Origin of the sequence: uncultured Desulfovibrio sp. (genome assembly GCF_902477725.1) — a bacterium.
Taxonomy (GTDB): Bacteria; Desulfobacterota; Desulfovibrionia; order Desulfovibrionales; family Desulfovibrionaceae; genus Desulfovibrio.
Genome location: NZ_CABSIF010000006.1, coordinates 1 through 115343, shown reverse-complemented (window position 1 = coordinate 115343; position 115343 = coordinate 1). Strand labels below are relative to the sequence as shown.

General features: G+C 59.4%; 92 protein-coding genes and 1 tRNA gene (1 of these 93 running past the window's edge). 53 read left to right on the top strand and 40 right to left on the bottom strand.

All coding sequences use genetic code 11. The features are described from left to right. Positions 1-920, bottom strand: partial view of a tRNA preQ1(34) S-adenosylmethionine ribosyltransferase-isomerase QueA gene (gene queA, locus RDK48_RS07015; protein WP_298998386.1) — the 5' portion only. It extends 178 nt beyond the left edge of the window; 920 of the gene's 1098 nt are visible here — the first part of the coding sequence; it begins with the start codon at positions 918-920; its stop codon lies off the left edge, out of view. A 119-nt stretch (positions 921-1039) separates the two neighbouring features. On the opposite strand from queA, the gene RDK48_RS07010 reads away from it, so the two are divergent. The 6 genes from RDK48_RS07010 to RDK48_RS06985 all read left to right on the top strand — a co-directional run bounded on the left by RDK48_RS07010 (position 1040) and on the right by RDK48_RS06985 (position 6266). Next, on the top strand, positions 1040-1660 hold the full coding sequence (locus tag RDK48_RS07010) for a hypothetical protein (protein WP_298998384.1): 621 nt from the start codon (positions 1040-1042) through the stop codon (positions 1658-1660). After that, positions 1657-2910 (top strand): bifunctional phosphopantothenoylcysteine decarboxylase/phosphopantothenate--cysteine ligase CoaBC, encoded by a 1254-nt coding sequence (gene coaBC / locus RDK48_RS07005; RefSeq protein ID WP_298998382.1) that lies wholly within the window; start codon positions 1657-1659, stop codon positions 2908-2910. The genes RDK48_RS07010 and coaBC overlap by 4 nt, the downstream gene beginning before the upstream one ends. Continuing rightward, complete coding sequence (locus RDK48_RS07000) at positions 2892-3758, top strand: hypothetical protein (protein WP_298998380.1); 867 nt, start codon at positions 2892-2894, stop codon at positions 3756-3758. The genes coaBC and RDK48_RS07000 overlap by 19 nt, the downstream gene beginning before the upstream one ends. Before the next feature lie 90 nt (positions 3759-3848). Then, positions 3849-4181 (top strand): LysO family transporter, encoded by a 333-nt coding sequence (locus RDK48_RS06995; protein ID WP_298998378.1) that lies wholly within the window; start codon positions 3849-3851, stop codon positions 4179-4181. Then, positions 4171-4770, top strand: a complete 600-nt coding sequence (locus RDK48_RS06990; RefSeq protein WP_298998376.1) for a lysine exporter LysO family protein — start codon at positions 4171-4173, stop codon at positions 4768-4770. The genes RDK48_RS06995 and RDK48_RS06990 overlap by 11 nt, the downstream gene beginning before the upstream one ends. A gap of 803 nt (positions 4771-5573) precedes the next feature. Beyond that, positions 5574-6266 carry a DVU0298 family protein gene (locus RDK48_RS06985; protein WP_308587858.1) on the top strand — a complete coding sequence of 231 codons (693 nt, stop codon included), beginning with the start codon at positions 5574-5576 and terminating at the stop codon, positions 6264-6266. Between the two features lie 131 nt (positions 6267-6397). On the opposite strand, the gene RDK48_RS06980 is transcribed toward RDK48_RS06985, so the two are convergent. Beyond that, entirely contained in the window at positions 6398-8239 is a 1842-nt protein-coding gene (locus RDK48_RS06980) for a carbon starvation protein A (protein ID WP_298998372.1), read from the bottom strand. An 842-nt stretch (positions 8240-9081) separates the two neighbouring features. On the opposite strand from RDK48_RS06980, the gene thiS reads away from it, so the two are divergent. From thiS to thiF, 4 genes are all read left to right on the top strand, one after another. Continuing rightward, positions 9082-9282 carry a sulfur carrier protein ThiS gene (gene thiS / locus RDK48_RS06975; protein WP_298998370.1) on the top strand — a complete coding sequence of 67 codons (201 nt, stop codon included), beginning with the start codon at positions 9082-9084 and terminating at the stop codon, positions 9280-9282. Positions 9283-9348: 66 nt separating this feature from the next. Continuing rightward, positions 9349-10137 carry a thiazole synthase gene (locus tag RDK48_RS06970; RefSeq protein WP_298998367.1) on the top strand — a complete coding sequence of 263 codons (789 nt, stop codon included), beginning with the start codon at positions 9349-9351 and terminating at the stop codon, positions 10135-10137. A gap of 69 nt (positions 10138-10206) precedes the next feature. Continuing rightward, a complete protein-coding gene (gene thiH / locus RDK48_RS06965; RefSeq protein ID WP_298998365.1) occupies positions 10207-11325 on the top strand; it encodes a 2-iminoacetate synthase ThiH in 1119 nt (372 codons plus the stop codon). A gap of 103 nt (positions 11326-11428) precedes the next feature. Further along, positions 11429-12043 carry a sulfur carrier protein ThiS adenylyltransferase ThiF gene (thiF, locus tag RDK48_RS06960; protein ID WP_298998363.1) on the top strand — a complete coding sequence of 205 codons (615 nt, stop codon included), beginning with the start codon at positions 11429-11431 and terminating at the stop codon, positions 12041-12043. Between the two features lie 110 nt (positions 12044-12153). Here the strand turns inward: thiF and RDK48_RS06955 are convergent, their stop codons facing one another. Beyond that, on the bottom strand, positions 12154-13692 hold the full coding sequence (locus RDK48_RS06955; RefSeq protein ID WP_298998361.1) for a methyl-accepting chemotaxis protein: 1539 nt from the start codon (positions 13690-13692) through the stop codon (positions 12154-12156). Positions 13693-14149: 457 nt separating this feature from the next. Between RDK48_RS06955 and rimP the strand changes: the two genes are divergently transcribed. The 23 genes from rimP (at position 14150) to ureG (ending at position 39751) form a co-directional block, all read left to right on the top strand. Beyond that, complete coding sequence (rimP, locus tag RDK48_RS06950) at positions 14150-14872, top strand: ribosome maturation factor RimP (RefSeq protein ID WP_298998359.1); 723 nt, start codon at positions 14150-14152, stop codon at positions 14870-14872. Between the two features lie 109 nt (positions 14873-14981). Further along, positions 14982-16295, top strand: coding sequence for a transcription termination factor NusA (nusA, locus tag RDK48_RS06945; protein ID WP_291443499.1), 1314 nt, complete (start codon positions 14982-14984; stop codon positions 16293-16295). Next, the gene (locus tag RDK48_RS06940; protein ID WP_022659908.1) at positions 16282-16545 is read left to right on the top strand and encodes a YlxR family protein; all 264 of its coding nucleotides are present in this window, start codon (positions 16282-16284) and stop codon (positions 16543-16545) included. Before nusA ends, RDK48_RS06940 begins: the two co-directional genes overlap by 14 nt. Then, positions 16535-19534 (top strand): translation initiation factor IF-2, encoded by a 3000-nt coding sequence (gene infB / locus RDK48_RS06935; RefSeq protein WP_298998356.1) that lies wholly within the window; start codon positions 16535-16537, stop codon positions 19532-19534. The genes RDK48_RS06940 and infB overlap by 11 nt, the downstream gene beginning before the upstream one ends. Positions 19535-19745: 211 nt before the next feature. Further along, entirely contained in the window at positions 19746-20036 is a 291-nt protein-coding gene (locus RDK48_RS06930; protein WP_027181023.1) for a DUF503 domain-containing protein, read from the top strand. Then, positions 20023-21051, top strand: coding sequence for a bifunctional oligoribonuclease/PAP phosphatase NrnA (locus tag RDK48_RS06925; RefSeq protein ID WP_298998352.1), 1029 nt, complete (start codon positions 20023-20025; stop codon positions 21049-21051). The genes RDK48_RS06930 and RDK48_RS06925 overlap by 14 nt, the downstream gene beginning before the upstream one ends. A 102-nt stretch (positions 21052-21153) precedes the next feature. Continuing rightward, positions 21154-22167, top strand: coding sequence for a tRNA pseudouridine(55) synthase TruB (gene truB, locus RDK48_RS06920; protein ID WP_374042250.1), 1014 nt, complete (start codon positions 21154-21156; stop codon positions 22165-22167). Between the two features lie 24 nt (positions 22168-22191). After that, positions 22192-22461 carry a 30S ribosomal protein S15 gene (gene rpsO / locus RDK48_RS06915; protein WP_022659913.1) on the top strand — a complete coding sequence of 90 codons (270 nt, stop codon included), beginning with the start codon at positions 22192-22194 and terminating at the stop codon, positions 22459-22461. 170 nt (positions 22462-22631) lie between these two features. Then, positions 22632-24872, top strand: a complete 2241-nt coding sequence (gene pnp / locus RDK48_RS06910) for a polyribonucleotide nucleotidyltransferase (protein WP_298998350.1) — start codon at positions 22632-22634, stop codon at positions 24870-24872. Positions 24873-24938: 66 nt separating this feature from the next. After that, the gene (locus RDK48_RS06905) at positions 24939-25922 is read left to right on the top strand and encodes a hypothetical protein (protein ID WP_298998348.1); all 984 of its coding nucleotides are present in this window, start codon (positions 24939-24941) and stop codon (positions 25920-25922) included. A gap of 367 nt (positions 25923-26289) precedes the next feature. Beyond that, the gene (locus RDK48_RS06900; RefSeq protein WP_298998346.1) at positions 26290-27858 is read left to right on the top strand and encodes a sigma 54-interacting transcriptional regulator; all 1569 of its coding nucleotides are present in this window, start codon (positions 26290-26292) and stop codon (positions 27856-27858) included. Positions 27859-28233: 375 nt separating this feature from the next. Then, the gene (gene urtA, locus RDK48_RS06895) at positions 28234-29487 is read left to right on the top strand and encodes an urea ABC transporter substrate-binding protein (RefSeq protein WP_342803944.1); all 1254 of its coding nucleotides are present in this window, start codon (positions 28234-28236) and stop codon (positions 29485-29487) included. Positions 29488-29605: 118 nt separating this feature from the next. Continuing rightward, the gene (gene urtB, locus RDK48_RS06890; protein WP_298998341.1) at positions 29606-31288 is read left to right on the top strand and encodes an urea ABC transporter permease subunit UrtB; all 1683 of its coding nucleotides are present in this window, start codon (positions 29606-29608) and stop codon (positions 31286-31288) included. After that, positions 31289-32440: an urea ABC transporter permease subunit UrtC gene (urtC, locus tag RDK48_RS06885; RefSeq protein WP_298998338.1), complete on the top strand. Its 1152-nt coding sequence runs from the start codon at positions 31289-31291 to the stop codon at positions 32438-32440. Next, positions 32437-33333, top strand: a complete 897-nt coding sequence (urtD, locus tag RDK48_RS06880) for an urea ABC transporter ATP-binding protein UrtD (RefSeq protein WP_298998336.1) — start codon at positions 32437-32439, stop codon at positions 33331-33333. The genes urtC and urtD overlap by 4 nt, the downstream gene beginning before the upstream one ends. A gap of 105 nt (positions 33334-33438) precedes the next feature. Beyond that, on the top strand, positions 33439-34134 hold the full coding sequence (gene urtE / locus RDK48_RS06875) for an urea ABC transporter ATP-binding subunit UrtE (RefSeq protein ID WP_298998334.1): 696 nt from the start codon (positions 33439-33441) through the stop codon (positions 34132-34134). 29 nt (positions 34135-34163) lie between these two features. Continuing rightward, positions 34164-35234, top strand: coding sequence for an urease accessory protein UreD (locus RDK48_RS06870; protein ID WP_298998332.1), 1071 nt, complete (start codon positions 34164-34166; stop codon positions 35232-35234). 114 nt (positions 35235-35348) lie between these two features. After that, on the top strand, positions 35349-35651 hold the full coding sequence (gene ureA / locus RDK48_RS06865) for an urease subunit gamma (protein ID WP_022659922.1): 303 nt from the start codon (positions 35349-35351) through the stop codon (positions 35649-35651). Positions 35652-35696: 45 nt separating this feature from the next. Next, entirely contained in the window at positions 35697-36038 is a 342-nt protein-coding gene (locus tag RDK48_RS06860) for an urease subunit beta (RefSeq protein ID WP_298998329.1), read from the top strand. After that, positions 36035-37756: an urease subunit alpha gene (ureC, locus tag RDK48_RS06855; protein ID WP_298998326.1), complete on the top strand. Its 1722-nt coding sequence runs from the start codon at positions 36035-36037 to the stop codon at positions 37754-37756. Before RDK48_RS06860 ends, ureC begins: the two co-directional genes overlap by 4 nt. Before the next feature lie 21 nt (positions 37757-37777). Then, complete coding sequence (ureE, locus tag RDK48_RS06850; RefSeq protein ID WP_298998324.1) at positions 37778-38221, top strand: urease accessory protein UreE; 444 nt, start codon at positions 37778-37780, stop codon at positions 38219-38221. After that, positions 38214-39116, top strand: coding sequence for an urease accessory protein UreF (locus RDK48_RS06845; protein ID WP_298998320.1), 903 nt, complete (start codon positions 38214-38216; stop codon positions 39114-39116). The genes ureE and RDK48_RS06845 overlap by 8 nt, the downstream gene beginning before the upstream one ends. Positions 39117-39121: 5 nt before the next feature. Then, entirely contained in the window at positions 39122-39751 is a 630-nt protein-coding gene (ureG, locus tag RDK48_RS06840; RefSeq protein WP_192113505.1) for an urease accessory protein UreG, read from the top strand. A 96-nt stretch (positions 39752-39847) separates the two neighbouring features. Here the strand turns inward: ureG and prfA are convergent, their stop codons facing one another. The 3 genes from prfA to rpmE all read right to left on the bottom strand — a co-directional run bounded on the left by prfA (position 39848) and on the right by rpmE (position 42346). Beyond that, positions 39848-40918, bottom strand: a complete 1071-nt coding sequence (prfA, locus tag RDK48_RS06835) for a peptide chain release factor 1 (RefSeq protein WP_298998317.1) — start codon at positions 40916-40918, stop codon at positions 39848-39850. A gap of 131 nt (positions 40919-41049) precedes the next feature. Then, positions 41050-41964: a DUF1385 domain-containing protein gene (locus RDK48_RS06830; protein WP_298998531.1), complete on the bottom strand. Its 915-nt coding sequence runs from the start codon at positions 41962-41964 to the stop codon at positions 41050-41052. Positions 41965-42136: 172 nt separating this feature from the next. Further along, the gene (gene rpmE, locus RDK48_RS06825) at positions 42137-42346 is read right to left on the bottom strand and encodes a 50S ribosomal protein L31 (protein WP_022659930.1); all 210 of its coding nucleotides are present in this window, start codon (positions 42344-42346) and stop codon (positions 42137-42139) included. A 267-nt stretch (positions 42347-42613) separates the two neighbouring features. On the opposite strand from rpmE, the gene RDK48_RS06820 reads away from it, so the two are divergent. After that, positions 42614-43390 (top strand): TlyA family RNA methyltransferase, encoded by a 777-nt coding sequence (locus RDK48_RS06820; protein WP_308587855.1) that lies wholly within the window; start codon positions 42614-42616, stop codon positions 43388-43390. A 6-nt stretch (positions 43391-43396) separates the two neighbouring features. On the opposite strand, the gene RDK48_RS06815 is transcribed toward RDK48_RS06820, so the two are convergent. The 6 genes from RDK48_RS06815 to RDK48_RS06790 form a co-directional block, all read right to left on the bottom strand. Next, complete coding sequence (locus RDK48_RS06815) at positions 43397-44659, bottom strand: DNA polymerase IV (protein ID WP_298998313.1); 1263 nt, start codon at positions 44657-44659, stop codon at positions 43397-43399. Positions 44660-44924: 265 nt separating this feature from the next. After that, positions 44925-46613, bottom strand: a complete 1689-nt coding sequence (locus RDK48_RS06810; RefSeq protein ID WP_298998311.1) for a cation:proton antiporter — start codon at positions 46611-46613, stop codon at positions 44925-44927. Between the two features lie 132 nt (positions 46614-46745). Beyond that, complete coding sequence (locus RDK48_RS06805) at positions 46746-47159, bottom strand: secondary thiamine-phosphate synthase enzyme YjbQ (protein ID WP_022659934.1); 414 nt, start codon at positions 47157-47159, stop codon at positions 46746-46748. Positions 47160-47166: 7 nt separating this feature from the next. Beyond that, entirely contained in the window at positions 47167-48354 is a 1188-nt protein-coding gene (locus tag RDK48_RS06800; RefSeq protein WP_298998307.1) for an ATP-grasp domain-containing protein, read from the bottom strand. Then, positions 48351-49685, bottom strand: coding sequence for a homoserine dehydrogenase (locus tag RDK48_RS06795; protein WP_298998304.1), 1335 nt, complete (start codon positions 49683-49685; stop codon positions 48351-48353). The genes RDK48_RS06800 and RDK48_RS06795 overlap by 4 nt, the downstream gene beginning before the upstream one ends. Positions 49686-50122: 437 nt before the next feature. Beyond that, positions 50123-51304: an aminotransferase class I/II-fold pyridoxal phosphate-dependent enzyme gene (locus RDK48_RS06790; protein WP_022659937.1), complete on the bottom strand. Its 1182-nt coding sequence runs from the start codon at positions 51302-51304 to the stop codon at positions 50123-50125. A gap of 332 nt (positions 51305-51636) precedes the next feature. On the opposite strand from RDK48_RS06790, the gene mtnA reads away from it, so the two are divergent. The 4 genes from mtnA to mgtA all read left to right on the top strand — a co-directional run bounded on the left by mtnA (position 51637) and on the right by mgtA (position 58263). Further along, a complete protein-coding gene (mtnA, locus tag RDK48_RS06785) occupies positions 51637-52725 on the top strand; it encodes an S-methyl-5-thioribose-1-phosphate isomerase (protein WP_298998300.1) in 1089 nt (362 codons plus the stop codon). Positions 52726-52734: 9 nt separating this feature from the next. Further along, positions 52735-54762, top strand: a complete 2028-nt coding sequence (locus RDK48_RS06780; RefSeq protein ID WP_298998297.1) for a TIGR04326 family surface carbohydrate biosynthesis protein — start codon at positions 52735-52737, stop codon at positions 54760-54762. Next, on the top strand, positions 54759-55232 hold the full coding sequence (locus RDK48_RS06775; RefSeq protein WP_298998295.1) for a C-GCAxxG-C-C family (seleno)protein: 474 nt from the start codon (positions 54759-54761) through the stop codon (positions 55230-55232). Before RDK48_RS06780 ends, RDK48_RS06775 begins: the two co-directional genes overlap by 4 nt. A gap of 274 nt (positions 55233-55506) precedes the next feature. Then, positions 55507-58263 carry a magnesium-translocating P-type ATPase gene (gene mgtA, locus RDK48_RS06770; RefSeq protein WP_298998293.1) on the top strand — a complete coding sequence of 919 codons (2757 nt, stop codon included), beginning with the start codon at positions 55507-55509 and terminating at the stop codon, positions 58261-58263. 135 nt (positions 58264-58398) lie between these two features. Here mgtA and RDK48_RS06765 read toward each other — a convergent pair whose 3' ends face one another. The 6 genes from RDK48_RS06765 to RDK48_RS06740 all read right to left on the bottom strand — a co-directional run bounded on the left by RDK48_RS06765 (position 58399) and on the right by RDK48_RS06740 (position 69012). Next, positions 58399-59592: a hypothetical protein gene (locus RDK48_RS06765; protein WP_308587851.1), complete on the bottom strand. Its 1194-nt coding sequence runs from the start codon at positions 59590-59592 to the stop codon at positions 58399-58401. A gap of 158 nt (positions 59593-59750) precedes the next feature. Beyond that, positions 59751-61793, bottom strand: coding sequence for a methyl-accepting chemotaxis protein (locus RDK48_RS06760; RefSeq protein WP_298998289.1), 2043 nt, complete (start codon positions 61791-61793; stop codon positions 59751-59753). Positions 61794-62194: 401 nt separating this feature from the next. Next, entirely contained in the window at positions 62195-64237 is a 2043-nt protein-coding gene (locus RDK48_RS06755) for a methyl-accepting chemotaxis protein (protein ID WP_308587850.1), read from the bottom strand. Positions 64238-64493: 256 nt separating this feature from the next. Then, positions 64494-65939 carry a threonine synthase gene (gene thrC, locus RDK48_RS06750; protein WP_298998285.1) on the bottom strand — a complete coding sequence of 482 codons (1446 nt, stop codon included), beginning with the start codon at positions 65937-65939 and terminating at the stop codon, positions 64494-64496. 156 nt (positions 65940-66095) lie between these two features. After that, positions 66096-66710 carry a glycerol-3-phosphate 1-O-acyltransferase PlsY gene (gene plsY, locus RDK48_RS06745; protein ID WP_298998282.1) on the bottom strand — a complete coding sequence of 205 codons (615 nt, stop codon included), beginning with the start codon at positions 66708-66710 and terminating at the stop codon, positions 66096-66098. A 151-nt stretch (positions 66711-66861) separates the two neighbouring features. Next, positions 66862-69012, bottom strand: coding sequence for a ribonuclease catalytic domain-containing protein (locus tag RDK48_RS06740; protein ID WP_298998280.1), 2151 nt, complete (start codon positions 69010-69012; stop codon positions 66862-66864). A 206-nt stretch (positions 69013-69218) separates the two neighbouring features. Here RDK48_RS06740 and RDK48_RS06735 point away from each other — a divergent pair, with 206 nt between their 5' ends. The 4 genes from RDK48_RS06735 (at position 69219) to RDK48_RS06720 (ending at position 75462) form a co-directional block, all read left to right on the top strand. Then, entirely contained in the window at positions 69219-71060 is a 1842-nt protein-coding gene (locus tag RDK48_RS06735) for a histone-lysine N-methyltransferase (RefSeq protein WP_298998278.1), read from the top strand. 14 nt (positions 71061-71074) lie between these two features. After that, the gene (gene icd, locus RDK48_RS06730; RefSeq protein WP_298998276.1) at positions 71075-72217 is read left to right on the top strand and encodes an NADP-dependent isocitrate dehydrogenase; all 1143 of its coding nucleotides are present in this window, start codon (positions 71075-71077) and stop codon (positions 72215-72217) included. A gap of 233 nt (positions 72218-72450) precedes the next feature. Beyond that, positions 72451-73128, top strand: a complete 678-nt coding sequence (locus RDK48_RS06725; protein ID WP_298998274.1) for a LysE family translocator — start codon at positions 72451-72453, stop codon at positions 73126-73128. A 42-nt stretch (positions 73129-73170) separates the two neighbouring features. Then, entirely contained in the window at positions 73171-75462 is a 2292-nt protein-coding gene (locus RDK48_RS06720) for a hydratase (RefSeq protein ID WP_308587848.1), read from the top strand. Between the two features lie 174 nt (positions 75463-75636). Here RDK48_RS06720 and RDK48_RS06715 read toward each other — a convergent pair whose 3' ends face one another. The 8 genes from RDK48_RS06715 to RDK48_RS06680 form a co-directional block, all read right to left on the bottom strand. Then, on the bottom strand, positions 75637-76314 hold the full coding sequence (locus RDK48_RS06715; protein ID WP_308587847.1) for a hypothetical protein: 678 nt from the start codon (positions 76312-76314) through the stop codon (positions 75637-75639). After that, positions 76307-76444, bottom strand: a complete 138-nt coding sequence (locus RDK48_RS06710; RefSeq protein WP_308587845.1) for a CcmD family protein — start codon at positions 76442-76444, stop codon at positions 76307-76309. The genes RDK48_RS06715 and RDK48_RS06710 overlap by 8 nt, the downstream gene beginning before the upstream one ends. A 45-nt stretch (positions 76445-76489) precedes the next feature. Next, entirely contained in the window at positions 76490-77173 is a 684-nt protein-coding gene (locus RDK48_RS06705; RefSeq protein ID WP_308587843.1) for a cytochrome c biogenesis protein CcsA, read from the bottom strand. After that, positions 77173-77850, bottom strand: coding sequence for a heme exporter protein CcmB (locus RDK48_RS06700; RefSeq protein ID WP_308587841.1), 678 nt, complete (start codon positions 77848-77850; stop codon positions 77173-77175). Before RDK48_RS06700 ends, RDK48_RS06705 begins: the two co-directional genes overlap by 1 nt. Next, the gene (locus RDK48_RS06695) at positions 77838-78545 is read right to left on the bottom strand and encodes an ABC transporter ATP-binding protein (protein ID WP_308587839.1); all 708 of its coding nucleotides are present in this window, start codon (positions 78543-78545) and stop codon (positions 77838-77840) included. Before RDK48_RS06695 ends, RDK48_RS06700 begins: the two co-directional genes overlap by 13 nt. 15 nt (positions 78546-78560) lie before the next feature. Continuing rightward, positions 78561-80477, bottom strand: a complete 1917-nt coding sequence (locus tag RDK48_RS06690) for a cytochrome c biogenesis protein CcsA (RefSeq protein WP_308587838.1) — start codon at positions 80475-80477, stop codon at positions 78561-78563. A gap of 212 nt (positions 80478-80689) precedes the next feature. Further along, entirely contained in the window at positions 80690-81103 is a 414-nt protein-coding gene (locus RDK48_RS06685; RefSeq protein ID WP_027181034.1) for a cytochrome c maturation protein CcmE, read from the bottom strand. Positions 81104-81592: 489 nt separating this feature from the next. Further along, positions 81593-82630 (bottom strand): hemolysin family protein, encoded by a 1038-nt coding sequence (locus RDK48_RS06680; protein WP_308587837.1) that lies wholly within the window; start codon positions 82628-82630, stop codon positions 81593-81595. Between the two features lie 413 nt (positions 82631-83043). On the opposite strand from RDK48_RS06680, the gene RDK48_RS06675 reads away from it, so the two are divergent. Next, a tRNA-Met gene (locus RDK48_RS06675) sits at positions 83044-83120 on the top strand. 133 nt (positions 83121-83253) lie between these two features. Here the strand turns inward: RDK48_RS06675 and RDK48_RS06670 are convergent. The 3 genes from RDK48_RS06670 to RDK48_RS06660 all read right to left on the bottom strand — a co-directional run bounded on the left by RDK48_RS06670 (position 83254) and on the right by RDK48_RS06660 (position 87813). Further along, positions 83254-84501, bottom strand: a complete 1248-nt coding sequence (locus tag RDK48_RS06670; protein ID WP_298995585.1) for an STAS-like domain-containing protein — start codon at positions 84499-84501, stop codon at positions 83254-83256. A 293-nt stretch (positions 84502-84794) separates the two neighbouring features. Further along, a complete protein-coding gene (locus tag RDK48_RS06665) occupies positions 84795-85430 on the bottom strand; it encodes a GDYXXLXY domain-containing protein (protein WP_298995583.1) in 636 nt (211 codons plus the stop codon). Beyond that, positions 85423-87813, bottom strand: coding sequence for a DUF2157 domain-containing protein (locus RDK48_RS06660; RefSeq protein WP_298995581.1), 2391 nt, complete (start codon positions 87811-87813; stop codon positions 85423-85425). Before RDK48_RS06660 ends, RDK48_RS06665 begins: the two co-directional genes overlap by 8 nt. A gap of 362 nt (positions 87814-88175) precedes the next feature. Here RDK48_RS06660 and RDK48_RS06655 point away from each other — a divergent pair, with 362 nt between their 5' ends. From RDK48_RS06655 to RDK48_RS06620, 8 genes are all read left to right on the top strand, one after another. Next, positions 88176-90725, top strand: a complete 2550-nt coding sequence (locus RDK48_RS06655) for an ATP-binding protein (RefSeq protein WP_298995579.1) — start codon at positions 88176-88178, stop codon at positions 90723-90725. 54 nt (positions 90726-90779) lie between these two features. Continuing rightward, positions 90780-92216 (top strand): sigma-54 dependent transcriptional regulator, encoded by a 1437-nt coding sequence (locus RDK48_RS06650; RefSeq protein ID WP_298995577.1) that lies wholly within the window; start codon positions 90780-90782, stop codon positions 92214-92216. A 187-nt stretch (positions 92217-92403) separates the two neighbouring features. Continuing rightward, positions 92404-94830 (top strand): DMSO/selenate family reductase complex A subunit, encoded by a 2427-nt coding sequence (locus RDK48_RS06645; protein WP_298995575.1) that lies wholly within the window; start codon positions 92404-92406, stop codon positions 94828-94830. An 11-nt stretch (positions 94831-94841) separates the two neighbouring features. Further along, positions 94842-95462 carry a DMSO/selenate family reductase complex B subunit gene (locus RDK48_RS06640; RefSeq protein WP_240823426.1) on the top strand — a complete coding sequence of 207 codons (621 nt, stop codon included), beginning with the start codon at positions 94842-94844 and terminating at the stop codon, positions 95460-95462. 2 nt (positions 95463-95464) lie between these two features. Further along, positions 95465-96328 (top strand): DmsC/YnfH family molybdoenzyme membrane anchor subunit, encoded by an 864-nt coding sequence (locus RDK48_RS06635; RefSeq protein WP_298995570.1) that lies wholly within the window; start codon positions 95465-95467, stop codon positions 96326-96328. 47 nt (positions 96329-96375) lie between these two features. Continuing rightward, positions 96376-97032 carry a molecular chaperone gene (locus RDK48_RS06630; protein ID WP_298995568.1) on the top strand — a complete coding sequence of 219 codons (657 nt, stop codon included), beginning with the start codon at positions 96376-96378 and terminating at the stop codon, positions 97030-97032. A 358-nt stretch (positions 97033-97390) separates the two neighbouring features. Continuing rightward, complete coding sequence (locus RDK48_RS06625; protein ID WP_298995566.1) at positions 97391-99166, top strand: methyl-accepting chemotaxis protein; 1776 nt, start codon at positions 97391-97393, stop codon at positions 99164-99166. Between the two features lie 115 nt (positions 99167-99281). Continuing rightward, positions 99282-100526, top strand: coding sequence for an MFS transporter (locus tag RDK48_RS06620; protein WP_298995563.1), 1245 nt, complete (start codon positions 99282-99284; stop codon positions 100524-100526). Between the two features lie 99 nt (positions 100527-100625). Here RDK48_RS06620 and RDK48_RS06615 read toward each other — a convergent pair whose 3' ends face one another. Then, the gene (locus RDK48_RS06615; protein ID WP_298995560.1) at positions 100626-102140 is read right to left on the bottom strand and encodes an outer membrane homotrimeric porin; all 1515 of its coding nucleotides are present in this window, start codon (positions 102138-102140) and stop codon (positions 100626-100628) included. 405 nt (positions 102141-102545) lie between these two features. Between RDK48_RS06615 and dcuS the strand changes: the two genes are divergently transcribed. Together dcuS and RDK48_RS06605 are read left to right on the top strand one after the other, a co-directional pair. Next, complete coding sequence (gene dcuS, locus RDK48_RS06610) at positions 102546-104180, top strand: DcuS/MalK family sensor histidine kinase (protein WP_298995557.1); 1635 nt, start codon at positions 102546-102548, stop codon at positions 104178-104180. Beyond that, positions 104177-104857: a response regulator gene (locus RDK48_RS06605; RefSeq protein WP_298995554.1), complete on the top strand. Its 681-nt coding sequence runs from the start codon at positions 104177-104179 to the stop codon at positions 104855-104857. The genes dcuS and RDK48_RS06605 overlap by 4 nt, the downstream gene beginning before the upstream one ends. A gap of 6 nt (positions 104858-104863) precedes the next feature. Here the strand turns inward: RDK48_RS06605 and RDK48_RS06600 are convergent, their stop codons facing one another. From RDK48_RS06600 to RDK48_RS06555, 10 genes are all read right to left on the bottom strand, one after another. Continuing rightward, complete coding sequence (locus RDK48_RS06600) at positions 104864-105907, bottom strand: triphosphoribosyl-dephospho-CoA synthase (protein WP_298995552.1); 1044 nt, start codon at positions 105905-105907, stop codon at positions 104864-104866. Further along, positions 105895-106503, bottom strand: coding sequence for a citrate lyase holo-[acyl-carrier protein] synthase (locus RDK48_RS06595; RefSeq protein ID WP_298995549.1), 609 nt, complete (start codon positions 106501-106503; stop codon positions 105895-105897). Before RDK48_RS06595 ends, RDK48_RS06600 begins: the two co-directional genes overlap by 13 nt. 60 nt (positions 106504-106563) lie before the next feature. Continuing rightward, positions 106564-107970 (bottom strand): citrate lyase subunit alpha, encoded by a 1407-nt coding sequence (citF, locus tag RDK48_RS06590; protein WP_298995546.1) that lies wholly within the window; start codon positions 107968-107970, stop codon positions 106564-106566. A 13-nt stretch (positions 107971-107983) separates the two neighbouring features. Continuing rightward, positions 107984-108838, bottom strand: coding sequence for a CoA ester lyase (locus tag RDK48_RS06585; RefSeq protein WP_298995544.1), 855 nt, complete (start codon positions 108836-108838; stop codon positions 107984-107986). Beyond that, positions 108838-109110: a citrate lyase acyl carrier protein gene (citD, locus tag RDK48_RS06580; RefSeq protein ID WP_298995542.1), complete on the bottom strand. Its 273-nt coding sequence runs from the start codon at positions 109108-109110 to the stop codon at positions 108838-108840. Before citD ends, RDK48_RS06585 begins: the two co-directional genes overlap by 1 nt. Positions 109111-109186: 76 nt before the next feature. Next, on the bottom strand, positions 109187-110236 hold the full coding sequence (locus RDK48_RS06575) for a hypothetical protein (RefSeq protein ID WP_298995539.1): 1050 nt from the start codon (positions 110234-110236) through the stop codon (positions 109187-109189). Between the two features lie 103 nt (positions 110237-110339). Beyond that, on the bottom strand, positions 110340-111677 hold the full coding sequence (locus RDK48_RS06570) for a 2-hydroxycarboxylate transporter family protein (RefSeq protein ID WP_298995536.1): 1338 nt from the start codon (positions 111675-111677) through the stop codon (positions 110340-110342). A 108-nt stretch (positions 111678-111785) separates the two neighbouring features. Further along, a complete protein-coding gene (locus tag RDK48_RS06565; protein WP_298995533.1) occupies positions 111786-112538 on the bottom strand; it encodes a sulfite exporter TauE/SafE family protein in 753 nt (250 codons plus the stop codon). Positions 112539-112786: 248 nt separating this feature from the next. After that, entirely contained in the window at positions 112787-114163 is a 1377-nt protein-coding gene (locus tag RDK48_RS06560) for an MFS transporter (RefSeq protein ID WP_298995530.1), read from the bottom strand. Between the two features lie 11 nt (positions 114164-114174). Beyond that, positions 114175-115008: an amidohydrolase family protein gene (locus RDK48_RS06555; RefSeq protein ID WP_298995527.1), complete on the bottom strand. Its 834-nt coding sequence runs from the start codon at positions 115006-115008 to the stop codon at positions 114175-114177. Positions 115009-115343 lie beyond the last annotated feature (335 nt).

The window sequence follows — 115343 nt, the reverse complement described above, 5'->3', positions numbered from 1 at the left end:
GGGTACAAAAAGATGTCCGTCCAACCGGTAAAGGGCTGCACCCTGCCGCACAATTCGGCCACGCCCTCCATAGAGCGCAGGCTGGTGGTGCCAACGGCAATCACAGGCCGCCCTTCACGCTTGGCCTCGGCAATGGCAAGCGCCGTTGCCTCGGGCATTTCCACATATTCCCTGTGCATGCGGTGGCCGCGTATGTCGGCGCTGCGCACAGGGCTGAAGGTGCCGTAACCCACATACAGGGTTACGTCCGCCCACTGAAAGCCTCTGGCCTTCAGGGTTTCTCGCATCTCGGGGGTAAAGTGCAGCCCCGCCGTGGGCGCGGCCACAGAACCCGTCTTGTCCTCGCGGGAATAGATGGTCTGGTAGCGGCTCAGATCTTCTTCCGCATCTGTCCGCTTGATGTAAGGCGGCAAAGGAATGTGCCCGGTGGCGGCAAAGGCCTTGGAAAGATCCCCGTCCCAGGCCAGACGCACACGCCGATGCCCGAATTCACCCGATTCCAGCACGGTCACGCTGATGCCCGCGCCAAATTCAAGCTTTTCACCATCACGAATGCTGCCGCCGGAGCGTATGAGCCCCTCGACTTCCGCGCTGGAGCCGCCAAGCTTGTCGGACCGCGCCCTTTCAAGCACCAGCGGCAGAGGCGTGAGCAGCAGAAACTCCACCTTGCCGCCAGTGGAGCGTGTTCCCAGCAGGCGCGCCTGCAATACGCGGGAATTGTTGGCTACCAGCAAAGCGCCCTCGGGCAGGCAGTCCGGCAGATCGCTGAACTGGTGGTGCTCAAGCTCAAGCGCACCCTGGCGCGGCATGACCAGCAGACGCGAGTTCCCGCGCTCTTCAGGCGGGAACTGGGCTATCTGCGCTTCAGGCAATGCAAAATTATAACTTTCGAGAAAAAAATCCGCTTCCTCAGTGGGCATAATACGTGGGCCTCATTAATGAACCTCTCACGCCGCGGACTTGTCAGCATGCGGCGGAGGCGCTAGTGTACTTGGGTTGCTTCCGGAGCATTTCACGCCGGGAGGAGGAGATTATAGCCATGCGACGCCCGCTTGTCATCCTTGCAGTCACCCTGCTTGCCGCTCTGATGGCGGGCTGCTCGACGATGGAAATCAGCAATCCCTTTACCAATGACCCCCTTACGGGCGGCGTTGATACTGGCACAAGCCAACTTTTGGGGGTTTCCACACCTGCCGGAATGCAGCGTTTCCCCACCCACGGATACCAGACCGCCGGGGCTGGTGGCGCGCAAGGGCTTGAAATATTTCGCGGTGATGCCGACATGGGCTTTGTAGCCCAGATCATGTTCACCGGTTTGCAGGGTCAGGGCTGGCATTTACGTATGGCCCAACGCAAAGGCATACGCAGCGTATACGTGTACGAACGCGGCTCAACAATGGCTACACTGACAATTGAACGGGAAACCATGGGCACCGTGCTTGCCATCTGGGTTGCCGACCGCATGCCCGATGGCGCAACCCTGCCCATGCAGGAAAATACTGGCACCAGCGGCTACGGCGGGGGCAACAGCGGCAGCGGCAGCTCGTCCGGTTACAGCGAAAGCTCTGGCGGTGGCGGCGGCATGAATTCCTCCCCCAAGCCCGGCTTTACTGAAAGCTGGGGCGGCAACAAAGGCGGTCTACAGGAGCGAAACCTATGAGCGAAAGCAAAAGTGGCCTGAACACTCCCTTTGACCAGAGCACCCGTTACGAACGCAAACGCCTGCACCTTGGAGTTTGCGGTTCCGTGGCCTGCTACAAGGCCGCCGATCTTTTGCGCGCGTGGACAGGCATGGGCATGCATGTTTCGGCCACGCTCACTCCGGGCGCGCGCCGCTTTGTGGCTCCCCTGCTCTTTGAGTCGCTGGGCGCTGCCCCGGTGTATGAAGACATGTTTTCACAGGGGCAGGATGTTTTTTCCCACCTTGAACCGGGACAACACGCGCAGGCTCTGGTAGTGGCTCCGGCATCGGCTGACGCCCTGTTCCGTCTGGCGCACGGCGCGGCGGGCGACATGCTGGCCGCGCAGGCTCTGGCCTTTGACGGGCCAATGGTGATCGCCCCGGCCATGAATCCGCGCATGTGGGCCAACCCAGCCACGCAGGCCAACATTGACATTTTGCGGCAACGCGGGGCGCATATTGTAATCCCAGCATGCGGCGGCACGGCCTGCGGCGAACAGGGCGAGGGCCGTCTTGCCCCCCTGCACGATATTTTTCTGGCTGCCCTGCGCGCGCTTTCACCGCAGGATATGGCGGGCAAGCGCGTTATGGTCACGCTTGGCCCCACCCGCGAGGCATGGGACGGCGTGCGCTTCTGGTCAAATCCTTCCAGCGGCCTCATGGGCGCGGCGCTGGCCGTGGCGGCATGGCTGCGCGGCGCAGAGGTTACTGCCGTCTGCGGCCCCGGTGTGCGCGCACGTTTGCCGCGTGAAATCGTCCGGCACGATGTTGTGAGCGCGCGCGACATGTTTCAGGTCGCCGCCGATGTCTGGCCCGGCATGGACATGGGCATGTTCACCGCTGCTGTGGCAGATTTTTCGCCCCAGCCCTTTGGCCCCCGCAAATTCAAGAAAGCGGACGCGCCGGACGGCCTCACCGTGGCCTTTACGCCCAACCCCGATATTCTGCGCACCCTTTCCGAGGGCCGCAAGCCAGGCCAGAAGGTGCTGGGCTTTGCCGCAGAAACCGCCGCCGACATGCAGGCCCTGCTGCCTCTGGCCCATACCAAGCTCCAAGGCAAAAAGGCCGATGTGCTGGCCGCCAACCGCGTCAACGCCACAGACAGCGGCTTTGGCGCTGCCACCAATTCCATGGCTGTTGTAGACGCAACCGGGCATGAAGAAATCTGGCCCAACCAAAGCAAGGCTGATGTGGCCTGGGAACTGTGTTCATGGCTTTTGCGCTCGTGAACCCCGTCAGCGCGCTCTGGCAGCGCCGGGGGCTTACCACCCTGCTCATGCCCGAAGGCTACGATGCCTTTGCCGCCCCCCAACAGGAGGCGTCTCGCGCGGCATCTGCCAACGCCCACAGCCAGGCGCGCACAGGCCAGCCCGCGCGTGAGCGCCAGCCTTGGCAGCAACGTGGTCAGCAGCAAGGCAAGCAACAGCAAAGTCCGCGATCGGCAAGCCCCGTGGCAAGCCGAGAAGTCCCCCCCCAGCGGCGACCCCACATGCCCGCAGGGCCGGATACCGCCCATGCCGAAGCCGCTCCAGCCGCAGAACCGAGCAAGGCCGCCGCTTGGCTGCCCTTGCCTCCCCACGTGTGGCCCGCCCCATGGCAGGCCCGACTGGAACAGACCCGCCCCGGCCCCATATTGTGGACATACTGGAATCTTGGCCCCGACCTCTGCGACCCGCAGACTCCGGGCCGTCTGGAACGCCGCCAGTTTTTGCAGCGCCTGCTGAAAGATCTGGGGCATCCCGCTGGTACGCATACCTTCTGGCCCTCGTGCCTCCCTCCCGATCCCGCTGCATTGCCGCCAGCCGTACCACCCATGGCGGACAATGGCTTTGCGGCCAATGCGGACGTGTTCTGGTCTGGCGCTGCCCAACTCCGCGCCAGAGGCGTGGTGGTCATGGGTTCGGCGGCAGCCAATGCCGTTGCGCTCCCCGGCGGGCTGCGGCCTCCCCAACAAATCCGCCACCGCGGCAAGCTGGTATGGGTTCTCTGGGACGTGGACAACCTGCTCCAGTTCGACCAGCGTTATGCATCCATGCTGGCCCTGCTGCGCGAAGCCCTGCGCCACATTTTGCGCTAAGACCCGCAAACAGGACACGTGGGGGTCGCCGCGCGCTTCGGGCTGCCCTTCATTGTCGCTCATGGGCGACCGAGAGGAGATTTTCTTTCCATGTTTATTGCGCTTGGACTTACCTTTCTTGGCATGGCCCTTGGCTTTCTGCTGCGCGGCCAGCCCTGGATCACCTCGCTGACACGTTGCGTCACACCCGCCATCATGCTGCTGCTTTTTGCTCTTGGCATATCCGTAGGCAGCAACGAGCTGCTCATGCAGTCCCTGCCTCGGCTTGGCGGCGCTGCCCTGGCCCTCACGGTTGCGGGCATTCTGGGTTCCTTTGCCTGCGTAGCGATGATCCGCCGATTCTTCACCAAAACGCCCACTCCCACAGGGATTTCTCCCCAACAAAAGGCGTCCGATGCTGAGGCACCCAACCATGAAGGGTAGCCTTATCATCCTGTTTTTCTTTTGTTCCGGTGTGTTGCTTGCCCGCGTGGAGCTGATACCCACCTATCTGGTGGAGCACGACTTCACGATATACGCCCTGTGGCTGCTCATGCTGCTGGTGGGCATTTCCATCGGTTCGGATCGCAGGCTGGGCGAAATTTTGCGCACGTTGCGCCCGCGCGTTTTGCTGCTGCCGCTGGCAACCACTGTGGGCACATTTGCGGGCACGGCTCTCATGAGTCTGTTTCTGGCCTACAGCGTGAGCGAATGCATGGCCGTGGGCGCGGGCTTTGCCTACTACTCGCTGTCGTCCATCTTCATTTCGCAATACAAGGGGCCGGAGCTGGGCACTATTGCGCTTATCAGCAATATTGCCCGTGAGCTCATCACGTTGCTGCTCACGCCCTTGCTGGCGAAGTATCTTGGCCCGCTGGCACCGATCAGTTGCGGCGGGGCGTCTACCATGGATACGACGCTGCCTGTTATTACAAAGTATTGCGGCAAGGACTGGATTTTTGTTTCCATCGTACATGCCATGATACTTGATTTCAGCGTGCCGTTCTGGGTGATTTTTTTCTGTACCCTTTAAGGCAGTCGTAAAGAACTTGCCCATTAAGACAGGCATGGTGAGCCTGTCAGGCTGATTTACGCAAACCCGACTTTTACGGCCTGAATGCGTCAGCGCCGGGATTTTGATGCTCACGTACATGAGTACGCTGCGCTCAAAATCCCGGCGCTTCCTGTTCAGCCCGCAAAAAGCGTATTTTGCAAATTCGCCCAACACCAACCATCGCCTTCGCTCCGCTCCGGCGAGTATAAGGAAGGCGACTTCATGACCCCCTTCTGATGACGGCTCTGATTCCTGTTATTCGCAATTTTTCAATATCCAATCTAGACAATAAGTGTTGGCTGAAACGGTTACTGAGCGAAGCGAAAGCGGCCTCTGGCATTTACGCGTCGCGGAGGGAGATCGCCTGAGCGAGCGCAGCGAGAGAAGGAAGCTCCCGCAGCACAAGACGCGTGCCCTCGCAATCCCACGAGAATTAAAAACTGCCAGGAGGGTGCTCCGGGGGGAGTGCAGAGGGGGCCGAGGAGGGGGCGCAGCCCCATAACCGGTCCCCTTTGCCCCGCGCCGGGGAGGCGTCCCAAACTTCGCCAGGTGGCGAAAATTCCGTGCCCGAAGGGCAAAAAATACGCTCTATTCCCCCAAGCCCCACACTTGCCCCGCGCCGGGCAGGCGTCCCCAATTTCGCCAGGTGGCGAAAATTCCGCGCCCGAAGGGCGCAATCCCGCCGCAAGGCGAAACAACTCACCAGATTCCTGCCTTGCCAGATTGCTCAAAAGCGCTCACTATGAATGCAAGCTTGGAAACAGACCGTGGAGGAACTGCTCATGGCCCGCATGCGATCCACAAAACAAAAGCTTAAGGAATGCCTTGTCAGCCCGCAGTGGCGCGAACACCTGGACGAAATCGCCCAAGGCGGCCTTGAAAATGTAGGGCCGCTCTTTTCCTTTCTTCTGCTCGGCCCCCAGACCATGCACCGCGCCGCAGTTGCGCTGGGGCAGATAACGGCGCGCCTGATGCAGGAACAGCCGGAAACGGCCAGGAATATCATCCGCCGCCTCATGTGGCACCTCAACGAAGAATCCGGCAACATCGGCTGGGGCATCCCCGAGGCCTTTGCAGAAATCCTCGCTGCCAGCGAATCCCTGGCCAAGGATTTTCACCGCATTCTTATCAGCTACATCATTGATCTTGGCCGCGATGACAATTATTGCGACAACGACACCCTGCGCCGCTCCTGCTACTGGGCCATCGGTCGTCTTGCCCAGGCACGCCCGCAATTGTGCCTGACCGCCCGCCCCTGGCTGCTGAAAGGGCTGGAAGACGTTGACCCTGTGTGCCAGGGCATGGCCGCATGGGCGCTCAGCCAACTGCCGCCTGACCTCATGGACGCCCCTGCCTTGCGCCGACTGGCCGAAGCGGACAATACCGCTCCCTGCGAACTTTTTGACGGCGAAGATGTTTACGAAAAAACCGCCAGCCAGATTGCTGCCGAGGCCCTTGAGGGCAAGCTGAAGTAACGTTCTTCTTTCGCGCAGCCTGCAAGCCATCGCTGGCACTTGCCATAAACAAAAAGCTCCCCCGGAACCGCGAGATTCCGGGGGAGCTTTGTTATGCCCGCCGCCAGCGGCGGCTCTCAGTTATTCTTCTGTTATTCTTCGGCCAGGACGCGCACGGGTTCGCCGTAAGCGTCGTTAACCGTACCCTTGATGTTCATAAGCTCAATCCAGCGGCGGATGGTGCCCACAAGCACAAAGACCATCAGCACCATGACCAGGCAGGCCAGGAAAGCAAGCAGATACTTGCCGCCGGGGATGTAGGTCTTGGTGACCTGCAAGTAGCCAGCCCAGAAGGTCACGGCGGTCAGGAAGATACCGGGGATGGCCGTAACAAGGCTGAGCTTGCCGCGGTTCATGCGCAGCAGCATGGAGGTGCACACGATCAGGGCGCAGCCAGCAAGCAGCTGGTTGCTCAGACCGAACAGGGGCCAGATGTTGCTGATGTTGCCGGTGTACATCAGGTAGCCCCACATGGACGTGAAGATGAAGCTGGTGATGTAGACGCCGGGCATCCAGTTCTTGTCGCCAAAGGGCGCGTACACCTTGCCCAGCATTTCCTGCAGGAAGAAGCGGCCCACGCGGGTACCGGCGTCAATGGCGGTCAGGATGAAGACGGCTTCAAACATGACGGCAAAGTTGTACCAGTAGGCCATCAGGTGATCCATGTAGGGGATCTTGTGGAAAATGTGGGCCATGCCCACGGCCAGAGAAACTGCGCCGCCGGGGCGGGCATGCAGGTTCAGGCCGATCTTTTCTTCAAAGAAGCCCAGGTCAACAGTATTCAACGCGGGGTGCGCGGCGATCAGCGAGCTGAACTTGTCAGGGGTGGAGTTGATGGCAAAATAGTCGCCGGGCATCAGGGTGCAGGCGGCGATCAAGGCCATGATGGCAACAAAACCTTCGGTCAGCATGGCGCCGTAACCCACAAAGAGGATGTCGCGCTCGTTGCCGATCATTTTGGGCGTTGTGCCTGTGCCGATGATGGCATGGAAGCCGGACATGGCGCCGCAAGCGATGGTGATGAAGATAAAGGGCAATGCAGGCCCGCCGATCACGGGGCCACCGCCGTTAATAAAGGGAGTAACGGTGGGCATGAGCAGGGTGGGCTGCACAAAGATGATGCCCACGGCCAGCATAAGGATGGTGCCGATCTTGAGATAGGTGGAAAGATAGTCGCGCGGCACCAGCAGGAACCACACGGGCAGAACGGAAGCGAGGAAGCCGTAGCCAGCGATGGCCAGAGCCACGGTGTCGCGGTTCCAGTCAAAGGCCCAGCCCAGAACGTCCTTCTGCATGAGATCATGGCCGCTCAGAATACCCACAACCAGCAGCACCAGACCCACAAGGCTGGCAAGCAGAACGCTGTTCTGCTTGAAGCGCATGATCAGGCCCATGAGCATGGCGATAGGCATGGTGATGACCACGATAAACAGCGACCAGGGCGCGTTGTGCATGGCGCTGATGCAGGCCAGCGAAAGACCGGCCAGGGTCAGGATAAGAATGCACAGCACGGCGATGCCCGCCACGGTACCCGTAACGGGGCCAACCTCGCGCTGGGCGATAGCCGAAAGGCTCTGGCCCTTGTGCCGCACGGAGGCGAACAGCACCACCATGTCGTGCACTGCGCCGCCGAGCACGCAGCCAATCAGAATCCACAGCGCGCCGGGCAAGTAGCCGAACTGCGCGGCAAGCACAGGGCCAACCAGCGGCCCAGCAGCCGCGATGGCGGCAAAATGGTGGCCGTAGAGAACAAATTCGTTGGTTTTGACGTAGTCGTGACCATCAGCAAAACGAACGGCGGGCGTAATACGGCCCGCGTCCAGTTTCAGAACCTTGTTTGCCAGAAAAATGCCATACACCCGGTAGGCAATGGCAAATATGCACAATGCCGCAAACACTAGCGTGATGGCATTAATGTGCTCCAAGCTTTCCATCGTGTCTCTCCCTGTTTTGTTCTTCTGGTCGCAGCCTGCAAATCATTCCAAAGCACACAGCCGCTACCCCAGAAAAACGCTACTGAATCCCGCGGAACAATGCACAGTCTGCTTCCTCCTTGCCAATGCGTCGGGCATCACAACCGCGACCAACCAGAATCCCCAGTTAACTGGTCAACATTGCTAATCATAAACTTTCCTGCTTTTCGACCTACCCTCAATACCAACTTCTGTCCATACAAATTGTCCGCTCAATGCACTCGCAGAGGACTCTGTCCAAAGCAAATCAGCATACATCCTGCATGGTTTTAAGGAACCAGCACCGTGAGTGCGCCATTAGTACAGTTGTTTACTACTGTTTCAGAAGGTAGGTTGCTTATAATCGCATATTCCAAGCAGTGATGTGAAAATTTTCACCCTTTTCGTGAATCCATGCAAGCACTTTATTCCAAGCATTGTCAGCACTCTTCAAAAAACTGTGCACGATAATTTCTGCTGTTTGCCGCTCGGCGGCTCAGGTGCTGCGCGTTTTGCTTGCATTCCTCCCTGCCTGGGCCTAAACTCAAAAAACCGGCTGGGGGAGCCTCAAAGGCTGAGAAAGGGTGATAGCGCCCTGACCCCTAGAATCGCGCAAAACAACGCGGTTCTGCACCTGACGCGGATAGTGCCGACGAAGGGAAGCTGGCCAACCTGCATTTATTTGCAGGATTGTGCTCGCCCGCAGCCGTAATGGTTTTTGCGGGCATTTCTGTTTTATGCCGTCCGGCATCAGTTACCCCGCAGAACCATTACAACCTCAACCTCGGAAACAGCCCATCGGTTGTTTTCCTCTGGAGGCGCGTATGGATGTCACAGTCAACGGGGAAACCGAAGCCATTGCCGAATCATGCAGCGTTGCCGAACTTCTGGCGGCGCGCGGACATGATACGGCACGGGTTGTCGTTGAACGCAACGGAGAAATCCTGCCCCGCGAGCGTTTTGCCCAAACCCTGCTCTGCGGGGGCGACAGTCTGGAAATCGTGCACTTTGTGGGCGGAGGATAACAGGCCAGCCCTGTTCCCGGCCCAGAATACCATCATTTTACCAGCACATTCCAGACGGAGAGCACAATGAACGATCCTTTCATCATCGGCGGCGTCACCCTTACAAGCCGTCTTTTCATCGGCACCGGCAAATACGGAGCCGACAGCCTCATCCCTTCAGTGGCCGAAGCCAGCGGCGCGCAAGTCATCACCGTGGCCATGCGGCGTGTGGACAAACAGGCCGAAAATCAGGCCTCCAGCCAGGGCATCATGGGGCATATTCCCGCCCACATGCGCCTTTTGCCCAACACCTCGGGTGCGCGAACCGCCGAGGAAGCGGTGCGTCTGGCCCGGCTGGCGCGTGCAGCGGGTTGCGGCGACTGGATAAAAATTGAAGTCATTTCCGACACCCGCCATCTGTTGCCTGACGGCTACGAAACTGCCAAGGCTACGGAAATACTCGCCAAAGACGGCTTTACCGTGCTGCCCTACATCAATCCCGATCTCTACGTGGCGCGGGCCTGCGTCAACGCGGGCGCGGCAGCCGTCATGCCGCTGGGTGCGCCCATCGGCACCAACAGGGGCCTGCGCACCAAGGAAATGGTGGGCATCCTGATTGAAGAAATCGACCTGCCCATTGTGGTGGACGCGGGCATTGGCCGCCCCTCGGAGGCTTGCGAGGCCATGGAAATGGGCGCGGCTGCCTGTTTGGTAAACACGGCCATTGCCTCGTCCAGCGACCCCGTCAGCATGGCCCGCGCATTCGGCGCGGCGGTACGGGCCGGGCGCGATGCATGGCTGGCTGGCCCCGGCGCGGTCAAGGCGCGGGGCCAAGGCGCGGAAGCGTCTTCACCGCTGACGGGATTTCTCCGCTAACGTTTGCAGTACACACCATGTTGACCGCCAGCCAAAACGCTGGCAGCCGACCGCTTATAAGGATCACACATGGAAACTTTTCAGGAATACTTGCAGGCGTGGCCCTCAGCCCGCCGGGCAGAAGGAGCCGCACGCGCCACAGAAGCGGATGTTCTGGCCGTGCTGCAAAAGGAAATTTTGCAGCCAGCCGATTTCCTTACCCTGCTTTCACCTGCGGCTGCTCCGCACCTTGAGGCCATGGCCCGCCGTGCGCGCGACCTGACCCTGCGTTTCTTTGGCAAGGCCGTAAACATATTCACGCCGCTCTACATCTCCGATGTCTGCACCAACCAGTGCCGCTACTGCGGATTCAATGCCAAGAACAAGCAACCACGCCGCCATCTGAGTATTGATGAGGCTGCTGCGGAGGCCGACGTTATCGCCGACAAGGGCTTTCAGCACATTTTGCTGCTGACGGGCGATGCGCGGCATCTGTCCTCGCCGCAATATATTGCTGATGCGGCCCGCCGCATCAAACCCCGCTTTGCCTCGGTGGGCGTGGAAGTCTATTCGCTCACCACCGAAGAATATGAACTACTGGTGAACGCAGGCGTGGACAGCATGACCATGTTTCAGGAGACGTATAATCCGGAACTTTACGCATGGCTGCACCCGGTTGGCCCCAAGCATGATTACGGCTTCAGGCTCAATGCGCCGCAGCGTGCGGCAGAGGGCGGCATCCGCTCCATCGGCGTGGGCGCATTGCTGGGGCTGGAATCTTTTGAGCAGGACGCCTTTGCCACAGGCCTGCACGCATGGTGGCTGCAAAGGCGCTATCCCGGGGTGGATGTGAGCGTTTCCATCCCGCGCATCTGCCCGCATGAAGGCAATTTTGACGTGCAGCACGGTGTGGACGACCGCCATCTTGTACAATATGTTACGGCCATGCGCTGCTTCTTGCCGCGCGCGGGCATCACCTGCTCCAGCCGCGAAAGCGCCTTTATGCGCGATCACCTGGTCCCCATCGGCGTAACCAGAGTTTCCGCCGGTGTTTCCACCGCCGTGGGCGGCCGCGCAACCGAAGATCTGCACAATCCCGGCCAGTTTGAGATCACCGACCGCCGCAGCCTTGAAGAAATGGCGGCATCACTCGCGGGCATAGGCTATCAGGCTGTGCTTAAAGACTGGGAAGACCCGGTGGCCGTATAAAAAACTGCTTGCAGCTATCGCACGGCGGTCTGGCGCACACCAGGCCGCCGTGTAAAACAAGCTAACAATTCCAGGCCAAACAACCAACTTACGGATCCACGCCATGCACAATGCACTTCACACGGGCCTTGCCCGCTACCTCAGCCCAGACCAACTGGCGACCCTGCGCGCCGCCCGCGTGGGCATTGCCGGAGCGGGGGGGCTTGGCTCAAACGCAGCCCTGATGCTGGCCCGCAGCGGTGTGGGCAATCTGGTGCTGGTGGACGATGACGTGGTGGACGCCTCCAATCTCAACCGCCAGCAATACTGGCCCCGGCATGTGGGGCGCCCCAAGGTCGAAGCCCTGGCAGAGCTGCTGCTGGAACTGAATCCCGAAATGGGCGTGGAAGCGCGACGCATGCGCCTTGACCAGAACAACATGGCTGAGGTGCTGCCCGCCTGCCCCATCTGGGTGGAAGCCTTTGACGGGCCAGACGACAAGACACTGCTGGTGGAAACAGCCATGCTCGGCGGCTATCGCATAGCCAGCGCATCGGGCATGGGCGGCTGGGGCGGCAAAGCCATGCGTAAACGCTATCTTGGCAATCTGGTGCTCGTGGGCGACTTTAGCACGGATATCCTGCTGGCCCCGCCCCTTGCTCCCCGTGTGACCGAAGCTGCCGCCCTGCTAGCTGACGCCGTCCTTGAGATGGTGCTGGGCGTGAACGAGCAACTATAGAACCTCCAGGCATTTTACCACAAAAAAGACCCGTCCCAGACAGATATTGCGCGCTTATCGCTCTATCCGGCTGCAACGGGTCTTGTACTGCCTTGAGGCAAAAAACTGCGCTACACTTTCAGTTGCGCTGTCAGGTCTTCCAGTTTGTCGGTCAGCTCCTGAAGCTTGTCGGTTTCCATGCTTGCCTGACCCATGGATTGGGACGTGTCGGCCACCATGTGGTTCACCTGATCAATGGTGTGGGTGATCTGCTCGCTGGCGGCTGACTGCTCTTCGCTGGCAGCGGCGATGGCCTTGACCTGCCCCACGGTGTTTTCCACCGTACCCACGATGGCGTCCAGCGCCTCGCCAGACTGCTTGGCGTAGTCTGTGGCCTGCTCCACCTGCTGCACGGCATTGTCCATGGATGACATGCTCTTGGCGGCGCTTTGCTGAATGGCCTCAATGGCACGGCCCACATCCGTGGTGGAAGCCATCGTTTTTTCTGCCAGTTTGCGCACTTCATCGGCCACCACGGCAAAACCGCGCCCGGCTTCACCAGCACGGGCCGCTTCAATGGCGGCGTTGAGGGCCAGCAGGTTGGTCTGGTCGGCAATATCTGAAATAACGTTCATGATCTCGGTAATGGCTCTGGCATGTGATTCCAGCGTGGCCATATCAGTACGCAATTCAAGCGTGACACGGTGCACGTTTTCAATGCCGTGCAGGGCGTTCTGCACAACTTCCGCCCCTGTGGTGGCCTTGGACATGGTGTGGCCTGAAGCTTCGGCGGCTTTATCCGCATTGCCGGCAACTTCCTGCACTCTCGCGTTCATGTGGCCCATGGAGGAGGCGGCCTCTTTAAGCTGCCCTGCGGCGATGGCGGCATTTTTGTCCGACTGCCGGATGCTGCCGGTAAGCGCCACCACGATCTGGGCCAGTTCATCCATGGTTTCTTCCAGCGCCTGGGCCACTTCGGCCATACGCTGGTTCTTTTCCGTGATCTGCCGCTGCGCCTCATTGAGCGCGGTCATGTCCACATACACGCACATGCCGCCAATGCAGGCCCCCTCGGCATTGTAGATGGGAAACACGTTGGCGAGCACATTGACCTTGCCGCCCTTGTGCCCACCGATGGTCACTTCAAGATTCTTGAAGCACTCGCCCGTGGCCATGCTCTTGCCCACGGCGGTTTTGCGCGTGGGATCGTTATAAAACAGATGGGCCAGTGTTTTGCCAAGGCAGGATTCAATGCTGTCGTCGATTTCCAGCATCTTCAGGCATGCCGTGTTGGTGCTGAGCGCGCGCTCGTTGGTGTCCACCAGCAGGTACGGCATGGGCAGACCACGCAAAATGCCGTCTTTATATTCCCTGTCGTTTTTAAAAGCCTGCCGCAGGTCTTCAAGACTTGTAACCAGCGGAGCAAGAAAGGGATCAGTATTGTTCAGACTTCGGCTGGGATTGGCAGCCACTGCGCAGACAGCCGCACCAGCCTGACGCAGAGCCCCGTTTGCAAGCGCACGACCGACAGCCAACGCGCCAAAGGCCGCCACAAGGGCGCTCACTATAACAGCCAAAACGGGCATACCCGCCAGCTGAGTTACGCCAAAACCAAGACCCGCTGCCAGCAGCGCTGATGCGCAACTGTACAAAAGGAATTTACCGTTCACTGAGCCACCTCGCTTTAAAACGCAAAAACTTTTTATGCCTGGCAAAAACTTGCCGTCTGCATGCCATCGTTTACAAAACGGTACAGCAGCCCCCTAATGCCGCTGTTCCGGTCTATTCTCTTCTCACTCTGCATTTCGGCATTTTTTTAAAAAAAATTAGTTTTCAGAAAAAAAAGGCCATTTTTATCATTTGGTGGTATCCATACTCCATCAATCAAGACAGGACAACTCACCTTAGTAGATATTGCCCGCATTGCACAAACATCTTGACATTTTTTTTTCACCAAGATAATGAAACTCATTCAAAGCGGCTGGCGTTCGCGCCACTGCTACATCCTGATGCGGAACGCAGTTCCTGCGGGGTGGCCTGAATGGGCCCCCTTTTTTTTGTCCTTGTGACAGGGCAAGCCCGCCAGGCAAGCGCATTTTCAGCGCAAAGGAATGCTCTAAGAAACGAATGACCGACGACGTACTCAAAGAAACCATCACCAGTTTGGCCGAGCCCCTCGCAACATCGCTGGGCCTGGTTATCTGGGGAGTGGAAATCGTCCGCGCCGGGCGCACAGTGGTTCGGCTCTTTGTAGACGTGCCGTTTTCTGCGGAATCCGGCACCCAGCCCGCCCCCGCCGACACCGACGACATTGATGCGCCAACCTTGGTCGCGCTTTCTGCCACCCTTGAGCAGTGCGAGCATATCTCGCGCCACATCGGCCTCGCCCTTGAGGTGGAAGATACGATTCCCGAGGCGTACGTGCTGGAGGTTTCCACCCCCGGCCTGACGCGACTTTTCTTCAGCCTTGACCAGATGCGCCATTATATTGGTGATGTGGTGGAAGCCCGTCTGCTCAGGGCCGTTGCCATCAACGAAGGTGCCCCCGAGGGGCCCAACCCCTCGCACGGTGGCCCCCGCCGCCTGTGGCGCGGCACTCTTCTTTCTGTTGAAGAAAGTGCATTCACCCTGGCGCCAGCCACCATCTCGCCCGAGGGCGAGGTGACACCCGAAAACCTGCCGCCGGTCAGCATCCCCTGGGATGCAGTGCGCAGGGCAAGCCGCATGTATATTTTCAGGCAGCCGCAAAAGCCTGGCAAGGGCCGCGCCAAAGCGCCCGCCGCCAAGGCCGAGGCCAAGCCCCGCAAGGAAAAGAAAACAAAATCCAGTGGTTCTGAAGAGAACCAATAAAACCTGACGCAACTGCACACTCGCTTGGCATGGCCAGACTCACTGGCCGCCGTGAACAGGGCAGGAACCAGAGATATTTTCGCCGCAGCGCCAGCAGCCGGAGGCACCCATGAATCTTGAACTTAAAAAGGCCATTGACCAGATCAGCAAGGACAAAGGCCTTGACCGTAACATGCTCATCGACACGCTTGAAGACGCGGTGCGCACTTCGGTGCTGCGCCGCTTCAGCGAAGATATGGACGTGGAAGTGACCTACAATGACGAAACAGGCGACATTGAGGTCTACCAGTTCAAAATCGTCATGGAAGACGACGACTTTGCCAATCCTGACACGCAGATCGAATACTCCGAAGCGATCAAGCATGATCCCTCCGTGCAGGTTGATGATGAAATGGGTTTCCGCGTCAAGGTTGAAGACCTTGGCCGCATTGCCGCCCAGTCTGCCAAGCAGGTTATCATCCAGCGCATGCGTGATGCGGAGCAGGAAATCATCTACACCGAATACAAGGACCGCGTGGGCGAAATTGTATCCGGCATCGTGCAGCGCCGCGACAAGGGCGGCTGGGTTGTGAACCTGGGCCGTACCGAAGCCATTCTGCCCCGCGAGGAACAGATTCCGCGCGAGCATTACAAGCGCGGCGACCGCGTACAGGCTCTTATCATTGAAGTGCGTCAGGAAGGGCGCGGCCCGCAGGTTGTTGTTTCGCGTTCGCACCGCGACTACATGGCCGCCCTGTTCCGCCGCGAGGTGCCCGAAGTTGACGATGGCGTGGTGCAGATCATGGGCGTTGCCCGTGATCCTGGCTCCCGTGCCAAGGTTGCCGTGCTTTCGCGTGAGCGCGATGTGGATCCTGTGGGCGCGTGCGTTGGCGTGCGCGGTTCGCGCATCCAGAACATCGTGCAGGAACTGCACGGCGAGCGCATCGACATTGTTGTCTGGAGCGCAGACATCGCCACCTATGCCCGCAACGCCCTGGCCCCGGCCCTGGTTTCGCGCATCGTGGTGGACGAAGAAGAAAATCTTCTGGAAGTCATCGTGCCTGACGATCAGCTCACCAACGCCATCGGGCGCAAGGGGCAGAACGTCAAGCTTGCCGCGCGCCTGCTGGGTTGGAAGGTCGATATCTTTACCGAAACCCGCTACAACGAGGCCAATGCCATCGGGCACGGCCTTGAACAGGTTGCCAGCGTGGCGGAAGTTTCCATTGAAGCGCTTCTGGCCGCGGGTTACAGCTCGCTGGACAACCTGCGCGAGGCTACGGACCAGGAACTGGCTGACAAGCTCACTATCAGCGCGGCGCGCATTGCCGACCTGCGCTCGGCCATCAACTTCCTGGCCCCGATTGTGGAGAGCACTCCCGAATCCTCGGCAGTGGAGCTGAAAATGCCCGCAGCCACGGAAAGCGGAGATGCAAAAGAATAACGCTGCGCCCGTTGAAGTCGGGGAGCAGGCCTGTGACGGGCCGGAGCGCATGTGCGTCATCTGCCGCCGCCGCTTTCCCAAGGCCGATCTCGACCGCCACGTACTGGCGGAGCAGGGAATTTTGACTTTAGACGCAGAAAAAACCAGACCGGGCAGAGGCTGGTATGTATGTTCCGATCCTGTCTGCGCGGCAAAGTTCGCGAAATTCAGACCCGGAACACGGCGCAAGGGGGGAAAACATGTCCGATGATAAAATAAAAATTAAGGATCTCGGCGGGGATATCTCGCAGGATCCCAAGGATATACTGCGTGTCGCGCGTGAGCTCGGCCTGTCGGTAAAATCCGCTACTGGTTCCGTCACCTCAGAGGAGGCCACTCGCTTGCGCGATTACTTTGCCGAACAGAAACAGGTTGATGCGGAGCGTGCCGGTTCGCAGCGCGACGTCATCGTGCGCCGCCGCCGCAAGGACTCCCCGCAGGAAGCCGAAACCACAGCGCAGGAAGCCCCCGTTGCCGCACCGGTTGAAACCGAAGCGCCCAAGGAAGCTGCCCCTGTGCTAGAAGCCGTGGCTGAAGCGGCCCCTGCTGCTCCTGCTGCCGCTGCCGAACCTGTTGCGCCCAAGGCTTCCAAGCCCGCGCAGGAGCCGGCCCCCGCTGCCGAACACAAGGCCCGCATCGTCAAGCCTGCCAAGGTTATCTCGCCCGCGCGCGTCATCAGCCGCCCCAGCGACCAGAAAGAACCCGAAGTTGTGGAAGCTCCGGCTCCCGCCGCTGCGGAGTCTGCCCCAGCGCCTGAAGCAGCGCCTGCCGCCCCTGTGGTGGAAGCCGTTGCTGCAAAGGCTCAGGCTGAAAAGCTCCACGCCGACAAGACTGAAGCGCAGGACAAGGCCGCCAAGGCCCGAGTGGCGCGCCCCGATGCCTCGGCCATGCCCGAAGGCTCGTCTGCGCCTACTCTGCCCCAGCGTTCTGCCGAAGCCCGCGCCAGTGAAGACGGCGAGGAAGGTGCCGCGCCCCGTCGCGCGCCCCGTGCGGAAGCTCCGGCAACGCCGCAGGTTCGCATTATTTCCCGTCCTGTTCCCGGCGCTACGCCCACGCAGGATGCCCGCCCCGCCCGCACTGGCGACAGCCGCCCCGGCGGCTATCCGCCCAGAGACGGCGCTGGCAGGCCTCCCCGTCCCGGCGGTCCCCGTCCTGGCGGCCCCGGTGGCCCCGGCGGCGCGCCGCGCTCTGCTGGCGGCCCCCGTCCCGGTGGTCCCGCAGGCGGCTTTGGGCAGCAGGCTGCGCCTGCCTCCCCTTCCGACACCCGCGATGGACAGAGCAAGAAAAAGCGCCTCAAGGGTCGCCGCACTGTTGATTTTCAGCAGGGTGATTTTGGTCGCCGCAGCGATGACGACGACAATGGTCGCCTGAACAGAGGCAAGGGCCGCCGCAAGTCGGGCCGTTCTTCTGTGGTGCCGCAGTCCACCCAGCCGCTCAAGGCCGCCAAGCGCAAGATCCGTATTACCGAAGCCATCCGCGTTGCCGACATGGCCCACCAGATGGGCCTCAAGGCCAACGAGATCATCAAGGTACTCTTTGGTCTTGGCATCATGGCGACCATCAACCAGACGCTGGATATCGACACCGCCACCCTGGTGGCCGCCGAATTCGGCTACGAAGTTGAAAAAGTTGGCTTTTCTGAAGACGATTATCTGGTTCCCAAGGAAGTGGACGCGCCTGAAACTCTCAAGCCGCGCCCGCCTGTTGTTACCATTATGGGTCACGTTGACCACGGTAAAACCTCGTTGCTCGACGCCATACGCAAGTCCAACGTCACCAGCGGCGAAGCCGGCGGCATCACGCAGCACATCGGCGCATACCATGTGAAGACCAAGCGCGGCGAAATCGTGTTCCTCGACACGCCCGGCCACGAAGCCTTCACCGCCATGCGCGCCCGTGGCGCTCAGGTCACCGACCTTGTTATCCTAGTGGTCGCCGCCGATGACGGCGTCATGGAGCAGACCCGCGAAGCCATCAACCACTCCCGCGCCGCCAATGTTCCCATTATGGTGGCCGTGAACAAGATGGACAAGCCCGGCGCCGACCCTGACCGCGTGTTGCGGGAACTGGCCGAGCTTGGTTTGCAGGCCGAAGAATGGGGCGGCGACACCATCGTTGCCAAGGTTTCGGCCAAGAGCCGCATGGGTCTGGACGAACTGCTCGAAATGGTGGCCCTCCAGTCTGAAATCATGGAGCTCAAGGCCAACCCCGACAAGCCCGCTCGCGGTCATATTGTGGAAGCCAAGCTCGACAAGGGCCGTGGCCCCATCGCCACCGTGCTCATTCAGGAAGGCACCCTGCGCCAGGGCGACAGCTTTGTGTGCGGCACCTTCTCGGGCCGTGTGCGCGCTCTCATGAGCGATCAGGGCAAGAAGGTCAAGGACGCCAGCCCCTCGCTGCCAGTGGAAGTACAGGGCTTTGAAGGCGTGCCGGAAGCCGGTGAGGAATTCTTTGTGGTGGCCGACGAAAAGGTCGCCCGCCGCATTGCCGATTCCCGCGCGATCAAGCAGCGTGAACGTGATCTGGCCTCCGAATCGCGCGTCACCCTTGAAACATTCCTGTCGCAGCGCAAGTCCGATCAGGAAACCCTGACCCTCAACCTTGTGGTCAAGGCGGACGTGCAGGGCAGTCTGGAAGCCATCACCGAAGCTCTGAACAAACAGAGCACGGAAAAGGTGCGCATCAACGTGGTGCACGGCGGTACAGGCGCAATCACGGAATCCGACATTCTGCTGGCTTCTGCCTCGCAGGCTATCATTATCGGCTTCAACGTGCGTCCCACTTCCAAGATCAAGGATGTGGCCGATCACGAAAACGTGGATATCCGCTTCTACGAGATCATTTACAAGCTCGTGGACGATATCAAGAGCGCCATGGCTGGCATGCTCGCCCCTGTGCAGCGTGAAGTGTACCTCGGCCAGGCCGAAGTGCGCGACACCTTCAGCGTGCCCAAGGTCGGCCTTATCGCTGGTTCCTACGTGGCTGACGGCAAGATCGCCCGTAATGCCGGTGTGCGTCTGCTGCGCGATGGCGTGGTGGTCTACACGGGCAAGATCTCTTCCCTCAAGCGCTTCAAGGACGACTCCAAGGAAGTGGTTAAGGGCAACGAGTGCGGCGTGGGCCTTGAAAACTTCAACGACGTGAAGATAGGCGACATCATCGAAGCCTTTGAAACCGTCGAAGAAGCCGCCACTCTTTAAAATTGATTAACTGGAAGGGAGGCCGCTTACTGGCCTCCCTTCTTTTTTTCGCATGCATGCCTTTGACAGCCAGCCTAACAGGTCATATCTGTATTACTTGGCTGTGCCGGAAGGTGCCCTTGAGGCCAAAAGCACGCCGCCTACCCCTTGCCGCCACAAGGCGGCAAGCCTGCAAAATGCCTTTCGCCCGGCAGGAATCCAGCCTATGACCATGTTTATGGCGGTTCTTACCGTAGAATTCAGCCTGGAAGGCAACGACAATCTCAAGGCGAAGCGCCGCGTTGCCAACAGCCTGAAGCAGAAGACCAGAAACAAATTTAATGTAGCCATAGCCGAAGCGGGAACAGAAGACAGTCTCTCCCGTCTGCGGCTTGCAGTGGTATCCATTTCCAACAGCGAGAGCCATCTGCGCAGCCGCATGGACAAATGCGCGCTCATGATGGAAGCGGTCTGCCCCGAGGAAATGACGGATAGCCAGGTGGAGATATATGCAGCGGACTGAACTCATTCCCCCGCAATTCCGCGAAGGTGCGGAACGCATGGCCGAAGCTTTTCGCCATGTGGATCAGGTTATTGTGGCCGCCCATGTGAACCCTGACGGCGATGCCGCAGGCGCAGTGGCGGCTGCGGGTCACATTCTGCGGTTCATGGGCAAGGAATTTATGCTCTACGCCCAACCAGGCCTGCCGGGGTATCTGGACTTTTTTTCCACGCCGGGCTTTGTGCACACTACGCTGGGGCATCCGCCCTTCAAGCCTCGCTGCGCCGTGCTGCTTGATTGCGGCGAACCCGAGCGCCTTGGCCGCGAGCTGGCGGGCCGCCTGCAGGATCTGCAAACTCTGAATATTGACCACCACCTCGGCGGCAACGGCATGGGAAACGTGGCAAACTGGGTTGAACCCCAGGCAGCGGCGACTGCCCAGCTCATGGCCTATGTGGCTCTGGCCGCAGGCCTGCCCCTCACTGGCGAGCTTGCAAACGCCCTGGCCCTTGGCATCATTACCGACACTGGCGGCTTCTGCCACGGCAACACCAGTGCGGAGGTGCTCTACCTCACGGCCCATCTGGTTGAGCATGGCTGTAATATTGCCCAGTTGCGCGAACATCTTGAAAACAGCTGGAGCCGTGGCCGCCTGAATCTCTGGGGCCAGCTTTTGCAGCGGGCGCAGCTTGAGCGCAACGGCAGCGTCTGTTTTTGCCCAGTCTATCTTGAAGACCTGCGCAAATGCGGGGCGCTGAAGGAAGACCTCGAAGGCTTTGTGGAACAACTGCGCCGCCTGCGCGGCGTCCATGTGGCCGCAGTACTGCGGGAGGATTCCCCGGCCTGCTGCAAGTTCAGCCTGCGCTCCTACGGCGCGGTAGACGTGCGCGCCGCAGCGGCCAGACTTGGCGGCGGCGGGCACCGCAATGCTGCGGGCGGCACCGTGCGGGCGGATATGGATACGGCTAGCGCCCAGTTGCTGGCTGCCATAGCTGAAGAACTGGATGCCGAAGACCTTGGTTCGTCCGGCGAGTAACGGTTTTCTGCTTTTTTCTCGGTTTTGGCTCCCGCCTGGGGCCTTTGCCGCTGATATTTTTTTGACTTATGCCCGCTCTGCGGCTATGGTTGCAACTTGCGTATGAGTATGACCAAAGCGGCTGCTGCCGCACCCAGCACCCCAGACCGGCAGCCGGAAAAAAGCTCCGGGGCGGCCCAGTTGCCCCAGCAGCACGGCATTCTGGTGCTGCGCAAGCCCTCTGGCCCCACCTCGGCCCGCTGTCTCACGGCTATCAAACGCCTTGGGCAAAAAAAGATCGGGCATGCGGGCACTCTTGATCCTTTGGCATCAGGAGTTCTGCTTGTTTTGCTGGGGCAGGCCACCAAACTTTCAGGCCATCTGCTGGCTGGCGGCGGCAAGGTTTACAGCGGCACGTTGCGGCTGGGCCAGACCACCGACACCTGGGATATTGAAGGCAAGGTTGTGGCCGAAACGCCGTGGGAGCATGTGAGCGAAGCTGACGTGCGCCGCGAAGTTGCCGCCTGGCTTGAGCTTGCCGAGCAGGCCGTGCCGCCTTATTCAGCGGCCAAGCACGAAGGCCAGCCGCTCTATAAACTGGCGCGCAAGGGCGTAGAAGCCCCTGCCAAGGTCAAACGCATAAAAATTTCACAGGCGGAAACACTCGAAGTGAGTCTTCCGTTTGTGAGCTTTCGGGTCGCTTGCAGTTCTGGCACCTATATACGCTCCCTGGCCCACAGCTTGGGGACGCGCTTAGGGTGTGGAGCCGTGCTCACAGAACTGACCCGGGAGTATAGTCACCCCTTCGGCCTCGATGTGGCCCGCGATCCTGCGGACTTCTCGGCTGATCCCGCCCTGTTGCCCGGTTGCGTGCGTCCCATTGCGGAAGCACTGCCCCACTGGCACAAGGTGGAGCTCACGCCGGATGAAGCCGCTCGCGTGCGCAACGGCATAGCCGTGCCTTGCCGCCCGGAAGCAACCGCGCAAGCGGATGCCCACGAGCAGGGCGCGACAGATGCCGAGCCTGCGGAGGGCTTTGCGCTGCTGCTTGAACAGGGCACTGCCCTGGCTCTGGCGCAGCTCGAAACCACGCCCGCTGGCCCATGTTGGACCGTGTTGCGGGGACTTTGGAACTAACCCCGACTATCAAGGAGTACTGCTGTGGTAATGGATGCCAGCGACAAGAAAACGGTTATTGATGCCCACGCCAAACACGAAGGCGACACCGGTTCCCCGGAAGTTCAGGTGGCTCTGCTCACCGCCCGTATTGAAGACCTCACCGGTCACTTCAAAGAACACAAGAAGGACTTCCACTCCCGCACCGGTCTGCTCAAGCTGGTTGGCCGTCGTCGCAACATTCTGAACTATCTGAAGAAGAAAGACGTTCAGCGTTACCGTGCTCTTATCGAAAAGCTCGGTCTGCGCAAGTAAGACTTCTGTCGCGCAAGGGGGAGCCAGCGCTCCCCCTTGTTGCTTGAATCAACCCCTTTGAGGGTACAAAACGCGAAGAAGGGGGGTCCGGGAAAATCAGGCAGAGGCCAATGGCCGATGATCTGCCCGCTTTTGCCGGAATCCCCTTCGCACTACGCAAAGGATTTTTTATGTATCAAGATATTTTTGAACCCATCAGGGTTACAGCCATGGTCGGCGGCAAGGAAGTTATCCTTGAAACAGGCCGTATGGCCAATCAGGCCCACGGTTCTGTGTGGATTCAGTGCGGCGGCACCGTGGTGCTCGTCACCGTGTGCTCGCAGACGCTTGAATTCGACAAGGGCTTCTTCCCTCTTACCGTCGAATACTCCGAAAAAATGTACGCCGCTGGCCGCATCCCCGGCAGCTTCTTCCGCCGCGAAATCGGCCGTCCTTCCGAGCGCGAAACCCTGGTTTCCCGCCTGATCGACCGCCCGCTGCGCCCGCTCTTCCCCAAGAAGGGCCTGAACGAAGACGTGCAGGTTCTGGCCAGCGTCATCTCTGCCGATCAGGTGAACGACTCCGACGTGCTGGCGCTTACGGGCGCTTCCGCCGCGGTCATGCTTTCGCCCCTGCCCTTTGACGGCCCGGTGGCCGGTGGCCGCATTGGCCGCATCAATGGTCAGTTTGTGCTGAACCCCACCTTTGAGCAGCAGGAACAGAGCGACCTCAACATCGTGTTTGCCGCCTCTGCCGATGCGCTCACCATGGTGGAAGGCGAAGCCCGCTTTGTGCCCGAAGAAGTCATTATCGACGCTCTTGAATGGGGCCGTCAGCAGATTCAGCCTCTGGTTGAAGCCCAGCTCAAGCTGCGCGAACTGGCCGGCAAGCCCAAGATGGCCTTTACCCCCCACGCCGACGACCCGGTTCTGGTTGCCCGCGTGAAGGAACTGGCCCTCGCCGCTGGCCTGGAAGAAGCCCTGCGCGTGCCTGAAAAGATGGCCCGCAAGGACGCCCGCAAGGCCGTGAAAGAAAAGGTCATGGAAAACCTCAAGAGCGATCCGGCCTGGGCCGAAAACGACGCCGCGCTCAAGAGCGTGGGCGACATGATCTCTGACCTGGAAAAGAAGCTGGTGCGCGCCCGCATTGTCAACGAAGGCACGCGCATTGACGGCCGCGACACCAAGACCGTGCGCCCCATCCAGATCCAGACAGGCCTGCTGCCCCGCGCCCACGGCTCCGCCCTGTTCCGCCGCGGCGAAACCAAGTCCATGGTTGTGACCACCCTTGGTTCCTCCACCGATGAACAGCGCATGGATTCGCTCATCGGCGACGTGACCAAGCGCTTTATGCTGCACTACAACTTCCCGCCCTTCTCTGTGGGCGAGGTCAAGCCCGTGCGCGTTTCGCGCCGCGAAATCGGCCACGGCGCTCTGGCTGAAAAGTCCTTGCGCCCCGTGCTGCCCGCTGACGCTGATTTTCCCTTTACCCTGCGCGTTGTGTCCGAAACTCTCGAATCCAACGGCTCTTCCTCCATGGCTGCCGTGTGCGGCGGTTCGCTTTCGCTCATGGATGCGGGCGTGCCCATCAGCGCTCCTGTGGCCGGTGTGGCCATGGGCCTCATCAAGGAAGGCGACAAGTTCATCGTGCTCACCGATATTCTTGGTGACGAAGACGCCCTCGGCGACATGGACTTCAAGATCGCAGGTACCGCAGAAGGCGTGACCGGCGTGCAGATGGACATCAAGATCACCGGCCTCACCACCGAGATCATGCGCGCCGCCATGAAGCAGGCCCACGAAGGACGTCATCACATTCTGGAAGAAATGGCCAAGGCCATTGGCGAACCGCGCAAGGAACTTTCGCGCTTTGCTCCCCAGCATGCCGAAGTGTTCGTGAATCCGGACATCATCCGCCTCATCATTGGCCCCGGCGGCAAGAACATCAAGGCCATCACAGCTGCCACCGGCGCTTCTGTGGATATCGAAGACACTGGCCGCGTTTCCATCTTCGCCCCCACGGCTGAAGCCTTGGAAAAAGCCCGCGAAATGGTTTCGTACTATGACCAGCGCCCCGACCTCGGCAAGAACTATCTTGCCAAGGTGCGCAAAATCATGGAAATCGGCGCCATCGTGGAAGTGCTGCCCAATGTGGAAGCCCTTGTGCACGTGTCGCAGCTTGATGTTAACCGCGTGGAACAGCCCGGCGACGTTGCCCGCCTTGGCGAAGACATGATGGTCAAGGTCATTGAAATCAACGGCGACCGCATCCGCGCCAGCCGCAAGGCCGTGCTGCTTGAAGAGCAGGGCCACCCCTGGAATCCCGAAGAAACCGCCCGTCCGCCCCGTTCCGACAGGGGCGACCGTGGCGACAGAAATGGCCGTGGTGACCGTGGCGGGCGTGACCGCCGCGACCGTGGCGACAGACGTTAAATTGTATTGTGCGCTGGCCGGATACCCCCGGCCAGCGCCCTGACCGCGCGATGAAAGGAACATTTCATGGCCAAAAAAGCTGAAAACAAAATTCAGGCTGCCGAAACCGAAGCCGAAGAATGGGTTCGCGTTGACAGCGAAGGCAATCCTCTTGCCGATCAGGCTCCTACTGCCGAAGAGCTGGAAGCCAAACTGGCTGCCGCCAACCGTGGGCATACAGAAACCCTGGGCGATGCCTGGGCTGTGCTGACGGGGCAAAACCCCGCCGCCATCATGGGCCAGATTGCCACCACCGTCATGCACGATGGCGGCACCCGCCCTTCCTGGCAGTGGAAGCGCGACGGCAAGGATCACATCCTGCTGGCATGGCCGCAGGATCAGCCCGTCAGGGCTGCTGTGCTTGTGGCTGGCGAAGAAGGGGAAAAGCTTGCCCCTGTCACCGCCACCCCCCTGCTTGAAGGGCTGCCCAACGATCTCACGGTCGACAATGTGCACCCCTGGCAGACCGGCGTTGAGGCCAACGTGGCCGTGACCATGCTTGAGGGCAAAAACCCCATGTGGTTTTACGACCCGCTGTATGGACGCGACAAGGACGACCTCACCCCCGGCGTCATGCACACATTTTTGCTGGCTGGCCTCGCCCTTGGCCTGCGCAAGGCTCTGCTTGACGAAATCACCATCACTCAGGGCGTGCGTTACGAGGCCTATGCCGAGGCATGGCTTGCCGAAAATCCCGGCAAAACCCGCCTGGACGTGCCGCCTCTCAAGGTGAGCGTCAGCAATCGTCACCTCATCATGCCTGGCCGCAACTTCTGCGAATACCAGATGCGCGCCACCATTGAAGAAGTGAAAGACTGCCAGCTTGAAAAAATGCCCGTGAAGCTGCTCTACGTCAGCTTTCCCTTTGAAGACAGGCAGCCCATGCGTCTGGCTGTTTACGCCTCCAAGATGGTTCTGGGCGACTACGAACCGGAAGTGGGACACGAGGTCGATGCCTATGTATGGCTGCAAGGCCGTATCATTGACATTGACCAGGGACCGCAGCAATAATCTTCTGAAGGGCCGCGCCGCGGGCGCGGCCCTTCAACCCTCTGTGACGGAGCCGCCCTGCCGCCAGCTATGAAGCGGCCCGTTTCAGAACAATCAGCCCCTCTGGGGCCGCTACTGCCTGGGCTTGCATCCTCCGCAAACCGACAACAGGGCAGACCAGATCCGCATCTTCCCCCCTCAGTCTGCATCAGCGGGCACCATGTGCCGCTATGCCTGATATGCCGTTCCATATTGCAGCAACTTACTTGAGATTGCTCAGGTTACTGCGTGAGCAGATGCCCGCCACCAAGGCGTAACACAGCTATGGATAATGTTCGGCAACTTCGGAAAACAGCGCCGTACTCACGCCGCATTGAGCAGGGGACATATGCAAGAAGCCCATTTCGCCGCGCCCTTCATGGGCACAGGGCAGTGCCTCGACACCCTTAACCGGGTGTTGGCCGCCCTATCGCCGGGCCATTCCTTTCGTGATTCTCTACAGGAGCTGCTGGCGGCTCTTGCAGAAGACATGCACTTCGACAGACCCCACATTGTGGTTCAGGATCCCGAAAGCGGCGAGCTCAAACTCTCGCTTTCCTACGGCCCTGCGGACGCGCCCGAGGCCGCCTATGAGCCGGGCTCAGGCATCACTGGCCAGGTTTTTGCCGAAGGACGGCCCATAATTGTTTCATGCATGCAGGGGCGGCCCGACTTTCAGAACCGCCTTTTTGGCCGCAGCCAGGAAGAAATGGCCCGGCTGGCATTCATAAGCGTGCCGGTGCGCGTTGAAAATGCCGACCAGACTGAAGTTATCGGCACACTGAGCGCCGATACCCCCACCGCGCCGGAATCAGAACTGGATCTGCGCTGCCGCTTTCTCGAAACAGTAGCCACGCTTGTGGGTCGGCAGGTAGCCCGTTTGCAGGAAGAAATGGCGCGCCAGCATTTCTGCATGCTGCCCGATGAACCGCTGGTCAGCGGTATGCCAGCCTCGGTTATTGCCACCTCCAAGAGCTTGCGCCACGTGCTGCGCCGCCTCACGCAGGCCGGGGCCAGCCGTGCCACGGTGCTGTTGCGCGGGGAGTCGGGCGTGGGCAAAGAACTGATGGCTCAAGCCCTGCACGCCGCAAGCCCCCGGCGCACGCAGCCGCTGGTCATGCTCAACTGCGCCGCCCTGCCCTCAGAACTTATTGAAGGCGAGCTTTTTGGCTGGCGCAAGGGCGCATTCACAGGCGCGGTGCAAAACCGTGCTGGCCTTTTCCGTCAGGCGGACAAGGGCACGCTGTTTCTGGACGAAATCGGCGACCTTTCCACCACCGCCCAGGCAAAGGTGCTGCGCGCGCTTCAGGAAGGCGAAATCCAGCCTCTGGGTGATGAACGCCGCTACAAGGTGGACGTGCGCCTTGTCTGCGCCACCAACCGCCCGCTGGAAGAGCTGGTGGAGCAGGGGCTGTTCCGCGAGGATCTGTACTACCGCATCAATGTCTTTCCTGTGTTTATTCCGCCGCTGCGCGAAAGGCCGGAGGACATTTTGCCCCTCACGGAGCATTTTCTGCGCATGTTCAGCAAGGAATATGACCGCCCGGTACGGCGCATTTCCACGCCCGCCATTGACCTTTTGCTGCAATATCACTGGCCCGGCAACGTGCGTGAGCTGAAAAACGTTATGGAACGCGCCGTGCTCATCTGCGAGGATGCCGTGCTGCGCGCCCATCACCTGCCCAGCACCCTGCAAAGCGCCGAGAGCAGCAGCACCGGCCCCACGGGCGGCGATCTTGGCTTTAACGAAACCATCGCCAGGGTGGAGCAGGAATTTATTGTGGACGCGCTCAAAAACGCCCGTGGCAACATCCATCAGGCCGCGCGCGACCTGGGCATCACCTACCGCATCATCTATTACAAGATGAAAAAATACGGCATAGACCACCGCCGTTTTGCGCCTTCAAACCCTGCATAAAGCCGCAAAGAGATGCAGGACATACACACTTCACCCCCGGCCCGTCAGATTAAAAGTCTGCCGGGCCGGGGGTGCTTTTTTGCGCGGACGCTCGGAGCTGTGGGCCGGACAGACAGCACCACTCCGAAGTCGTACAAAAATGTTTTAAAATCTCCTGATTTTACAAAAATGTTTTAACATTAGCGTGCCCATAAAAAATTTATCAAATAATTACGTGATACTACATAAAATACGACCTTGGAACGCCTCTTGCTTCACTCTGTGCTGTAGCAAGCAGCGCGGCAACCATGGGGGTGCGCCGCGTCACGTACAGCCATACAGACAGTTCCAAGGAGGCTCCACATGTTCAAGAAAACGTTGACGGCGTTGGCTCTCATGCTCGTCACCCTGTGCGGTTCGCTGAACGCAAAGGCAGCAGAAGACACCATCAAGGTGGGCATTCTGCATTCGCTCTCCGGCACCATGGCCATCAGCGAAACAACGCTAAAAGACGTCATGCTCATGCTCATTGAAGAGCAGAACAAAAAAGGCGGCCTGCTGGGCAAGAAGCTGGAACCCGTGGTGGTGGATCCCGCCTCCAACTGGCCCCTCTTTGCAGAAAAGGCTCGCGAGCTGCTGAGCAAGGACAAGGTCGCCGCTGTTTTCGGCTGTTGGACCTCGGTTTCGCGCAAGTCTGTGTTGCCCGTGTTTGAAGAACTCAACGGCCTCCTCTTCTACCCCGTGCAGTACGAAGGCGAAGAATCCTCGCGCAACGTCATCTACACCGGCGCGGCCCCGAACCAGCAGGCCATTCCCGCTGTGGACTACCTGATGAACGACCTCGGCGTGAAGCGCTGGGTGCTGGCCGGTACGGACTACGTGTTCCCCCGCACCGCCAACAAGATCATCGAAGCCTACCTGATCTCCAAGGGCGTGAAAAAGGAAGATATCCTTATCAACTACACGCCGTTCGGTCATTCCGACTGGCAGTCCATCGTTGCTGAAATCAAAAAGTTCGGCAATGCGGGCAAAAAGACCGCCGTGGTTTCCACCCTCAACGGCGATGCCAACGTGCCTTTCTACAAGGAACTTGCCAACCAGGGTATCACTGCCGCCGACATTCCCGTCATGGCTTTCTCCGTGGGTGAAGAAGAACTTTCCGGCATAGATACCAAGCCTCTGGTGGGCCATCTGGCCGCCTGGAACTACTTCATGAGCGTGGACAATCCCGCCAACAAGGCCTTCATCAAAAAGTGGCACGACTTCACCAAAAATCCCAAGCGCGTGACCAACGACCCCATGGAAGCCCACTACATCGGCTTCAACCTGTGGGTGAAGGCTGTTGAAAAGGCCCAGAGCACCGATGTTAACAAGGTTCTGAAGGCCATTGTGGGTCTTGAAACCCCCAACCTCACCGGCGGCGTGGCCAAGGTTCTGCCCAACCACCACATCACCAAGCCCGTGCTGATTGGCGAAATCCAGGCCGACGGACAGTTCCAGGTGGTCTGGGAAACGCCCTCCGTGGTTCCCGGCGAAGCGTGGTCGCACTACCTGCCCGAATCCAAGGATCTGATCGGCGACTGGACCGACCCCATCAACTGCGGCAACTACAACACCAAGACCAAGAAATGCGGCGGTGCTTCCAAATAGCCCACGCAACCGTCTGAACCTGCTGCGGGGGCCCCAGCGGCCCCCGCAATCCCCCCACGGCACGTCGGCCAGGGTCAGCCCAGCGCAGACCCGGTAGACCAGACTAAAGGATATTCCCATGCGCACGGCGCTCTTGCTCTGCTGCCTCATAATTTTCAGCCTGCCTCCCGCAGTGCTGGCGTCCGGACCGGAACCGGACGGGAATGCCGGGGACGCGGTTTCGACTCCTTCCGCGTCCCCGGTGCAAACTTCGCCATCCATTATTCCAACCGATCTGCTCAAGGCTCTGGTGAGCCCCAAGGTAGCAGACAGGGATGCGGCCATTGCCGCACTGGAAAAGGATGACAGCAGCCTTGCCGCGCCACTGCGCGAAAAACTGCTGGAAGCCCTGCTGCGCAACACCCTGCTGGCCGATGCCGCTGCCGGAGCGCTTTTTGTGAGCGACGATGCAGGTCAGGCGCGGCCCCTCAACGCCAGGGGCGAACTTGGCACGGCACAGAGTGCCGACAGCCTGCGCAAGGTGGGCACAAGCAACCGCCAGCGCCAGCGCATTACGGATATCCTCAACGCTCAGGCCCTTACTTCAACAGACGCGGCCAAGCGCCGTCAGGCTTCGGCAGCTCTTATGGACAGCGCCACCCCGCCCCTCAAGGCAGAGGCCCTGAACAAACTGCTGGATGGGGAAAAGGACGAAGCCGTGCGCGCGAACCTCAGCGCGGCACTGGCTCTCTACGTGGCGGCTGATCCTGCCGCCGTGCGCTCAGAACAGCTTGCCGCCGTCAAGGCCCTGAACAGCAACGGCAGCCCAGCCGCCCTCAACGCCCTGCGCACGCTTGCCGCTTCAACCGATGCGGCTGTGGCCAAGGCGGCGGACGATGCCCTGTATTCCCAACGCGTTTCCGCTCAGTGGGCGCAGTTTTTTGAAATGCTCTTTTTCGGCACGAGTCTGGGATCCATTCTTGTACTGGCCGCCATTGGCCTTGCCATCACCTTTGGCGTCATGGGCGTTATCAACATGGCCCACGGCGAGCTGATCATGCTTGGGGCCTATACCGCCTGGGGCATGCAGCAGCTCTTGCCGGGCCAGCCCGGTCTTGCGCTCATTCTGGCTGTGCCCGCCGCCTTTCTGGTGAGCGGCGGCACAGGCGTACTGCTTGAAAAGACTGTTATCCGCTTTCTCTACGGCCGCCCGCTGGAAACCCTGCTGGCGACATTCGGCATCAGCCTTGTGCTGCAGCAGGCCGTGCGCACCGTGTTTTCGCCCCTTAACCGCGCCGTGCAGAACCCGGAATTCATGAGCGGCGTGTGGCAGATCACCCAGCATTTCAGCCTGACCTGCAACCGCGTGTACATCATCCTGTTCTGCCTCGGCGTGTTTGCCCTCATCCATGTTGCCATGCACCGCACCCGGCTGGGGCTTGAAGTGCGCGCCGTATCGCAAAACAGGGCCATTGCCCGCTGCATGGGCGTACGCGCCTCGCGCGTGGACGCGCTGACATTCGGCCTTGGCTCCGGCGTGGCTGGCATGGCTGGCGTGGCCTTGAGCCAGGTTTCCAACGTTGGCCCCAATCTGGGCCAGACCTATATTGTGGATTCCTTCATGGTGGTGGTGTTCGGCGGCGTGGGCAACCTCTGGGGCACGCTCACGGGCGGGCTTGCCCTGGGCATTGCCAACAAGTTTCTGGAGCCTGCCAGCGGGGCCATGCTTTCCAAGATCATCATTCTGGTCTGCCTTATCCTGTTCATCCAGAAGCGCCCGCGCGGCTTGTTTCCGCAAAAGGGCCGTGCGGTGGAGGCATAAATGGCGACCGATATCTTTGAACGCGAAAGGCTGCTCAACGCGCCTACCCGCAACTTTCTGGCTGTCACCACCCTGCTGTCGCTGGCTGTGGTTGCAGGCAGCCTGCTGCCCGCAGGCAGCGCCCTGCACGTGCCGGGCTACATGGTCACCCTGCTGGGCAAATACCTGACATATTCATTGCTGGCTCTTTCGGTTGATCTGGTCTGGGGTTTCATGGGCGTGCTCAGCCTTGGGCACGGCGCGTTTTTTGCCCTTGGGGGCTACGGCTTCGGCATGTACCTCATGCGGCAGATAGGCGCGCGCGGCGTTTACGGCAATGCCAACCTGCCGGACTTCATGGTTTTTCTGAACTGGAAGGAACTTCCCTGGTTCTGGCAGGGCAGCGAATACTTTGTGGTGGCACTGCTGCTGGTTGTGCTGCTGCCCGGTCTGCTGGCCTATGTGTTTGGCAGATTGGCCTTTGGCTCGCGGGTTTCGGGCGTGTATTTCTCCATCATGAGTCAGGCCATGACCTATGCCCTCCTGCTGGCCTTTTTCCGCAACGAAATGGGCTTTGGCGGCAACAACGGGCTTACAGACTTCAAGACCCTGCTGGGCTTTGAATTGCAGACAGACGGCATGCGCACGACCCTGTTTGCCTGTTCCGCCGTGGCGCTCATGGCGGGCTACCTCCTGTGCAGGGCTGTCACGGCATCGCGCCTTGGGCGCGTGTGCGTGGCCGTGCGCGATGCGGAAAGCCGCGTGCGCTTTATCGGCTACAGGGTGGAGCGTTATCAGGTGGCGGTGTTCACGCTGTCCGCCATTCTGGCGGGCATTGGCGGCGCGCTGTATGTGCCGCAGGTGGGCATTATCAACCCCGGCGAATTTTCGCCCCTCAACTCCATTGAAATAGTGGTCTGGGTGGCGATGGGCGGCCGTGGGCGGCTTTATGGCGCGGTGCTTGGCGCGTTTGCCGTCAATGCCTTCAAAACGTGGTTTACGGCGGTCATGCCCGAGGCATGGCTGTTTGCCCTTGGCGGCATGTTTGTGCTGGTGACCATCTTCCTGCCGCAGGGTCTGGCGGGCTTGCCCGAGCAGTGGCGCAACCGCGCAACACGCGGCGCGATGCCGGATTCCCCTGCCGATCCCGCCAAAGAAGGAGGCGCAGCATGAAGACCCAGCAGGATATTTTGCACGGGCGCAGCCTTGAGGACGTGGCAGAAGCCGCCCGCGCCTACGAAGAAACGCACGCCCCCTTTGACAAGCGCCCCATGAAGATGCGCGCCCGGCCCCCGCGCCCCATGATGTCCAAGCCAGACATCGCGTTGTACATGGAAAAAATCAGCGTGAGCTTTGACGGCTTCAAGGCGCTCAACGACCTGACCTTCTATGTGGACAAAGGCGAACTGCGCTGCGTCATCGGCCCCAACGGCGCGGGCAAGACCACCATGATGGACGTGATCACCGGTAAAACCCGGCCCGACACGGGTTCCGCATGGTTTGGCCGCACCTGCAACCTGCTGCAGATGGACGAAGTCGCCATTGCTCAGGCTGGCATTGGCCGCAAATTTCAGAAGCCCTCAGTGTTCGAGGCCCTGAGCGTGCTGCAAAATCTGGAGCTGGCGCTGGCTGGCGACAAGCGGGTATGGCCCACATTCCGCGCGCGGCTCTCTGCCGACAACAAGGTCTTTATCGAAGAAGTGCTGCACCGCATCCGCCTGACGGAGCTGGCCCGCTTGCAGGCTGGCAAGCTCTCGCACGGGCAGAAGCAGTGGCTTGAAATCGGCATGCTGCTCATGCAGAAGCCGCAGCTTCTGCTGCTGGACGAACCCGTGGCAGGCATGACCCCTGAAGAAATGGACCGCACCATCGAGCTGCTACATGACCTGGAAGGCGAGCAGAGCATCATGGTGGTGGAGCACGACATGGAATTTGTGCGGGCCATTGCCCACAAGGTCACGGTGCTGCATCAGGGCAGCGTACTGGCCGAGGGCACCATGGACGAAATGCAGAACCATCCCTCCGTGGTGGAGGCCTATCTGGGCGAACCGCTGGGCGCGGCCTAAGTCCTGCCCGGCCCATGGTCAGCCGCTGGATGATCCTGGACTGATTTTGGGCTGGATACCGCTGCAAACTGCCAATTTTCGAGCCTCATGCTCCGGAGGAGCGTAATGCTGCATATTACAGGTCTCAATCAGTATTATGGCGAAAGCCACATCCTGCGCGACGTCAACCTTGAGGTGAAGGCCGGTTCGTGTGCCTGCCTCATGGGGCGCAACGGCGTGGGCAAAACCACCTTGCTTCAGTGCATTATGGGCGTGCTGCCTGCACGCTCCGGCCATATACTCCTTGAAGGAACGGACTTGCTTCCTCTGCCTGTGGAGCGACGGGCGGCCCTGGGCATCGGTTATGTGCCGCAGGGCCGCCAAATATTCCCCCTGCTGACCGTGCGCGAAAACATGGAGCTTTCCCTGCCCATGCGCAAGGACAAGGCAGGGGCCATTCCTCCGTTCATCTTTGACTTTTTCCCCGTGCTGGGCGAAATGATGCATCGGAGGGGCGGTGATCTTTCCGGCGGGCAGCAGCAACAGCTTGCCATTGCACGCGCGCTCACGCTGGAGCCGCGCCTGCTCATTCTGGACGAACCAACCGAGGGCATCCAGCCCAACATTGTGCGCGACATCGCCACAACCATTCGCAGACTCAACGAGGAAATGGGCCTTACAGTGCTGCTGGTGGAGCAGAAAGTGCCTTTTGCCCGCCGCATGGCAGATACCTATATGATTATGGATCGCGGGCACATCGTTTCGCAGGGCGGCATGCACGGCCTGGACGATGCCACCGTCAAAGCCTTTCTGAGTGTCTGATTCCCACTGCGGAATCCAAAAGGAGCTGCATGTCTGCCACCACCGCAAACCCTGCCGACAATCTCCACGGTCACTGCTTTACGCCTGACCGACGCTGGAGCGCGCGCATGGAGCTGGATTTTGCGGTGCGACAGGGGCGCACCACGCTGACAAAAATGCAGTTCAGCGGGCCTTTGCGTGTGCAGCGGCCCTTCTATCCCGAAGCTGCGCCAGTGAACGCACCGGGCCGGGCGCAGGCATCCCAGCCCTGCCACTGCTGCCTGCTGCACCCGCCTGGCGGCCTTGTGAGCGGTGATGATCTGAGCCTTGCCGTGCGGCTGGAGCAAGGCGCGCACGCGCTGCTCACCGCGCCTTCTGCCTCCAAATTCTACGCTACGGATGCACACAATGTGGCGCAACGCCAGACCACAGACCTGAGCGTTACGGGCGGCATGCTGGAATGGCTGCCGCGTGAAACCATCATCTATGACGGCGCGCGGGCCGAAATGCGCACATCGGTAGAGCTGGACAATGCCAGCGCCTGCATTGGCTGGGAAATGATCTGCCTTGGCCGCCCTGCCGCCAACGAGAGCTTTACCCACGGCAGCGTGCGCCAAAGCCTCATCCTCACTCGCGAGGGCCTGCCCCTGCTGCATGAGGTGCTGCGCTTTGAAGGCGGCGATGCCCTGCAAAAATGCGCCTGTGGTCTGGGTGATCAGGCGGTCTCCGCCACCCTCTTTGCCGTGGGGCGCGGAACGGATGACGGGCAAGACCTTGCCGCGCTGGAGGCATGCTGCACCACGCTGCAAAACATGCTTTCGCCCAACCGCGATTTTGATGATGCGCCAGATGGCACTCCTGATGATGCGCCTGATGATGCATCCGGGGGGCCAAACCCCGCTGCAAGCGACAGTTCCGTCCTGGGCAAGCCCGTGCCCCTGTCTGCCCACATGGGGGAACGGGCCGGAGCCACCGTGCGCGGTGAGGTGCTTGTGGTGCGCTATCTGGGGCCGGACATGGAAGAAGCGCGCAACCTGCTGCTGACAGCCTGGAACCATCTGCGCCCCGCGCTGACCGGTTGCCCGCCGCATATGCCGCGCATCTGGTACGGAGCTTTTTAAGGGTATTTCTCATAGCCGGGCTACGGCCTGAGCTGTTGGCCGGACTGCTGGTCGGGCTGTGATCATGTAAATTTCAAGGAACTCTTGCGGCATGCCGCATATACTGGAGGCATCATGGAACTTCTGCCCAGAGAAAAAGACAAGCTGCTGCTTTTCACCGCCGGGCTGCTGGCAGAAAGGCGCAAGGCGCGCGGCCTCAAGCTCAATTACCCCGAGGCTGTGGCCTACATCAGCCTGGCCGTGCTTGAAGGCGCGCGCGACGGGCAAAGCGTGGCCGAGCTCATGGGCTCGTGCCGCAACCTGCTCACGCGCGAGGACGTCATGGACGGCGTACCCGAGATGATCCACGAGGTGCAGGTGGAGGCAACCTTTCCTGACGGCACCAAGCTTGTGACCGTGCACGACCCCATTCTGTAATCAGGGCCGCACACGCCAACTCACACGAACACGCAAGGGGGACGCATGATTCCCGGTGAATTTCATATCGCAGAGGGCGAAATAACCCTCAACGCACTCTCGGAAGGGCACGAAGTGGTGCTGGAAGTTTCCAATACAGGCGACCGGCCCATTCAGGTGGGCTCGCACTACCATTTTTTTGAAGTAAATCCGGCATTGACCTTTGCCCGCGAGTTCGCGCGCGGCATGCGGCTCGACATACCCGCCGGAACCGCCGTGCGCTTTGAGCCGGGGCAAAAACGCGAAGTGCGCCTTGTGCCCTACGCCGGGGCACGGCGCGTGTTTGGCTTTCGCGCCCAGATCATGGGGGCGCTTGATGCCGAAGCCCCCAGGGAGGAAGAAGCATGATCCGCATCCCCAGAAGCCAGTATGCCGAACTCTACGGCCCCACCACGGGCGACCGCATCCGCCTTGCGGACACGGAACTGTGGATAGAAATCGAGCGCGACCACACCGTCTATGGCGATGAAGTCTGCTTTGGCGGCGGCAAGGTCATTCGCGACGGCATGGGCCAGAGCCAGATCAGCAATGCTGACGGCGCTATGGACACCGTCATCACCAATGCCGTCATCATGGATGCGGCGCTGGGCATCATCAAGGCTGATCTTGGCATACGCGACGGCCGCATCGCCGCCATCGGCAAGGCGGGCAACCCCGATGTGCAGCCCGATGTGGACGTGGTCATCGGCCCCGGCACGGAGATCATTGCGGGCGAAGGCTGCCTGCTCACCGCTGGCGGCATGGACTCGCACATCCACTTTATCTGCCCGCAGCAGGTGGAAGAAGCCCTTGCCAGCGGCATCACCACCATGCTTGGCGGCGGCACCGGCCCTGCCACGGGCACCAACGCAACCACCTGCACCCCCGGCCCCTGGCATCTGGAACGCATGCTGGCCGCCACAGACGCCTTGCCCATGAACTTTGGCTTTCTGGGCAAGGGCAATGCCGCCATGCCCGAGGCCCTGCGCGAGCAGCTCGAGGCGGGCGCTTGCGGCCTGAAACTGCACGAAGACTGGGGCACCACCCCGGCTGCCATCGACACCTGCCTTACCGTGGCTGACGAATACGATGTGCAGGTCGCCATCCATACCGACACGCTCAATGAGGCGGGCTTTGTGGAAGACACGCTGGCCGCGTTCCGGGGCCGCACCATCCACACCTACCACACGGAAGGCGCAGGCGGCGGGCACGCGCCCGACATTCTGCGCGCCTGTTCCCTGCCCAACGTGCTGCCCTCGTCCACCAATCCCACCCGGCCCTATACGGTGAACACCGTGGACGAGCATCTGGACATGCTCATGGTTTGCCACCACCTCAATCCCTCCCTGCCCGAAGACGCAGCCTTTGCCGATTCGCGCATCCGGCGCGAAACCATTGCAGCGGAGGATATCTTGCAGGACATGGGCGTTATTTCCATGATCTCGTCCGACTCGCAGGCCATGGGCCGCGTGGGCGAGGTCATCACCCGCGCGTGGCAGACCGCGCACAAGATGAAGGTGCAGCGCGGCCCTCTGCCCGAAGATCGCGGGCGTGGCAACGACAACTTCCGCGTGCGCCGGTATCTGGCCAAGTACACCTGCAACCCCGCCGTTACCCACGGCCTTTCCCACGCCATTGGGGCTGTGGCCCCCGGCCTTCTGGCCGACCTCGTGCTGTGGAAGCCCGCCTTCTTTGGGGTCAAACCCTCGCTGGTCATCAAGGGCGGGCAGATAGCCGCCGCGCCCATGGGCGACGCCAACGCCTCCATCCCCACGCCGCAGCCCATGCACTACCGGCCCATGTTTGGCGCCTTGGGGCAGGCTGCGGCTGCCGCCAGCCTGAGCTTTGTTTCGCGCGCCTTCATGGAAAACGGCGGCGAGGGGCGGCTGCGGGAGCTGGGTCTGCTGCGCGGGCTTTCCGCCTGCCGGGGCACGCGCACCCTGTGCAAGAGCGACCTCCTGCTCAACAGCGCCACCCCGGCTATTGCCGTGAACCCACAAACCTATGAAGTCCGCGCTGACGGCGAGATTCTCACCTGCGCTCCGGCAGAAGTGCTGCCGTTGGCGCAACGTTATTTTTTGTTCTAGGCAACCAACTAAGGAGCGACCATGCTGGAATTTACTGAAAACATGGGGCAGCGCACCAATCTGGAGCCTACGGCCACCCTTACCCTGACATGGGAGCAGCGCGGCAAATGCCGCCAGCGGCTGCGGCTGGACAGCGGCGAAGAAGCTGGCCTGTTTCTCACGCGAGGGCAGGTTTTGCGCGAGGGCGATATTCTGCGCGCCGGGGACGTGCTGGCAATTGTGCGCAACGGCGAGGAACCTGTGGTGACGGGCATTGCCCCCAACTGGGAAACTCTGGCCCGCGCCTGCTATCACCTTGGCAACCGCCACGCCGCCATGCAACTCGGGCACAAGTGGCTGCGCTTCATGCCCGACCACGTGCTTGAAGAACTGGCGGAAAATCTGGGCCTGCGCCTGCGCCGAGAAAATCTGCCCTTTGTGCCTGAGGGCGGAGCCTACGGCGGCCACGGTCACAGTCATGGCTGAATTGGCTGCCGGACTGGCGACTGAGCCGGCATCCGAGCTGCCGCCCCCTGCAAGGGCGCTGGCTGGCGGAACCTGCCTTGCTCAACATGTTCAACAGTGTGCGGCACATGCGCAGGCGGAGGATGCCGCGGGGCAAACCGGGCCGCATGCTGGCCGTGGCTGTAGCCACACGGCATGGAATGGGCCGCAGTTTGGCCTGACAGCCCTGCTCTATCTGGCGGGGCAATCCCTGCCAGTGGGCGGTTTTGCCTGGTCGCAGGGGCTTGCAGCCGCTGTGGAACGGGGGCATGCGGCCACTGCGGAAGGCGTGCGCCGCTGGCTTTGGGGCGTGCTGCGCCTCGGCCTTGCGCGCAACGACCTGCCGCTGCTGCTGCGCATGCACGCGGCGGCATCCAGTGCAGATGCCGATGCGCTGGCCCGCTGGAACGCCCTTATGCTTGCAGGCCGCGAAAGCCGCGAACTGTGGCAGGAAGAAATCCAGATGGGGCGCGCCCTGCGCCGTATTTTGCACGATCAGGGCATGCTGCCGCACTGGCAGCTGCCAGACAAAGCGGGGTACACGGCCTGTTTTGCGGTTGCCGCCGTCATGCTCGGCCAGCACGCCCGTAGCATGGAGCCTTATTGCGATCCTGCCCCGCAGCAGCGCGCCGGGATGGACGCGGCCTGCGCCTATGTGTGGAGCTGGCTGCAAAATCAGGTGGCCGTGGCCTGCAAAACAGTGCCTTTGGGCCAGACCGCCGCGCAAAAACTGTTGCTGGAGTTCATGCCTGCCGTCCCGCAACTGGTGGCTCAGGCAGCGGCCCTGCCCGATGAGGACATCGGCTCCAGCCTCCCCGGCCTCGCCCTGTGCAGCGCCGGACACGAACGACAATACACCCGACTTTTCAGGAGTTGAACGTCATGACCAATAGACCCTGCCTGCGAGTGGGCGTTGGCGGCCCTGTGGGTTCCGGCAAAACGGCCCTCCTGCGCCACCTGTGCATGCGCCTTCGCAAGCACTACAATATGGCTGTCGTCACCAACGACATTTACACCCGTGAAGATGCGGAATTTCTGCTGCGCCACAACGCCCTTGAAGCTGACCGCATCATTGGCGTTGAAACGGGCGGCTGCCCGCACACTGCCATCCGCGAAGACGCTTCCATGAACATTCAGGCCATTGAAGAGCTTCAGGCGCGCCATCCCGGCCTTGAGCTGGTGCTGGTGGAAAGCGGCGGCGACAATCTCTCTGCCACGTTCAGCCCGGAACTGGCCGACCTCACCATCTATGTCATAGACGTGAGCGGCGGGGACAAAATCCCGCGCAAGGGCGGCCCCGGCATCACCAAGTCCGACCTGCTCATCATCAACAAGGTTGACCTCGCGCCCATGGTGCATGCCTCGCTGGACGTGATGGAACGCGACACCCGCCGCATGCGCGGCGAACGCCCCTATGTGCTCACAGAAATGCTTTCCGGTGCCGGCATTGAGGCCGTGATCGCCTTTATCATCCGCGAGGGCATGCTGCGGCTGCCCGATCAGTCAGTATAAGTGCATTTTGTCGCATGGATGCCCGTCATGCAGACGCAAAAAACGCCCGCAAAATTTGCGGGCGTTTTTTGTATCCATATTTAATGCAGGTGGCGATTAATCCGTGGCTGCGGCCTTGAGCGCATCGGCCTGCGCCACCGTGCTCAGGGCTTCAATCAGCGGATCAATTTCGCCTTCCATGATACGATCCAGAGAATACAGGGTCAGGTTGATGCGGTGATCCGTGCAACGCCCCTGCGGGAAATTGTAAGTACGGATGCGCTCGGAACGGTCGCCGGAACCCACCTGCGACTTGCGGTCGGCGGAAATTTCCGAATTATAGCGTTCACGCTCGGCGGCCAGAATGCGTGAGGCAAGCACTTTCATGGCGCGGGCCTTGTTTTTGTGCTGCGAGCGTTCGTCCTGACAGGTCACAACGGTATTGGTGGGCAAGTGCGTGATGCGCACAGCCGATTCCGTCTTGTTGACGTGCTGCCCGCCAGCGCCGGAAGCCCGGTAAATATCGATGCGCAGGTCTTCGGGGCGGATTTCCACGTCCACTTCTTCCGCTTCGGGCATAACAGCCACGGTGGCGGCAGAGGTATGGATGCGGCCTTGGGCTTCTGTGGCGGGCACGCGCTGCACGCGGTGGGTGCCCGCCTCAAACTTGAGGCGGCTGTAAACCTTGTTGCCGCTGATAAGGCAGATAACTTCCTTGAGGCCGCCCGATTCGGAGGGCGATTCGCTCATGAGTTCCACCTTCCAGCCCTTAACTTCGGCGTAGCGCGAGTACATGCGGAACAGGTCGGCGGCAAACAGGGCCGCTTCTTCGCCGCCCGTACCGGCGCGGATTTCAAGAATGGTGTTCTTTTCGTCCAGCGGATCCTTGGGCAGCAGCATGAGCTTGAGCTCCTGCTCCACCTCGGGCAGTTCCTTTTCAATGCGGCGCAGGTCTTCCTGGGCAAGCTCGCGCATTTCGGGGTCTTCATCGCGCAGCAGCTGCTTGTTTTCGGCCTGTTCCTGCAACAGCGCCCTGTGGCGGCGGTATCTTTCAACAATGTCGCGCAGATCGGCATGGGCCTTGGTGAGCTTGCGGTAGTGTTCCTGATCGTTGAACACGTCCGGCTCAGCCAGGGAATGCTCCAGCTCCATGAATTTCTTTTCCAGACCTTCCAATTTGGCGAACATAGGTGTCTCCAACACGCTGTGGGCGGAAAAACGAAAAACGGGCGCGCAGCCATGCCGCAAGCAGCATGCCAGGCAACAAGCCCATGTACAGCATCTGCCGCAAAAGCGGCAGAAAAAGACGGCAATAAGCGCTATTCCGTGGTGTAGCCTACGGTGTGCACCCTCGCGCCATCATCCGGGCCAAGGGCTTCACGCAGGGCCACCACGGCCACCTCAAGCTGGCTTTCGTCAGGCTCATAGGTGGTGAGCCGCTGGAGGGCCAGCCCCGGCGCGCGCAGCACCGTTGCCAGAGGCCCTTCGGGCAGTTTGGCAGCGTAACGTATAAGCTCATAGGCCAGCGCGCTGATGGGCACCATCAGCAACAGCTTGACGCCAATGGTGAGGACATGTTTGGCAACCTCACCCTGCGGCGTGTAAATGCTCAGCATCAGGGGAACCAGCACCGCATGCAGCAATATGGAAATGCTGATGACAAACAGCAAAAACGTGGTTCCGCAACGCGGATGCAGGCGGCTTTTGCCCATGGCGGCGGCAGCGTCCACATCCCCCCCCGCCTCATAGGCGTGGATGGTTTTGTGTTCTGCCCCATGATACTGAAAAACACGGCGGATATCAGGCACATACGAAATTGCCTTGATATACCCCATGAAGATGCAGCACTTGAAAAAACCGTCCCAGAGGTGGAACGAAAGCCCTTCCACATCGCCGCCAAGGTGCGCCCAGAGCATCACCAGCGAGAGCAGGTGCGGCACAACCACAAAAAGACCCACTGCCATCAGCAGGGCCAGAATCAGCGTAAGCACCAGATGCCAGCCGGAGATTTCCTCCTGCTCGCTCTGGGCCACAGCTTCAACCGAGCGGTTGAGCGCCTTGATGCCGTTGACCAGAGTTTCCAGCAGCACAGGAAAGCCCCGCACAAAGGGCTTTTTGAGCCAGGGGCTGCGGGTGAGCGAAAACCAAGGGCAGCGCATGGCACGAATGACGCCATCGGCCTGACGAACCGCCAGCCCGTAGACATCACCGTGACGCATCATCACGCCTTCCATGACGGCCTGCCCGCCCACCGGAGCGCATTCCGCGTTCAAAAGAGCGAGGGCAAGCCGCAACACACCGCTCGCGCGCTTTGCACGCGGGGCGATTTGCTGCGAGCCTGCCCGCCGCGAACTTTCGGGCGTCATGCCAGTGCTGGAGTCCCGGTAAAGGCCCGACCCAAGCTTACTACTGATCAAACTTGGCGTACTTCTTGCGGAAGCGGTCAATACGACCAGCGGTATCAAGAAAACGCTGCTTGCCGGTGAAGAAAGGGTGGCAAGCGGAGCAAACTTCCACGCTAACCTGTTCGCCCTTGGTGGAGAGCACGTGCTCTTCATTGCCGCAGGCGCAGGTGATGGTGGCGTTGAACACTTTGGGATGGATATCATTTTTCATGGCAGCTACCTCGTGAACGCGGCATAATCCAGATTTTTCAGCAATTCGGACGCCCGCGCGTTTTACCCTTGGCGCGGCGCAGTACCGCACAAGGGCAAGCTATATAGCCCTCTTTTACGGCTTTGGCAAGTGCGCCGGACGGGGTTAAGTATAAATTGACTTTCCGCCATCTCATCGGGGGCCAGTTGCACCCCCTTTGCCGTGCCCGGTGCGCAGCAATCGCGGGGCAGTCTTGTGGTTGACGCGGCAAGCAGATATAAGACCCCCATGCCAAAAACACCCAGACAACGCGCCGACCAGCTTGTATTTGAGCAGGGCCTTGCGGAAAGCCGCGAACAGGCCCGCCGCCTTATCATGGCGTGCAAGATCATCCTTGAACAGACGGTCCCCGGTGCGCCGCCGCAGGTTGTGCCCAAGCCGGGGCATCCTTTTGCCGCCGACACGGTCTTTGCCCTGCTGGAGCCGGAACGCTACGTGAGCCGTGGCGCTTACAAGCTTTTGACCATCCTTGAACATTTCAAGCTGGATGTGACCGACTTTGTGTGCCTGGACGCGGGTGCTTCCACCGGTGGTTTTACGGACTGCCTGCTGCAAAGGGGGGCCAAACGCGTCTATGCCGTGGATGTGGGCAAAAATCAGTTGCACGAACGCCTGCGCGCCGACGAAAGGGTGATAAACCTTGAAGGCGTCAACCTGCGCCATGCGGAGCAGAGCCTTATCCCCGAGATGGTTGATCTGGTGGTCGCGGACGTTTCCTTTATTTCGCTCACCCTCGTGCTGCCCTCATGCATGCCCTGGCTCAAACCCGGCGGCATGCTCGCCACGCTCATCAAACCGCAATTTGAGCTTGGCCCTGGCGAAACCGTCAAGGGAGTGGTGCGCGATGAGGCCGCACGCCAGCGCGCGGTGGATAAAATCCTGCTCTTCACCCAGGCCAATTTGGCTCTTGCCTGTCAGGGAGTGCTGCCCGCCGCCATCAAGGGTCCCAAGGGCAATCAGGAATACATGGCTCTGTTTACGCGGCAGGGTCAGGCAAACGCATAAAGCCGCCTATTCTTCACTGTCAGATTCTTTTGTATCCGCCGTGCCTGCATCCCCGGCGCTATCCGGGGTAAGCGCGGCATCTGCCTTTTTTTCCGCAGGCGTAAACAGCCGCCCGCGCTGCACCGCCTTGTTGCCAAAGCGGCTGCGCAGATCGTCCAGCGCGGCATCAAGTTTTTGCCTTCTGGCCTCGACCTGCGGATCCAGACCCTGAGTTGCTGGCTTGACCGCGCCCGGCAAGACCAATTGCGCCACAGGTGCGTCAAAACCTGAAACCCCAAGGCCGATAAGCCGTACAGGCTGCGGCAGGGGCAGCTCGCGCAGCAAGGCGCAGCCCACCTCAAAAATGGTTTCCGTGGCGTTTATGCCCTCCGGCAGGGTGCGCGAACGGGTAACCTGCCTGAAATCCGTATACTTGACCTTGAGCGTCACCGTGCGGCCCCTGTAGCCATGCCGCCGCAACGAGGCCCCCACGCGCTCTGCATGGGCCAGCAGCATGCGCTGCAAAAAATCCCGGTCGCGCGTGTCCTCGGTAAAGGTGCATTCCGCACTTTCGCTTTTTGCGGCGCGCTCGGTTTCTATGCCGCGCGGGTCGCGCCCGTGCACGCGCTCGTACAACACGCCGCCCCACTTGCCGTATTTGCGCAGCATGAAGTCCAGACTGTAGCGGCGCAACTGCCCCACAGTTCTCACACCCAGACCTTGCAGGCTCTCAACCATGCGCTTGCCCACGCCGGGAATCTTGCCCACGGGCAAAGTCGCCAGAAAATCATCCACTTCTTCGGGCCGCAATATGAACATGCCATCGGGCTTGTTGATGTCTGAACATATTTTGGCAAGAAATTTCACCGGCGCGGCCCCGGCGGAGCAGGTGAGCCCGCCCGTAGCCTCGCGCACACGCCCCTTGATGCGCAGAAGCAGTTCTTCCAACGAGCCGAACAGACGTTCAAGGCCTGTGGCATCCACATAAGCCTCATCCACGCTGGCCTGCTCCACAAGGGGCGAAAACTCGCCAAGGGCCGCCATGACCGCCCGCGAAAGCTCGGCATAGCGCGAGTGGCGGCCACGCACCACAATGCCCTGCGGGCAGAGCCTGCGGGCCGTTGCCATGGGCATGGCGGAATGCACCCCAAAAACGCGCGCCTCGTAAGAACAGGTGGAAACCACCCCCCTCTGCTCGCCGCCCACAATAACGGGCTTGCCGCGCAGGGACGGGTCGTCCATCTGCTCTACCGATGCAAAAAAGGCATCCATGTCTATGTGGATGATCATGACAACAATCCGGGCGCTGGTTTCACTATAGCGTATGGGGTTAATTTGATTCGATGCTTATGATTTTTCTTTGCTGTTCACGTTAACGGGCAACAAGTTTCGCGTAATTCATACTTCTCAATAAGCTACATTTAAAAAGATGGATTTTGTCCTCTGGCAAGGAAAAGGCCCGTTTCAGGACAGGGATAGTACATGCTGGTGCAGCCCTGGACTGAAACGGGCCTTTGACGCAGTCAGGGGGAAAAAGACTCTTTTTAAACAAAGACTAGTCGAGGTTTTGGCGAACGCGTTCAAGCTCCGTCTGCACATACGCTTCCGGCGCTCCCGCCGAACGCAGCAAGTACTCCGCCATGGCCAATGCAACTTCACGCTCGCCGCTGAACACAGCATCCACGCCTTTCTCGCGCAGGGAGCGGGCCTCGCTCACAAAAGCTGTGTGCGCCAGAATGCGCGCATGCGGATTCACCGCGCGCGCTATGGGCGTCACTTCGCCAGCAGGGATACTGGGGGTTGTCAGCAGCAGTGCCTCGGCCTTTTCCAGGCCAGCTTCGCGCAGCACTTCGGCCTGCATGGCATCGCCGTGCACCACGGGTACCCCTTCGCTGCGCAAAAGCCGCACAGTGTCGATATTCATTTCCACAACCACGGGCAGCATGCGGCTGTCCTGCAAAATGCGGCAGCAACTGCGGCCAACGGGGCCGTAGCCCACCACAACCACCCGCCCGCGGGTGCCTTCGTCCGGCACGATCAGACAGGCCGAAGGTTCGGCAACGTTGCCGCGCTTGCGCTTCTCCCACCACAGCCCCAGATCCTTGGCCTTGCGGTACAGCATGGGGTTGAACGTGATGGAAATGATGGCCGCAGGAATGAGCGCATTGTTCACCCTCTGGTCAAAAACCCCAAGGCTGATGCCAAGACCCGCAAGAATAAAAGTAAATTCACCCACCTGTGACAGGGAGGCGGCCACGGGCAGCCCCAGCTTGAGAGGCTTGCGGAACAAACTTGTCATCAGCAGCGCCCCAAGGGGCTTCACAATCATGATGACAAAGAGGGTCGCCAGCATGAGGGGCCAGTCCTGCGCCAGCGAGGCGGGATCAAAGAGCATGCCCACAGACACAAAAAACAGCACGGCAAAGGCATCGCGCAGGGGCAGGGCTTCGGCGGCGGCACGGGCGCTGAACTCGGACTGTCCCACAACCATGCCAGCCAAAAAAGCGCCAAGCGCCATGGACGCCCCAAAAAACTCCGCCGCCGCCACGGCAATGCCAAGGGCCAGAGCCAGCACCGCAAGGGTAAACAGATCGCGGGTTCCCGTGCGGGCCACGTAGCCCAGAAACAACGGGATAAGCTTTTGCCCGGCCACAAGCGTAAACACGGAGAGCGCCGCCAGTTTGAGCAGGGTCATGCCCAGGGCGCTCCAGAATTCGCCGCCCGGAGAAAGAACCGAAGGCAGGAGCACAAGCAGCAGGATGGTAAAGATATCTTCCACCACCAGCCAGCCCAGGGCCACATGCCCGGTGGTATTGTGCAGGTCATGGTTATCGGCAAGTACACGGGTAAGCACCACGGTGCTGGCAACAGAAATAGCCATGCCATAGACCGCGCCGGACAACAGATCAAAGCCGAAAAAATGCAACAGCCCCATGCTTGCCAGCGTTGCCAGCGATATCTGCGCCGCTGCGCCGCCAGTGGCAATGGCCCCCACGGCCAGCAGATCCTTGAGGTGAAAATGCAGGCCCACGCCAAACATCAGCAGGATAACGCCGATCTCCGCGCACTGGGCCGCCGTGGACGCATCGGCCACAAAGCCGGGGGAGTGCGGGCCTACGATGATGCCTGCGAGCAGATAGCCCACAAGCGGGGAAAGGCGCAGTTTCTGCGTGATAAAACCAAGAACCAGGGCGGCGGAAAGCCCCCCGGCAAGCGTAAGAATAAGATCTACGTCATGGGGCATGGATTGTGCTCCTTTGAGGCCATGAAAAGGCAGGCCGCAAACAGCTGAATGCCCGCTCTAGAGCAGTTAACTCATTCCATTCGTTAACAGCTCCGCAAGGATTTTCCTGAAAAATCCTTGCCACGAAATGCTCTAGTCGTCGGACTTCAGCCATTGCAGCCACAGGTTGCGTCGGCGGGGGCCGTCGCCCTCGCACAGGTAAACAGATTGCCAGGTGCCAAGGCACAGTTCGCCCTTCTCCACAATCAGCAGAAGGGATGGCCCATGCAGGGTGGTTTTTATGTGGGCATCACTGTTGCCCTCAGCGTGGCGGTAATCGCCATGCTCCGGGGCAAGGCGGCTGAAAAAGGCCAGCATGTCGCGCCGCACGTCAGGGTCTGCGCCTTCGTTGACAGTGAGGCCGCAGGTGGTGTGCGGGCAAAACAGAGCCAGAGCGCCGCTCTGCCAGCGGCCATCTGCGGCCTTGCGACGCACCAGCGAGCGTAGCTCCGCCGTGATGTCGACCATCTCGCAACGGCTGCGGGTGCTTATTTCAAGAGTTTCCACGGCTGCCTCAACTTGTGAATTCCAGCAGGTCGGAGCGGGCTATGCGGTCCAGCTCTTCACGCTGGTTTTCCGGCGTTTCGGTAAAGAGAAAACCAAACAGCCCGTAGCGCGTGAAATCGCTTTTGCGCACATGCAGCACACGGGCAAAGCCCCGGCTCAATGCCTCGTAATCAAAGTTGCGCACGGGCGGGCAGTTTTCCGGCTTGTTCAGCACAATGAGGGTGTAGAGCTTGCCTTCGCGCCCTGCCAGAGCCTTGTCCCAATCGGGCCGCCGCCCTTCCAGAAAGCAGCCGTAGGTGTGGAAGCCCCAGGAAAACAGGGTGACGTCCGTGCAGCACCAGCCCGCAAAACGCAGGGCATTGAATTCTATGGGCCGTATACGTCCCTGGGCATCACGCCGCAGCTCCACATGGGTGGGAAAATTCCGCAGACCCAGCAAGGAGTTAACCTTGTTGAACCATGCCTCGAACTCCGCAAGGTGTGAGCGTACCACAGAAGCGCCCGTGTAGTACAGGCGGTCGCTCACGTCCGAAGCGGAAGCAAATTCGTGCCGCAGGATGTTGCAGATCACGGCCTGCCCCTGTGCGTCAAAGTACACATCCACGGCGTATTCATCGCCGTCAATGTATTCCTCGATGAGCCAGTCCTCGCTGTCCACCACGCTGTCTGGATACTGCTCGCGCCAGTGCGTTGCTTCCTGCTCAATGGCGGCAAGGGCGGCCTGCCAGTCTTCGCGGGTGCGCACAATGCGCACGCCCAGGCTGAAAAAGCCCACAGAAGGCTTGACCACGCAGGGCAGGCGCAGTTCTTCAAAAGGCAGGTGGCGCAGGGCATCAAGGCTGAGTCTGCGATAGAAATAATCATCGTAGAGGGGGCGCAGCAACTCGCGGGTCCTGGCCTTGTTCTTGAGCTTTTCAATGCCGCTGACAAGCTCGGCATTGTCCACATGGTCGCAAACCCAGGCCAGGGAATTTTCCGAGCAGGTATAAATGCGCGGGGGCGCGCAGTCCGGGCAGGGCTTCCGGCACTGGGCCGCAAATTCCGCTTCCGGCATGAGGTTCAGGGGCGCTGCGCCAGAAAGCGCGCGGGCGCGGGACAAGTCCCGCGCCACAGCATTGTCGAGCACCGGTTCCCGCCGGGCTGCCGCGTAGTCGAGCAGCTCTGGCGAGACATATGGTTCATCAAAAATTATCATGCTCCTCCCAACACGCGGAAGTACACCGCGGGTTCCTTGAGCAGGCCAGCGTCCATGGTGCGCTGGAGTGCGTCGCTCATGGCGCGGGCCGTGGTTTCGTGGGTCATGAAGACCAGCGGCACGCCGTTGCCTTCATCGCTCTTCTGGATAACCTGAGCCATGCTGATGCCCTCGGCGGCCATGCAGCCCGAAAGATCGCGCAGCACGCCGGGGGTGTCCTGCACCATGACGCGCACGTAGTAGCACGAGCGCCATTCTTCCGGCGGCACGATGGAGGCCTTGGGCAGTTCCTTGCCCACAAAGCCGGTGTTGTTGGGGCGTTCATCGCGGGCAACGGCCAGCAGATCGCCCAGCACGGCCCCGGCTGTGGGCAGATCGCCCGCGCCGCGCCCGTGGAAAAACAGCGGGCCGGAAGCGTTGGCGTCCACCCGAACGGCGTTGTACACGCCGCCCACGCGGGCCAGCAAAAATTTGTGGTACACAAGGGCGGGGAACACCCCGGCCTCAAGCCGGATGTTGCCTTCACCCTCAGAGCCCTCGGCGCCGGGCACCTCGCGCACCTGACCAATGAGCTTGATACGGTAGCCAAATTCGCGCGCAAGGCGGATATCCATGCCAGAAAGCCCGCGAATGCCGCGCACCGAAAGGGCCGTGTAGGGATAGTGCACCCCGTAGGCCAGACGGATAAGCAGAATAAGCTTGTGGGCGGCATCGTGACCATCAATGTCCAGCGTGGGATCGGCCTCGGCATAGCCCAGCTGCTGGGCCTGCTTGAGCGCAACGTCAAAATCCATGCCGTTGCTGGTCATTTCAGACAAAATATAGTTGCTGGTGCCGTTGAGAATGCCCATGAGCGATTCAATCCGGTTGCCCGTGAGGCTTTCCTTCAGCGTTTCCACAATGGGGATGGCCCCGGCCACGCTGGCTTCGTAGCGCAGAATGCGCTTTTTGCGGTCAGCCTTCTGGAACAGGGCCAGACCTTCCTCAGCCAGCAGGGCCTTGTTGGCGGTGACGATGTGTTTGCCCTGATCAAGGGCGCGGTCGATGATGGTGCGGGCATTGTCGATGCCGCCGATCAGTTCCACCAGCACGTCAATTTCAGGATCATCGGTAAGCGCGCGGTAATCGGTGGTAAGCTCGGTTCCGGCTGGCAACTGGGCGCTGCGGGCCTTGGTGGCGTTGCGCACAAGCACCTTTTTGAGCACGATATCGCGCCCGCAACGGCGGCGAATGAGATCGGCGTTTTCGTCAAGCAGACGCACAAGGCCGCCGCCCACGGTGCCGAATCCGGCAAGGCCCACTACCAGGGGTTTATCGCTGTTCTTTGTCATGTCGCCTCCGAATCTGCTGCCTAACCCCGGTCTGTCCGCCGCGGGCCTGCGCGGTTGTTGGCCATGTGCGGCCTTATGGTTGCTGCGGCGGGGCCGGAAAACCTCCCGACCCCGCCGATTTCAGTAATTCTGACCTCGCTTCTTACCGTCCGAAAAAACGGCTTTTGAAAGCGAGTTTTTGTTCCCTGGCAAGAAAACGACCCGTTTCAGGCCAGGGATGGTACATGCTGGTGCAGACCTGGACTGAAACGGGCCGTTGACGCTGTCCAGGGGGCAAAAGATACTTTCAAAACCTGTTTTGCCATCCTGCGAATTTTTGCCTTCCGGCAAGGAAGGCGGGCTTTTTATGCAGGGGGTGTACTCTGATGGTACTCGACCGGAATAAAAAGACCGCCTGACGCCGCCGGAAGCAAAAAGGCGCGGAGGGCGAAACAGGTTTAGTCGGAGACGCCCGACAACAACCGCCGCATACTGCTAATAGCCTGCCGCGTGCGTTGATCGTTTTCAATCAGGGCAAAACGCACGTATTCGTCGCCGTAGGAGCCGAAGCCCAGACCAGGCGAAACGGCCACGTGGGCCTCCTGCAACAGCAGCTTGGAAAATTCCACGGAGCCCATCTTGCGGAAGGGTTCGGGAATGTGCGCCCACACAAACATGGTCGCCTTGGGCGAAGGCGTTTCCCAGCCGATGCGGTTCAGGCCTTCGATGAGGCGGTCACGCCGTTCCTGATACACGTCGCGGATCTGGTGCACACAGTCTTCGGGGCCGTTGAGGGCCACGGTGGAGGCAATCTGGATGGGCTGGAACATGCCGTAATCCAGATAGCTCTTGATGCGCGCCAGGGCATGGATAAGATCCTTGTTGCCCACGGCAAAACCCACGCGCCAGCCGGGCATGGAATAGCTCTTGGACAGGGAGTAGAATTCCACGCCCACATCCTTGGCGCCCTTGGCCTGCAAAAAGCTGGGGGCCTTGTAGCCGTCAAAAACCAGATCGGCGTAAGCCAGATCATGCACGACCCAGATGTGGTTTTCCTTGGCGAAGTCCACAATCTTCTGGAAGAATTCCAGATCCGTCACTTCGGTGGTGGGGTTGTGCGGATAGCAGATGAAAAGCACCTTGGGCTTGGGCCAGGCCTGACGCATGGCGGCCTCAAGGTCTTCAAAAAAGTTGCGGCCAGGGCCGATGGGCACGCTGCGCACGTCCGCGCCTGCAATGATGGGCGCGTACTTGTGGATGGGGTAAGTCGGGTCGGGTGCGAGCACCACATCGCCGGGCTCAAGAATAGCCAGCGAAAGGTGGGCCAGGCCTTCCTTGGAACCCAGGGTCACGATGGCTTCGCTGTCAGGGTCGAGCTGCACGCCGTAGTGGCGGGCATAGCGATCACAGATGGCTTTGCGCAGGTTCGGAATACCGCGCGAAAGCGAGTAGCGGTGGTTCACCGGCTTCTGTGCTGCCTCAACAAGCTTTTCGACGATGGGTGCGGGCGTTGCGATGTCCGGATTGCCCATGCTGAAGTCCACGATGTCGATATTCTGCCGACGCAGCCGCATTTTGAGGTCTCCCACCACCGCAAAAACATAGGGGGGGAGGCGGCGAATCCGCGAAAACTCTTCCATGTCTGATAGCTCCTAAGTTGATCGACATGCAGTCTGTCCCATGCGCTCGCAACAGGTCACGCCCGCACCATGCAGGCATGGACTCCACCCTGCCGCGCAGCCCCACAGGAAGCCAGTGCGTTTACCGGGCGCTCACATCGCGCCGGAAACGATTTTGTCAAGCCGCAGCATAGCCAGCCGCGCGCCTGTTTGTAAAGCATTGCGGGCCGCAGAACCTCTTGATGGGGCATGTTTTTTATATGGTTTACGGCGGAATGCCGCCAACTGCGCTTTGCCTTCAGCGCATAGTTGTGTATCCTTGATAAATATCTCGAATCCTGCGGAGGCAAACCATGGAAGATCATATTCGCTTTGACAGGCAAAATCTTGCGCTGCACCTGCTTGACCAGCGCTTGCTGCCAGAGCAGGAAACTGAAGTGATCTGCCGTAATACAGACGACATTGTATCGGCGTTACAAACCATGGTTGTGCGCGGGGCTCCGGCCATTGGCGTCACTGCGGCCTGGGGCTGCGCCCTTGCGCTGAACGAAACCAGCGGCCCCGGCTGGGCCACCCAGCTTGAAGAACTGCTCGACCGCATTGCCAATGCCCGCCCCACCGCCGTAAACTTGCGCTGGGCCGTTGAACGCATGCGCAGATGCTGGTGGAAGGTCATGAACAGCGGACGCGGCGACCGCGCCCCCCTGCTCGCGGCCTTTCTTGACGAGGCCGCCAGAATGCAGGCCGAAGATGTGGAAGCATGCAAGACTCTGGGCCGTTTTGGCGCGGATTGCCTGAAAGACGGCGACACCGTGCTCACCCACTGCAATGCTGGCGCCCTGGCCACTGCGGGCTATGGCACGGCGCTTGGGGTTATCCGCGGTGCTGTGGAGCAGGGCAAACGCATCAAGGTTATTGCCGATGAAACACGGCCCTTCCTCCAGGGCGCGCGCCTCACGGCCTGGGAACTGCACAAGGACAATATCCCCGTTACCGTTGCCTGCGACAATGCCTGCGCGCTGCTCATGAGCAAGGGGCTCGTGCAGTCTGTGGTGGTGGGGGCCGACCGCATTGCCGCCAACGGCGACGCGGCCAACAAGATCGGCACCTATGGCGTTGCCCTGCTGGCAAAGCACTTCAATATTCCCTTCTACGTGGCTGCCCCGCTCTCCACAATTGACCCCACAACATCCGACGGCAGCGGCATTCCCATTGAACAGCGCCCGGAACGCGAGGTCACCCATGTGGGTGATACGCGCCTGACACCCGCAGATGTGCCCGTGTACAATTTTGCCTTTGACGTAACCCCCGCAGAGCTTATCACTGGCATCATCACCGAAAAAGGCGTGTTGCAGCCGCCCTACGGCCTTGCCATCTGGGCAGCCCTCAACGAGGCCAGCGCCGCGCCCGAAGCAGAAGACGCCGGGATTAAGGAGCGCTAGGGGTTCAGCATGAAAGAGCTTGTTCTTGTCATAGGCCCGATGCTGCCGGATGCGGCGCGCGCGCTGTGCACGGCCCCGGGCTACAGCCCCAACGGCAAGGCCGAAACAGAGTCGGGTCAGGCCCTGCCCCAACGGCTTGTTGCGCACTGGGACGGATGGGAAGCGCCCAGTGGCGAAATTTCGCTGTCTGCGCGCCTGCGCGATGAACTGACGACCATCCGTGCCGAGCATATGGCCTGGGCGCACGATTTGGGACGCATGCGCGTTGGCGGGCGCGAGGTGCAGCAGCATCTGCGTTGCGGCGAAAAACTCTCCATGTGGTGGTGTTCGCTGCTGTACGAGCGCCATCCCAAGATGACGCCCGGGCTCTACACTGTTTACAAGCTGCGCACCCTTGAGCGCCTCATGGACGAGGGCGGATTTGCCTCCCTGCGCGTTTTTGGCGGGGATGAAGACCTGCGCGGCGCGCTTGCGCGCATGTGCAAATCTGGCCACAGGCTGTTTGCAGAATGCAGCGAAGCTCCGGTTCCGCTTGAGCCAGCCCGCAGTCTGCTGCGCAAGGTTTATGACGCAACGCCTCCCCCCTTGCGCGCGCTGGCCCGCTACGCCCACTGGTGGTGGACTGTACGCCGCCACCTGCCGCCTTTTTCAGCCAAAAACCCGCTGCCGCCCGCTCAGGGGCAGGCTGCCACCATCGCCACCTACTTTCCCAATGTGGACATGAAGGCTGCGGAAAATGGCCGCTATCGTTCCCGCTACTGGGAGAGCCTGCACGATGCGCTGAACGCCACCGCCGATGCGGAGGCGCAAGAACATGGGAACGCCGGGGAGCATGCCCAGACCGCCGGGCACTTTGTGCGCTGGCTTTTCATCCGCTTTCCTGCGCCCCAGCTCAGTCTGGCCCAGTGTATTGCCCTGCGCGACCGCTTTCGCCGTGAAGGCAGGGACGGCGCGAGCTTCCATTATCTTGAAGAATTTCTGACCACAGGCGACCTCATAGCCGCCCTGTTCCGCTACGCGCGCCTGTGCCTTGCCAGCCTGCGGCTGGAAAAAGAAGCCCGCGCGGCCTTTCATTTTACAGGCTCGCAGCTTGATTTCTGGACCTACCTCGGCCCCTACTGGGCGGAATCGTTCCGGGGCTGGCGCTGCCTTGAACGCTGCCTGCAACACCGGGCATTCAAGCGGTATGCCGCCATGGCAGGCCCGCAGCGCTGGACGCTCTTCCCGCTGGAGAACTGCCCGTGGGAACGCATGCTCACGCAGACCATGCACGAGGCGGACAACGGCCCCGTCATCGGCGCGCAGCATTCCACCATTCGGCCCACAGACTTTCGTTATTTTGACGACCCGCGCACCTTTACGGGAGAACTGGCCGCTTTCCAGCCCGACATGGTGCGGGGCAACGGGCAATCCGCGTGCTCGCAGTGGCGCGAGGCAGGCGTGCCCGCCGAGCGGCTGGGCGAAGTGGAAGCTCTGCGTTACCTCTATCTGGCCGACAAAGATGCGCAAAAGGCCAGCGTTGCTGCGGGCCATGATTCCACGCCTGCTCCCCGGCGTCTGCTGGCTGTAACCAGCTTTTTTGCTGACGAAACCGAGGCCCATCTGGCTCTGCTTGCCCGTTCGCTGCATGCAGGCCTGCTTGACGGCTGGGAAATCCGCGTAAAGCCGCACCCCTACCTGCCCGTTCAGGAAAGACTGAACGCCTTGCTGGGTCGCCGTGCGCAGGACGTGCAAGTTGTGGATGGCCCCATTGCCGACCAGCTTGCTCCCGGCGTGGTGGTCTGGGCCTCCAACTCCACCACTGTGGCGCTTGAAGCCGCCATCAAGGGGCTGCCCGTCGTGGCCATGCTGCCCACAGACGACTTTGACCTCTGCCCCCTGCAAGATGTAGCCAGCCTGCCGCGCACCGGCAGCGTGGACGATGTGGCCAGTGCGCTGCAAACTGCGGCGCCTCTGCACCTTCCACCTGAATATCTTGACCTGAACGTCTATCTTCCCAGATGGAAAACACTGCTGCACCTGAGAGGAAAACCATGAGTACGCATGACAGAGTGGCCGCCCTGGTGCGCCACTATTATTGGGACAGAGATCTCAATTGCGCCCGCACGACCCTGCGTTGTCTGGAAAACACACTCCAGGAACCGCTGCACCCGCAGATTTACACTGCCACCGTAGGTTGCCACGGAGCTGGCGGCACAGGCGGACAGTGCGGGCTTGTGGAGGGCGGCTTGCTGCTTATCGGCCTGCGCGGCGCGGAGCTGGGCAAGGAAGAATCCGAAATCGTTGATCTGTGCGCACAGTTTGCAGCCCAGTTTATTGACCGTTTCGGCAGCCTCTCCTGTAAGGATTTGCGGCCCGGCGGCATCCACCCCAATGACCCGCCACATCTGTGCGAATCCGTTTCAGTAGACGCCATATGTTTTTTGCATGACTTTCTTGACGAAATGACACATTCCGCCGAGCCCAACCGCAGAAAACATGGATTTAGCGCCGACACGGCAGAATAGGCTTCCGTTTTCCCCCTTTGACAATAATGTCCGGAGCGAATAGGTTCCGCGCGGATGGCCCGTTGCGGCCATACTCTTTTTATGTGTCTGCCCTCTGGCAGGCGGTCACCCTCAACCCTATGGAAGGAGCTTCCTACATGCCGTCCGACAGTTGCCACAGTTCCCCTTCGGAACCTGACAGTTTACGTCGCACCACTCTTTCCACGCCATTCCGTTCCCGTAGCTGAAAATCTTCCTGCGGGTAACGCGTTGCGCGTGCTCCCAGGAGGATTTTATGGTTCTGCGCTCTTTTTTGCCGCACGGCCTTGTTGTGCCGTTTGCCCGTTTTTTTGGCCGCAAAGGCCCCGCCGCACATACCGTCAGTACTGAACTGGTCCGTCAGGCTACAACCCGCCTGCTTGATGCCGCGCGCGTTGAGCCGGACGAAGCATTGCAGACGTTTAACTCCTCACCCGATGGCCTTTCCCGCCATCAGGTGCATGAGATGCGCCATCAGTACGGTGCCAATATCCTTGCCGCCAAGGGCAGGGACAGCCTGCCCAAACGCCTGTTCACCTCGTTTATCAATCCCTTCAGCGTTGTGCTCCTGCTGCTGGCCTGCATTTCTTTCTTTACCGACTATCTGCTTGTAACCGCCGGAGAAAAAGACCTCACCGCCGTTATTATCGTGATGGTCATGGTCTGCATCAGCGGCGTGCTCCATTTCGTGCAGGAGGCCCGCTCCGGCAATGCCGTGGCCCGTCTTGAATCGCTGGTCAAAACCACCATTGAAGTGGTGCGCGAGGGCGAAGGCAAGGAACTGCCCATCAATTCGCTGGTGGTGGGCGATGTGGTGCGCCTGGCCGCAGGCGACATGATCCCCGCCGACATGCGGATCCTGCGGGCAAAGGATCTTTTTGTCAGTCAGTCTTCCCTCACTGGCGAGAGCGAACCGGTGGAAAAGTTCCCCCATGCCCTGCCCGCCGACACTGCCGCCGCCTCGCCCCTTGATTGCGACAATCTGGCCTTCATGGGCAGCAACGTTGTCAGCGGCGCGGCCTACGGCCTTGTGCTGGCTGTGGGCGGAGCGTCGCTTTTCGGCTCTCTGGCGCGCCAGATTGCTGCAACCACTACACCCACCAGCTTTGACAAAGGCGTGAACTCCGTTTCCTGGCTGCTTTTGCGGTTCATGATCTGCATGGCCCCGGTGGTGCTTTTTATCAACGGCTTCACCAAGGGCGACTGGGTGGAAGCCGCATTGTTTGCCCTTTCCGTCGCCGTGGGTCTTACGCCCGAGATGCTGCCCACCGTGGTATCCGCCAATCTGGTGCGCGGGGCCGTGTTTATGGCCCGCAAAAAGGTTATTGCCCGCCGCCTCAACGCCATCCAGAACCTTGGGGCCATGGATGTGCTGTGTACCGACAAGACGGGTACCCTCACGCAAGACAGGATTGTGCTTGAGTATTCGCTCGACATTCATGGCACGGAAGACGCCCGAGTGCTGCGCCACGCCTTTTTGAACAGCTGGTTCCAGACCGGCCTCAAAAACCTGCTGGACGCCGCCATCGTCAACCACGCCGATGAACTGAGCATGCAGCCCCTACGCAAGGAATACAGCCTTGTGGACGAAATGCCCTTTGATTTCAGCCGCCGCCGTATGAGCGTTGTGGTGGCCGACACCACGGGCAAAACCCAGATCATCACCAAGGGCGCGCTAGAAGAAATGCTCACCGTATGCGCCTATGCCGAATATCACGGGCAGGTCGAACCGCTCACGTCTGAACTCCAGGCGGAAATACTGGAGCGCGTGCGCCGTTACAACAACGACGGCATGCGCGTGGTGGGCGTGGCGCACAAAACCATGTCCGCACCGGGCGGCGTTTTCTCTGTGGCGGACGAAAAAGATATGGTGTTGCTGGGCTATCTGGCCTTTCTTGATCCGCCCAAGGATTCCGCATCAAAGGCTCTGGCCGCGCTCAACGAACACGGCGTGCGCGTAAAAGTGCTGACAGGCGACAACGATGCCGTTACCCGTAGCGTATGCCGTCAGGTGGGGCTGCCGGGGAAAAACATCCTGCTGGGCGCAGAAATTGAAGAGATGGACGACGAGGCCCTGAAAATCGCCGTTGAACAGGCCGACATTTTCGCCAAGCTCAGCCCTCGCCAGAAGGCCCGCATTGTGACCTGCCTGCGCGGCAACGGCCATGTGGTGGGCTTTATGGGCGACGGCATCAACGATGCCCCTGCCATGAAGAATGCCGATGTGGGTATTTCCGTAGATTCCGCCGTGGACGTGGCGCGGGAATCCGCAGGCGTCATCCTGCTGGAAAAAGACCTCACCGTACTTGAGGCCGGGGTGATGGAAGGCCGCCGCACCTATGCAAATATAATCAAATACATCAAGATTACGGTCAGTTCCAACTTCGGCAACATGTTCTCCGTGCTGGCGGCCAGCGTGTTTCTGCCGTTCTTGCCCATGACGCCCCTGCAGATTCTGGTGCTCAACCTGCTCTACGATGTCTCCTGCACGGCCATGCCCTGGGACAATGTGGACGAGGACTTTTTGCGCAAGCCCCGCAACTGGGACACGGACAGCATCCGCAGGTTTATGTTCTGGCTCGGGCCTACCAGCTCGGTCTTTGACCTCACAACCTACGCCCTGCTGTTCTGGGTGATCTGCCCTGCCGTGGTGCCCATGCCCGCAGGCGGCTGGCAAGCCATGAGCAGTACCGATCAGGCGAGCTTTGCCGCCCTGTTTCAGGCGGGCTGGTTTGTGGAATCGCTGTGGACGCAGACCATGGTCATTCACATGCTGCGCACCCCGGGCATTCCCCTGCTGCACAGCCGCGCCGCATGGCAGGTGACCCTGCTCACGGGCCTTGGCGTTGCTGTGGGCACAGCCATTCCCTTCACCGCTCTGGGTCAGGGGCTGGACATGGGCGCGTTGCCCGCCAGCTACTTTCCCTGGCTGGCTGCGGTGCTTGCGGGTTATCTGACCCTGGCCACGCTGGTAAAGGGAGCCTTTATGCGCCGCTACAACACATGGTTATAACAAGAACTGCGGTCAGGAGGCTGGTTTCCAACCTCCTGGCCGCAGCACGAAAAGAAGCCGGAACTATCTGATTTTTGCATTGTCCTTTGCTCTCAGGCAAAGCTTTCTGATGCAGCCAGCGGGCAAAAGAGCTGTTTAGCGTTTGCTGTCAAAAAAATCCTTCTGATCCCCCACTCCATACAAAAACCCACCGCGGTGGTCGGCGGTGTCGCCAGCATACACGGCTTCAGCCCTGGCTCCCCCTGCGGTGATGGTGTAGCCCACGGCAAGGGTGGACACATAGGGCGGCATGACTTCATCCACCTTGCCGTAATAGTAGCGGCAAGGCGTTGCCGAGCGCCACATGAAGGCCTGATTGTCGCGCAATCTGCGAAAAAAGGTATCCATACCCGCCGAGGATTGCGCCATAACTTCCTCTTGCACCAGGTCGGCAATCTTGGCGGGTATCTGCGGTTGCAACTCTTCCCAACCGATCTTGTTCTCGTAAAAATCACGGCAAACAGCCTGATACTCTGGCTTGATGATGGTCTGGGGCAGGCCGGGCATGTCGTAATAGTAGGCGTAGGAATAGGTAAACAGAATAACGCTGCCCGCGAGCCACGTGGCGTCAAGCGATGAGGGATTGTTTATCCAGCGGGTCAGCAGCAGGTACAGATCGGCTGCCGTTGCCGCCGCCTTGACGGGCATGTTCAGGGATTCGAGCCGATGGCGGAACTGCTGGGTGCTCCAGCTGCCCTGCGACCAGCCACTAAGATAGAGGCCATCCTCTTCAATACCCAGATCAGCAAGCACCGCTCGGGCGGCAAAAAGCATATCCATGCAGGCCTGCACTGTTGACTCGCGCACCATGTAGCTGTCCGGCTCTGTGGAATCACCCTTGCCGATGTAGTCCGCGCCTATCACCACATAGCCGTTCCCCGCCAGCCGCGCGGTCACAATGCGTGTTTCGTCCGATTCCTCAGGGTGGGAAGGCACCGCCGTGCGAGTAAATACCGTGCCGTGCTGGTACGAAACCACAGGCAACTTTTTTGGGGCGGTTTGCGGCACTGCCACAAGGCCGGAAGCCAGCGTGGGCCGATTGCCCTGTTCCGGAATCATGGTTGTATACAGCACCTTGTACAGGCTCACGCCATTGGCGGCTTGCGGGTACTGCATCTTGAAATTGCTGAAGGTCGCCACTTCTGACGTAAGAATTTTGTTCAGCCGTTCAACGCTGTAGTCGCCGATGTGCGTATAGCGCACGCCGGAGGCTACGTCCTTGTAATCTGCCGCACTGGCAGTCACCGCCAGCAGCATGAACAAAAGAGCAATGATCGTAGTCTGCCGCATGGAGCCTCCGGGTTTGCTGGTGTTTTTTCCACACTACTGATGCTCTGTTCTTTTGCAAGCCTCTGTGGGCAGCCCAAAAAGCTGACCCGGAAAAACCATATGAAAAGGGGCCCTGCCATGCGGCAAGGCCCCCCATATTGGTACTTACAGCCGGGCGGCTAATGCCCGGATTTCATACTGCTGATAAGCCCGCGCAGCACCTGGGCCTGCTGGGCCATGTCTGAAACCGCCCCGGCAGAATGCTGCATGGCGGAGCTGGTTTCTAGCGAAATACGGTTCACGTCTTCAATGGAGCGGTTGATCTCCTCGCTGGTCGAAGACTGTTCTTCCGCGGCGGTGGCGATGGATTGCACCTGCTGGGCCGTAGCATCCACCAGATTCACAATTTCATGCAGGGCCTCGCCGGAAGTGCCCGCAAGCGTGGTGGCGGTATCAATCATACCCACTACCTGCTCCACGTTGCCCACGTTTTTGCGGGTGCCGTTCTGGATATCGCGGATGGCGTCGCCCACTTCCTTGGTGGCGGTCATGGTCTTTTCCGCCAGTTTGCGCACCTCATCGGCTACCACGGCAAACCCTCTCCCGGCCTCGCCTGCGCGCGCCGCTTCTATGGCGGCATTGAGCGCCAGCAGGTTGGTTTGGTCTGCAATGTCCGAAATAACACCCAAAATCTGCCCCGTACTCTCGGCCTGCTTGCCGAGCGTGGTCATTTCCGATTTCAACTCCACGGCGCTGGTCTGGATGCGGCTGATATCCTTTATCACGCTGGCCACTACATCCGCGCCGCTTTCAGCCTTGCTCTTGGCGGCCTTGGCGGATTCCGCCGCCTGCCCGGCATTGCGCGCCACTTCAAGCACGGTGGCGTTCATTTCTTCCATGGCCGTGGCTGTCTCGCCCACACGCGCGGTCTGGCTTTCAGCGCCGCGACTGGCCTGTTCCACCTGGGCAGAGAGTTCTTCCGAAGCCGTTGTTACGGCCTCCACAACGCCTTCAAGCTCGGTGGCGGCATGCAGCATGCCATCGGCCTTGGCCTGTTCGGCAGCCATGCGGGCGGCTTCGGCTTCCTTTGTTGCGCTGGCTGCGCGTTCTGATTCTTCCTGCGCCAGAAGGCTTTTTCCGTCTGCTTCGGCTATTTTGTCTTTAAGGCTGCCCACCATGCTGCGCAGGCTGTCTGCCAGATGACCAATCTCATTACGCCGCACAAGGGTCAGGCTGCGGTCAAGCTCGCCCGCCGCCACCGACCGGGCATAGGATTCCAGCTCTTGCAGGGGTTTGACGATGATCTTTTCAAGGGCCAGCAGGGTAATGCCCACAAGCAGCAGGATTGCGGCAAAGCCAGCGCAAACCATGATGTTGCGCTGGCTGTTGGCCGAGGCCTCAATCTCCGCGCGATCCATGGTGATGACAACCTTCCAGTTCCAGCCCGGAACCGGCGCCCACGCCAGCATTTTTTCCATGCCGCCACTGGTGAAAGGTTCCACGCCCGACGGCGTGGCAAGAATCTTGGCAATGCCTGCTTCCTTGGAAACATCCTTGAGTACGCGCTCGCTGTCAGGGTGCCCGACCATGACGCCCGTGGGCGCAACAATAAACGGATAGCCCGTTTTGCCCAGATGGATGTCGTTAATGTAGTTTTCCATCAGGCCGTCAATGGCATAGGCCATGCCCACGCCGCCAATGACCTTGCCGTTCTCGTCCACTATGGCATCGGCAACGCCCACAATGGGCTTGCCCGTGATCGCGCTTTTTGACGGAGTGTCGCTCAGGCCTGGCTTGCCATTGAACGTCTGGCGAATATACTCGCGGTGGGCAAAATTTTTGAGGCTGCCTTCCTTGCCGTGAACACGGTTGATCAGTTGGGTGCCTTCCGTATCAAACAGAAAGAAGGAGTTTACTTCGTCTGCCGAGCGCGACATGGCCGAGAGAAAACCTGCGGCTTCGCCATTATCGTGCCGGTTACGCAAATATTCCTTGAGGGCAGGTTGCAGTACGGCTCCGTGCAGCACCATCTGCTGCTGCTCGCCAAAGTCGCCCAGCGACTTGGCAATGGTGCCAGCCAGAAGGCGCATCTGATCTACGCTTGACGTCAGGCTGGCCTCATAGCTGTAGCGGGCAACCACGACAATCAGGGCTGACTGCACCACAAAAACCACCCCGCCCACAAGAAGCATCATTGCCATTCTGATGCTGCGTACCGACATAAACTAGCCTCCTCACTGCAAAACAGATCATTTCAATTCAGACTGTCCACTGCGATCTTGCTAAAACCTCAAATGGAAGGCATCTGCAATATATGTTCCAATATATCAAGATATTTAATTTTACGATTATCACCTGAAATAACTGATAATTCATTGTTATCTGAATCTTGATTCCTTCACGTCACGTTCACATATGTCTGCATTTATTAACACTGATATTAAAATAATTAACAGTAATACCTGCACGTGCGCCTTGTGGCAGCGACAAAACGAGAATGAAAAAAGCGGCCCCCACGTGAGCAGGAGCCGCTTGCAGTCAGACGTCAAGCTTGATTTTAAAATACTTCAGCAACAAGTTCAGCCTGGCGGGCATACCTGCCGCTGTTTTCCACCATCACTGGCTAGTTTCCGGATTTCATACTGCTGATAAGCCCGCGCAAGACCTGGGCCTGCTGGGCCATGTCGGAAACCGCCCCGGCAGAATGCTGCATGGCGGAGCTGGTTTCGAGCGAGATACGGTTCACGTCTTCAATGGAGCGGTTGATCTCTTCGCTGGTGGAGGATTGTTCTTCCGCAGCTGTGGCGATGGACTGCACCTGCTGGGCCGTGGCGTCCACCAGTTCCACGATTTCGTTCAAGGCTTCGCCCGAGGTGCTCGCAAGCGTGGTGGCGGTGTCAATCATGCCTACAACCTGTTCCACATTGCCCACGTTTTTACGGGTGCCATTCTGGATATCGCGGATGGCGTCGCCCACTTCCTTGGTGGCGGTCATGGTCTTTTCCGCAAGTTTGCGCACCTCATCGGCTACCACGGCAAATCCACGCCCGGCTTCGCCAGCGCGCGCCGCTTCAATGGCCGCATTGAGCGCCAGCAGATTGGTCTGGTCGGCAATATCCGAAATAACGCCCAGGATCTGCCCCGTGCTCTCGGCCTGCTTGCCGAGCGAGGTCATTTCCGTTTTCAGTTCCACTGCGCTGGTCTGGATGCGGCTGATATCCTTTACCACACGGGCCACTACATCTGCGCCGCTTTCAGCCTTGTTCTTGGCGGTTTTGGCAGATTCAGCCGCCTGCCCGGCATTGCGCGCCACTTCAAGCACGGTGGCGTTCATTTCTTCCATGGCCGTGGCTGTCTCGCCCACACGCGCGGTCTGGCTTTCAGCGCCGCGACTGGCCTGTTCCACCTGGGCAGAGAGTTCTTCCGAAGCCGTTGTTACGGCCTCCACAACGCCTTCAAGCTCGGTGGCGGCATGCAGCATGCCATCGGCCTTGGCCTGTTCGGCAGCCATGCGGGCGGCTTCAGCTTCTTTTGTTGCACTGGCGGCGCGTTCCGATTCTTCCTGCGCCAGACGGCTTTTTTCATCAGCCTCGGCGATCTTGGCCTTGAGACTGCCTACCATGCTGCGCAGGCTGTCAGCCAGATGACCAATTTCATTGCGCAGGTTGATCGTCAGGGAGGACTCAAGATTGCCGTCCGCAACGTCTGAAGCAAAAGCCTGCAACTGCCGCAAGGGGCGCACAACCACCTTGTCCAGCGCAAACAGACAAATGCCCACCAGAGACAGAATAGTGATAAAGCCCACCACCAGCATAACGTTACGCTGCTCATGGGCAGGGGCCTCTATTTCATCACGGCTCACTGTCACGCCCACGCGCCAGTTCCAGTTGGGGGCCACATCCCACGCCAGCATGCGTTTCTCGCCGTTACGCATAAATTCCACGCCATTGCCGGAATCAGCCTTGACCATTTCACTGACGCCCGGTTCCCCGGCCATATCCTTGAGAATAAGCTCGCTGTCCACATGGCTGATCACAACGCCCTCGGGCGAAACCACAATGACACGGCCAGTTTTACCTATGGTTATGCCCTTGAGGTTTTTGGTCAGGGTGTCTATGTCGTAGGACATGCCAACACCTCCAACCACTTTTCCTTTGTCGTCAAAAATGGGCGTAGTGACGCTGACTATGAGCTTGCCCGTGGCAATGCTCCTGAGCGGGGCAGAACTGTAACCCGCCTTGCCAGCCAGTGCGGTCTTTATGTACTCGCGCTCCGCCAGATCGTTAACCTTGCCCAGTTTGCCCTGAGCACACAGAATAACCTGCTTGCCCGAGGCATCAAACAGATAGAGCGTATTTATTTCGGGCGCGGCTTGCGACATGGCGGCAAGAAAAACTTCCGCGCCTTTTTTGTCTTCGCCCGTAAGCAGAAATTCACGCAGTCGCGGCGGTTTGGAAACTCCGTTTATGAACATGCTGAGCTGTGTTCCAAAATCGCCCAGGGATTTGCTTACCGTGTCCGCGGTGAGATCCATTTCGTGAGTGCTCGCCTTAAGGTTCGCCTCATCCCCCATGCGCGTTACGACAACAACCAGAGCCGACTGCACCGCCAGTACCACAATGCTGATGACCAGCAACATGGCAGTCCTGATACTGCGTGAAAACATAAAAACATCCTTTGCGTAATAAACCTATCATCTTAGCACATTGATCCTTGGGGATTCATATGCGGCACCTCCCATTTCGGGAGGATGATAATTCCCCAAGAGATCACGCCATGCAGCCCGCAACGCGGCAATTCTTCAAATACCACGCAATCTACGTACCAGAGCAGGGGCGGCATTCCGCACAGCAAAAAAGAAGCGGCAGCGCAACAGATCTGCGCTGCCGCTTCTTTGATTATCGGCTTCTAAAATATAAACTTTACTTTTTTTGTAAAGAAAGTCGTCCAGCCACGGCATCCGCCCCCATGCGGGCAAATTCGGCCACTTCACGCCCCTGACGGGCACTTTCGGGCAGGAGCAGTTCCGGCTTGTTGGCCAGACTCTTGTCTGGCGTGACGCCGTATTCCGGCGGGAAGGAGTCGTTAAAATACATGTCCTGAAAACCAGCGAACTTGAGCGCATGGGCCGTCGCGTCAAGCACGGCATGCTCCTTGTCGCTGATCAGGCCAAGGGCCTTGGCGTTCATGAGGCCAGCAAGGCATTCTCCGCCCTGGGTGCAGGCAATATGGCCGTGACGATTGGCAACAATCATGGCGTCCATGATCTGCTGTTCGGTCACGCGCACCACCTGAAAGGCCCCTTCGCCGCCTTTTTCGATAAATACCTCCGCCAGCTTGCGCACACGCGGGAATGAAACGGGGTTGCCGATCATGGCGGCCTGCGCCACGCTGGGCGTGACGGTTACGGGCTGCCAGTGGCGGGCATCCTTGGGCGCATCGTAATAACGCCACACCGGGTCGGCATGCTCGGACTGGACGCCGAATACGCGGGGCAGCGAGGAGATGATGCCGAGCTCCAGCATTTTCAAAAATCCGCACATGATGGCCGTGACGTTGCCCGCATTGCCGATGGGCACAAAGAGGCACAGATCAGTCATGTCCCAGCCGTACCACTGGGCTGTTTCATACGCGTAGGATTCCTGCCCGAGGATGCGCCAGCTGTTCTTGGAATTGAGCAGGGCCACGCGGTAATTTTCTGCCAGCAGCTCGACCACCTTCATGCAGTCGTCAAACACGCCGGGCAGCTCAAGCACGGTTGCTCCGCTGCCAAGCGGCTGCGAAAGCTGCTGGGGTGTCACCTTGCCGTGGGGCAGAAGCACCACGCTCTTGAGGGGCGCGCCCACATACGAGGCGTAGAGGGCCGCCGCCGCCGAGGTATCACCAGTGGAGGCGCACACGGTCAGCACTTCGTCCCATTTGTTGCGGCGGCACAGCCACTTGAGGTAGCTGAACGCGCAGGCCATGCCGCGATCCTTAAAGGACGCGCTGGGGTTCTGACCGTCGTTCTTGTAGGCAAAGGGCACGCCCACGCGGTCGCGCAGGGCCGGGGCCGCTTCAATAATCGGCGTGATGCCTTCGCCCAGATACACGATATCGTCTTCGTCCAGCAGGGGAGCAAGCAGCTCGTAAAAACGGAATATCCCCCGAAGCGCGGTGCTGCGGCTGGCGGAGCGGGCGTCAAAAAGCTCGCGCCACTCTGCGCCGCTGCGTTCTTTCAGTTTGTCGAAATCCAGGTTTTCCAGCAGAAACACGCCGCCGCACTGCGGGCAGGTGTACAGCAGGCTGTCGCCGGGATGACGCGCGCCGCAGTCAAGACAAACATACTCCATGCGGCCGCGATAGGCCGGAAAATCCGCATGCGCCATGAGAGAAACTCCTTGATAATGACATCAGGAAGGGGCTTTGCAATCCCCATCCTCACCTCTGGTCTGCAAAAACACTTTGCGGCCAGGGGCGCTTGTGGCTGTGACAATGGCGGCACAGAGGGCCGCAACATTGCCGAAATCTGCGGGAAAGCCAGGCTATCCCTTGTCTTCCTGTTTTTCCGAATGCTTGCCCTTGAGCCAGCTGTTTTCTGTTCCTGCACGCAGTCGGGCGATGTTTTCCTTGTGCTTCCAGACCACCACGGCGCACACGCACAGGGCCAAAGGCAGCCAGGCCCATTGGCCGGTAACGGCCAGCGCCACGGCCAGCGCCACGACCAGCGTGAGCGAACCCAGCGAAACAAAGCCGCTGCGCCAGATAACAAGGCAGCACAGGGCCGAGGCCGCCAGCAGATGCCAGAAAGCCAGGGGGAGGAACACGCCAATACTGGTGGCAACAGCCTTGCCGCCCTTGAACTTCATGAAGCACGAAAAAACGTGCCCAAGCACGCAGGCCAGGCCCACCACGCTCACAAATACGGGCGAGGGATTGATGCGAAAGGCCAGCCACACGGGCACAGCCCCCTTGCAGACGTCGCACGCAAGGGTTGCCACACCCCAGCCAAAGCCGCACAGGCGGGCCACATTGGTGGCCCCGGTGCTGCGGCTGCCGCTTTCACGCGGGTCTATGCGGCAAAAGGTCTTGGCGATAACAAGGCCCCACGGCACAGAACCAAGCACATAGGCCAGAGCAATCCACAATACTTCCAGCATATAATTCTCCGCTGCAAGCCTCTGAAAATACGGGCAGATATGCCCGAAAACCCCAAAAGTCCTCTTAAAAACACAATCTTACATGGCAGCGCAAATACCTGTCGGCACGCAGGCCAAGAGGGACGCAGCCCGACTGAAGCGAAAGGCTGGTCTAGCCCGCCGTAACCGCTTCCAGAATCATGATTTCATTATACAGGGGCTGCACCTTGCCGATACGCACGTCCACGGCAAGGCCGGGGTGCGAGCGCTCGTCAAAGAGCCGCCTTTTACCGCGTACAAACATACCCTGGTCAGGCAGGCTCACGGTAATAAAAGCATCGTTTTCTTCAGTGATGACGCCGTTCCACCAGACTTTGTCGCCCTTCTGGCGGAAGAAGAGCAGCTTCCAGTAGCGCGGGCGGAAGCGCTGCACCTGCCCCGCCGCGTCCAGTGCGGGCGAAAGCACGTTGAGCAGGTCTGTCAGCTCGGCTTCTGTCCAGCGCGGCGCGCCAGTACGGAAAAAATGCACCAACTGTTCTTCGTTGACAAGATCGGGATAACGCCTGAGCGGCGAGGTCACAGGGGTGTAGCGCGCAAGCCCGAGGGCCGCGTGGGGCCGGGCCTGCACCTCAAGGCCTGAGGGCGTGAGCGCGCGCATGATGCGCGTCATGTCCTGCGGCGTCGTCCAGATGCCCGCGTATTCTCTGGGCAGGGCCACATCCTGCACGCGGTGCAGCATGGCGACGCCCTGGTCCGCGGCCCACTGGGCCACAGCGGCGCTGGCAAGAATCATCATTTCCGCCACCAGCATCTGCGCGTCCGAGGCCTGATAATCCAGCCCAACTTCCACGCGCACATCTGCCCCTTCGCCCTCAAGACGTATGACAGGGTCGGGCCTGTCCATGATTACCGCGCCGTCCGCGATGCGGGCGGTCTGCCGCTGACGGGCAAGTTCAAGGCCCAGACGCAGCTGTTCGGCATAGGGCGTGGCCGCGTTCTGCGGCAGGGGTTCGCCTGCGGCCTGCGCGTCAAGCACAGCCTGACTGTCCACATAGGTCAGGTTAGCGGCAAGGCTGGTCTGCACAACCGAAATCTCGCACTCGCCAAGGGTGCCGTCCGCCGCCACATGCACGAGCACGCTCAGGGCGGGGCGCGTCTGGCCAGCCAGCAGCGAATAGGCGTCCGTGCCCAGCACTTCGGGCAGCATGTGGCAGTCGCCTTCCGGCAGATAGATACTGGTGCCGCGGTGCAGCACCATCTTGTCCAGCGGTCCGCCAAAATTCCAGAACAGCGAGGGGCAGGCCAGCATGAGGGTCAGGGCCCAGCCGTCGCCCTCCGCCTCCACATGAAAGGCATCGTCCACATCGCGCGTGGTTGCGCTGTCTATGCTGATGCAGGGCAGATCGCAAACATCAAGACTGCCTGGCTGTCCGTTCTTGGCAAGGGCTGCCTGGGGGTCGCGCCCTGCGGCGGCAAGGGATTCAACCTCGTCGGCGCAAGCCTGCCACCAAGTATCGCCCGAGGCATAGCCCGCGCGGTCAAGCCAGAAATTATAGTGCGGTGGCACCTTGCCCCAGGCCACCAGCAGTTGCAGGGGCAGATGCGGCACATCCGGCATGCCCTTGCTCAGGGTGCGCCAGATGTTTTCCCATTCCTGACTTTCAGGATCAATCATGCGGGAAAAAAGAACTTCTTCTAGGCGCTCTGCCACTTCCTGCGAGGGCCATTCGCCAAGGGCAGCGCCCTCGCGCGGGGGCTGGGGCAGCTCGCGCTTGCGGCAGGCAACATCCCACAGAAGGCGCAGAAAGGCGGCTCCGCCTGCAATAAGCGATTCGCGCTCAAGGCGGATTTTCTCCTCGGCCATGCGTTTTTCAACCATGTCGGCTGAAAAAACCTGAAAATCCGGGGGCTGAAAACGAAAATGACTTTTGCAGGCCAGCAGGGCGCGGCCATAGGCAGCCACATGATCGGTGGTGGGGTCGCTTTCAAAAAGCTCGGCAAACCAGCTTGCCGGGGCCGCTTCCACTTCGCCCTGGGCGAGTTCCCACACGTCCATGACGGGGATCTGGACGGCCATATCTTCGCGGTTTTGTCTGTGCGCTTCAAGCACGCGCACTGCGTCTTCCCGCCCCATATCCGCCCCGTGCATGGGCCCTATCCAGGGCAGCAGGCGCGAAGAATTGAGCCGGGTTTCCCTTCTGTTGGGTAACAGTAGCCGCAGCCTGCCCCCGACCTCTTCAGTGACCAGGGCAATCTGCACGGCATTGCCTTCCATATATTCCACCACGCAACCCGGCGCCGGGTAGCGCACACAATCAGACATGCCCGCTCCTTCAGAAAAAGCGCGTCCGCTCTCCCATAGACCGCCGCGCTTGCAGCCAAAGACATTCCTTTATTTTTGGCCTTCTGGCAAGTGCCGCCGGGGGCGCAGCACCAGATATACTGGACGCAAGGGCTATAAACCGCTATCTTAGCGGCTTACGGCAACAATTTTTACCACGCGCATAGCGCTAGCAGGGCGGACACCCAATGAGCAACATTATTCACCAAACTGGAGGCAGCCGTACCCTGGTCATGCAGGAGCCGGAAAAACCGCAGCTCTACCGTGAGCTTTTCCCTTACACCAGCGTTTGCCGCACCTCGTTTGACGAGGTTCTGCTGTCCCCCCGACCGGCAGATCAAATGCGCATTACCGACACGACCTTTCGCGACGGCCAGCAGGCCCGCCCCCCCTATACGGTCAAGCAAGTGGCAAAGATGTTCGATTTTCTGCACCGACTCGGCGGAAAAACAGGACTCATCACGGCTTCGGAATTTTTTCTGTACTCGGCCAAAGACCGCAAGTGCATTGATGTATGCCGCGCCAGAGGCTACCGCTTTCCGCGTGTGACCGCCTGGATACGCGCCACCAAGGAAGACCTCAAGCTTGCGCGCGACATGGAATTTGACGAAACCGGCATGCTCACCAGCGTGTCGGACTACCATATTTTTCTCAAGCTGGGCAAAACCCGCCAGCAGGCCATGGACATGTATGTGGGCATGGCCGAGCAGGCGCTGGAATGGGGCATCATCCCCCGCTGCCACTTTGAAGACGTGACCAGAGCCGATATTTACGGCTTCTGCCTGCCCCTGGCCCAACGTCTCATGGAGCTTTCGCGCCAGAGCGGCATGCCGGTCAAAATCCGCCTGTGCGACACCATGGGCTACGGCGTCCCCTACCCTGGTGCGGCGCTACCCCGCTCGGTGCAGCGCATTGTGCGCTGCTTTACGGACGAGGCCGGCGTTCCCGGTCAGTGGCTTGAATGGCACGGACACAACGACTTCCACAAGGTGCTGGTCAACGGCGTCACCGCATGGCTCTACGGCTGCGGCGCGGTCAACGGCACACTGTTCGGCTTTGGCGAACGCACGGGCAACACCCCGCTGGAAGCCCTGCTGGTGGAATACATTTCGCTTACGGGCGACGATGCCGCCGCAGACACCACGATTCTGAGCGAAGTTGCCGATTTCTTTGAAAAAGAACTGCACTACCGCATTCCCCACAACTATCCCTTTGTGGGCCGCGACTTCAACGCCACCAGCGCGGGCGTGCACGCCGACGGCCTGGCCAAGAACGAAGAGATATACAACATCTTCGACACCAAGCATCTGCTTGGCCGCCCGGTGCCCATCATCATTACCGACAAGACGGGCCGCGCGGGCGTTGCCTACTGGATCAACGCCAACCTCAATCTGCCCAACGACCAGCAGGTCTCCAAAAAGCACCCTGCCGTGGGCCAGATATACGACGCCATCATGGCCGTGTACGAAGAAACGGGCCGCACCACCAGCTTCTCGCACGAAGAAATGGAAGCCCTGGTACAGCGCTTTATGCCCGAACTCTTCGCCTCCGAATACGACCACATGAAGCAGCTGGCTGGCGAACTTTCGGCCAACATCATCATTCGCCTTGCCCGCAGCAAGGATCTGCTGGATCTCAGCAAGCATGCCTGCGCGCGGCTTGACGAATTTGTGCGCGAATTCCCCTTTATCCAGTATTGCTACCTCACAGACGACCAGGGCAAGCTGCGCTGCTCGGCCATTACCGACCCGGTCTACAAGGAAACCTACGAGGCTCTGCCCATCGGCTACGATTTTTCGGAGCGCGAATGGTTCAAGATGCCCATGAAAACCGGCGACCTGCACATCATGGATGTGTACCAGTCGCACTTCACGAGCAAGCTCATCATCACCGTTTCATGCGCGGTGACGGATGACAAGGACAACATCGTGGGCGTCATTGGCGTGGACATCCAGCTTGAACTGCTCCTCAAACGCGCGCGTGCGCTCCAGCAGGAAGTGGCGGCAGCAGACGACAGCGACAACGACTAAGGTAAGGAAATTCCATGAACAAGAGAATCTACTGGATCGAAGGCGATGGCATTGGCCCCGAAATCTGGAAGGCCGCGCGCCCTGTCATTGAAGCTGCCCTTGCTGCCGAAAATACCGGCATCAATCTGGAGTGGACAGAGCTGCTGGCGGGCGACAAGGCCGTGAAAGAAACTGGCTCTCCCCTGCCGGAAGAAACCATGCAGACCCTGCGTAGCGCAGAGCTTGCCATGAAGGGCCCCCTCGGCACCCCCGTGGGCACGGGTATCCGCAGCCTCAACGTGGCTTTGCGCCAGGGGCTTGATCTCTACGCATGCATCCGCCCGGTGCGTCACTTTGAAGGGCTTGAAACTCCCGTCAAACACCCCGAGCGCGTCAACATGGTCATTTTCCGCGAAAATACCGAAGACGTTTACGCCGGTGTGGAATTTGCCGCCGGGACCCCCGAGGCCCGCAAGCTTATCACCTTTTTGCGCGAGGAACTGGGCGTGAACAAGGTGGACGATACCGCCGCAGTGGGCATCAAACCCATGACCGAGGCTGGCTCCAAGCGTCTGGTGCGTCGCGCCCTTCGCTTTGCCCTGGACCAGAAGCAGCAGAGCCTCACCCTTGTGCACAAGGGCAATATCATGAAGTTCACTGAAGGCGCCTTCCGCCAGTGGGGCTACGATGTGGCCGCGCAGGAATTTGGCGACCTGACCTGCACGGAAAAAGAACCCGTGGCTGGTCGTCTGGTGGTCAAAGACCGCATTGCAGACGCCATGTTCCAGGAGGCCCTGCTGCGCCCCGAGCAGTACCAGATTCTTGCCACGCCCAACCTCAACGGCGACTACATCTCTGACGCGCTGGCGGCGCAGGTGGGCGGCCTTGGGCTGGCCCCCGGCGTCAACATGTCGGACACCCTGGCCTTTTACGAAGCCACCCACGGCACTGCCCCCACCATTGCGGGCAAGGACAAGGCCAACCCCGGCAGCGTCATTTTGTGCGGCGCGCTGATGCTTGAACACATCGGCGTGCCCAAGGCAGCCGAGCGCATCCGCAATGCCGTGAGCAAGGCCATTGCCGCCAAGGCCGTGACCGAAGACCTCGCCGCTCAGGTGCCCGGTTCGCGCACTGTGGGCTGCGTGGAGTTCGGCGAAATCATAGGTGCAAATCTGTAGAGATATGTTAGCCCGTGGCCGAAAGGTTACGGGCTTTACTTCTGCATGCTGCGCGGGCCAGCTGCATGGCTAGTCATACGGCCAATTGCCCGGCCAGATGCATATTCTTGAAGGTAGAATATGAAGAAAAGGAGTGTCTTTACGGCTCTGTTCGGAGGTCAACCGACTGACGGGCGCAACCGCAAGGTACTCCTTTTATTTCTCCTGCTCTGGCTTGAATGAAGGACTACACCATGATTTCACTGGATACTCTGCTGCTCTTTGTGCCCATGGCCGCCATTCTGGTAATGTTGCCGGGGCCGGATTTTGCGCTTATTGCCAAAATTTCGCTCATGAATGGTCGCCCGCAGGGGCAGGCCGCGGCAGTGGGCGTGGCCCTTGGCATCTGTGTGCACACCACGGCAGCCATGCTGGGCATTTCGGCCATCATCGCCCAGTCCGTGCTGTGGTTCAGCATCCTCAAATATGTGGGCGCGGCCTATCTGGTGTGGCTGGGCATTCAGGCCATACGCGCCGGGCAACGTGCTGGCCAGCCTGTAAGCGCGGCGGTAGTTAAAACGGCGCAGGAGCCGAATCCCGCCCGGTCAGTGCAACGTCTGACGTTGCGCCAATGGCTGCACTTCTTCGGCCAGGGCTTTCTGACCAATGCGCTGAATCCCAAGGCTGTGCTGATTTTTCTGACTTTTCTCCCCCAGTTCATGGATCCCCACGCACCGCTTGCCCCGCAGTTTCTCACCCTGGGCAGCATCATGTCTGGACTGTGTCTGTTCTGGTATGTGCCGCTGGCCTATATGTTGGGCCGCATCCGGCACATCTTTGAGAACAGCCGTTTTCAGAAGTGGATGCAGCGCTGCACTGGCCTTGTGTTCATAGCCTTTGGCCTCAAACTGGCCACGGCGCAAGCTCGCTAACCCGCGTCGCGCCAGCGACCCGCAAACCCCTGAAGGTCTGCCATGATCGAAATTGTGAACAGTTCTGTGGTGATTGACGCCAACGGCATAAGCATGGCTGAAGAAGCCCGCGCCAAGGGCGTGGATATCGAAGCCGCCCGCAAAAACAGTCTTTCCGCCCGCATTCTGGCGGCGCACAATACCGGCACGGACGACAACGTGCTGCGCATCCGTTTTGACGCCATGGCCTCGCACGACATCACCTATGTGGGTATTGTGCAGACGGCCCGCGCCAGCGGACTCAAGGAATTCCCTGTCCCATACGCGCTGACCAACTGCCACAACAGCCTGTGCGCCGTGGGCGGCACCATCAATGAAGACGACCATCTCTTCGGTCTTTCCGCTGCCCGCAAGTACGGCGGCATCTTTGTGCCCCCGCATCTGGCGGTCATCCACCAGTATGTGCGCGAAATGATGACCAAGTGCGGCGGCATGATCCTTGGATCAGACAGCCACACCCGCTACGGCGCGCTGGGCGTAATGGCCATTGGCGAAGGCGGGCCGGAACTGGTCAAGCAGCTGCTTGGCAAGACCTACGATGTGACCAACCCGCAAAAGGTGGCTGTGTGGCTTGAAGGCACGCCCCGCCCCGGTGTTGGCCCGCAGGACGTGGCCCTTGCCATCATTGGCGCGGTGTTCAAAAACGGCTTTGTGAAGAACAAGGTCATGGAATTCATGGGCCCCGGCGTGGCGGGTCTTTCCGTGGAATACCGCTGCGGCATTGACGTCATGACCACGGAAACCACCTGTCTGTCGTCCATCTGGACCACGGACGAAAAGGTGCGCGACTACATGACCATGCACGGCCGCGCGGGCGACTACGCCGAGCTGAGGCTTGAAGGCCCGGCTTGCTACGATGGCCTTATCCGCGTTGATCTGAGCAGGATTGTGCCCATGATCGCCCTGCCCTTCCACCCCAGCAACGTGTACCCCGTGGCCGAAGTTGCCAAGCACGGGGCCGAACTGCTGGCCGAAGTGGAAGCCGAAGCCCAACGCCAGTTTGGCGATGCGGCCAAGGGTCTGAACATGCGCGCCAAGGTGCGCGATGGCGGCGTGTGGGTGGATCAGGGCATTATTGCTGGCTGCGCTGGCGGCAATTTTGAAAATATCGCCCTGGCTGCCGCCATCCTGGACGGCAAATCCACGGGCAATCAGGCCTTCAATCTGGCCGTGTACCCCGCCAGCGAACCGCAGGGCCTTGCGCTCGTCAAAAACGGCGCAACCGCCAAACTTATGCTTGCAGGCGCGGTGATGAAGACGGCCTTCTGCGGCCCCTGTTTCGGCGCTGGCGATACCCCGGCCCACGGGGCGCTCTCCATCCGCCACACCACCCGCAACTTCCCCAACCGCGAAGGCTCCAAGCCTTCCAACGGGCAGGTTTCCACGGTGGCCCTCATGGACGCCCGCTCCATCGCCGCCACTGCGGCCAATGGCGGCCGCCTTACCCCGGCAACCGAGCTTGACTGGTCTGCGCCCACGCTGGCCAATGTCGATCTTTCCTACTCCTTTGAGCCGCTCATCTACCACAGCCGCGTGTACAACGGCTTTGGCAAGGCGGAACCCGAAGCCCAGCTCGTGCGCGGCCCCAACATTGCCGACTGGCCGAGCATGAGCCCCCTGCCCGAACATCTGCTCTTGCAGGTGGTAAGCGTGATCACCGACCCGGTCACCACCACGGACGAGCTGATCCCCTCCGGCGAAACTTCGTCATTGCGTTCCAATCCGCTCAAGCTGGCGGAATACACGCTTTCCCGCAAGGATCCCGGCTATGTGGGACGCGCCAAGGCTGTTAACGCCATGGAAGCCGCCCGCCTCGCCAATCCCGCCAATGCGGAGTTGCTTGCCAAGGCGCGGGGGCTCTTTGCCGTGTGCGGTCTTGATGTATTGCAGGGCGCAGCCGACCTCAAGCAGGTGGGCCTTGGCTCCACAATCTTTGCCGTAAAGCCCGGCGACGGTTCGGCCCGCGAACAGGCGGCCTCCTGCCAGAAGGTGCTGGGCGGCTGGGCCAACATGGCCGTGGAATACGCCACCAAGCGTTACCGCTCCAACCTTATCAACTGGGGCATGCTGCCCTTTATCGTTGATCCCTCGCTGGCCGACAGCCTGAAAGTCGGCGACTGGCTGGTGGTGCCCAACGTGCGCAGCGCCGTGCAGAACGCCGACCCCTCCTTCACCGGCTACGTTGCCAGCGAAGACGGACAGGCTCAGCAGATCAACCTTGCGCTCAAGGAACTGACCAGTGATGAACGCAAAATCATCCTCAATGGCTGCCTGATCAACTTCTACAACAGCTAGGCGAGAATTTTTCGGGGGAGGGACCCTCTAAAAAGGGTCTCCTCCCCGTACCCCCAACCCCTAAATTTTTTATTCTGCTATCAGGGGTGGCTAACAAGGCCATTCAAATCAGCAAAAGGCCTCGGTGGAGCAGTTCCACAGAGGCCTTTTTAATTTCTGGCTGGCAGAAAAGCCTTACTTGGCGGCTTTCTTGTCTGCCTTTTTGTCAGCTTTCTTGTCCGCCTTGGCGTCTGCCTTGGCATCGGGCTTGGCTACGGCGGGTTGGGCTTCTTGCACTGCGGGGACTTTTTCCAGTTCCTGCTTGATGGCAGCCTTGAGTTCTTCGCTGGCGGTGGCGTCGGTCAGGCCCGCGCGCAGGTGCTCCGCGCCGCGCTTTGGGTCTTCGAGAAAATAGATGTACAGCACGCCGAGGCTGTAGCGCACGGAGGCTTCGTCCTTGATCTTCACAACCTGCTCAAGGGCTTCGGCGGCTTCCTTGTGGCGGCCCTGATTGTGCTGGATTACGCCAAGCAGGTACAGGGGCTTGGAATTGCTCACGTCCATGGTCACGGCGCGCTGGGCAAAGGTTTCCGCCGCATCCCAGTTCTGCGCGGTCACAAGATGCTCGATCAGGTGAATAAGCGCACCAAGATCCTGCGGATTTTCCGCGACCTGACGCATGAGCTTGCCCACGGTCTGGGCATCTTCGCCAGCTTCACCACCGCCCATGCCCTGCTGTTGACGGGCCGCCACAGTGAGATGCGGATTCTGGAACCGCGCCTTGAGCGAAGCCCCAAGCATCACGGCCAGCGCAACAGCCAACGCGACAATAAGTATGCGGGCGGAAAGGTTGCTTTTCTTCGTATCAGTCATGATTGAGCATCTCCATCTGGGCAAGGCGCGCGGCCAGTGAACGCTGGCGAGCCGCCAGAAAAGCCATATACGAGCCAATGCCAATCCACACGACGGCATTGGCCATGATTACCCATGTCAGTGTATCCATAGTTCCTCCGGGTGGAGTGAATGATTTCAGTTACGGGCCGAAATTTTAGGCATTCAGCCGATTTTGCGCCAGCGCGTCAAGGCGGTCGCGCAGATCAAGCTGACGCTTGCGCAGCCACACCAGGGCCGCCCACAACAGGCCAAAACAGGCAACGCAGGCCATGACGGTAATGCGCATTTCAGGCTCCAGCCCGCCGCCCTTGCTGCCAAAAACAGCCGGATGGATGGACCGCCAGATGCGCGCCGACATAAAGACCAGCGGCACATCCAGAAAGGCCACCACGCCCACCACGGCGCACACCGTATTGCGGCGCTGCGGCGACAGGTCAAGCCCGCGCAAAACCAGATAGCCCGCGTACACGAACCACATGATCAGGGTTGTGGTCAAGCGCGGATCCCACGTCCACCACACGCCCCACGAGCGGCGCGCCCAGAGCATGCCCGTGACCAGCGCAAGGCCGCCCAGCAGCACGCCCACTTCTGCGGCGGCTGCGGCCAGCCTGTCCGCAGCGGGATTACGCCGCCACAGGTAGGCCACAGATGCGCCAAACACCACAAAAAAACTCACCAGCGCCCACCACGACATGGGCAGGTGGATGTAAAATATCTTTTGCGCCAGCCCCAGGGTCACTTCCTCGGGGGCATAGGCAAACACAAGCCACTGACAGGCGGCAAAGGCAACGCCCCCCAGCAGGGCCAGAATCTGCGGCAACGCCGAACACTTGGGCATTACTCATCCCCCGCGTAGATGTATCCAAACAGCAAAAGCCCGGCACCAAGAAAAACGGCGTCAAAGGCGGCGGCAACGCCGAGCCACGCCCCCGGGCCATCCGGATTGGCCGCGCCGAGCGCCTGCGCCCCCACGCTTATACCCGCCAGCAAAAGCGGCGTCAGCAGCGGAAAAAGCACAATGCTCAGCAACGATTCACGGGCGGCCTGCCCCTGCGCCAGCGCCCCCAGCAGGGAGCCGAGAGCGCACATGCCGATATCCGTCAGCACAAGAGCCAGCAGAGCCTCGGGCAATGGCCCGCCAAGCTCCTGCCCCAAGAAGACCACAGCCGCAGGCAGAAAAATAACCTGCGCCAGCACCAGCAGTGCAAGCCCCGCGCAGCCCTTGCCAAGCCATACGGCCTGCACCGGGGCGGGGCACAGCAAAAGCCCGAGACGGGAATTGTTAACTTCTTCCAGCGCATAGAGCTGGTTGAAAATAAGCACCTGACAAAAGGCGGAACTTATCCAGAACACAGCCGCAGCGCCCTGCGGCGCCATGCGCTCGCCAATGCCCTGCGACAGGCTGAATACAAAAAGCAGCAAAAGCCCGAGCAGCAAGGCCTGCACCAGCCCGCTGCCACGCGCCAGCGTCAGGGCCAGATCCTTACGGGTCATTGCAAACATCAGGCGCAGCATGCGGGGCCTCCCTGCGCGCGTTCAGAAGCCTCTGCGGCAGCGCCTGCCAGTGTTTCCACCGAAGCAAAGCCGCCAAATCCCGCCGGGGAGCCGTCATAAGCCAGCTTGCGGTGTTCCAGCGCCAGCAGCCTGTCGGCCAGGGGCGCATCGCCCGCCAGATCGTGGCTGATAAGCACCACGCATGCCCCGCGCTGGCGCGCTGCAAGAATCTCTCGCCGCAGCAGAGCCAGCGAGGCCACATCAAGGCCTGTGCCGGGTTCGTCCAGCAGAAGCACGTCCGGGGCCTGCATGAGCACCCGCGCCAAGTTCAGACGCTGGGCCATACCGCGCGAGAACACGCCCGCCCGTTCGTGGGCGTGGGCTTCCAGCCCCACGCGGGCCAGCCCGGCCATGATATCGTCACGCGTCAGCTTAAGGCCGTAGGCATCGCGCCAGAAGGCCAGATTCTCCACCGCCGTGAGGCCGGGATACAGAAAGGTAGCGTGCCCCAGATAGCCCACGCGGGCCTGATCTGCCACGTTGGCAGCGCCAGCGCTTGGGCGGGAAAGCCCCGCCATGATGCGCATGAGGGTGCTCTTGCCCGCGCCGTTGCCGCCCACGAGCAGCGAGACACTGCCCGCAGCAAGAGCGCAGCTTACGTCTTTAAAGACGACCTTGACGCCATAGACCTTGGCAACGCGCACAAGTTCCAGCAAGAGGGCCTCCTGCGGCTAGGCCGCGCTGTTCTCGCTGTCCGACTCCGGCGCGGGATTCTTGCGGCGGCGCAGGCCAGCAAGCGGCACAAGGCACATGATGGTGCCGCCGATCCACAGCCAGTTTACCAGCGGCTCAACGCTGACCTTGACCACAACTCTGGAGCTTTCGTCCAGCCCCAGCAGGGAGGCGTAGATTTCGTTGCCAAGGCCGGGGATCACGTCCACTTCGGAGAATTGCATGGTGCCGAACTTGTCGTACAGGCGGCGCTCCGGCGCGACGATGCCGAGGGATTTGCCGTCCTTGAAGATTTCCAGTCGCGCTGCGATAAATTCATGGTCAACGCGGCGGCCCTCGCCCAGTTCAAGCAGGGTGGCAGTATAGCTGCCCACGGTGCTGCTTTCGCCCTTGGCGAGGATCATTTCGCGGTCAGTGGTGTACGGGCCGGAAAAGGAGATACCGATGGCGACCAGCGCCATGCCGATATGCGCGCCCAGCGCCCCGATGGTGACGGGCTGCGAACGGTTGGCCTTGTCTGCCAGCAGCATGACGGCCCCAAGCACAATAGCCACAGCGGCGGAAGCGCCCAGCAGGGCCGTGGGCTGATGGTAGCCCAGCGCCCAGATAACCCCGGCGCTGACTGCAAAGGCCCCGATCACGGCAAAAAAGCCCTTCTTGTTGCGCAGGCCTCCGCCCCAGCCAAGCCAGGGACAGGCAGCCATCATCACCACCAGCAGCGCGCCGAGGGGCAGGCACACGCGGTTGTAGAAGCGGGCGTCAAGGCCGCGCGGCGCGGTAGACCACAACTTGCTGATGACGGGCCACATGGTGGCAACCAGAATAATCACGGCAAGCGCCAGCAGCACCCAGGCCACAAGGGTCAGAAAGCCTTCGCGGCTTTCAAGCCCGGCAAGGGGTTTGCCGGTTTTGGGCGAGGCAAAGGGAATCCACAGGGCAATGACAAGGCCGCCCAGCACAAAGATGGTCAGGGGCGTACCCACGCTGCCGTCGCCAAAGGCGTGGACGGAATCAATAACGCCGCTGCGCACGAGGTAAGTGGCAAAAAAGGCAGAAACCGTGGTGAGCACCATCATGGCGACGTTGACGCGCCCAAGCTTGCCCCGGCGGTCTTCAACAATCAGGGTATGCAGCGAAGCCGTGGCGATGAGCCAGGGCACCAGAGATGCGTTTTCCACAGGGTCCCATGCCCAGTAACCGCCCCAGCCAAGCTCCATGTAGGCCCACCATGCGCCGAGCACTATGCCCGCCGTAAGGAACAGCCACGCCAGAATGATGAAGGGCCGCGAAAGGCGGAACCAGGACCCTTCGCTGCTGCTCTGCCCCGAAAGACACTGGGCCAGCGCCAGACAGGCGGGCACGGCAAAGCCGCCGTAACCAAGGAACAGCAACGGCGGATGAAAGATCATACCGGGATTCTGGAGCAGGGGGTTCAGGCCGTTGCCGTCTGCCGGAACAGGCGATTGCAGCACAAAGGGATTGCTCCAGCTGGTGAGGATAAGGGCAAAAAAGCCCATGATGATGTAAAAAAAGCTCCAGTACCACAGGCGCGTGGGGCGGCTGAGGTTTCTGTAGGCCCGCGTGAGGGCAAAGGCGCTGCCGCTCAGGCCCACTGCCAGCGCCCAGAAGAGCATGGAGCCGGGCTGCCCGGCCCAGAAGGCCGTGAGGCGGTAAAATACGGGCAGTACGCGGTCAGTATAGCTGGCAACGTAGGCCACGCTGAAGTCGTTCCAGAACAGAGCGTGCAGCAGCAGGGCCGAGGCCAGCAAGAGCGCGCCGCTGATAACGAGGTGGGCTTTTTCCACCACGGCGAGGGAGTCTTCCCGGTTTTGCCACAATTGCAGAAGGGCCAGACCACAGCCGCCAAGTGCGGCCAGCAGGGCCACCAGTTGAAGGGCAAAGGCAAAAACGTACATAAGACTCCTTTATCCCGCTTAGGGGGCGGCCCGCCGCTGGGCGGGGCGTTACTATCGTTTGGGCATCGGGTGCCCGATTACGGCTCTGCGCACTGAGCTGAAACCCGACCATCTTGCAGGGAGAGCCCGCGACCTTGGCCCGCAACAATGGACAGAACGAAGGGCCAGTCAGGCCAATCGCACTCGCCAAACGGCAATGCCGCTGAGCAGGTTCAGCTATTGCGGTTCTCTTTCTGGTATTTGGAGGGGCATTTGGTCATGAGCGTCTTGGCCTGAAAGCGGCCTTCCGGCCCCATGCCGCCTTCAACAATAACTTCCGCGCCAGCCTTGAAGGTATCTGGCACCGCGCCGGAATAACTTATCAGAATGGTCTGGCTGGCGTTGTCCTTGTCTTCAAGGCGAAAATCCACACCGGGCGCGCCCCGGTGCTTCTCAATGCCGTCTTCGGCCACAGTACCAAAAAGCCGCGCCGCCACGAGTTTTTCGGGCGTTGCGGCCTTGGCTTCCGACACATTCAGAAAATACACGCTGTTTTCAGAAAAGCCGGAATATGCAAGATAGCCCACCCCGCCCAAAAAGAGCAGCAGCGCGGCTATGTAGATGCCAGTGTTTTTTTTGCGGGCCATGCGTTTCTCCTGAAACATTGGGTCATGTTTGGTGCTGCCCGAAAGGGGCCATGACCTTCGACCTGTCGCGCCGCAGGGCGCGCAGACCGAACCTGCCGGGCTGGGGCTTTTGCCCTGGGCCGCCCGGCCCTGATTGCTCAAACCCTTACGCTATTTTATACCTGCTGACAAGATAGGAATTATTTTTAATAGAAGTATAACTCAGCTAGGGGCGCGGGTTCTGTGATTGTGGTCACACTTGCCGCAAGCTTTGTGTGCGGGCGCACACCACTGCAACAGCAGGGGAACAAGGCTGAATCCAAACAAGCATTTGCTCAGGCACACATGCAAGGCAGAATGCGGCCTGCGTCTTATCATACTACTGCAATAAGATTTCTGCCGCAAGGGATAATACAATTATTCCACGCCGCCCAATCCTAATCGGCTGGCGCGCAAGCTGCTACGCGCCGGATTTGCAAGCCGGGCAAGCGGGCAGCGCAGGGCAACAGATCAGCCCTGCCGGTTCACGCTCAGTTCGCGCCGCCGTTGCCGGGCAAGCGCGCGCAGATCATCCACATTATCGCTTTCGTCCACAATCTCGCTGCCGAGAATTTCTTCCAGCACGTCTTCCAGCGACACCACGCCAGCAAGGCCGCCGTATTCATCCAGCACGATAAAGAGATGCACGCGGGCCTTGAGTAGATCGTGCAGCAGCACGTCAAGGGTCTGGTTTTCAATGATGAAATGCGCCGGGCGCATGATCTTGCTGAGGGTCACATCTTTGCGGCCCTCGTTGATGCAGCGGCCCAGGGTGCGGCGCTCCACCACGCCCACGATATCTTCGTTATTGTCGCCGTACACGGGTATGCGGCTGAAATGCCAGGTGCGCTGGTCTGTGTAGGCCTGCTCCACGGTAAGGTCGTCCGGCAGTTCAAACACCACCGTGCGGGGGGTCATGATTTCGCGCACGCGCTTTTGGTCCAGCGCCAGCACATTGCGGATAAAGGCTTCTTCATAAGGTTTGATGCGCCCCGCCTGACGCGAAAGGCTCGTGACGGCGCGGATGTCGTCCTCGGAAATGACCGGGCCTGCGGGCGGCGGGGACACAAGCCGCGTTATCATGCTCGTAACCCACAGCAGGGGCGACATGAGCTTGACCATAATGGCAAGCGGACGGGCGAGCATCACGCCAAGCGGCTCCGCCTTGGTCACGCCCAGATTCTTGGGCAGGATTTCGCCCATTGTCAGAATCAGCACCGTAAAGCCCACGGCAAAAATCGACATGTATTCCGGCCCGTACACGGCCAGAAAGGCCGCGCCCGCCACCGTGGCCCCGGCGGTGTTGGCAATGGTGTTGAGCGTGAGGATGGCAGCAATGGGTTTGTCCACCTGGGTGCGCAGGGCGTACAGCAGCTCGCCGGACTTGCTGCCGGACTTGCGCAGCCGCTCGATGGTTGACCACGAAAGAGAATACAGCACCGTCTCAAGCAGCGAACAGGTAAAGGAAACGGCAACAGCAATGACAACGGCCAAAACAAGGGTGAGCATGGCGAAACATCCGAAGGATTTGATGCGGCGGGTCGCCCTGCAAAACGCAAGGCGGCGCTGACAGCCGAAGTTTAGCCCCGCGCGGGCCTGTTTGCAATCGCCGGGGCGTTGCGCGAGGGGCGGATGTGGGTGCTGACCTGCACGACCAGCCGTAATCTCAACGAATGAAATGAAAAAAGGAACAGCAGTTACTGCGGCAACTGGCAAGTGAGATTATGCTGACTGAAAAACGTGACCCCGGAGCAAAAATATTTTTGAGAAGTAAAATGCAATATAACTGCGCAAACAAAGGGTTTCAGACTCTGACAAGCACTTTTAAATGAGGCTCTTTCAAAAAAATTTATTAATTTCCTTGACAGTCAGAGGCCAAGCGCTTAGATATCTGTTCTCGCAGCGAGAAACGCTGCACGTGTCGCGGGGTGGAGCAGCTCGGTAGCTCGTCGGGCTCATAACCCGAAGGTCGTAGGTTCAAATCCTGCCCCCGCAACCAGATAATTCAAGCCCTTACGGAGACGAGCCGTAAGGGCTTTTTTTGTTTATTCTCTTGGTTATTTTGCCTCACGAAACAAGACACTAAGTAGCTATCTGAATACTTCGACCAGAGCTGAGCCAGCTAACGCAAATTAGTTGGTATTTTCATCAAAAATAAAATCAAGGGTGTCTCTGATTGAAGGCTGTGCATTAAAAATTTTAATTTTTTTATATGCTCCCATTCCAAGCATATTTATTGGGGTTGCTAGCATTGCATTCAAAAAACTATGTGGGGCATACTCAACATCTTTAAAATCTATCTTGATTGTTTTTCCCGCAGCAACCGCTGGAATAATATATTTATCACGATGAGCCATTCCTTCAAATTTGCCCTCAGCTTTTGAACCAAAAAAGTTATATACACTCAAGTAGTATTCAAGATCATTTTCATTTATTTCTTTTTCGCTCAATTCTTCTGATGCACTTTTTCTTAGATCTGCAAGCAGATGCTCATATGAAAATTTATTTGACCTATCTAACTTAATTTTTAGATAAGCAAAAGTCCCCGGCCACCCATTCACAATTGTTTTTTCAGTAATATCAACTGGCGATATATGGACAAGTCCATTTTGAGAGACAATATACATATCTGCATGCAATTTTTTTATTATATTAGTCGAAATATACAGCCCCATACCAGCATTATTACTAACAGAGTACATATCGCGAGAACCAAATGTACCAGATACATTTGGTTTTATAGCTTCAACAATTGCCGTTGCATCTGAATCAAAAGGATTATATGTTTGTTCAAGGTGTTGCTTTATCCCAACGCCGATATCGGCAACAATAAAATGCAATTCATTCCTTTCACGATACCAAGTATATTGCACAATTGGCGGAATACCCAAATTATTAATAGCACGTAACGTTTTTCCATGCTCTATTGCATTATAAAAAAGCTCCGCAAGAACATATCTCAATGTATTTTTATAATCTATTCCAAACTCTCTTGTGTATTCTTCAGATTTATCGATAGCTTCTATTAAATTATTATTTGTCAGTGCGAATATTGGTTTATCATATGAAAAATTAAACTTAAATTGCGCTCTATTAACATTTAGCCAAGAATTACCATTTATTTTTCTCCACATTTTTGATGCGCCACTACTATATCTATCATTAGTATATTTAATATTTACATAATTATCGCAACTTTTCAGATACATACAATACAATATAATCAAAGATATTGATTGATAGTTTGCCCGGTGACAATTTCTAAGATCAATAGTTACATAGTCGTTAATAATATCCCACTTAAAAAAGCTAAGCGTCCTATCAATATCCATTTGCCCTCTGCTTGAAAAAGCAAACCAGTTAGGAAGCGATAACAGCATAATGCGACCTCGATTTTTTCATCTTAACTGCGCATCACAACAACTATTCCAATATTTGGAAGATATCATCGACATTGCTTCATTCCAAGCCCCCAACGCACTAGGCAAGCGCTAACAGAACCGGCTGTTTTGGAGGTAGAACAAGATGGCATCCTTGATGATTTTACTATCTAAAGAAATTCAATATTTTTTAGACAGCACTCAATTATCTCAGGTACTTGCTTCGTTTTCTCCTTTTACCTGTCCTTTATCCGTCCATTTTTTATTATTCCACCCTACCCCAATATCCTCCCCTACCCACCACTCAACCCCACAAGCAGGGTCTTACCGTCTGGCGCGAGCTTAAATACGCCAAACTTTGCGCCCGTGTGCTGCTGGGCGGTTCCTTCCTGAAAATAGAAGGCCGTGGCGGCGGTGAGCACTTCGTAGCCGCGCAGCCTGTAGGCCAGCAGAAATTCATCGTCTTGCAAGGGGCTGCCATCGTCCAGCCGCACAAATGATGCCGCGTGCGGCACCGGGGCATTGGTAATGCGCAGCACGGCAAAGCCTTCCGCGTTACTGCTTTCGTCATATGTGCTGCGGTTTTTTTCGCTCGCTATAGGGGATCTGGCCCCGCCATCCGTGCCTCCGCCGTTTATCGCATTGCCGGAAGTTCCGGCCTCTGATGCCCCGTTTTCCGCATTCATTTGAGCAGCCTTTTGAGCCGCGCCCTGTGCGGCTCTCTGCCCACGTAGAGCCTTGCGAATATCGTTGTTCACCACATAACGCAGGGCCATGTAGTCGCCCATGAGCGGCGCGCGCGGGTCAACCGGGGCAAGGGGCAGCAGGATTGTTTTGCCCTCCGCCAGCACGGTTTCCATGCGATATACGGAAAGGACGTAGCCGCCCAAAAACAAAACCAGCACCGCAAGAATATAGAGCTTACGCATGGGCTGCCTCCCGCGCCGCAGCTTTTGCCTGCCATAGCCGCAGAATCAGGGCCAGCGCCAGCAAGCCAAGGCCTGTTGCCATCAGATAGATGGATTTTTGCGAAAACGGCACAGCCAGACTGTAGTAATAAAAAACCATGTAGGCGAAGAGATACGCCAGCACAAAGCCCTGCATCACCACGCTGCCCATCCGCCTTGCCAGCGTTAACCCCAAAAGGGCCAGCCCAGCCCCCGGCAGATACCACGACAACGCAAACACGAGGGGCACGCCCGCCATTGTGAGCAACCGGGCAGTCCTGCCCGCGCCTTTGCCTAGCCAGTATGCCAGCGCGGCCACAGCCAGAGCCGGGGCAAGCCCCAAATATCCCGTAGCCAGACCGGGCAAACCCATATCGCTGGCGAGGCTGTACGCCGGGGCAAGGGTGAACATCTCAAAAATCAGCGCAGAAGCGTAAAAGCCGTAAAACCACCCTTCCGCCACTTTGCCACGCGCCGTGCCGCGCCACCTGTGTTCACGCAGGCAATAGCAGGCCAGCCCCGCGCAAACCAGCGCCCACCACAGCGAAAGCAGCTCCACCGCGCAGCCCGCTTCGGAGGCGGCAAAACTATTGCGCGCATACCCGTAAGAGAACGCAATCCCCAGCGCCACTGAGTTGCCGATCACCACCGCCGCCAGCACTGCGTAGCCAGTATTGCCCATGAGGATGCCGAGAGCCAAAAGCACCCCCGCCAGCGCAAAACAGGCCAAACCTTCGGGCCTGATGCTGGCGCACAGGGCAATGCCAAGCCCGACAGTTCCGGCAATCACCAAGGCAAAGCCAAAGTGCCGGGCAAACAACTGCTGCCTTGCCAGCAGCACCCGCCCCATAAGCAGCACCGGCATAGATGCCGCAAAAACGGTCAGTTCCTCATTAGAGCTGATCCCCAGACTCTCAAAAAGCAAAAATCCAAAAAAGGCGATGAAGAAAACCGCCGCCACCCATCCGCCAAAGGCCAGCATGCCCCTGACATACCAGGGGGAGGGTTGCGCCCCCAGCCTATCCAATGCGTCAGGCAACGACTGATTGAGCGGCACAAGATCGCCCGCCTGCAAGTGCACCCACAGCGTTTGCCAGTTATTCCCGGCAGCGGTACGGCCAAAGAGCGAAGGGGAAAAGGCCACGGCCTCTGCCTCCTGCCGGGGGGCCGTTATCATGCTGCGTTGCAGGTGCAGCAGTATCTTTGCCAGCCCCGCGGTCACGCCGGTGACAAGCAAACCCCACAGCAAAAAGGTTGCCATGCTTCCGGCGCTGAAAAACAGCTCCGCTTCCGCCAGAGTGGAAAGCAACACTGCCGCGCCCGCTGCCAGAAGTGTCGCAAGCATGAAGAGGTCGGACTGCCGGGTGCGGTACCACCACCACGAAAAACCCGCCACGACCACGGCAAAACCCACAACAAAATTGGGCGGCAGCCAAAGCATCTGTCCAGCCCTGAAATACTGGTTAAAAATAGTGGCAATCAGAAAAAACGTGGTGCGGGAAACCATGTCAAAAAAGAGCAGTCTGGGCATCCAGCGCGAGCAGAGCCACGCCTGCGCATGGGCCGTGTTCTTATTCTGGTCTGGATTATTGCCTGTACCATCGCCTGCATCATCCAGATTCTGTTGCAGCCTGGCCGCCGCCCTGCGGGCCATCCACTCCCAGCACCCAATGGCGCAGGCAATGGCAACAAGCCACTCCGGCACCATAAAAAACTGCCCCAAGGCATCAAGAGGCGATGAAAGGCTGCGCCCAAGCCAGAGCGCCGCAAAAATATTGGCCGAAATCCACGCGGCAAACCACAACCCGACCTGCCTGCCCGCCAGCGCAAGCAGCACCAGCAGCGCCGTCCATACCCGAAACAGCTCCCACAGTTCGGCCCCTGTCTGGTAGGTCTGCCCAAACACCGCCAGCATCGGCCCCATTGCAATGCCGCAGGCCAGCAGCAAAACCTGCCCCAGCCGCGTATCCGGCCCCAGCATTACAGCCCCAAGGCCGCTCCCGGCCACCAGAGCGCCCATAAGCGCCATGCGCGCAGAGGGCGTCATGGCTCCCCAGTTCCAGGCAATGAAGCAGATCACGCCCGCCAGAAAAAACAGCGCCCCGCCCAGCAAAAACATCTGCCGCCAGTAGGCGAGCCAGGCCTTGCCGTCCGGCCTGAAACCGCAAAATTCCACGGCCCGCTGCCATGCTACAGTGCTGATTACCCCGGTATCGCACAGGGTGTTGAGCGCGGTCTTGGTCAGCGGCGGCAACACTCCGCCACCGGGGGCGTAATCTGGCGCAGTGTATGGCGCGTGGCCTGCCTCATGGTTTGATGCATGGCTGGGCGTTGCAGAAGGATCAGGATTTTCAATTTCGGTCATGGGCTGTTTCCTAATTGTGGGCAGGCGCTTGAAAAGCAGTGACGGTTATCAGCGTAACGCCAGCATAACAAAACACCCTCTGGCGGAGAACAGGAATATATCTCTGTAATTATAGCGAGATATACAACTCTGCCGCCACGTGCGGCAGCAGGTGAAGCCAGCGCGCATGCTCAGCGGCGGCGCTCTGACGCAAGCGACAAATCATAGTGAACGGGTTTTATACGGTTGCCTTTCAGCGCAAGCTGTACCAATCTTGGGAGCTTGAGACAGCGCAAGTGCGCGGGCAGGCCTGCGCCATGCCCCTGCGCAGCGTAAAACCTTTTTTGTAAACCACTCTATTGGCCCCAGCGCGGCACCAATTCATGAAATATACAGCCCACATACTGTGCGCGCTTGCGCTGCTTTTTGCCGCCGCCTGCTCGCTCCTGCCAGAACACACGCCGCTCACAATGGAAGAACGCCGCTGGATCAAGGAACACCCGGACGGCGTGCGCGTGGGCGTAAGCCTGCACTACCCCCCCTACGAAATTTACGACATGAATGGGCATTATCAGGGGCTGAGCGCAGACTACATCCGGCTTATTACGGAAAAGACCGGGCTGAAATTCGTGCCTGTCCGCTTTCGCAACCGGGAAGAAGCGCTCAAGGCGCTGGAATCGCACAAGGTCGATATGGTGGCGGCTCTGGAGATGACCCCCGAGCTTCAGGAGTATCTGGATTTCACCCAGCCCTACATCAGCGTGCCCGCGGCCATCATATCCCGTAAGGAATACGCGGACGACCTCACTCTGGACAAACTGGCAGACATGCGCATCGGCGTAACGGTTTCCGACCATTTCACCAAATATCTCAACGAGCATTACAGCGGCACGAGCCGCACCATCCTGCCCGTTACCGGCGGCTATATCGGCGGCCTGCGTGCGCTGGCCGTGGGTGATGTGGACGCCCTCATCTGCGACATGGCCCTTGCCTCGCACTACATTGCCAATGCCCGCATCAGCAACCTGCGCATAGCTGGCATAACCAACTATTCCATAGACCTGCGCATAGCATCCCGCAAGGATGAGCCCATGCTCGGCAGCATTGTGCGCAAGGGGCTTGCCCTGATCCTTCCGCACGAACGGCAAGTGATTGAAGAGGAGTGGCTTTCCCTTCAATACCGCCCATTCTGGGCGAGCCGCACGTTCTGGATGGGCGTGTTTGCCGTGTTTGGCCTAGTGTTTGGCAGCATTGTGCTGGTGCTGTTCTGGAACCGCAGCCTCAAACGGCAGGTCAACCAGCGCACCCTTACCCTGCGCTCCATCAACACCGTGCTGCTGGGATCTCTGGATTGCCATACTGAGCAGGAGGTTATGCTGCGCTGCCTCATGGAGGCGCGCGTCATGTCCGGCAGCGAACACGCCACCCTGGCCCAGTTGCAGCCCAAGGGCACGCTCAACCACCTGCTGACGGTCTATCCCGAAGATGGCGAGCCGGACGGCAAAAACACCAGCGGGCGCGATGCCATCCAGCTTGGCGAAGCCCAGCTCAGTGAACTGCGCTCCGGCAATGTTGCCCGCGCGCATCTTGCCAGCGAGGGCCTGCACATGGTGATCGTGCCCTTGCAGCAAAAGGACGCCGCTGTTCTGCGCTGCATCACGGTAATGCGCCGCGGCAAGGATTACACCCCCACGGAAATACTCGGGCTGACGCAGGTGCTTTTTGCCTTTGAAGAAGCCCTGCAACGCAAGCGCGCAGAAATTTCCCTGCACGACAAAGAACTGCAATTGCAGCGCGTGCAGCGCATGGAGGCCCTTGGCACTCTGGCAGGCGGCATTGCCCACGACTTCAACAACCTGCTGGGCGTCATCATAGCCAATGGCGAAATGATCGAGCTGTTCCATCTGGACGGCGATGCCACGCTGGAATCCAAGACCAAGGCCATTCTTGCCGCAGCCTACCGGGGCCGCGACCTTGTGAGCCAGATTCTCAGCTTCACCAAACGCAGCAATCAGGAAGTGCAGCTCGTACAGGTCAGCCATATTATCAAGGAAACCGCAAAGTTCCTGCAAACATCCCTGCCTGCGCCCATCTCCATCCACTACAGCATCGGCGACCCGGAGCCTCCGGTGCTGGCCGATCCCACGCAGTTGCATCAGGTGCTCATGAATCTGTGCACCAATGCAGCGCAGGCCATGGAAACCAGCGGCGGAGAGCTGACCATCGGCATAGAAACGGCGGATGAAGCCCCCTGCGCAGCAAAAATAACCGAACGCGGCTTTTTGTGCCTCACCGTTTCAGACACAGGCTGCGGCATGAGCAAGGACGTGCTCGAGCGCATTTTTGATCCCTTCTTTACCACAAAAACGCCGGGCAAGGGCACAGGGCTGGGGCTGGCTGTGGTGCAGGGCATCGTCAAGGCCTGGGGCGGCTGCGTGCAGGTTTCCAGCGAGGCGGGGCGCGGCTCTGTGTTCCGGGTGTACATTCCCGCAGCGCGTGAGCAAAAGTACGCCCAGCCCGCCAAGACCGGGCCGCAAAAGATGCCCGCAGGCACAGGCTCCATCCTCTTTGTGGATGATGAACGCGAACTGGCGGAGACCTTCCGCGTGTTTCTCGAAAGTCTCGGCTATACCGTGCATGTGGAGACGGAAAGCAACGCCGCGCTGGAGCGCTTTGCCCAGTGCCCCAAGGCATACGATCTGGTCATCACCGATTACAGCATGCCGGGCCTGTGCGGCGACAAGCTCGCCCGCGCCATACTGAACATCCGGCCCGATGTGCCCATCATCCTCTGCACCGGGTATAGTCACACCTTTGGGGAAGACGAGGCCGCAGCCATCGGCATTGCGGCATTTCTGAACAAACCAACGGAGCTGCACAGTCTGGCCGAAGCCGTGAAAAAACTGCTGCATCCTGACGAGACCAATCCATAATATTTCTGAGACATTGCAGCGCCGCTGGCGCTGTCTGGCACTACGGAGGAACGCATGGCCCGCATGCTGGTGATAGATGACGACAAACTGACCTGCGACGCACTGGTGGAACTGGTGCGCACCATCGGGCACACGGCTGACTTTGCGCTCACCGGGGCCGAAGGCAAGCGCATGGCTCAGGCAACGGAATATGACGTCATATTTCTGGATGTGCGCCTGCCCGACACCAACGGGCTGGTTATTCTGCCAGACCTGCGCCAGGGCACGCCCCCGCCCGAAGTCATTATGCTCACCGGGCTGGGCGACCCGGACGGCGCGGAGCTTGCCATACGCAATGGCGCGTGGGACTACCTGCAAAAACCGCTTTCTCCCAAAAAAATATTGCTGCCGCTGCAACGTGTGCTGAAATACCGTGACTCGCTGAGGGAATGCAGCGCCCCGCCTCTGCTCCTCTCCCGCGCGGACATCATCGGCCACAGCCCGGCGCTGGAGCGGGCCCTGGAGCATCTGGCCTCCGCTGCCAGAGGCGACGGCAGCGTTCTTATCCACGGCGAGACGGGGACAGGCAAGGAGCTCTTCGCCAAGGCCCTGCACCGCAACAGCAAACGCAAATCCGGCCCCTTTGTTGTGGTGGACTGCGCTTCCATTCCGGCGACCCTGCTGGAAAGCACCCTGTTCGGTCATGTTAAGGGAGCCTTTACCGGGGCGGACAGAGCCAGCGACGGTCTGGTGCTTGGGGCCAACAACGGCACGCTTTTTCTGGATGAAATCGGAGAACTGCCGCTGGAGCTGCAAAAAAAGCTGCTGCGCGTACTTCAGGAGCGGCGCTACCGCCCTGTGGGCGGCAGTGTTGAGGTGGAGAGCGATTTTCGACTTGTGGCCGCTACCAACCGCAATCTGGAGCAAATGGTCGAAGACGGCGATTTCCGCCGTGATCTGCTCTATCGTCTGGGGGCCACCACCCTCCATCTGCCGCCCCTGCGCGAGCGGAAGGAGGATTTTCCGGAATTAGTGGAAAGCATGGTGCGACGCATGGCCCGGCAGTATGGCGTTCCGGAAAAGAAGCTCAGCACGGGCTTTCTGGAAACGCTGGAATCCTACGACTGGCCGGGAAACGTGCGCGAACTGGACAATGTGATTGAAAGCGCCTTTACAGGGGCCTTTGACCTGCCGGAACTGTGCGTCCACAACCTGCCGGAAGGCATGCGCATTCGCATTCTCAAGCATTCCATCGAGCTTAATGGCGAGCATAACGGCGCAGCGGTCGCACACCCAGCGCTCTCCGCCAGCGGGAACCTGGGCGCGGCCCCGTCCGCTGTGGGGTCGTACAAAGACTTTCGTCAGCAGGTGCTGGCCGTGGCCGAGCGGGAATATTTTTCACAACTGATGGAAGCCTCGGCCTGGGATATCAGGAGGGCCTGCGAAATCTCCGGCCTTGGCAAGAGCAGGCTGTACGCGCAGCTCAAACACTACGGGCTGGAAAAGTACTAACCTTTCCATAAAAAATGGAAAGATCTGGACTATGCGTGGACGTTCTGTCCACCTTTTTTGTAAAAAGCGTGACAGTAAAATTCAATGCGCTGATATTAAACGATATTTCATTTGGCACATAAATTGTTAAGCCTGCTCATATGTACTGATTGGTTACAAATTTCACAATAAGACCTTGAGAGTAGATATGAGCAAGAAAAATCCCCCCGAAACTGCGCCCGGTGGTGAAATCACGCGGCGCTGCGTTCTCAAGTGGGTTGCCGCTCTGGGCGGTCTGGCCGCAGGCGGCGGGCTGTTCTACGGCCTCAACTACGCTGTGAGCGCGCCCGCCAAGGATGGAAAGACCATCTGGACATCGTGCAACGTCAACTGCGGCAGCCGCTGCCTGTTGCGCGCCCATGTCGCTGACGGAGTGGTTACCCGCATTGATTCGGACACACAGGGCGACAGCGAATACGGCCTGCACGAAATCCGCGCCTGTCTGCGTGGCCGCTCCATGCGGCACCGCCTGTACGCTCCCGACCGGCTCAAGTACCCCATGAAGCGCGTTGGCGCTCGCGGCGAAGGCAAATTTGAGCGCATTTCGTGGGAGCAGGCGCTGGACGAAATTTCTGCCCGTCTGAAAAAGACCATTGCCGACTACGGCAACGACGCCGTCTACATCAACTACGGCACGGGCAACCTCGGCGCCACGCTCTCCATCTCCTGGCCCACGGGCAATACCCCGCTGGCGCGCCTGATGAACTGCCTTGGCGGCTATCTGAACATGTACGGCACGTACAGCACCTCCCAGATCAGCCAGGCCATGCCATTCATGTACGGCGAATATCTGGGCAACAATGCGCTGAGCGACATTGCCAATACCAAGCTTGCGGTCTTTTTTGGCAACAACCCCGTAGAAACGCGCATGAGCGGCGGCGGCATGACCTACGACCTCATGCAGGCAAAGCAGAAGGGCAATGCCCGCATTGTGGTTATTGACCCCCGCTACACCGATACCGCCGCCGTTGCCGACGAATGGATTCCCATCCGCCCCGGCACGGACGCCGCCCTTGTGAGCGGCATGGCTTATGTGCTGATTTCGGAAAACATGGTGGACAATGATTTTCTGAAGCGCTGCACCGTGGGCTATGACGAGGATTCCCTGCCGGAGGGCATCCCCGCAGGTAATTCCTACAAGGCTTACATACTCGGCCAGGGTGAGGACAAGACCCCCAAAACTCCTCGTTGGGCTTCAGCTATTACCGGGATTCCGGAAGACAAAATCATCAGCCTCGCGCGCGAAATCGGCGGTGCAAAGCCCTGCTACATCTGTCAGGGCTGGGCTTCGCAGCGCCATGCCAACGGCGAGCAGACCTCGCGGGCCATCACCATGATGGCAATGCTCACCGGCAACATGGGCCTGCAAGGCGGCAGCACGGGCGCGCGCGAAGGCAGCGCCAACCTGCCCGTTGCTGTCTTCCCCTTCCTGACCAACCCGGTCAAAAAGGCCATTTCCGTCTTTTCGTGGACAGAAGCCATCAAGCGCGGCGCGGAAATGACCGCCCTGCGGGACGGCGTGCGCGGCGCGGACAAGCTGGACGTGCCCATCAAGTTCATGTGGAACTACGCGGGCAACGCCATCATCAACCAGCACTCCGACGCCAACGAAACCAGCCGTATTCTCAAGGATGAATCCCTGCTGGAAACACTGGTGGTCATTGACAACTTTCTTACGCCCAGCGCCAAGTTCGCGGACTATCTGCTGCCGGGCACCTTTAACCTTGAAGAAGACGACATCATCCCGCAGGGCTCTTCATCCCAGCTCCAGTATGTCATCTTTGCCCAAAAGGCCGTGGAGCCGTTCTTTGAATCGCGTTCCATTTACGACATCTGCACAGGCATTGCCGAACGCTTCGGCGTTCAGGAAAAATATACCGAAGGCCGCACACGCGATGCGTGGCTGCGCAAGCTGTATGACGACACCCGCAAAAAAATCCCCGAACTGCCCGCAACGGTAGAAGAAGCCTTCAGCATGGGCGTGCTGAAGCGCAAGGCTCCCCAGCCGCCAGTTGTGCCGTACAAGGCTTTTCGCGACAATCCCGAGGCCAATCCGCTCAAGACACCCACGGGCAAGGTAGAAATTTTCAGCAAGAAACTCTGGGAGATCGGCCACACATGGGAACTGCCCGAAGGGGATCGCATCACCGCCCTGCCCGAATACCTGCCCACCTGGGAAGGTGTTTCCGACCCGCTCAGGAGCAAGTATCCGCTCCAGCTCATCGGGCACCACTACAAGCAGCGCACCCACTCCACCTACGGCAATGTGGACTGGCTGAAAAAGGTGGCCCCGCAGGAACTGTGGATCAACCCGGTAGACGCCGAAAAACGCGGCCTCAAGGCGGGCGATACGGCCAAGGTCTTCAACGACCGGGGCACGGTGTTTGTTCCCGTCAAGGTAACGCCGCGCATCATGCCCGGTGTGCTCAGCCTGCCGCAGGGCGCGTGGTATGAACCGGATGCAAAAGGGCAGGATCACGGCGGGTGCGTGAACGTGCTCACTTCCTTGCGGCCCAGTCCGCTTTCAAAGGGCAACCCGCAGCACACCAACCTTGTTGAAGTCGTCAAGGTCTAAGGAGAAGCTTCATGTACAAAAGACCTGCCTTTCATATCGACACTTCACGGTGCACCGGGTGCAAAACCTGCATGATTGCATGCATGGACAAGCATGACCTGCCCGAGGGCGTGCTGTGGCGACGCGTTACGGAATACGTTGGCGGCGAATGGGCCGCGCGCCCTGACGGCACCTATACCCAGAATATTTTCGGTTATTATCTGTCCATTGGCTGCAACCACTGCCAAAACCCCATCTGTGTGCGTTCCTGCCCTACAACGGCCATGCACAAAGGCAAGGACGGCATTGTTTCGGTAGACCACACCAAGTGCGTCGGGTGCAGATACTGTGAATGGGGCTGTCCTTATTCCGCCCCCCAGTACGATGCCAAACTCGGTAAAATGACCAAGTGCGATTTTTGCCGCGACTATCAGCAGGAAGGCAAGGCCCCGGCCTGTGTGGCGGCCTGCCCCAACCGCGCGCTGGATTATGGCGAATATGAGGAGCTTGCTGCGAAATACGGCGAGGTCAACGTTATCGCGCCCTTGCCCGATCCCGGCATTACCCAGCCGAATCTTGTGATCACCCTGGGCAAAAATGCCAAGCCGGCTGGTTCCAAGGCCGGGAAAGTCAGCAACCCTGAGGAGGTGTAGCCATGCTGTCCAGCGAATGGAGTCTCGTCATGTTCACCATCCTCGTGCAGGCAGCTGTGGGGATGGTGCTGGTTTCCGAGGCGGCACGGCTTTGCTTTGGCGTAAAGGCGGCAAGCCTGCGCTGGCAGACCCCGGTGGCCTGCGCAATGTCTCTCGTGGCTGTGCTGCTTTCCCTCACGCATCTGGGCACGCCCTCGCACAGCATCTTTACCGTGCTGAACATCGGGCATTCGTGGCTGAGCCGCGAAATAGCCTCTGTGGGCTGCTTCAGCGGCCTCCTGCTGGTTCTGTCCGTGCTGCGCAGAAACAACGCCTCAATTGCTCCGCTGGCTCTGGTCACGGTGTGTATGGGCCTTGTGACCGTAGGCATCATGTCCAAGGTATATCTGCTTGAAACCATACCGGTCTGGAACACGGTTTCTACCGTGCTGGGCTTCTTCAGCACCGTGCTGCTCACGGGCGCTGTGGTCAGCGGCATGGTCTACAGCCTTGAGAAAGACGCGGGCGGCATGGGGGATGCAAACTCCGGCAGGCTCATGGGCGTGGGCAGCCTTGCCGCCACTGTGGGCCTTGCCCTCAAGTTTGTGAGCATTCCTCTGAGCATGCTCACCCTGGGCGTGGTTGGCAGCACCGGCGCCAGCGGTATGGACATGCTTGCCGGAACGGGTGTGGGCATACTGGTGATCTGCATCCTGCTGGTCTTCTTTGGCGGCGCTCTGTTTGCGTGGAGCGCGTGCCGCACGGTTTTTGCCGGGCACGACAGACCGCTGATCGGCTCCACCCTGTGCGCGCTGGCTCTTGTGCTCGCCGGAGAAGTCCTGTCCCGACTCATGTTTTACGGAAGCTACCTGCGCATCGGCCTGTAACATTTCACCATTGGCCCGGGGGGCAACCTCCGGGCCCCTCCATACCCATGAATACAGAAACTCTTGGCGCATGCGCCCTGGCGTACAATTTTTTCAGCCGTATTTTTCTGCATGCCCCTGACCCTTTGTTGCTTGACCTGCTGGCCAGGGAGCGCCTGTTTGAAAACTGGCCCATGCAGCCGGAAACACCAGAGGGCGTCAGTGGGCTGGCCCTGCTTGCGGATTTTTTTCGCAGTTATACTGATGCGGCCTTGCCAGCACTCAACGCTGATTACACGGCCCTGTACGCAGCCCCGGGGGAGGCTATCCCCCTGTGGGAATCTGTGTGGACGACCCGCGACCGGCTGCTCTTTGACGGCCCAATGTTTGACGTGCGCGCCGCCTATGCGGAGTATGGCCTTGTGAGCCCGCGCGCTGCGCATGAGCCGGATGATCACATCGGCCTGGAGCTTTCCTTTCTGGGCGGCGTACTCAACGAGGCCGCCGGGGCCGCAGACAGGCAAAATCCTGAAGAAGCGTTGAGCCATCTGGACGTCGCCCGCAATTTTCTGAACAGTCATCTGGCACGCTGGGCTGGCAAGTTTTTGCAGGAAACCACCGCGCGGGCCGCAACGCCGCTGTATGTCGGAGCTGCGCTGCTTTGCCATGACACACTGTTTCAGACAGGGGCATTGCTGCAAGCAGATTCTGCACACTCCCTGTAAATCCTGCACGATAAATTCCGCTGACCGCACTGTGCGCAGCTTTGGCGTCGCATGCGGACTCCCCCGGCGCTCTGTCCGAGCGCCGGAACGGTGGTTTGCCGAATCATGCCACTCAGACCGGCACAACTTTTGGTCGATTCTGGCAACTCCCCCCGCTTGATTCAATAAATCTTCCCCATATGGGCTTCCTGTACACCGGCAATTTTGCGGCAACGCTCTTGCGTCCAACAGGCAAGTGCTACTTTTTTGTGCCTTTATACTGGCGAGGGGCTGTTCCCCCTATTGTTTTTCCCTGCGCGTCCGTTTAGAACCAAGCATCACATCAGTCATTCTATGATATAACTGCGAGGGAACGGCAATGCTGAAAAATATCTCTGTTGCCAGAAAGTTCACCATTCTTATAGCTTCTGTATTTTTGGGCATGACTGCCCTTTTTGTCATTTCAACATACACGATATCAAAAACATCAATTGGTTCCGCAACATATCAATCCATAGAAAACAGCAAGGATTTGCTTGCCGATATCTTGCCGCCACCGCTCTATGTGATTGAAACATATCTTGATGCATTGCAAACTGTTAGCTCTAACGATGCCGCAAGCCTTGAAAAAATTTACAGTTCTATTGCCCAGCACAAAAAAGAATTTCAGCAACAGTACGAATTCTGGCATTCCGGCGCTATTGACCCAAAGATCAAGGAAATTCTCAATCAGGAGCTATACCCCACGGGGAAGGCCATCTTTGAAATATTTGAAACCAGGCTCAAGCCCGCGCTCCAGACCGGCAACAAGGCAGAAGCTGAAAGCATTTGCCTGAGCCAGCTTGCGCCCGCCTATCAAAAGCACCGGGCCGTGGTGGACAAGCTTGCAGTCCTGCTGGATGACTATTCCAAAAAAGTTTCGGACGAGGGCCGCAGCGTTGTTGAAACCGGGCGCATTTTCTTTACCGCCATGTTTATTTGCGGTCTGGCGCTCATCACGGTGATCTCGCTGGCTATCGCCATGGGCATTATCAAGCCGCTCAGGGAGTGCATCTGTTTTGCAAAAAACATCAGCGACGGCGCGCTTGATTCAGAAATGACAATGCAGAGAAAGGACGACTTTGGCACGCTGGCAACGAGCCTCAGCACCATGCTTGTGGAGCTGAAGCGCAAAATTTCTTTTGCGGAAGAAAAAAGCCAGCTTGCCGAGCAGGAGGTCGCCAAGGCCACCCGCGCAGCAGAAGAAGCGCACGAAGCCAGACAAAAAGTGGAAGAGAACCGCAACAAACTTGTGGATACAATCCACCGTCTTGAGAGCGTGGCGGGTGTTGTCACTGCGGCTTCCGAGCAGCTTTCTGCGCGCGTTGAGCAGTCCAGCCGAGGCGCGGACGAGCAATCCGGCCGGGTGCGGGAAACCGCCACAGCCATGGAAGAAATGAACGCCACCGTGCTTGAGGTCGCCAGAAACTCCCAGCGGGCTGCCAGCGCCTCTACCGAGACACGCGGCCAGGCGCAGGACGGCGCCGCCATTGTAGACAAAGCGGTCAAAGGCATCGAAGACGTGCGCGCCTACTCCCTTGCCATTCGCGAAGACATGGCGGTGCTGGGCAAACAGGCGGACGGCATCGGGGAGGTCATGAACATCATTGCAGACATAGCTGATCAGACCAACCTGCTTGCACTTAATGCCGCCATTGAGGCTGCGCGCGCAGGTGATGCGGGTCGCGGATTTGCCGTGGTGGCCGATGAAGTGCGCAAGCTGGCGGAAAAAACCATGACGGCAACCCAGGATGTGGGCCGCGCGGTGAACGAAATTCAGGCTGGTACGCGCAAAAATATTTCCAGCGTGGAAACCGTGGTCAAGGCCATTGAAAACGCCGCCGCTCTTTCCGCCCACTCTGGCGACTCACTGAAAAATATCCTCGGCTTTGTGGATCAGGTCAATGATCAGGTTCAGTCCATTGCCACGGCCAGCGAGCAGCAGTCCGCCACCAGCGAAGAGATCAACCGTTCCGTTGAGCAGATTGCCACCATCTCCGCAGAAACAGCGCAGGCAATGGAGCAGGCCTCCACGGCGCTATCTGACCTCATGCAACAGACCCAGATATTGCATCAGCTCATAAAGGACATGAAGGCGCAAAGCCAGACAGCCTGAGTAATCCCGCACAAGACTGCAAGCTCCCCAATGGCCGCCCGTTGGGGAGCTTTTTTGCACACTGCCCCATGCCGGGCAACTGGACGCCTATCAGGCATAGCGGTATAGCTTGCCCATGATACCCCGCGCACGCTTTATCATGCTGAATCTGTACCACATCCTGATTGACGGGCTTTTCGATTCTGTTCCGGTTGTGCTGGCCTTTATGGCGCTGGCCCTTGGCAGCGGAGAAACGGACGTGGGCCTTGTGGTGTCGCTGGGCGCGGCCCTGAGCACTGCCGTGGGCCTTGGCACGGGCCTGTTTTCGCGGCGGTTCGGCTTTGACGGCTCTGTGGCCCTGCTCCTGTGCCTGGCCGGGCTTGGCTATCTGGGCGCGGCCTTTGCGGGCGGCATGATTACCGCCGGTACGTGCTTTGTGCTGGCAATGGCGGGCTTTGCCGCCTTTCATAACATTTCTTTTTCCTACATCACGGCCAATACTGAAAGGCAGAGCCTTGGCCGGGTCATGAGCGACTTTACCGCCATTGGCGATGTGGGGCGCATCCCGCTGGTGTCTTTTGCCGCCTTTGCGGCGGCCTATTCTGTGGGCCCCATGCCGGGCTGGCGGGCAGTCTGCCTGGCCTATGGCGTGCTGGCCCTGTGCGCCGCCCTGTGGCTCTTTTGCACCGCCGTAAAAAAATCCCCATCGGCGGGCGGCAACACGCGACCGGGCAATTCCGCTTCCGGTCCGTTGCCCGGCTCTGCGGAAACCCCTCCCCCGCGCCCAAGGCGCAATCCTTTTGCAGGGTTCAGCATACTGAAAAACCGGGATGTCTTTCTGGCCATGCTTGCCAGCATGCTCAATGCTTTCAGCAACGACAGAATATTTACCTTTCTGCCCCTGCTGCTGGTGGCAAAAGGCATAGACGCCAAAACCATCGGTTCGTTCGCTCTTGGCTTCACCCTCGGTTCCTTTGTGGGAAAGATGGCCTGCGGACGCCTGATAGATATTTTCGGGACCAGAAAAATCTTTGTTATCGCAGGTGTTACCCTTGCCCTGCTGCTTTGCGCCCTGCTCCAGTCAAGCAATCTTATACTAACGGTGATTATATCCCTGGCCATCGGCATTGTGACCAAGGGGACCGTACCCGTCATACAGACCATCATCACGGAGCCGGTACGCGGCGCAACCGTCTACGATGCCATTTTTTCGCTCAATTCCTTCGGGCGCGGCATAATCAACATGCTGACGCCCGTGCTGTTTGGCGGCATTGCCTCCATGTGGAGCATGGAGGCCGTCTATCTGCTCATGGCTGCGGTCGCCGCGCTGGGCATTGTGCCTGTTCTGCTCATGGACAGGGGCCGCACCGCCGCCGAGTGAACAGCTTCTGCCGTCTGCACGTCCCGATAAAAGCGAAAGCGCCCATGAAATCATGGGCGCTTTATTTTCGCGGTGCTTCAGAGGCTGACCGCGCGCGGCCTAGAACTGATACACAAAGGTCACGGCGGTATTCCAGGCATCGGCGCTGCGGTCGCTCTTGCCGTTCATCTTGCTGTTGCCCCACACAGATGCGCTCTTGTCGAGGAAGAGCGCGTCATAGTTGGTTTCCACGTAGATGGTGAAGTTGTCGTACATCTTGTACTTGGTGCTCAGGCCAAATTCCACAAGGCTGTCGTTGCGGGTCAGATACAGACCCTCGCGGCCTGGCACGGAACCATCATTGGGAGCCATCCAGCTTCCGGTGGCATTTTTGATCTTTTTCAGGATCGCCGGGTCGTTGGTGCCGCCCATGTAATTGATGCGGAAGGTGTGGCTGAGGTTGTCGATAAAGCTCATATCCTTGAGCCGCGCGCCAATGCCCCAGGTACCGGTCATGGATTTACCCACAATGCTGTCGCGGCCCACAATGGGGTCGCCGTGGAAGGCGAATTCCGAAAAATCGTTGGGGTTGTTGGGGTGGATGTTGGGCATGCGCTCGGAGCCGTTGCCCGGATTGTCATCATCACCCGAGGTATACCAGCCGTAAAGGCCAGGAGTGCTCCAGTCCAGCTTGTATTCGAGCAGCAGGGAGGCCAGCCAGCCAGCGCGGTTCATGGCGGCATCGTCATACTGCACGGAGCCGTAAACAACATCCCACGACACGCGGAAAGGGTCGAACAATGTCACCTGACCGGGCAGGCCCATCCACACGGCATTGCCGTATTGGCTGAGTTTGCGCTTGTGAAAGCCGCCGTACAGGGGCAGCAGACCGGCCTTGGGCCCGCCGGCAGAGGCTACGCTGGCGTAGCTGGTGATCTGCTCATTTTTGACGTTGTTGTCGTTGATGGCCGGGCCAATGCCCATATACATTCCCCAGGGCGTGAGGCTTACGCCGTCAAACGTCAGGGGCAGGGTCAGGCCCACGGCATCCATGTTGTCCATGTAGCCGGGGCTGCGGTTGGTTGCGTCAGTGGTGTTGTCGTTGAAGAGGCGCGCCCAGAAGGCCGTCACGCCCACGTTTTCGTTAAAGGCATAGGAGGCTGTGATGCCCGCCGCATCATCGGCCAGCACCTGGCTGTTGTTGATGTAGTCGGGCAGCTGCATGGGCTGAATACCCATGCGCACCTTGAGGGCCGTCTGCGGCACAGTCCAGTCGAGAAAGGCGTTCTTGACCTTGACCCAGTTGCCGTCCGCACCCAGCGAGCCGCCGCTGTTGCTGGCGCCCCAGTACTGCATCATGCCACGGTTGTAGCCACCCAGTTCAAAGTGCACTGTGCCGGAAAGATTTTCAGAAGCCTTGGCGTCCAGTTGCAGGCGAACCTGCTGGGCGGCTTCAAATTCGTCTTCACCTGTGCTGTAGCCCGTTTTGTTCCCGCCCTCGGTAAAATTGCCGTGCTGGCCGTAGCTGAAATTATAAGCCCAGCGGCCTTTGGCCGAAAAATCAATGGCGCTTGCTCCCCCGGGCATTGCGCACAACATCCCGGCTACCAAAAGTAACACTGCAATTTTCTTCATCCCCGGCTCCATCTTCGTTTCCTGGTTCAGTAACTCAATGACCAACGCAACAGCATTCCAAAATCTGCACACATAGGGGGGTCGCCATTCCTAACTCCGTAGGTGATATTTTTCCACACTATTTTTTACTTGGCCGTGGAACGTGTGGGCTCCGCGCGCTACACCTGTGCGGTTTCAGGGGATGTTTTGCAAAATGTTGCCATTTGCGCGAATGGCGGTGGCGATGTCCGTTTTTCAACGCGCTTGCCGCCATTTGCGGCCCCACAACGCACCTGATATGATAGCTTCTGGCGGGCAAGCCCACGCCCGCCGCAATTGTGCCGCACACTCACAGGCGGAGCCCGGCCACGGGCCGCCGCCACAATCCGGTCTGCCCGCCAGCATGACCGCCCTCATCGGTTTGCCATGCTGCACGCCATCAAAAATTCCAGCCTGTTTGTAAAGCTTGTTATTATGGTCAGTCTGGCGCTTTGCCCGCCAATATTGTTCAGCCATCTGGCAGAATCATACTTCATCAGCAAATACGGATACGAAGAGGCGGAAAAAACCGTTTCCAACGTGGCCCGCCTTTCGGCGGAATCGTCCACCGTCATTGAAGGTATGCGCTCGGACAAGCCCGAAGCACGCAAACAAATGGTGGATTTTGTAGAAATGCTTACCCATGTTTCCAATGTAAAATTTATTGTGCTCATCGACATGCAGGGTACGCGCATCCACCACCCGGAGGCCTGGAAAATCGGCGGGCATATCATGGGCGGCGACGAAGGAGATTCCCTCAAGGGGCGCACCTATATTTCGTCCGCACGCGGTTCGTTCGGCTTTTCGCTGCGGGCATTCAGGCCCATCTATGACGAGCAGGGCAAACAGCTGGGCGCTGTGGCCGTAGGTATCATGTCCAAGGATATCGAGGCCAATGTGGCCCGATTGAGCGGCCCATTGTTGTGGCTTTCCGGGCTGTCGCTGGCTGTGGGCATACTGCTGGCCGTGCTGCTTTCGCGCACCATCAAGAATATTCTTTTCGGGCTTGAACCGCACCAGATCGCGCGCATGCTTGAAGAACGCAACGCCATTCTGCGCACCGTGCGCGAGGGCATTATTGCCGTAAACAAAGACGGCACGCTGGTGCTCGTGAATGAAATGGCCGAAAAGATCCTGCGCGCTGCGGGCGTTGCCGGGCCTCTGGAAGGGCAGCCAGTGCAAAAGACCATTCCCGCCACCCGCCTGGACGCCATTATTGCCTCCGGCAAGCCAGAGTACGATATGGAACAGAACATCAATGGCAACATTATCATGACCAACCGTGCGCCCATATGCGTGCAGGGCAAGGTCATCGGCGCAGTGGCGACCTTCCGCGACATGACCGAGGTGCGCGCTCAGGCCGAGCGGCTCACGGGCCTCAGCAACTACGCCGAAGCCCTGCGCTCGCGCTCGCACGAATACCTCAACAAGCTGCACGTCATTTCAGGCCTGCTGCGCAACAGGCGCTACGAAGAGCTTGAGGGATACCTTGAGCACATTATCGGCAGCAAAAAACGGGAAACATCGTCCATTGCGGCCCTGGTCAGAGACCCCATTGTGGCGGGTTTTCTGGAGAGCAAATACAGCCGCGCCCATGAACTGGGCGTAACCCTTCGCATTGAGGGCAACGGCGTGCTGCCTGCCCTTTCGCCCAAGGGTGCGCACGCCATGGTAACAATTGTGGGCAATCTTATAGACAATGCCTTTGACGCCGTTACTTATGCGGGAGAGAAAATTATTACCCTGCACATTGAAAGCGACTTCAGCAGGCCCGACGGCAACGGTCAGCTTGTTATCAGCGTTTCCGACACCGGACGCGGCATAGCGGAGGAGCATCAGGAAAAAATCTTCACAAAGGGTTTTTCAACCAAGGGCTCCAACAGGGGCATAGGCCTCTACATGTTGCTGCTCACCCTGGACGAAGTGGACGGATCTGTGGAAATAGATTCGCGGTTGGGTCACGGTTCGACATTTATTGTCCGTTTTCCCGCAACTGTTCTGGCTGAAGGAGAACAACAATGATCCGCGTCATCATCATTGAAGACGACCCCATGGTGGCAGATCTGGCCGCCGGGTATCTGGAAGGCATAGACGGCTTCAAGCTTGACTACACAGCCCATTCCGGCGAGGAGGGCCTTGCTCTGCTGCGCGCGCACCATGTGGATCTCGTGCTGCTGGACGTATTCATGCCCGGCATGGATGGCATGGAACTGTTGCGCATCATCAAGTCGCAGTTTTTTCACACGGACGTGATCATGATAACCGCTGCGCAAAACAGCGATGACATCCTCAACGCCCTGCGCATGGGCGTGGCGGACTATATCGTCAAACCATTCACCTTTGAACGCTTTCGCGAATCGCTGCTCCAGTTCCGTGAAAAACGCCAACTGCTCATTTCGCCAGAGGTACCCATTACGCAAGAAATGCTTGATCGGCGCATCTTCATCAAAAAGGAGCGCCATACTGCTGCCTCTGGCACGCCCAAGGGCATTGACGCGCGCACGTTGAAAACCGTCATGCAGGTATTGCAAAAATACGACGGGCCGTTCAGCCTCAAGGATATAGAACCGCTGACAGGTCTTTCGCGCATTTCGCTAAAGAAATACTTCGATTACCTTGCGGCCACAGGCAGGCTCGGTAGTGTGAAAGATTACGGCGGCCCCGGCAGACCCGTGACCCTGTATAACTGGATTGCGTGAGGGGACTCAGCCCCTGCCGTGCAAGCGCAGCAGGTACAAAAATACGCTCACAGCCAGCATGTCGGCACAGCCGCCGGGGCTCAGCCGCCGCTGGGCAAAGTCGACGCTCATACGGCGCAGCGCCTCCTGCCCTGCGGGAGTGCACAGCCCCCCGGCAGCAAGAGCAGAGCGCGCGGCTCCTGCCGCATGGTGCAACCCATGTGCGCCGCCGCGCCATAAAATATTGGTGTCGTCCATGCTCTGCATCAGTTCCAGCAGGCAGTGAACCATGGCCGTGTTGAGGTCGCGCCCGGCCCCGTGCGCCTCCAGCGCCTGCAAGCCAAGCCCCACATGCGGGAACCCCTGCTCCGCTTCACCTCTGATACCTGTAATGCCGTAGAGCAGGTACAGAACCTCCCCGGCGGTAAGCTTACGTTGCAAGCGCGCTTCCAGAGCGGGGCGCACGGCGCGCGGCACTCGTTGAAGGCTCGCTCCCAATCCTACAGGCAGAAGGATCTGCGTTCTCAAAGAACCACCCAAGACTTTCCGCTCCTCAGCCAGATGGGCAAAATCCCTCTGCACCAGCCCGCGCACCAATAGAGCCGCCTCGCTACGCACGCGCGCTTCAGAAACCCCCTGTTCAGACATAGATCGGCTCAGCCGCCCCACAACGGCGCAGAACAGCCCCATGGAAAAAATCAGCCCTTTGTGGGTGTTTACGCCAGATGTGGCCTGCAACATACACTGCTCCGCCCGTATACCGAGGGGGCGCAGGCGGGCAAAAGCCTGCCCAGGCGCAAGGCGGTATGTGGCCCAGCCAAGGGCGTGCGCCTTGGCAAAATAAGGACGCAGTGCCTTGGCGCTGCGCACAAACAGGGGATAGTCCATATCACTGTGCGCACCATTGCCGTCAATACACACTAACCCCGGTTTGGGGCTGGTCGCCGCTTCAAGAATCGCTGCCCGCGAGGCCAGTTCCGCCACCCGCATACCGGGCAGACACAGGCATATGCCTGTCTGTATGCTGGCGCTCCCGGCTAGCTCGTCCAGCAGGGGCATTACGGCCGACATGCCCGCTCCTGCCCTGCATTTTCATTGGCAAGTCGCAGCATGTCGCGCACAACTGTCAGTAGTTCCTCAAGGCTGTGCCTGCCCTCGCGGCGGCACAGGCTGGCGGGTCTGGAACACAGAAAACATTGTCGCGGCACACGCCCCATACGTGCTTCCCGCACCAGATTTTCCGCACTTTCCTGCGCTCCGGTCGTGGCGACAGAAAGATGCTCGCGGTTTACAGGCTGCCCTTGGGCATCCATCACGTCCGCATCGGCCAACCTGCCGAGAATGTGCCGTTCCTCCACTGCAACGGCCAGCTCCTTGAGGGCGATGGCCTCCATACGCACCGCTGCTATCCAGGTCGGACCATCCGGATTCTGAGCGGCTCCGCCGGATAGGCGGCACTCCTCCAGCAGAACGCCGCCTGCCTCTTCCACTCGCTCACGCAGGGCCGCCTGCAGCTGGTTAAGGGCGGCTTCCGCACCGGGCAGATTTTTATCCGGTCCGGGGATATTCAACGTCAGGGAAAGTACCGGGCAATTGTAGTTGCCAGCCATGGACAAACGGGCGTTCCACCGACGTTCTCGCTCGGCAAGTATCTGGCAAAAATCCATGGCAGTTGCTCCTGCGCGGCGCTGGCGAGGCAGTCCCCGCCAGCGCGAGCGTGCGAGAATCTATTGTACGGCGTATATTTTGTCCGCAATGGTTCCGTCCCGGTATTCCACGTGCCCCACAACCTTTTCGCCGTGCTCAAAGGCAAGAGGCTTGCCTGTCATCTTCATGGCTGTTTCGTGCAGTTCGGCGATGTCGCACACTGGCAGGCGGGCATCGCGCAGGCGGTCGGCCAGTTCTTTGCGGGCCGGATTCACGGCAATGCCGCGCTCGGTCACCAGCACATCAACAGTATTGCCTCTGGTGGTCAGGGTGGTGCACTTGTCCACCACAATGGGCAGGCGCGCCCGCACCAGCGGGGCCACAATGATGGTCAGTTTGGCCCCGGCGGCGGCATCGTTATGCCCGCCCGAACCGCCGATAATATTGCCGTTGGAGTCGGTGGTGACGTTGACGTTGAAGTTCAGGTCAACCTCGGTGGCCCCCAGCAGCACGGCGTCCAGATAATCCACGCAGGCGCTCTTGCTGGCCGGGTTGGCGTATGTATCCGCCGAAATCTCCACATGGCGCGGGTTCCGGGCCATGGACTGCACACTGCTCAGATCAAAGCACTGGACGTCAAAAACGTTGTCAAACAGCCCTTCCTCCAGCATTTCGACCATGTACCTGGTGATGCCGCCCAGCAAAAATCCACCGTGCAGTTTCATGGCGCGCATGTCTTCCTGCAAAAAGATGGAGGCAGCCAGGGATGCGCCGCCAGCGCCGGTCTGGTAATTGAAGCCGTCCCTGAGCAGGCCAGACGCGCGGATAACGGCCTGTGCGCTACGGGCGATGGCCAGAGCTACAGGATCGCGGGTAAGGCTGATGGAGCCGGAAACGATGCCCGCAGGATCGCCGATCTTGTCCACTACAACCACACAGTCCACCTGGTCGTGGGGGATGCTCACGCGGCCAAGGCCGCCCTGTACCAGATGGTCGGTCACGGCGATAACGTGAGTGGCATGCCTGCCGTCGGGCATGGCATAGCCCAGTGAGCCGCAGGCCGACGGGCCTTCCGTGCCGTTGATGTTGCCCAGCGCGTCCACCGCCGGAGCGGCAATGACGGCAATGTCTATCTTGAGCGACCCCTCGCCGATGGCGCGGGGTCTGCCCCCGTGCGAACGGAACATGACGGGCGTGGGCAAAAGGCCCTCGGTTACAGCCCGGGCCAGCGGGCCGCTCATGTAGTCTGTATCAATGCCCGTGATAACTCCGCTCTTGATGTGCGGCACAAGGTGCTCATGCACGGGGAACAGCGAGGAGCAGGCAACGATGATATTCTTGATGCCCAGCGAGGCAACAGCATCCATGGTCATGTTGACCACATGATCTCCGTTGCGCAGGTGGTGGTGGAACGAAAGCGTCATTCCGTCGGTAATGCCGCACTGGCGCAGGGCATTGGCAATGGTTGCTATAAACTTGTTTTTCATGGCTGCGCCCCCTTTAGACATCGGCCAAAAGCAGTATGCGTTCCGCCCTCTTGATAATGGGCAGGTCAATCATCATGCCGTCCAGTGAAACTGCCCCCTTGCCCTCGGCCTCAGCCAGCCGGGCTGCGGCCATCACGCGCTTTGCCCAGTTGATTTTTTCCGGTGCGGGCACAAAGGCGCGGTTGACGCGGTGCACATGGTGGGGCGAAATAACGGCCTTGCCGTCAAAGCCCAGCTGCACGGCAAAGGCGGCGTCTTTTTCCAGCCCTTCGAGGTCGGAAACAAAGGGAAAGGGCGTGTCTATGGCCAATACGCCTGCGGCTTTGCAGGCCGTGAGCAGTCGCGAACGGGCATAGGCGATTTCTTCGCCCTGCGCGGTGCGCTGCGCGCCCATGGCTGCGGTAAAGTCTTCCGCACCCAGCAGTATGCCCTGCAACAGAGGGCTGGCAGAGGCTATGGAGTAGACGTTTTCAAGACCCAGCGGGGTTTCAACGATCACCAGAGCCTTTACCTCTTCCTCCACGCCAAACTTGAGCCGGGCGGCTTCAATAGCCCCGGCCACCTGCCGCACTTCTTCCGCCCGCTCCATCTTGGGAACCATCACAAAGTTGGTGCGGGCTTCGACCACGGCTTCCATATCCGCCTGCCAGAAAGGCGTGTCCAACCCGTTGATACGCACAGTGATGCCCACGCCCTGGGGCCGCAGCTCTTTGAGCGCGTGGCTCACGAGAGTACGGGCCGCATCCTTTTCCTGGCGGGCAACGGCGTCTTCCAGATCAAAAATAACCACATCAGCGCCCAGGCACTGGGCGCTGGCAAGCATACCGGGATTGTTCCCGGGCATGAAAAGAAACGTGCGGTTGCGCATCACATCTTCTCCTTGTAACGGGCGATGGCTGTTTCCATGCGGGCCTTGATGGTGCACTCCAGCGCGCCCTTGTCCTGCACGGTTACTTCCACGCCGGAAAGCCCGGAGGCTTCCAGGCACTGTTCAACAACCGCCCTGATGGCCGGCCCAAACTGGTTGATGACAATGCTCGACAGATTGACGCTGTTGGCGCTGCCGCCGGTGCTGCTGATGGTGATAAGGATGTCGTTTGATTCCAGTGTACCCGACAGGGCGCTGCAGTGTGCGCTCATAGTATATCTCCTCCGGCGGCAGGGCCGCCTGCATGAAGTCAGGACAGATCAGTCACGGGCATTGTCCGAAAAGCCCTCAGTGCCGCCCCTCATGGTTTTCCATGCGGTGCAGCAGGTCCGCTCCCTGTTCAGAGCGCAAGAAGTTGAATGTTACCGTGGGCAGCAGGGACTCAAGCTCACGCCACTGGGCCTCGCCAGCCCCGCCGCGCAAAAGGGCGCGCACGCGCGAAGCGCTCACCGCCGCGCCGATGGATTCCAGACGGGGGATTTCCCGCAGGGCCAGCCCGTTGCGGGCGAATTCCTGCGCCATAACGGCATTGTATTGCCTGGTTACGGGATCAAATGGTTCTGTGCCCACAAAACGTATGGAAATGCCCAGGTCAGGCGCGATGCGCGTGGCAAAAATGGCGCAGTCCAGACCAGCATGCACGCTGCCGCGTGTTGCATCCGCCGTAAAATAGGCCGGAAAGCTGGCTCGCGAGACCATGTACGGCCCAGCGGGCAGCACCAGTACATTGGACAGGTGGGCCAGCCCCTCGCTCACCAGCTTGAAGCGCACAGCAAATGGCACCACGGAAACGTCTTCCTGCACCACAAAGACCAGCAGGCGGTTGCAGGAAACCGCCGCAGTGCTGGCCAGATATTCGTGCCCACGGGTAAATGGATTGGCGTTCATGACAATGGCCCCAAGAATCGGAGCCTGCGACCCTGCAAATGCTGCGATGCGCGCACGCGTGGCGGACAACCAGTCCGCATAGTCTGGCCGTCCCTGCTCCAGCAGGGCCGCCTGCGCTGTACGGGCTATGAGCGAAAAACCCGCCGCCTCGAATTTTTCCGCCTCGCTGCCCTTGGTAAAAATCAGAAAATGGCCTATCCCTCGCTCTTTGCCGTGCAGCACAAGACGGCTCAGGATGGCAGTGGAAACACCGCTCCCCTGCGCCGCCGGAGCCACGCAAAAACCGCACAGCACATTGCCCACCAGAAATCCACAGGCGAGCATGAGGCCGTCCTCGTAGTATCCCAGGCCGTAATCACACCCGGCTGGCATGCTCAACCTGGCAGAAGCCAGGAGCTTTTCAGCCTCGGCCCATTCCGTGTCGATCAAGATTTGGCGATATTCCTGCATGCGCTTTCCCTGTGGATATACGCCCGGCTATTCCAGCATTCACAACAGTCCGTCCCCGGAAGGCGCCACGCGTCCTCCGGGGAACCAGAATATGTGCTTGCCATTAGCCCGCGTAAAATACGCGCATGAGAATAACCGCCATGACCACCACCGAAGCACCGCCGATGCGCGTAGATATCTGCGCAAAAGGCATAAGCTCCATGCGGGCCGAAGCAGAAAGAATAGCCACGTCGCCGGTGCCGCCAAGGCCGCTGTGGCAGGCCGTTACAAGGGCGGATTCCACAGGGTACATGTTCAGGAAGCGAGCGGTGAAAAAGCCGCACCCAACCATGGAAAGCACGGTGGCAACCACGGTGATGACGTAGCTCGGCTGGATAACGGCCACTACGTCCTTCCACGGGGTGTAGCACACGCCAATGCCCACCAACAGCGCCCACGTGAGGTTTTTGGAAACAAAAAGGTAGAACTGTTTGGCGCTCTTTTCAACAATGGTGGGCATGATGCCCAGCGCCTTAACAATTGCTGCGGACAGAATCATGATAATGGGGGCCGGGATGGGAATGACCATGTTTACCAGCATGCCGAAAAGATAGAAGCAGCAGGCGGTAAGCAGACCCATGCCCAGGATGGTCACGTCAATGGTTTCCTTTTCTTCCGTGGGCAGCAGGTCGCCATCGCCAGTACGTACGAGCTTGCCGTTACCGGTGCTTTCGGGATGCTTGATGGCGTAACGGCGCAGAATGCCAGCGCAGATAATGGCCGTCACGTTGCCCAGCATGGCTGCCGGGGCCACCATGGCAATAAACTTGCCGGGGTCAACTCCCTGAATTTCTGCATATCCGGCAGAAAGGGGCAGAATGCCTTCACCCACACCGCCGGAAATGATGGGAACAACAATGTAGAAAAAGCTTTCAAACACGCCATGGCCCAGCAGCGTGCCCACGCCCGTGCCTACAATACAGCTTGCCAGCGTACCCAGAATAAGCGGTACGAACATGCGCAGAAAACCTTGAATAAGCACCTGCCGCATCATCCCCAGGATGCTGCCCGTCACCAGACTGGCGATATAAAAATACAGGAAGTTCGCGCCGCCGCCCTTGCTGCCGGTGAAGTGGAACACGGCCTCCTTGGCCGGACCGTCCAGAACGCTGTAATACACCAGCACGGAGGGAATGAAGATGGAGAGAATGGCAGGCCCGCCAATATCCTTGAGCACGGGCAGGCGCAGACCCATGTCGCCCAGCAGGATGCCCAGAATGAGCATCACGGAAAAACCGCCGATCATGTCCTTGGGCAGCTTGCCGTAGTGTGAGGCCAGAAAGATTACCGCGGCAAAAAACAAATATGCTGGAAGCGGCACCGGGCCAATCTTGAAATTGAGCAGTTTGTCCCAAAGCCCTTCGGAACCGGATCCGATACGGTTATTTTCTACGGTTTGCATGACATTGACCCTCCGTGGAGTATTTGATCTTTGTCTATGACACCCCGTAAAATAAATCTTTTTATGTAACTTATAAAAAAACTTAGGTAACTTTTGTAAGTTTGCGGTCTATAACTGGCTCATAGCCCGCCATGCGATGAACAGACCTATGGCCATGCAAAGCCCGCTGACCATGCGCTTGAGCAGGCTCACAGGCACACGGTGGGCAATGTGCGCGCCCACGGCTATGCCCACAAGCTCGCAAGCCGTGACCCACCAGACCGTGGAATAGGAAATGAAGCCGTTGCTCATGTTGCTTGCAGAGCCGGAAACAGAAATAACCATCTGCAAAACCTGGCTTGTGGCAATGCACTGCAAGGGCGCGTAGCTGAACAGCAGCATGACCGGCACGGAAATGATGCCCCCGCCAGCCCCCGTCATGCCGCACAAAAATCCCGTAAAAATGCCAATGCCAAAGAGCAGAGCCGTATTGCCCCTGGGGCTGAGCCGCTGGGCCATGCCCGTGCCCTTGCGCACCGGAAGCATGGAATACAGGCTGGAAAAGATTATCAGACAGGCCAGCAGAATGTTGAGCCCGCGCGCCGGAACATACGCCCCCACATACGCCCCCGCATAACCAGACAAAAAGCTGCCCGCCACCACTGGCAGGGTAACCCGCCAGTCAATGGTGCCGTAGCGCTGATAGCTCGCCGTTGCCACAATGCCCGCAAACAGAAAGCTGAACAGCGCCGTTGCCATGGCCTCATGCGTGCCGAGCCCGCCGAAAAACATGATGGCCGGAATCAGCAGTACGCCGCCCACCCCTGTTGCGCCAATAAGCGCGCCCACCAGAAATGACGAAAACGCAAGCGCCACAAGCATAAAGGCTCCTTATGATTGCTGCGGGCATGGGCAGCGCGCCGGGCCGAGGGTTTGCCCGGCGCACGCCCGCAATGTCGGCAAAGTGTCGGCAGAGCGACTGGCTAAACGGTGGCTGCAAATTCCGTCCAACCTGTCCGCTACAAAAGCGCCGCCCTGCCGTTCGGGGCCGGGAGGCGCAAACCGGGAGCGTGGCGGGGTCCGGCATATGACCCCGCCACGCGGGAGGAGAGTGTTTAGTCCGAGAGAGGTTACACCGCCGCGTCGGTCACAGCAGATTCAGAGGCCTCTTCCGCGCTGCTGGCAGGCGCAGTGTGGTACAGGTCGTTGCGTTCGCGGATGGTTCCCAGCCAGATGGTGGATATGGTGCTGATAATACCAGCCACAAGCAGATAGCCGCACAGATACCAGGGTTGCGAACCATTGGCCTGTACCAGCATGGTGGCAATCATGGGCGTCAGGCCCGAGGCGAAGATGCCTGAAAACTGATACACGAAGGAAATACTTGAATAGCGTACAGTGGCGTCAAAGCTGTCGGAGAACAGGCTCGCCATGCTGGCGTAAGCGGCAGCGTAGACGATACCGAAGGGAACAATGATGGCAAGGTACACAAAGAACAGGTTGGTGGTGGCGTAGTTGTGCAGCACCCAGAACACGGGGAAGGAGGTGATGCCCAGCAGCACTGCGGCAGTGCCGAAAATGCGGCCCTTGCCTATGCGGTCGGCCATGGCGCCCCACATGGGGATAAAGCAGGCCATGACGGCAGATGCCACCACCACGGCCATAAGGGCCACGGTACGGTTAACGCCGCAGGTATTTGTAAGGTAGGTCAGGGAGAACACGCCAAATACGTTGAAAGCGATACCTTCCACAAAACGCGCACCCACGCAGGCCATCAGGGTCTTGGGGTAACGTTTGAAGGCGTCAATCATGGGGTAGCGGATTTTTTCCACATGCTTTTTGGCGCTGGAAAAGTCCTGAGTTTCCTGCACGGAGGTACGGATGTACGCGCCAACAAGCACCAGTACGGCGCTTAACACAAAGGCCACGCGCCAACCCCAGGCGATAAAGGCCTCGTCGGGCAGCAGCCAGGAAAGCACGCCGATCACGCCGGATGCCAGCATGAGACCAAGGGAAAGACCCACCTGGGGCAGGCTGCCGTAAAACGCACGCTTGTGGGCAGGGGCCGATTCAAAGGCCATAAGCACCGCACCGCCCCACTCGCCGCCAAGGCCAATACCCTGGGCAATGCGGCAGGTAACCAGCAGAATGGGCGCCCAGATACCGATGCTGTCATAGGATGGAATGCAGCCAATAAGCACTGTGGCCACGCCCATGATTTCAAGGGTGAGAATGAGCATTTTTTTGCGGCCGATCTTGTCGCCAAAATGCCCGAAGATAAAACCGCCAAGGGGGCGGGCCACAAAGCCCACGGCAAAGGTCGCAAATGCCAGGATGGTACCAACGCCCGACGAAAAGGACGGGAAAAACAGTTTGTTGAACACAAGCCCGGCGACTACGCCGTAGAGGAAAAAGTCATACCATTCGATGACCGCGCCCATCAGGGAAGAAATAACTACGCGGCGCAGGTTTGCCTGGGCAGTTGCTTTATCAACAGCGTTGCTCATGTGTTTTCTCCTTATGACAGGCCCAGCACGCGGCGGGCGTTTTCATACATGACCTTGCGGCGGACTTCTTCTGTAAGATCAAAGTGCTTGTAGGCATCAAGAGCATCAGCCAGCTCCACAAATGGATGGGCGCTGGCAAAAAGTATTTTGTCGGGGATGAGGTCGTTCATGGCGCGCACGTACACGTCAACCATGGGCGCGCGCTCGTATTCCGAAATATCCATATACACATTGGCGTTGCGCAGGCAGGTGTAGATGGCCTCGTTTACAAAGGGGTACCCGCCGTGGCTCATGATGAGCGTCAGCTCGGGAAAATCTCTGGCGACCTTGTCCACATCGCGTGGGTCTGCGTATTCCAGAATGGCCCCCGGCACCTGCGGCGGCGGAGCCATGGTGATGAACACAGGAATATTCAGCTCGCAGCACTTGGTGTACAGCGGATAAAACCTGGCCTCGGAAGCGGGTATGTGCGCAAGGTAAGGGTCAATGGCAATACCCTTCATGCCGTAATCGGCAACCACGCGCTCAATTTCGCGCACCGCGTCCATTTTTTTGTGCGGATCAATGCCCCAGAACCCCACAAACTTGTCAGGATAAGCCCTGCAAAACTCCAGCACGCTGTTGTTGTTGGCCGGAAATCCGTAAGTGGTTTCGCAGTCACGACCGGTTATGACCCCAAGTTCCACACCAAGATTGTTCAGATCAGCCACAATCTCGTCAAGAGGCTGGGGCTTGCGGGCGTCAAAGCCAATGGCTTTGCAGGCCGCCTTGAACATGGCGCTGTTCTTGATGCCGTTAATGATTTCTGGCGTGTTTGGGCGAAAGCGAAAGTCAATAACGTTCATAATGCGGTTCTCCTGAACCCGCTTGGGGGGTTATGCGGCGCTGGTGGCAAGTGCGTCTGCCATATCCACGCGGGTTGCCCGACCAGGCTTCCCGCGCAGGAAACAAAAAGGTTTCCCATCTCTCTTCTCCAGGCGTTGCTATTTCTAAGCCGTTCAGGTCGCCTCCAACCCACGCGGCTTGTGATATTTTTCGTTTTGCACGATGTGTGCCAGATCACAAAGCCTGATTCTCAGCAATCCATCACGTAAAATTCAATAAAATCAGTATAATATTTTTATTTATATCATATTTTTTTAGTATGTTTTAGAGCCACGTCGCAATTTTGCATCAAGCA

What these genes read in the sequence shown, in the direction of transcription:
- urtA (WP_342803944.1), top strand. Translation starts at nt 28,234, where the DNA reads ATGCTCGTCACCCTGTGCGGTTCGCTGAACGCAAAGGCAGCAGAAGAC.
- ureA (WP_022659922.1), top strand. Translation starts at nt 35,349, where the DNA reads ATGGAACTTCTGCCCAGAGAAAAAGACAAGCTGCTGCTTTTCACCGCC.
- RDK48_RS06595 (WP_298995549.1), bottom strand. Translation starts at nt 106,503, where the DNA reads ATGGATTTTTGCCAGATACTTGCCGAGCGAGAACGTCGGTGGAACGCC.
- prfA (WP_298998317.1), bottom strand. Translation starts at nt 40,918, where the DNA reads ATGTTCGCCAAATTGGAAGGTCTGGAAAAGAAATTCATGGAGCTGGAG.
- thiF (WP_298998363.1), top strand. Translation starts at nt 11,429, where the DNA reads ATGCACAATGCACTTCACACGGGCCTTGCCCGCTACCTCAGCCCAGAC.
- urtD (WP_298998336.1), top strand. Translation starts at nt 32,437, where the DNA reads ATGAAGACCCAGCAGGATATTTTGCACGGGCGCAGCCTTGAGGACGTG.
- RDK48_RS06790 (WP_022659937.1), bottom strand. Translation starts at nt 51,304, where the DNA reads ATGGAAGAGTTTTCGCGGATTCGCCGCCTCCCCCCCTATGTTTTTGCG.
- ureC (WP_298998326.1), top strand. Translation starts at nt 36,035, where the DNA reads ATGATCCGCATCCCCAGAAGCCAGTATGCCGAACTCTACGGCCCCACC.
- RDK48_RS06925 (WP_298998352.1), top strand. Translation starts at nt 20,023, where the DNA reads ATGCAGCGGACTGAACTCATTCCCCCGCAATTCCGCGAAGGTGCGGAA.
- RDK48_RS06625 (WP_298995566.1), top strand. Translation starts at nt 97,391, where the DNA reads ATGCTGAAAAATATCTCTGTTGCCAGAAAGTTCACCATTCTTATAGCT.
- dcuS (WP_298995557.1), top strand. Translation starts at nt 102,546, where the DNA reads ATGCTGCACGCCATCAAAAATTCCAGCCTGTTTGTAAAGCTTGTTATT.
- thiH (WP_298998365.1), top strand. Translation starts at nt 10,207, where the DNA reads ATGGAAACTTTTCAGGAATACTTGCAGGCGTGGCCCTCAGCCCGCCGG.
- rimP (WP_298998359.1), top strand. Translation starts at nt 14,150, where the DNA reads ATGACCGACGACGTACTCAAAGAAACCATCACCAGTTTGGCCGAGCCC.
- thrC (WP_298998285.1), bottom strand. Translation starts at nt 65,939, where the DNA reads ATGGCGCATGCGGATTTTCCGGCCTATCGCGGCCGCATGGAGTATGTT.
- RDK48_RS06990 (WP_298998376.1), top strand. Translation starts at nt 4,171, where the DNA reads ATGAAGGGTAGCCTTATCATCCTGTTTTTCTTTTGTTCCGGTGTGTTG.
- RDK48_RS06635 (WP_298995570.1), top strand. Translation starts at nt 95,465, where the DNA reads ATGCTGTCCAGCGAATGGAGTCTCGTCATGTTCACCATCCTCGTGCAG.
- RDK48_RS06665 (WP_298995583.1), bottom strand. Translation starts at nt 85,430, where the DNA reads ATGCGTAAGCTCTATATTCTTGCGGTGCTGGTTTTGTTTTTGGGCGGC.
- RDK48_RS06600 (WP_298995552.1), bottom strand. Translation starts at nt 105,907, where the DNA reads ATGTCGGCCGTAATGCCCCTGCTGGACGAGCTAGCCGGGAGCGCCAGC.
- urtE (WP_298998334.1), top strand. Translation starts at nt 33,439, where the DNA reads ATGCTGCATATTACAGGTCTCAATCAGTATTATGGCGAAAGCCACATC.
- RDK48_RS06755 (WP_308587850.1), bottom strand. Translation starts at nt 64,237, where the DNA reads ATGTTTTCACGCAGTATCAGGACTGCCATGTTGCTGGTCATCAGCATT.
- RDK48_RS06940 (WP_022659908.1), top strand. Translation starts at nt 16,282, where the DNA reads ATGCAAAAGAATAACGCTGCGCCCGTTGAAGTCGGGGAGCAGGCCTGT.
- RDK48_RS06670 (WP_298995585.1), bottom strand. Translation starts at nt 84,501, where the DNA reads ATGCTGTTATCGCTTCCTAACTGGTTTGCTTTTTCAAGCAGAGGGCAA.
- RDK48_RS06900 (WP_298998346.1), top strand. Translation starts at nt 26,290, where the DNA reads ATGCAAGAAGCCCATTTCGCCGCGCCCTTCATGGGCACAGGGCAGTGC.
- RDK48_RS07010 (WP_298998384.1), top strand. Translation starts at nt 1,040, where the DNA reads ATGCGACGCCCGCTTGTCATCCTTGCAGTCACCCTGCTTGCCGCTCTG.
- RDK48_RS07000 (WP_298998380.1), top strand. Translation starts at nt 2,892, where the DNA reads ATGGCTTTTGCGCTCGTGAACCCCGTCAGCGCGCTCTGGCAGCGCCGG.
- urtB (WP_298998341.1), top strand. Translation starts at nt 29,606, where the DNA reads ATGCGCACGGCGCTCTTGCTCTGCTGCCTCATAATTTTCAGCCTGCCT.
- RDK48_RS06765 (WP_308587851.1), bottom strand. Translation starts at nt 59,592, where the DNA reads ATGCGGCAGACTACGATCATTGCTCTTTTGTTCATGCTGCTGGCGGTG.
- RDK48_RS06685 (WP_027181034.1), bottom strand. Translation starts at nt 81,103, where the DNA reads ATGGCCCGCAAAAAAAACACTGGCATCTACATAGCCGCGCTGCTGCTC.
- RDK48_RS06995 (WP_298998378.1), top strand. Translation starts at nt 3,849, where the DNA reads ATGTTTATTGCGCTTGGACTTACCTTTCTTGGCATGGCCCTTGGCTTT.
- RDK48_RS06810 (WP_298998311.1), bottom strand. Translation starts at nt 46,613, where the DNA reads ATGCCCCATGACGTAGATCTTATTCTTACGCTTGCCGGGGGGCTTTCC.
- citD (WP_298995542.1), bottom strand. Translation starts at nt 109,110, where the DNA reads ATGAGCGCACACTGCAGCGCCCTGTCGGGTACACTGGAATCAAACGAC.
- RDK48_RS06985 (WP_308587858.1), top strand. Translation starts at nt 5,574, where the DNA reads ATGGCCCGCATGCGATCCACAAAACAAAAGCTTAAGGAATGCCTTGTC.
- RDK48_RS06980 (WP_298998372.1), bottom strand. Translation starts at nt 8,239, where the DNA reads ATGGAAAGCTTGGAGCACATTAATGCCATCACGCTAGTGTTTGCGGCA.
- RDK48_RS06660 (WP_298995581.1), bottom strand. Translation starts at nt 87,813, where the DNA reads ATGACCGAAATTGAAAATCCTGATCCTTCTGCAACGCCCAGCCATGCA.
- RDK48_RS06605 (WP_298995554.1), top strand. Translation starts at nt 104,177, where the DNA reads ATGATCCGCGTCATCATCATTGAAGACGACCCCATGGTGGCAGATCTG.
- plsY (WP_298998282.1), bottom strand. Translation starts at nt 66,710, where the DNA reads ATGCTGGAAGTATTGTGGATTGCTCTGGCCTATGTGCTTGGTTCTGTG.
- RDK48_RS06680 (WP_308587837.1), bottom strand. Translation starts at nt 82,630, where the DNA reads ATGCTCACCCTTGTTTTGGCCGTTGTCATTGCTGTTGCCGTTTCCTTT.
- ureG (WP_192113505.1), top strand. Translation starts at nt 39,122, where the DNA reads ATGACCAATAGACCCTGCCTGCGAGTGGGCGTTGGCGGCCCTGTGGGT.
- RDK48_RS06565 (WP_298995533.1), bottom strand. Translation starts at nt 112,538, where the DNA reads ATGCTTGTGGCGCTTGCGTTTTCGTCATTTCTGGTGGGCGCGCTTATT.
- urtC (WP_298998338.1), top strand. Translation starts at nt 31,289, where the DNA reads ATGGCGACCGATATCTTTGAACGCGAAAGGCTGCTCAACGCGCCTACC.
- RDK48_RS06630 (WP_298995568.1), top strand. Translation starts at nt 96,376, where the DNA reads ATGAATACAGAAACTCTTGGCGCATGCGCCCTGGCGTACAATTTTTTC.
- RDK48_RS06655 (WP_298995579.1), top strand. Translation starts at nt 88,176, where the DNA reads ATGAAATATACAGCCCACATACTGTGCGCGCTTGCGCTGCTTTTTGCC.
- RDK48_RS06700 (WP_308587841.1), bottom strand. Translation starts at nt 77,850, where the DNA reads ATGCTGCGCCTGATGTTTGCAATGACCCGTAAGGATCTGGCCCTGACG.
- RDK48_RS06930 (WP_027181023.1), top strand. Translation starts at nt 19,746, where the DNA reads ATGTTTATGGCGGTTCTTACCGTAGAATTCAGCCTGGAAGGCAACGAC.
- RDK48_RS06690 (WP_308587838.1), bottom strand. Translation starts at nt 80,477, where the DNA reads ATGTACGTTTTTGCCTTTGCCCTTCAACTGGTGGCCCTGCTGGCCGCA.
- thiS (WP_298998370.1), top strand. Translation starts at nt 9,082, where the DNA reads ATGGATGTCACAGTCAACGGGGAAACCGAAGCCATTGCCGAATCATGC.
- RDK48_RS06740 (WP_298998280.1), bottom strand. Translation starts at nt 69,012, where the DNA reads ATGTCTGATTGTGTGCGCTACCCGGCGCCGGGTTGCGTGGTGGAATAT.
- RDK48_RS06575 (WP_298995539.1), bottom strand. Translation starts at nt 110,236, where the DNA reads ATGCAGGAATATCGCCAAATCTTGATCGACACGGAATGGGCCGAGGCT.
- RDK48_RS06870 (WP_298998332.1), top strand. Translation starts at nt 34,164, where the DNA reads ATGTCTGCCACCACCGCAAACCCTGCCGACAATCTCCACGGTCACTGC.
- RDK48_RS06585 (WP_298995544.1), bottom strand. Translation starts at nt 108,838, where the DNA reads ATGCGCAACCGCACGTTTCTTTTCATGCCCGGGAACAATCCCGGTATG.
- RDK48_RS06845 (WP_298998320.1), top strand. Translation starts at nt 38,214, where the DNA reads ATGGCTGAATTGGCTGCCGGACTGGCGACTGAGCCGGCATCCGAGCTG.
- ureE (WP_298998324.1), top strand. Translation starts at nt 37,778, where the DNA reads ATGCTGGAATTTACTGAAAACATGGGGCAGCGCACCAATCTGGAGCCT.
- RDK48_RS06970 (WP_298998367.1), top strand. Translation starts at nt 9,349, where the DNA reads ATGAACGATCCTTTCATCATCGGCGGCGTCACCCTTACAAGCCGTCTT.
- RDK48_RS06860 (WP_298998329.1), top strand. Translation starts at nt 35,697, where the DNA reads ATGATTCCCGGTGAATTTCATATCGCAGAGGGCGAAATAACCCTCAAC.
- truB (WP_374042250.1), top strand. Translation starts at nt 21,154, where the DNA reads ATGAGTATGACCAAAGCGGCTGCTGCCGCACCCAGCACCCCAGACCGG.
- RDK48_RS06560 (WP_298995530.1), bottom strand. Translation starts at nt 114,163, where the DNA reads ATGAGCAACGCTGTTGATAAAGCAACTGCCCAGGCAAACCTGCGCCGC.
- rpmE (WP_022659930.1), bottom strand. Translation starts at nt 42,346, where the DNA reads ATGAAAAATGATATCCATCCCAAAGTGTTCAACGCCACCATCACCTGC.
- RDK48_RS06780 (WP_298998297.1), top strand. Translation starts at nt 52,735, where the DNA reads ATGAAAGAGCTTGTTCTTGTCATAGGCCCGATGCTGCCGGATGCGGCG.
- RDK48_RS06830 (WP_298998531.1), bottom strand. Translation starts at nt 41,964, where the DNA reads ATGGAAGGCGTGATGATGCGTCACGGTGATGTCTACGGGCTGGCGGTT.
- infB (WP_298998356.1), top strand. Translation starts at nt 16,535, where the DNA reads ATGTCCGATGATAAAATAAAAATTAAGGATCTCGGCGGGGATATCTCG.
- coaBC (WP_298998382.1), top strand. Translation starts at nt 1,657, where the DNA reads ATGAGCGAAAGCAAAAGTGGCCTGAACACTCCCTTTGACCAGAGCACC.
- RDK48_RS06570 (WP_298995536.1), bottom strand. Translation starts at nt 111,677, where the DNA reads ATGCAAACCGTAGAAAATAACCGTATCGGATCCGGTTCCGAAGGGCTT.
- RDK48_RS06795 (WP_298998304.1), bottom strand. Translation starts at nt 49,685, where the DNA reads ATGACAAAGAACAGCGATAAACCCCTGGTAGTGGGCCTTGCCGGATTC.
- RDK48_RS06905 (WP_298998348.1), top strand. Translation starts at nt 24,939, where the DNA reads ATGGCCAAAAAAGCTGAAAACAAAATTCAGGCTGCCGAAACCGAAGCC.
- mtnA (WP_298998300.1), top strand. Translation starts at nt 51,637, where the DNA reads ATGGAAGATCATATTCGCTTTGACAGGCAAAATCTTGCGCTGCACCTG.
- RDK48_RS06615 (WP_298995560.1), bottom strand. Translation starts at nt 102,140, where the DNA reads ATGAAGAAAATTGCAGTGTTACTTTTGGTAGCCGGGATGTTGTGCGCA.
- RDK48_RS06620 (WP_298995563.1), top strand. Translation starts at nt 99,282, where the DNA reads ATGATACCCCGCGCACGCTTTATCATGCTGAATCTGTACCACATCCTG.
- RDK48_RS06815 (WP_298998313.1), bottom strand. Translation starts at nt 44,659, where the DNA reads ATGATCATCCACATAGACATGGATGCCTTTTTTGCATCGGTAGAGCAG.
- nusA (WP_291443499.1), top strand. Translation starts at nt 14,982, where the DNA reads ATGAATCTTGAACTTAAAAAGGCCATTGACCAGATCAGCAAGGACAAA.
- icd (WP_298998276.1), top strand. Translation starts at nt 71,075, where the DNA reads ATGAACAAGAGAATCTACTGGATCGAAGGCGATGGCATTGGCCCCGAA.
- mgtA (WP_298998293.1), top strand. Translation starts at nt 55,507, where the DNA reads ATGGTTCTGCGCTCTTTTTTGCCGCACGGCCTTGTTGTGCCGTTTGCC.
- RDK48_RS06715 (WP_308587847.1), bottom strand. Translation starts at nt 76,314, where the DNA reads ATGACTGATACGAAGAAAAGCAACCTTTCCGCCCGCATACTTATTGTC.
- RDK48_RS06705 (WP_308587843.1), bottom strand. Translation starts at nt 77,173, where the DNA reads ATGCCCAAGTGTTCGGCGTTGCCGCAGATTCTGGCCCTGCTGGGGGGC.
- RDK48_RS06645 (WP_298995575.1), top strand. Translation starts at nt 92,404, where the DNA reads ATGAGCAAGAAAAATCCCCCCGAAACTGCGCCCGGTGGTGAAATCACG.
- RDK48_RS06775 (WP_298998295.1), top strand. Translation starts at nt 54,759, where the DNA reads ATGAGTACGCATGACAGAGTGGCCGCCCTGGTGCGCCACTATTATTGG.
- RDK48_RS06650 (WP_298995577.1), top strand. Translation starts at nt 90,780, where the DNA reads ATGGCCCGCATGCTGGTGATAGATGACGACAAACTGACCTGCGACGCA.
- RDK48_RS06725 (WP_298998274.1), top strand. Translation starts at nt 72,451, where the DNA reads ATGATTTCACTGGATACTCTGCTGCTCTTTGTGCCCATGGCCGCCATT.
- RDK48_RS06800 (WP_298998307.1), bottom strand. Translation starts at nt 48,354, where the DNA reads ATGATAATTTTTGATGAACCATATGTCTCGCCAGAGCTGCTCGACTAC.
- pnp (WP_298998350.1), top strand. Translation starts at nt 22,632, where the DNA reads ATGTATCAAGATATTTTTGAACCCATCAGGGTTACAGCCATGGTCGGC.
- RDK48_RS06555 (WP_298995527.1), bottom strand. Translation starts at nt 115,008, where the DNA reads ATGAACGTTATTGACTTTCGCTTTCGCCCAAACACGCCAGAAATCATT.
- RDK48_RS06640 (WP_240823426.1), top strand. Translation starts at nt 94,842, where the DNA reads ATGTACAAAAGACCTGCCTTTCATATCGACACTTCACGGTGCACCGGG.
- RDK48_RS06735 (WP_298998278.1), top strand. Translation starts at nt 69,219, where the DNA reads ATGAGCAACATTATTCACCAAACTGGAGGCAGCCGTACCCTGGTCATG.
- RDK48_RS06760 (WP_298998289.1), bottom strand. Translation starts at nt 61,793, where the DNA reads ATGTCGGTACGCAGCATCAGAATGGCAATGATGCTTCTTGTGGGCGGG.
- RDK48_RS06720 (WP_308587848.1), top strand. Translation starts at nt 73,171, where the DNA reads ATGATCGAAATTGTGAACAGTTCTGTGGTGATTGACGCCAACGGCATA.
- citF (WP_298995546.1), bottom strand. Translation starts at nt 107,970, where the DNA reads ATGAAAAACAAGTTTATAGCAACCATTGCCAATGCCCTGCGCCAGTGC.
- RDK48_RS06820 (WP_308587855.1), top strand. Translation starts at nt 42,614, where the DNA reads ATGCCAAAAACACCCAGACAACGCGCCGACCAGCTTGTATTTGAGCAG.
- RDK48_RS06710 (WP_308587845.1), bottom strand. Translation starts at nt 76,444, where the DNA reads ATGGATACACTGACATGGGTAATCATGGCCAATGCCGTCGTGTGGATT.